We start from the raw sequence: 114,478 nt of genomic DNA, 5'->3' as shown, positions 1-114,478 counted from the left end.
CGTCCACCGCCCGGCAGGCGGTCCAGGACCGATCCGTGTACGCGGCTTACCTCGGCAACGGGAAGCTGCTCTACGGCAGCGCCAACGGGGCCTCCGTCACCGGGACCGTGACCACCGCCTTCGGCGCCGCGGCACACGCGGAGCACCATGCCCTCTCCCCCGAGGACGTGGCCCCGGCCGCGCCGGGAGACACCCGGGGCCTCTCGGTGTTCTACGCGGCCTTCGGGCTGGTCCTGGCCGGATACCTCTTCGGTATGACGACGTACCAGCTCGCGCCCCGGCTCCCGTACCGCTGGCGTATGGCCAGCCTGGCCCTGTTCGGCGCCGTCGGCGGCATCCTGGTCACCGCCATCGCGGGCGACCCGGGCTTCGGCGCGCTGCCCGGCCCCTTCCCCCTCCTCGCCCTCGTCGTGGCACTGATGGGCGTCGCGGTCGGCGCCACGACCATGGCCCTCCTGCGGCTCTTCGGCTCCGCGGGCGTCAGTATCGCGTCGGTCCTCCTGCTGATCCTCGGCAACAGCACCAGCGGCGGCACCATGCCCCCCGCCTACCTCCCCGCCTGGCTGAGCCCCCTGTCCCAGATCCTGCCGGTCGGCGTGGGCGTACGCGCCATCCAGGGCCTGTCCCGCTTCCACGACGACGGCCTGACCCGGGCCCTGGTGATCCTGCCCCTGTGGGTGCTGGCCGCCGCGCTCGTGGTCTACCTGAAGGACGTCTTCCGACGCGGGGCTCCGGCCGGGGCGGTTACCCGCGCTTGAGCCGCTTCGCCCGGGGCCCCGGACGCGGCTGCTCGACGCCCTATCATCGGGCCCGTGAGCGTCCCGCTGCCCGAGCACGAGTACGGCTACGACGTCTGCCTGTCCTTCGCGAGCGAGGAGCGGGAGTACGTGGAGCAGGTCGCCCGTGCGTTGCGGGACCTCGGGCTGCGTTTCTCCTACGCGAACGACGAGGAAGCGTCGCTGTGGGGCAAGGAACTGCCCGAGCATCTCGACGAGATCTACCGCAGGTCCGCCCTGTTCTGTGTGGTGTTCGTGTCGGCGGCGTACGCGGCGAAGATGTGGACCACCCATGAGCGCCGCAGCGCCCAGGCCCGGGCGCTGGCCGACCCCGGTGAATATCTGCTGCCGGTCCGCTTCGACGACACCGAGCTGCCGGGGCTGCGCCCCACGATCGGCTACATCGACGCCCGCACCACTCCGGCGGGCCGCCTCGCGGTGCTGCTGCGGGAGAAACTGGGACTGCGCGAGCCGTCTCCGGCACACCGGTCCGAGACCGCTCTCACGGCTGTCCCGTCCGGCCCCTCGCCCTCGGATCCCAGGGAGCCGAGCCCGGGGGAGACGGTCTGGCGGGTGACCACGGGCGGACTGGTGCAGTCGTCGCCCCGGGTGCTCGGCGGGACGGTGTACTTCGGGAGCGGTGACGGCCGGGTGCGGGCGGTGGAGGCCGACACCGGCGCCGAACGGTGGTCCGTCGCGACCGGGGGCGCGGTGTGGTCGAGCCTCATGGTGGCGGGCCACACCGTCCATGCGGGAAGCCAGGACCACAACGTCTACGCCCTCGACGCCGACACCGGCCTGGAGCGCTGGCGGATCACCACCGGCGGGGCCGTCTGGTCGTCCCCCACGGTCGTGGACGGGACGGTGTTCGTGGGCAGCCGTGATCACCACCTGTACGCGATCGGGGCGACGAACGGCCACGAACGCTGGCGGTTCCGGACGGTGGGCGACGTGGACTCGTCCCCCTCGGTGTGCGGCGACACCGTGTACGTCGGCTCCGACGACCGCTGCCTATGGGCGCTGGACACCGCAACCGGCCGCGAACGGTGGCGGTTTCGCACAGGGGGTGCCGTTCGCTCGTCCCCCGCCACCCACGACCGGTCGGTCTACGTCGGCAGTGATGACGACTTCCTCCACGCCGTCGACACGGAGACCGGCGCCGAGCGCTGGCGCCACCGCACCGGCGACCGCGTGCGGTCCTCACCCGCCGTGGCGGGAGACCTCGTGTACATCGGGTCGCACGACGGCAACCTGTACGCGCTGGACGCCACCTCCGGCCATGAGCGGTGGCGCAGGCGCGTCGGGGAATGGTTGCAGGCGTCCCCCACCGTCGCGGACGGAACCGTCTACATCGGCAGCGACGACCACGGCCTGTGGGCCCTGGACGCGGTGAGCGGCCGGGTCCGATGGCGGTGCGAGACGGAGAGCGCAGTCCTCACCCGGCCGACGGTGTCCGGCCGGATCGTCTGCGTCGGCGGCCAGGACGGTGCCCTCAGAGCCGTCCGCACATGAGCGGCCCGGCGTCGGCGCGGCGGTCGCCCCGGCTCTCGGTCGTGGTCGCCTGCCGCGACGAGGCCGCCGTCCTCCCCGCGTTCCACGCCACGCTGCTGGCCGATCTGCGTGGTGTCGGCCCACGCTGGGAGATCGTCTATGTCGACGACGGCAGCCGTGACGGCACGCTGTACAGGCTGCGGGCATTCGCCGCGGCCGACCGCCGAGTGGCCTGTTTGTCGCTCGGCCGCCGCCGAGGCAAGGACGCGGCCATGGCCGCCGGTCTGGCCCGTACGGCCGGGGACTGCGTCGTCTTCGTCGACGCCGACCTCCAGCATCCGACCGCCCTGCTCGCACCCATGGTGGAGCAGCACACCCGTGGCTACGAACAAGTAGTGGCCCGGCGGCGGCCCAGCCGTTCCGGAGGCGCGGGCCGACGGCTGGGCAGCCGGGTCTTCCATCTGCTGGCCCGCGTTCTGTGCGACGTCGAACTGGTGGAGGGCACCGGCGACTTCCGGCTCATCTCACGCCGCGTGGCCACCGTCGCGCTGGCCCGCCCCGGCCAACACGGCTATATGCGGGGCCTGTTCTCCAGCCTGCCGTTCCCCTCGGCATACGTCGACTACGACTGGCGGCCACGGGCGGCGGGCCGCAGCGCGTGGAGCACTGTCGCACTGGTCCGCTACGGCGTGCGCGCGCTGATCGCCTGTCGGCGCAGGTCATCGCAGCCGCCGCGCACACCAGGTGGTGTGGAGAGGGCGTGCGGGACGGCGGCGATCACGACGGGAGCCGTCAGCGCGTCGGCCGCTCGCGTCGTAGGGAGGCCAGGACTCCGAACACCCAGCACAGCAGGATCAGACCCGTCGCGGTCTGGACCGTGACCACGAGTCGGCTCACGGTGCCGACCGGGTAGATCCCGCTGCCTCCGGTGGTGGAGGCGATCGTGGCGCTGAAGTACAGCCAGGTCGTGAAGCCGGGGCTCGTGTGCCCGGCGAACTGGTCCGGCCGGATCGCGTAGAGGCCGTGGTAGGTGACGGCGTAGCAGCACACCGAGAGCAACAGGAGCGCCGCGAGGTAGACCGAATGTGCCTGGGCGGCCGAACCGTGGGCGAGGGAGCGGCGGGAGAAGAAGCCCACGTACCGGCCCATGTCGGAGTAGAAGAGATCGTAGGTGCCCAGCGAGTAGCGGATGACCAGCGCGGCCAGCAGGGTGAGCAGGCCCAGCAGGCCGATCTCCGCTGCGCCCAGTCCGAGCAGGGGCGCGGGCGCGGCCGGTGACAGGAGGATCAGGCAGGTCCCGCACCCGGCGATGAGCAGCGGGGTCCAGAAGACCAGGTTGACCACACCGCGCAGCCGTCCGCGCAGGACACCGGTGCTGGCCGGGCCACGGTTCGGTGGGTGGCGGCGGCTGTAACGGAGCGAGGTGCGCGGGCGGGGCCGGATGTCGGCCTTGCAGAAGTCGCAGCGTACGCCGAGGGCTTCGACGCGATCCACGTCCGGGGTCTGCTCGTGCCGCAGGTGGGTGAGGATGCCGGGGCCGTTGCGCCAGAGCCACACGTTGTCGGGGATGAACGCGGCGGCCTTCATCAGCAGGGCGAGATCGACGGCCGTGACGAGCCCGGCGGCCAGGGGGTTCACCGTGTGCTCCGTGCCGCTCGGCGGCGGGGCGTCGGTTCCCGGTGGAGCGGCCTCGTCATGTCGGTGGTGTCGAGCGGTCGGGCGTCGAGTCGCCCGTGGACTCCCTTGGCGTGCCGACGAGTTGGACCCATGTCCCCATCTCCTGCTGCTCGATGCGGGTGACGGCGGCGGCCAGCAGGCGGTCGCGGGTGGCGGGGTCGGCGTACGGCTCGGCGGCCGTGCGGTACAGGCGGCGTTCCGCCTCGACCGCCTCGCGGGCCTGGCTGAAGCGGACGTAGTCGTCGTGCCAGTGGAAGAGGGCCCGCAGTCCGGTGAGGACGACCACCGCGCCGCCCAGTACGGCCGGGGTGGTGGCGTCATGGGGTGATACGACCGCGCTCACCGGGATGGCGGCCGAGACCAGCAGGAGCAGGGTCTCGGCGGCGCGGTGGAAGCGGCGGGCCTTGATCGCCGCGCGGCGGTACCAGGCGTACGAGCCGTCCGCGAGCGACAGGGCGTAGCCCGACGAGTTCGCGGCGGGGTCCTTCGGCACGGCCACGGCTCCGCCCCCCGGGTCAGCCTCGTGTCGGTCGATTCACGGTAGCCCGGCCGGGGGGGCGTCAGGTGTCCCAGCGGACCGGGAGGCTGTGCGGGCCGCGGATCAGCATGCCCTCGCGCCAGGTGAGGGCGGCCGGGTGGGCGTCGAGGGTGAGGGTGGGGAAGCGGGTGAGCAGGGAGGTGAGGGCGAGGCGGGCCTCGAGGCGGGCCAAGGGGGCGCCGAGGCAGTAGTGGATGCCGTGGCCGAAGGCGACGTGGCCGCCGGTGGGGCGGCGGATGTCGAAGTCGTCGGGGGCGGCGAAACGGGCGGGGTCGTGGTTGGCGTCCGCCAGGGCGACCAGGACCAGTTGGCCGTCGCCGGGGACGAGCGTGCCGCCGATCTCGATCGGCTCGGTGGTGAACCGGAAGGTCGGGGTCTCCACCGGGCCGTCGTAACGAAGCATCTCCTCCACCGCGTTGGGCATGAGCGTCATGTCCTTGCGCAGCAGGTCCAGTTGGCCGGGGTGGGTGAGCAGGGCCAGGACGCCGTTGGAGATCAGGTTGACCGTGGTCTCGTGCCCGGCGACCAGCAACAGCCAGGCGGTGCCGAGCAGTTCCTCGTGGGAGAGACGGTCGCCGTCCTCGTCGGTGGCGCGGACCAGGTCGCTCATCAGGTCATCGCCCGGGGCCTGGCGCTTGCGTTCCATCAACTCGGCCAGATACGCGGCCGTTTCACGTGTCGCCGCCTGTCGTACCTCGGGTTCGGCACTGGAGAGGATCGTGTTCGTCCAGTGGCGGAACGCGGCCCGGTCCAGCATCGGGACACCGAGCAGTTCGCAGATCACCGAGATCGGCAGCGGGAACGAGAGCGCTTCGACCAGGTCGGCCCGGCCCTCCGGAACGGCGATCATCGCGTCGAGAAGTTCGTCGGTGATCTGCTGGACACGCGGGGCCAGTTGCTCGATACGACGCGGGGTGAACTCGCGGACCACCAGCTTGCGCAGCCGTCCGTGGTCCGGCGGGTCCTGGTTGAGCATGTGGGGTCCGGCGGCCGGGCTGGAGATCGGGAACGCGGGCGAGGCGTTCTCCCACCGTTTCGACAGGCGCGGGTCCGCGAGTGCCGCCCGTCCGGCCTCGTAGCCGACCACGAGCCACGCCTCCGCGCCCTCCGGAATGCGCACCCGGTGCACGGGGCCCCGCTCGCGCAGCGCCGCGTACACCGGATAGGGGTCGCGGACGAAGTCCTCGCCCATCGCCACCAGGTCGATCACGTCGGTCGTGGTCACCGTCTGCCCCCGTTCGTCGGCTCGGCCCGACGCTAGCAGCGGGCGGCAGACGTGGCGAAGGCCGAAATCGGCGTGGGGGCACATGGCCGAAAAGCACAGAGGTGGGAGGGGGATTGTGGAGTCGGCGCCCACTTGTTATCGTCACTTCGACGTTAACGGGAGGGGTGAGGACGGCATGGCTGTCCCGGACATGCTCAGCGGCCTGATCGCGCCACTGAACCAGCAGGTGTTCCAGCTGGGTCAGGACGCGGTCACCTGGTCCGAACTGCTCGGCTTCGCCACCGGCGCGGTGTGCGTATGGCTGTGCGTACGGGCCAGCGTGGGGAACTTCCCCGTAGGCATCCTCAACAACCTGTTCTTCCTCGCCCTGTTCTGGAGCGCCCGCCTCTACGCGGACGCCTCGCTCCAGATCGTCTACCTGGTCCTCGCGGCCCACGGCTGGCTGCTCTGGCTGCGCGGAGGCGAGCGCCGCTCCCGGCGACGCGTGGGCCACGCCTCCAGATCCACCCTGCTCGTCCTGCTCGCCCTGCTGGTCCCCGCCACCTGGGGCCTGACCGTACTACTGACCCGCGCACACGACGTCGCGCCCTTCTGGGACGCGCTGACCACGGCACTCTCGCTGGCCGCGCAGTGGCTGCTGAACACCAAGCAGATCGAGAACTGGTACTTCTGGATCGCCGCCGACCTCGTCTACATCCCGCTCTACTTCAGCAAGGGGCTCGATCTCACGGGCATCGTCTACGTGTTGTTCCTGACCATGTGCCTGATGGGATGGCGGTCCTGGCGGCGGCAGCTGGCGGTCGACCGGGCCGCGAGCGGAGCGGGTGACGGGACCGGAGCGGACAGCGCGAGCGGCGCGGGCCACAGGGGCGGCACCGGCGGCACCGGCGGCACCGGCGACACCGGTGACGCCGGCGACACCGGTGACGCCGACCGGGCGGTGACCGCATGAGCACGCCCTTCGCCCACGGCCTGGTCATCGGCAAGTTCTACCCGCCCCACTCCGGCCACCACTTCCTCATCCGCTCCGCCGCGGACTCCTGCGCACGCGTCACCGTTGTCGTGATGGCCGCCGGGCGCGAGTCGATCCCCCTCGCGGAACGCGTCGCCTGGATACGCGAACACTGGGCCGAGCGGCCCCACGTGGCGGTCGTCGGCATCGTCGACGATCTGCCGGTCGACTACGACAGCGCCGAACTCTGGGACGGACACGTCGCGTTGATGCGCCAGGCCCTCACCACCGGACCGCACGCCGCCGCCGTGGACGCGGTGTTCAGTTCCGAGCCCTACGGCACGGAACTCGCCCGCCGCTTCGATGCCGCACCGGTGCTGCTGGATCTCGGCCGTACGACCTTCGCCGTCTCCGGCACCAAGGTGCGCGCCGACCCCGTCGCCCACTGGGACGAGATCGAACCGCCGGTACGAGCCTGGCTCGCCCGCCGGGTCGTCGTCCTCGGTGCCGAGTCCACCGGGACCACCACGCTCTCCCGCGACCTCGCCACCGCTCTGCGCGCCCGAGGCGGTGCGCACGCGCTCACCCGCTGGGTGCCCGAGTACGGCCGCGAACTGACCGTCGTCAAACTCGCTCGCGCCCGCGCGCTGGCCGCCCCGGACCGGCCCGCCCCCGAGGTGGCCGAACTCGACTGGGACGACGGCGACTTCGAGACGGTCGCCCACCGCCAGAACCGCCTCGAACAGGACGCGGCCCGCGCGGGCGGCCCCGTGCTCGTCTGCGACACCGACGCGCTGGCCACCACCGTCTGGCAGGAACGCTACCGGGGCCGCACCACCGGCCCGGTCCGCGACCTCGCCGCCACCGTGCCACCCCGCGCCCTCTACCTGCTCACCTCCCACCACGGCGTCCCCTTCGAGGACGACGGCCTGCGCGACGGCGAACATCTGCGCCCGTGGATGACCGACCGCTTCCGCGAGGTCCTAGCCGCTTCGGGCGCCGAATGGCTCGAGATGTCGGGCGACCGGCAGACACGGCTGGACCGCGCCCTCGCCGCCGTGGACCGGGTGCTGGGGGAGGGGTGGGGGCTGGCCGATCCGCTGGGATGACGGGCGCCGGAGTTACCGCACCCCGTCCCACAACTGCCGTTCCTCGGACCGCAGATCCTTCCCCGGCGCCGACTCCTCCGCGAAGACCATCGTCGTGCGGGTGACCTTGTCGTACGCGGGCCAGCCGGGGTCGCCGGTGCGGGCGAAGGAGAGCCAGGCGCGGTGCATGGTGTCGGCGAGGGACTGGGGTGGGACGGGGCCCAAGAGCGGGGCGTAGGTGGGGTCTTGGAGGCGGTCGAAGACGAAGGGGAGTTCGAGGGCGTGGCAGGCGCCCAGGCGGCCGTCGAACTGGGGGGAGCGCCAGGCGAATTCGTAGAGGTGGGAGCCAGGGACGGACTCCGCGAGGCGGATGGCGGGGAGGCGGTAGAACCAGTCGGTGGCCACCGCGTCCAGGAGTTCGCCCGGGGTGGCGGTGGGGCGCGAGGCACGGTAGAGGGGGAGGGCCTGGTCGGGGTCGACGCCGTAGGCCGCCGTCATCGTGCGCAGGCGGGACTCGGGGAAGACGTCGAGGACGTGCGTGGGCGCCAGGAAGAGGCGGTACTCCTCACGGTTGGTGCCGATGAGGAGGTCGATGCCGCAGTCCGGGCCCGGGAGGGACAGGTCGGGCAGGACGGGCTCGAAGGGCATCATGTTGAGTGCCGCCTCGCCCCAAAGCGCGGGATCGGGGCGGGCGTTGAGTTCGGCGCGCAGGGCGGCCTGGGCGGGGAGCAGGTCGTCCAGGGTGACGGCGGCGAGTGCGTCCGGGGTCGGCTCGACACCGAGCTTCGCCGCCAGATGGGCCGCGATCCGGGAGGCCGAACCGGGGCGCAGGAAGTAGTGGCACGAGCCGCTCTGGAGGATGGCGCGGCGTGCCAGGCCGCGCAGTTCGCCCGTCGACAGCAGCGCGCCGATGCTCATGGCACCGGCCGATTCGCCGAACACCGTCACCTGGTCGGGATCGCCGCCGAAGGAGGCGATGTTGGCCCGCACCCAGCGCAGCGCGGCCAGCTGGTCCAGCAGGCCACGGTTGTCGGGGACGCCCGGGAGGCGGAGGAAACCGTCCACGCCCAGACGGTAGTTGAGGGTCACGCACACCACGCCGTCGCGCGCGAAGGTGCTGCCGTCGTAACCCGGCGCGGAACCAGAGCCGTTGGAGAACGCGCCGCCGTGCAGCCACACCATCACCGGCAGCCGGGCACCCGGATCCGGCGCGGGCGTCCAGATGTTGAGGTTCAGGCACTCCTCGCCCGGGATGCTGTCCTCGGGGATCAGGGCGTCGAACGGCGGGGCGTACGGGGCGTGGGGTGCGGTCGGACCGTAGGCGGTGGCGTCGCGCACACCGGTCCACGCCTCGGGCGGAGCGGGGGACTTGAAGCGGAGGGGGCCGAACGGCGGTGCCGCGTATGGGATTCCCAGGAAGGACACCACACCGTCCGCGCCGGTACGGCCCCGGACGGCACCTTGCTCGGTCGTGCACACCGTCATACGGACAGGACCTCCAGCAGCGCCGTCATGAATGCCTCGGGCTTCTCCAGATGCACCGCGTGCCCCGCGTCGGGTACGGCGACCTCCCGTACGGTACCGCCGTGCGCCGCGTAGCGAGCCAGGGCGTGACGGGTCTGGGCCACCATCGGCTGGGCCGGGGTGCCGTCCCAGCCCGGCACCGCGCCGAGCGCGCCGAGGTGCGCCAGGTCGAACAGCGAGGTGTCCGACACGATCACGTCGTCCTCGCCGCGTATCCACAGCACCGGGGGCTTGGGGTCGATCAGGTGGAGGTCGTCGAGCCGGAAGTACAGCGGGGAGAGGGAGTTGAGGACTCCCCGGGTGCCGGGGGCGGTGCCGGGCCAGGCGGGGGACGTGACGCTGTCGCCGGGGTAGTGGTCGTCGCCGGTGCGGGTGGTGAGCATCGAGTCGACGTACGCGTCCTCGTCGGCGGGGTGCGGGCGCCACGGCGGCTTGACGTACGTACCGGCCAGGACCGAGCGCGGGGAGAGCGGGGAGTCCGCCCCGCGATCGCCCTCGGCCAGCCGTGCCACGAACCCTGGGTTGCCCGTACCGCCGCCGGAGCCCGCGCCGTCCGCGGAGTTGAGGGTGCCGTCGACTCCGTGGGTGCCGCCGAAACCGTAGGGCGAGACGGGGTTGACCAGAGTCACCGAGCGGACCGTTTCCGGGTGGTCGCGCAAATACTGCAGCACCACGCCCCCACCCATGGACCAGCCCACCAGATGAGCCCGCTCGATCCCCAGGGCACGCAACAGGGCAGCCAGGTCGTCCGCGTGGTCGCGCAGGCCGCGGGTCGCATCGATCGGCAACGGGTCGGTGGCGCCGAAGCCGCGCAGATCGGGGGCGAGGGGGCGGTAGCGGTCGGGGAGGCGGGGGAGGGCGGTGTGCCAGAAGGCGGAGGAGGAGACGTTGCCGTGCAGGAAGACGACGGGGTCGCCGTGGTCGCGCAGGTCGGTGACGTGGACGGTGAGGCGGTCGGTGGGGATACGGCGGGTGCGGAGTGCTCCGACGCGGTGCGGGGGGTCGTCTGTGTGGCCGGGGGCTGTGTGGTCGCGGACCGTGTGCTCCTGACCCGTGTGCTCCTGCTCTGTGTGTCCGCGCCCCATGGTGTGTCCCCCCGTACCTCTCGCGATGCCGCTCCGGTGGCCGCACATGGTAGACGCGCTATAGAAGGGGACGACATGTGTGGAGGCACCACATAGAGAGGTCGACGTATGGGGTGGCACGCGCGCCCGACCCCACCGCTGCAAAACCCGCCCAATCCCTTGACTCCACCCCCTACGAAGGTTTAACTCACGTCCTAAATTAAGCCATGAGGAGCCTTCGGGGGTCGAACGGGTGTCGGCTGTCGTGAGCGGTCCTCGGGGTCTCGACTCCCGGAAAGGGACTTCTGGAGCCATGCGCAGCATCCGAGCCGCGGCCACCGGCGCCGTCGTCATGTCTCTCGCCCTCGCGGCCACCGCATGCGGAGGAGGTACGTCGGGCGGGGACGGGGCCAACGGGTCGTCGAAGACGCTGACTTACTGGGCCTCCAACCAGGGCGCGAGCATCGCCGTGGACAAGAAGGTGCTCCAGCCGGAGCTGGACAAGTTCGAGAAGCAGACCGGCATCAAGGTCAAGGTCGAGGTCGTGCCCTGGTCCGACCTGCTCAACCGCATTCTCACGGCGGCCACTTCGGGCCAGGGCCCCGACGTGCTCAACATCGGCAACACCTGGAGCGCATCCCTCCAGGCCACCGGCGCGCTGCTGCCCTGGGACGCGAAGAACTTCGAGAAGATCGGCGGACGCGACCGGTTCGTGGACTCCGCGCTCGGCTCGACCGGCGCGGCGGGCAAGGACCCGGCGGCCGTACCGCTGTACTCGATGGCGTACGCGCTCTACTACAACAAGCAGATCTTCGCGGACGCGGGCATCTCCCAGCCCCCGGCCACCTGGGACGAGCTGATCGCCGACGGCAAGAAGATCCGGGCCAAGGGCAAGTCCCCGCTGGGCGCCGAGGGCGCGAACGTCTCCGAGAACATCCACCACGTCTTCGTCTTCGCCAAGCAGCACGGCGCCGACTTCTTCGGCACCGACGGCAAGCCCGACTTCACGAACCCGAAGGTGGTCGACGCGGTCAAGCAGTACGTCGACCTGATGGCCAAGGACAAGGTCATCCCGGCGGGCAACGCCGAGTACGCGCAGAACCAGTCGGTCAGCGACTTCGCCAAGGGCAAGCAGGCCATGCTTCTTTGGCAGTCCGCCGCCGCCAACCTCAAGTCGCAGGGCATGAGCGACGACGCCTACGGCATCGCCCCCGTGCCCGTCCAGTCCGGCAAGCCCGGCACCGGCACCCAGGTCAACTCCATGGTCGCGGGCATCAACCTCGCCGTCTTCAAGGACAGCCACAACCTGGACGGCGCCACGCAGTTCGTGAAGTTCATGACCAGCGACAGCGAGCAGAAGATCCTCAACAAGGCGTACAGCTCCATCCCGCCGGTCAAGACCGCCCAGCAGGACCCCGCGTTCAGCGCGCCCGCGACCGCCGTCCTCAAGGACACCCTCGCCACCAGCGCGACCGCGCTGCCCCAGGTCGCCGACGAGTCGCAGTTCGAGACCGCCGTCGGTACGGCCGTCAAGGACCTGTTCGCCGACGCGGCGGCGGGACGCGCCGTGACCACCGCCTCCGTCAAGGCCAAGCTGGAGAAGGCCCAGCAGCAGATGCCGGCGGCCTGACGACCATGACCACCACCGTTCTGAAGGAACCGGTGCGCGGCGACGCGCCCGGTGCCGCGCGGGCCCCGCGCCGCACCGGGCGCGTCCGGCGCGTGACCCTCCCGTACCTGCTCCTGCTGCCCGCGCTCGTCCTCGAACTCCTCGTCCATCTGGTGCCGATGGTCATGGGCGCGCTGATGAGCTTCCGGGAACTCACCCGGTTCCACATCCGCGACTGGTCCACCGCGCCCTGGAGCGGACTGCGCAACTACCGCGTCGCCGTGGACTTCGACGCGCCCGTCGGCAAGGCGCTGCTCCACTCGTTCGCCGTCACCGTCGGCTTCACCCTGCTGTCCGTCGCCCTGTGCTGGCTGATCGGCACGGCCGCCGCCCTCTTCATGCAGGACACCTTCCGGGGCCGCGGCCTGCTGCGCGCCCTGTTCCTGGTGCCGTACGCGCTGCCCGTCTACGCGGCCGTCATCACCTGGGTGTTCATGTTCCAGCACGACAACGGCCTGGTGAACCACGTCCTGCACGACCAGCTCCACCTCACCGACAAGCGCTCCTTCTGGCTGCTCGGCGACAACAGCTTCTACGCCCTGCTCACCGTCTCGGTGTGGAAGGGCTGGCCGTTCGCCTTCCTCATCGTGATGGCCGGGCTGCAGAACATCCCGGGCGAGCTGTACGAGGCCGCGGCGCTCGACGGCGCCGGGATGTGGCGGCAGATCCGCCACATCACGCTGCCCGCGCTGCGGCCCGTCAACCAGGTACTCGTCCTGGTGCTGTTCCTCTGGACGTTCAACGACTTCAACACGCCCTTCGTGCTGTTCGGCCGGGGCGCCCCCGAGGCGGCCGACCTCATCTCGGTGCACATCTACCAAACCACCTTCCTCACCTGGGACTTCGGCACCGGCTCGGCCATGTCCGTCCTGCTGCTGCTCTTCCTGCTGGTCGTGACGGGCGGCTATCTGCTGTTCACCTCGCGCGGACGGAAGGGCGCCGATGTCTGAGCCGCTGACTGTGACCAAGGCGAAGCCGATGCCCAAGTCCCCGCTGTCCCGGCCCCGTTCGTTCCTCTGGGCCCGGCGGATCTTCCTCACCCTGCTCACCGGCTTCGTCCTGCTGCCCGTCTACGTGATGGTCTCCAGCTCGCTGAAGCCGCTCGGCGACGTGACGGGCGAATTCCACTGGCTGCCCAGCGCGTTGACGATCCGGCCGTACATCGACATCTGGTCCACGATCCCGCTCGCCCGCTACTTCGTGAACTCGCTGATCGTGGCGGGCGCCGCCACCGTCTGCTCGGTCGTCATCGCCGTCTTCGCGGCCTACGCCGTCAGCCGCTACGAGTTCCGCGGCAAACGCGTCTTCACGGTGACCGTGCTGTCCACCCAGATGTTCCCCGGCATCCTCTTCCTGCTCCCGCTGTTCCTGCTCTACGTCAACATCGGGAACGCCACCGGCGTCGCCCTGTTCGGCTCGCGCGGCGGACTGATCCTCACCTATCTGACCTTCTCGCTGCCGTTCTCCATCTGGATGCTGATCGGGTACTTCGACTCCGTGCCCCGCGACCTCGACGAGGCCGCGCTGGTGGACGGCTGCGGACCGCTCGGCGCGCTGCTGCGGATCGTCGTACCGGCCGCCGTGCCCGGCATCGTCGCGGTCGCCGTCTACGCCTTCATGACCGCCTGGGGCGAAGTCCTCTTCGCCTCCGTCATGACCAACGACACCACCCGCACGCTCGCCGTCGGCCTCCAGGGCTACTCCACCCTCTACAACGTCTACTGGAACCAGATCATGGCGGCCTCCCTGGTGGTGAGCGTGCCCGTGGTCGCGGGCTTCCTGCTGCTCCAGCGCTACCTCGTCGCCGGACTGACCGCGGGCGCCGTCAAGTGATCAACACCCCTCACCGTGAAGGGACTTCCGTGTCCGAACCCATCGACCTCGCCGCCCTGCCGAACGACTTCCTGTGGGGCACCTCCACGGCGGCGTACCAGATCGAGGGCGCCGTCGCCGAGGACGGCCGCTCACCGTCGATCTGGGACACCTTCTCCCACACACCCGGCAGGACCGCGGGCGGCGACACCGGCGACATCGCCTGCGACCACTACCACCGCTGGCCCGAAGACCTCGCGCTGATGCGCCAACTCGGCGTCAATTCCTACCGGTTGTCCGTCGCCTGGCCGCGAGTCCTGCCCGGCGGCGACGGCCAGGTCAACGCCAAGGGCCTCGCCTTCTACGACCGCCTGGTCGACGCCCTCCTGGAAGCGGGCATCACCCCCTCGGTCACCCTCTACCACTGGGACCTGCCACAGGTCCTCCAGGACCGGGGCGGCTGGCCCGAACGCGACACCGCGCACGCGCTCGCCGAGTACGCCTCCGTCGTCGCCGAACGCCTCGGCGACCGCGTGAAGTTGTGGGCCACCCTCAACGAACCCCTGTGCTCCGCCTGGATCGGCCATCTGGAGGGCACGATGGCCCCCGGCTGGACCGACCTCACCGCCGCCGTCCGCGCCTCCTACCACCTGCTCCTCGGCCACGGCCTCGCCGCCCAGGCCGTACGCGCCGCCGCGCCCGGCGCCGAGGTCGGCATCGTCAACAACCTCTCCACCGTCCACGCCGCCACCGACAGCCCCGAGGACGCCGCCGCCGCCCGCCGCCAGGACGGCCATGTCAACCGCTGGTGGCTCGACCCCGTGCACGGCCGCGGCTTCCCCGCCGACATGCGCGAGCTGTACGGCGTCGAACTCCCCGAGAAGCCCGGCGACTTGGAGACCATCGCCGCGCCCCTCGACTGGATCGGCCTCAACTACTACTTCCCCGCCTACGTCATCGACGACCCCGAGGGCCCCGTCCCGCACGCCCGCGCCGTACGCCGCGAGGGCGTCGCCCGCACCGGCATGGACTGGGAGATCGAACCCGAGGGCATCGAGGCCCTGTTGCTGCGGCTCACCGAGGACTACGGCGCCCGCAGGATCTACGTCACGGAGAACGGCTCGTCCTTCCCCGACACGGTCGGCCCCGACGGCACCGTCCACGACCCCGAGCGCCTGGCCTACCTGGAGTCCCACCTCGCCGCCTGCGCCTCCGCCGCCCGCAAGGGCGCCCCGCTCGCCGGGTACTTCGCCTGGTCCCTCCTCGACAACTTCGAGTGGGCCTACGGCTACGCCAAGCGGTTCGGGCTCATCCACGTGGACTACGAGACACAGCGGCGGACGGTGAAGAGCAGCGGACGGCGGTACGCGGAGATCGTGGACGCGCACCGCAAGCTCGTCGCCGACTGAGACGTGGCGGGGCCGGGTCCGAGGTGCGTCGGACCCGGCCCCGGCCGTCGGGTGGGGGCGAGCGCCGAGCCCGCCACCCGTCAGGTGTGCGCGAGCAAGGACTCCCAGGCCGTCGCCGTGGCCGGGTGGCGGTCGGTCAGCGCCGAGGCCGAGGCCGAGGCCGGGGGAGCCGTACCGTCCGGCTCGGCCCAGCCGTCCTCGCAGCCCAGCAGTCCCGCCACGGCGTCGCAGGTCGCCGGGTGGGCGGCCAGCAGTGCGGCACCCCGAGCGACCGGGGCATCGGGCGCTGCCCAGCCCTCCTCGCAGCCCAGCAGCTCCGCGAGCGCGTCGCAGGTCGCGGGATGCGCCGGGAGCAGCGCCACGCCACGCGGCGCCCGGGGCTCGGGGCGCACCACGGTCGGCGCCTCGGCCAGCCACGGCGGTGTCCACGCGTCCAGCGCCGCCAGCCGGGCCGGGAAGATCCGGGCGGCCTCCCGGATCAGCAGCGGCGCCAGCTCGCCCGCCTGGGAGCGCAGCGTGGTGATCAGCAGCGGCAGCCAGGGCAGCAGCACCGCGTCCGGCAGCCGCCCGAAGGCGTTCGACACCGCCTCCACGACCACGTCCGCGAGGGAGGGAACCGGCTCCAGGGCGTGCACGAACCCGCTCAGATAGCGCGGGTAGGCGGGCACGACCAGCGGGTTGTCCAGCAACTGCGCGCACCGCGCCCGCAGTTCGGCGCGGGACAGCGTGCCGAGCTGTACCTGGGCCGCCCACAGCAGCGCCGTCTTCGCCGGGTCCTCCGGGTGCGACTGGGCCACCGCCAGCTCCAGTTGGGCCCGGTCGCAGCCCAGCGACAGCGCCAGGGTCTCCATGCCGAACAGGAACCCGAGCATCGCCGCGACCTGCCCCACCGTGGCGTCCTCGTCGCGGAACGCCGTCGGCAGCAGCGTGCAGTAGTGCGCGTACCCGGTCTTCGCGAAGGACTCGATCCACGGCGGCAGCACCGGCTCGTGGGTGCGGTAGTACGCCAGCAGCCTCCGTACCCGGCGCAGCACTTCCGGCGCCCCGTCCACCGTGCGCTCGGTGGCCAGCACCTTCAGCGCGTGGGTGCCGAGTTCGTCGGCGAGACGGCCGCCGCCCAGATACAGCGTCGCGTCCTCGACCGCCGCCAGGACGGCCGCGGCCGTCGCCTGCGGGGCGTACGCCTCGCGCCGCAGCCGCTGCTCCAGGACCTGTTCGAGGCTGACACCCTCGTACCCCAGCTCGATCAGGGCGCGTTGGTGGGTGCCGATCGCGAGGTCCCAGGACTCCTGGAGGGAACGCTCGCCGAGCGTGCGCTCACCCATGATCGGGCGGGCCGCGCCCTGTGGCAGCAGGCGGCGCAGCATCCACAGCACGTCCGAGCAGGCGGCCAGCTCGGGCCGCGACACGATGTCGAGCAACGCCCGCTGCACACCCCGCTGCTGGAGCTTGAGCCCGAGCGGCGCCAGCCGGTCGTGCACGTCCCGGGCCAGCGGCGGCAGGGCGTCGTAGCCGACCTGGCCGATGCGGTCGCCGCCCATCATGATCTCGACCAGGCGCCGTACGTCGCGCCGGCCGGGCACCGCGTCCTTCTCGATGCAGGTGACCGCCGCGTCCTGGAAGTCGTACGGCGTCGGCTTGGCGCGGTCACGCATCCCGGCCAGCAGGATCGAGGTCTCGAAGACGGCGATGGCGTCGGCGGTGGAGGCCAGATAGCCGTTGCGCCGAGCCGCGCGGACGATGTCCACCGACCAGCCCAGCAGCTCCGCCTCGTCCAACATGTCCAGCGCGGGCGCCTGTTGGAGGAACCCGGTGAGACGGTCCGGTGCGGGGCCCGGCGCGGGCGCGACGGCCTTCGTCGAAGCCGCCTCCTTCGCCGCGCCCTTCTGCCCCGCCAGCCGGTACGGCCGTATGCGCGAGCGCTTGAGGCCCTTCGTCCACTCCGTCGCCGCGATCGACACCGAACCCGCGGCGAGACCGAACTGCGCCTCGACGGCCGCGTGGCTCGACGGGATCAGGCCGTACTGCCATGGCGTCGCCGTACGCGGGGAGATGGTGAACGTGCCGGTGCCCTCGACGCCGAACTCGGCCACCCGGCTGGCCGCGTGGAACGCCCCGCACACGTACAGGCACTCCGCCGGGTCGGCGCCGGAGGCCGCCAGGTGCTCGCGCATCCGCGTCCACATGTACCGCTCGCGGTCCTCGTCCACCCGCACCCGGCCCTCGTCACCGGGGGCGAGGCGCCGGAAGAGGCTGCCGATGAGGAACATGGCCTGGCGGTAGGTGTCGTGGTCGCTGCCCGCGAGCGGCACCTCGACGTACTGGTGCCACCACTCCGACCAGTGCCGCACCCGGCCGTGCCGCAGCAGATGCTCCTCCAGCTCGGCGAAGCGCGGACGCAGGTCGCCGATCTCCACCCCGACGGCCTCGCCGTGGAGCTGAGCCTCCTCGGGCGCCTCGTCGTCGGCGGCCTCCTGCGGCGTACGGCTCGTGTCCCACTGGTACACGTGGTCGGCCGAGCGGTCCACCAGGACCAGCTCCACCCCCGGAGTGTCCAGGGCGTACGCGATGGCCTGGTACTCGGCGGACGCCTCGGTGATCGGCGCGACCACCGACAGCGGCGCCCACTCGGCCGGGAAGCCGTCGGTCTTGCCCGCGAACGCCTGCACCGCCACCGGCAGACGGCAGTTGCGCAGCTCGGTCAGGAGCGGGGCCATGTCCTCGCACAGCTCCAGGTACACCACCTTGGGCTGCTTCTCGCGCAGCCTGCGGGCCATGGCGAGCGCGGAGGCGGGGGAGTGGTGGCAGACCGGGAAGATCTCCAGCGGCTCGCGCACCGCCCGGTCCACGTCGTCCACCATGCCGAGGAGGATGCCCTCCAGGGCGTCGGGGCCGCCCGCGAACTCGGTCGCCGCTTGCTGGAGTTGGCCGCGCAGCGCGTCGAACGCGCCTTCGGGGGTGCCGCTCGGCACGGCGTGCTCCGCGCTCACGACAGGGTGGCGATCGCGTCGCGGCCACCCTCAAGGAACTCCGGCCAGGAGCCGCCCTCCTCCTTGCTGCGCGGCTCGACCACACCGTGCAGATACTTGTTGAGGATGGCCAGGTCCTCCGGCTCGCGCCGGGTGAGGGAGCCGACCAGCGAGGAGGCGAGCGTACGGGCGGTGAGGGTCCGCTCCCCGAAGAAGTTGCCGTGCAGCACGGCGTCCTCCAGGACACCGATCTGCTCGGCCGTCGAGAGCGCCGACTCCAGCTTCTCGTCGTCGCTGCCCGCCGAGGCGGCCGACGCGCGCAGGTCCGCGAAGCTCTGGAGGAGCACGTCGAGCAGGGTCGGGGGCACGTCCAGGTCGATCGAGTGGCGCCGCAGCAGTTCCTCGGTGCGGAAGCGGACGATCTCCGCCTCGCTCTTCTTGTTCGTCACCACCGGGATCCGTACGAAGTTGAACCGGCGCTTCAGCGCGGACGACAGGTCGTTGACACCCCGGTCGCGGCTGTTGGCCGTGGCGATGATCGAGAAACCGGGCCTGGCGAACACGATGTTGTCGCTGTCCAGCTCGGGCACCGATATGTACTTCTCCGACAGGATCGAGATCAGCGCGTCCTGCACGTCACTGGTGGAGCGGGTCAGCTCCTCGAAGCGGCCGATCGCGCCGCCCTCCATCGCCGTCATGATCGGGGAGGGGATCATCGACTCCCGGGACTGGCCCTTGGCGATCACCATGGAGACGTTCCAGGAGTACTTGATGTGGTCCTCGGTGGTACCGGCCGTACCCTGCACCACCAGCGTGGAGTTGCGGCAGATCGCGGCCGACAGCAGCTCCGCCAGCCAGCTCTTGCCGGTGCCCGGGTCACCGATGAGCAGCAGCCCCCGGTCGGAGGCGAGGGTGACGATGGACCGCTCCACGAAACTGCGGTCGCCGAACCACTTCTGCGAGATCTCCCGGTCCAGGCCGTCGGCCCGCTCGGAACCCAGGATGAACAGCCGGACCATCTTGGGCGACAGCCGCCACGAGAACGGCTTGGGGCCGTCGTCGACGGACTCCAGCCAGTCCAGTTCTTCGGCGTACTTGATCTCGGCGGGGGCGCGCAGCAGGTCGGACATGGTGAAGTGCCTTTCGGTACAGGGAAGATCAGAGGGAAGAGCGTGAGTCGCGGCTCGGGCCCCGTGATCAGGTGAGGAACGTCTTGAGTTCGTGCACGAGCTTCTTGATGTGGCCGGAGATCACCGGCGTGCCCAGGTCCTTGAGCCGCTCCCGGAACCACGGGTTGACGCTGCCGCGCCCGGAGCTGGTCACCGAGCCGACGGGGATGAACTTCACGCCCGAGCGGTGCACGGCGGCGAAACTGTCGTACAGCTCCTGGCCGCGCCACTCGTAGAAGTCGGATATCCAGACCACGACCGTGTTGCGCGGTTCCGCGATCTTCGGCTGGGCGAGCGCCATGGCCACCGTGCCGTCCGTGCCGCCGCCGAGCTTGGTCCGCAGCAGCGTCTCGAACGGGTCGTGCGCCCAGGGCGTGAGGTCCAGCGCCTGGGTGTCGTAGGCGATCAGATGGACGTCGACCTTCGGCAGTCCGGCGAAGATGGACGCCAGGATGGTGCAGTTGACCATCGAGTCGACCATGGAGCCCGACTGGTCCACCACGACGATCAGCCGCTGGGGCGTCGTCTTGCGGCTGGTGTGCCGGTAGTAGAGGCGGTCGACGTAGAGCCGCTCCTCCTCCGGGCTCCAGTTGGTGAGGTTCTTCCAGATGGTGCGGTCGAGATCGAGGTTGCGGAAGACCCGCTTGGGCGGCACCGAGCGGTCGAGCTCCCCGACCGTGGCCTTCTCGACCTGGGTGCGCAGAACCTGTGCGACCTCGTCCACATACCGTTTGATCAGCGACTTCGCGTTCGCCAGGGCCACCCCGGAGAGGTTGTCCTTGTCGCGCAGCAACTGCTCGACCAGCGACATGCTCGGGGTCAGCTTGGCCGCGAGCCGCGGATCGGACAGCACCTCGCGCAGCCGCATCCGCTGGACCAGACCGGCCTCGATGGCGCCGAGTTCGGGGCCGATCTCCGGGACGAGCCGGCTCAGGTCGGGGGTGGGCGCGCCGTAGCCGGTGCCGTTGCCCGCCGCCGTACGGCTCCCGGTCCTGCCGCCGCGCAGCTCGCCCGGCTTGCAGCCCAGCGCCCGCTCCAGCCAGTCGGCGTCGGCCTGCCAGCGGGCCAGCTGTCCGGCGGTGACCTCGCCGGGGCGGGCAGCGAACACGTTCAGCAGCAGCTTGGAGGCGAGCGCGGCGCGGCGTACCTCGGCGGTGCGGTCGCGGGCGCCGTCCGGGTCCGGCGCGGGCGTCATCAGCCCGTCGAGTTCCGCGGCCAGCTCCGGGTGGCGCTGGACGACGGAGTCCACGGAGGCGTCCGGGTCGAGCAGCGCGGGCGGCAGGCCGATGTCCTCGACCACGGCGAGGGACGCGGACTCGAGACCGGCCTGCTCCTCGGGGTCGAAGAGGCGGGCCAGCAGGCGCCAGTAGAGGACCTGGCGGCGGTTCTCCTGGGGGTCGGGGGCGGTGGCGGGGCCCGTGCTGACGGGGGCGCCCTGGCCGGTGCCGGAGGTGATGTCCCGGGCGGTCTCCTCGGTCATTTCCGCAGCAGCCTTCCCGCCCGCTCGCGCAGCACGGTCACCGCGTCGGTGGCCGCCTTCTCCGCGCGCACCCCGGCCTTGTCGGTGGTGCCCCCGGCCCACGCGCCCGCGTGCACGGCGACCGCCTTCTTCCGCACCGTCCGCTCCACCGCGAGCGGCTGGAGCAGGAACTCCCCGGCGTCCCAGCGCAGCAGCCCCAGACACGCGGACGACGCGGCGACGGCCTCCGGGGTGAGTGGCCCGGCGGCCGGGACGCGGTCGGCGTCGACCCGCAACCGGCATCCGGCGACATCGAGGACGAGGCCGTCGGACTCGTCCACCGCGTACCCCTCCACCAGGACCGGCACCGCGATCCGCGCCGGATGCCGGTCGAGCGGGGCGGCCGGAAAGGCGGAGGCGGTGGGCAGCGCCACCCGGGCCGTGGTGAACGGCTCGGCGGGCTCACCGGCGCGCGCCCGCGCGTCGTCCCACAGCAGGTCGCCCTCCGCGGTGACCGGCATGGCGTCGAGGTCCATCGCCCGGCCCTCGCCCAGGGCGGCGAGCAGCGACATGTGCGGGCGCAGCAACTGCCACAGACCGGCGCCGACGACCGAATCGGGCTTCGGCGCGGACACCGAGGCCCGCACCAGCCGGGCGCCGCCGCCGTCGGCGGGCTCGAACACCGCGTGCACCTGCGCCTGTACGGCGGTGGCGTGCTCCTGCACATCCACGCCGAGCGGCAGCAGGCGGCCTGTCACCTCGGTCACCGCAGGGGTGCCGAGCGCGCCCGGCACGGTCAGCAGCAGCGCCCGCGACCACAGGTCGGCCCAGCGTCGCTCCGGCACCCGCTCCAGGGTCGCGCCGGGGCACGAGGCGGCGAGTTCGGCGGCGAAACCGTCGAGCAGCGCGGCGAGTCGGCGCAGCGCCGGGTCGGGCAGCATCGCGAACACCACGGGGGCGGCCCCGCCGACGAGTTCGTGGTCGATGCCCTGCCACCCGGCCCGCGCCAGGTCGCACAGCCAACTGCGGGCGGCGAACAGGAGGTTGACGGGCTGCTGCGCGGCGCCGGTCGTAGCGCGGTCGTCGTCGTACGCGCGCCTCACCGCCTCCCGCACCCGCTCGGTCAGCGCGTCGTGCGCCGAGCCGAGCAGGGCGGTACGGGCGGCGGCGAGGGCGACGAAGTGGTCCTCGCCCGCGGCCCCGGCCGCCGCCTTCTCCGCCGCCTCCGCGACCCGCGCGGCCAGCGGCGATCCGGCGACGGCGGCGGCGAGCCCGGTCAGCCCGTCGGCCTGCCCGGGCCCCGGGCGCAGCAGCCCGCCGACGAGGGCCTGGTCGAAACCGTCCACGGCGGCGAGGGCTTCCGCCAGCCCCTCGACGGGATCGGTGAGCAGATCGACGCGCATCAGGCCACCGCCTTCGTGGTCGGGAACCACTGCATCTCCGGCAACGGCACGGTGGTGGCGGGCAGTTCGAGATAGGCGAGGTGACGCAGGAAGCGGCTGAAGACCTGGGCCGCGGCCGAACTCCCGTCCTGCGCCGGGCGCGTGCCCGTCATGGCGGCGGTGAGGACGCCCGCGTCGGTGTCCTGGGCCTCGATCTTCAGATACCGGGCCACCCGCTCGCCGCCGTACTGCAGCACGGCCTCGCCGATCAGCGCCCGTATGTGGTTGCAGAACATGCCGCGCGCCCCGCCGCAGGGGCGGTTGTTGTTGGTGCTGCACGCGAACGCGTAGGTCCCCGCCGCCACCGAGGAGACGTAGACCCGCTCGATGTCCGACCCACTGGACACCACCCCCTGCAAGCGCCCGTCGGCCAGCTCGACGAACGGCACCTTGGCCAGCTTCCGCGGCCGTGCCGACGGCACCACCCGTGCCGCGCTCGACCTCTCCCAGACGGACAACACACCACTCCCATGCATGCGAAAAGGGACGCTCACGCCAGAGCGGCGGAACGTGAGACGAATCTAAGGGGAGCCACTGACAACGGCGCCGACCTGCGGATATGACGGAACGTCAGTGATCGTCACGCGCACGGTCGCGGAAGCCCGGCCTCGCCGGACCGTTCGTCGGCGGCTACGACTACGCTGGCGCCGCCGACCTGCGCGTGAGTGCCGTCCGTCGACGGTGCGCACGCCCCGGCCGGATGCTCGGTTAGCCGTGTTCTCGCGTATGGAGGAGTGTCCCGTGACCGCCGGCGTACCCGTCCCTCGTATCGACACCAGCAAACCCCACCCCGCGCGCGTCTACGACTGGCTGCTGGGCGGGAAGGACAACTACCCCGTGGACCAGCAGGTCGGTGAGACGCTGCCGGAGGAATCGCGGCGCAGCGCGGCCCGCAACCGGGAGTTCATGCACCGCGCCGCCGCGTGGCTGGCCCGCAACGGCGTCGACCAGTTCCTCGACATCGGCACCGGCATTCCGACGGAGCCCAATCTGCACCAGATAGCGCAGGCGATCACGCCGAGCGCCCAGGTCGTCTACGTCGACAACGACCCGATCGTGCTGCGGCACGCCGAGGCGCTGCTGATCAGCACGCCGGAGGGCGCGACCGACTACATCCACGCCGATGTGCGCAAGCCCGGGGAGATCCTGGAACACGCGCGCCAGCGGCTGGACTTCAGCCGTCCGATAGCGCTCTCCCTGATCGCCCTCATGCACTTCCTGCCCGACTCCGAGGACCCCTACGGCCTCACCCGCACCCTGGTCGACGCCCTCCCCTCGGGCAGCTACCTCGTCCTCTCCCACGGCACCGCCGACCAGCACCCCGAGCTGAAGGACCGGGTCGAGGACACGTACAAGAAGGGCGCGATCCCGCTGCGCATGCGCACCCGCGCCGAGGTCGAGCCGTTCTTCGCGGGCCTCGAACTCGTCGACCCCGGGCTGGTGTTCGCCACGGAGTGGTACCAGGAGGACCCGGCTCCCGAGCAGGAGCGGTGCGGGTTCTACGTGGGGGTGGCGCGAGTGCCGTAAGCGGCACAGACGCCCCCGGCGTACCCGAGCGCGGTCGCACGCATGTCACGCGTGCGGCCGCGTCCGCTCTCAGCCCGCGACCAGCTCCGGGGTCTTCGGCGCCTTCGCGGGAGCGGCCGGGATCTCCTCCACCGGCACCACCACCTGCCGCGCGTTGCGCCACAGCCACGCCACGTCCCGTCCGAACGACCACACCAGCGACCCCAGCGCCAGCAGGACCACCGCGAGTTCCGCCGCGTACGGCAGCAGGCCCGCGCCCGCCACCAGGAGGCAGATGCCCTGGAGGGCGGCGACCGTCTTGCGGGCGAAGGACGGGGGGAGGGGGGCGTTGAGCCAGGGGGCGAAGCGGGCGGCGGCGACGAAGGCGTAGCGCATGGCGCCGATCAGCAGGACCCAGGGGCCGAGCCGCGTCGCGACGTACACGCTCAGGACCAGGATGAGGAACGCGTCCACCTCCATGTCGAAGCGGGCGCCCAGCGCGCTGGAGGTGCCCGTGCGGCGGGCGACCTTGCCGTCGACGCCGTCGAGCAGGAGCGCGACCGCCGTCAGACCGACCAGCAGGGTGACCGGGGGCGCGCTCTCGAAGGAGTCGGCGACCAGGGCCGTCACCCCGCCGACCAGGGTGGCCCGGCCGAGGGTGACCCGGTTGGCCGGTCCGAAGGAGCGCAGCGCGGAGCGGTGCAGGGCGCGGGAGAGGACCGCCCAGGTGGCGAACGCGAAGGCGAGCCCCGTCAGCCAGCCGGCCACCCCCATGCCGATGGCCGTGCCGAGCAGGGCCAGCAGCAGAAGCTGTACGCCCGCTCCCACGGCCGTCTCCTGCTGGAGCCTCGCGTCATACGTGTTGTTCAGGGCCACCGCACATCCTCCGGCCGAGTGACAGAGTCGATCATCGCCGCGTACTGTGCGCGGCCTGTGCCCTTCTCGGTACGTGAGCAAGTTCCCGATCGTTCAGGAGGATGCCGATGAACCCCGCCGCCCGCGCGTTCTGGCTCAGTTCACCCGGCCACGGCGAGCTGCGTGACGTCACCCTCCCGGAGCCCGCCGAGGGTGAGGTGCTGGTGCGCTCCCTGTACTCCGGCGTCAGCCGGGGCACCGAGACCCTGGTCTTCCGGGGCGGCGTGCCGGAGAGCCAACACGACGCGATGCGGGCGCCGTTCCAGGAGGGCGGCTTCCCGGCCCCGGTGAAGTACGGCTACCTGAACGTCGGCGTCGTCGAGCGGGGCCCCGCTGAGCTGATCGGCCGCACCGTCTTCTGTCTGTATCCGCACCAGACCCGTTACGTCGTTCCGGTGAGCGCCGTCACCGTCGTGCCCGAGCGGGTGCCCGCCGCGCGCGCCGTGCTCGCCGGGACCGTGGAGACCGCCGTCAACGCGCTGTGGGACGCCGCGCCCCTCGTCGGCGACCGGATCGCGGTGGTCGGCGGCGGCATGGTCGGCAGCTCGGTCGCCGCGCTGCTCGCCCGCTTCCCCGGCGTACGGCTCCAGCTCGTGGACGCCGACCCGGCCCGCGCCGAGACCGCCGACGCGCTCGGCGTCGACTTCGCCACGCCCGAGGAGGCCCTGGACGGCTGTGACCTGGTCGTCCACGCCAGCGCCACCGAGCAGGGCCTCACCCGCGCCCTCGAACTCCTCGCCCCCGAGGGCACGGTGATCGAGCTGAGCTGGTACGGCGACCGGCGCGTCACCCTGCCGCTGGGCGAGTCCTTCCACTCCCGCCGCCTCACCGTGCGCGCCAGCCAGGTCGGCACCGTCTCCCCGGCCGCCCGCGCGGGGCGGGGCTACGCCGAACGGATGGCGCTCGCCCTGGACCTCCTGGCGGACCCCGCGCTCGACGCGCTCGTCACCGGTGAGAGTGACTTCGAGGAACTGCCCGAGGTCATGCCCCGCCTGGCCTCCGGCGAGCTGCCCGCCCTGTGCCACCGCATCCGGTACGACGCGGCCGTTTGAGCGGGAAAACGAGCGCCACGCCCGTCCGGCGTGTGAAAAGGAATCAGCGTCGGCGACCGCCTGACCTGAGAAAAGAGTGAGAGAGGGCTGAACGCGAGGAAGCGAGCAGCCGTACTAGTCGTCAACCCCCGACGGGAACCGCGGGGGGCACCAGACGCGCCGCACCTGGAGGGTCGTCCGTTGTTCAGCATCACCGTCCGCGATCACCTGATGATCGCCCACAGCTTCCGCGGCGAGGTCTTCGGTCCCGCGCAGCGCCTGCACGGGGCCACGTTCCTCGTGGACGCCACCTTCCGGCGCGAACAGCTGGACGAGGACAACATCGTCGTCGACATCGGCCTGGCCACCAAGGAACTGGGCACCGTGGTCGGCGAGCTGAACTACCGCAACCTCGACGACGAACCCGAGTTCGCGGGGGTCAACACCTCCACCGAGTTCCTGGCCAAGGTCGTCGCCGACCGCCTCGCCGAGCGCATCCACCAGGGCGCCCTCGGCGAAGGAGCGCGGGGTCTTTCGAACCTGACCGTCACCCTGCACGAGTCGCACATCGCCTGGGCGAGTTACGAGCGTGACCTGTGAACGATCTGACCGTGGACCGCACGAAGACCGCCGACCGCGCGAAGGTCGCCCCCGAGCGCGCGAAGGCCCCCGCCGACCGCGCGAAGAGCACCGACCGCGCGAAGACCGGCTCCCTCGCCTACGTCCCCCCGCAGCCCACCGCCCCCCAGACCGTCGGGATCCTCCCCATGTCCCTGCGCACCGTGCACTTCGTCATGCCGGGCGGCGTCGACGACCTCGCCGCCCCCAGCGGTGGCAACGCCTACGACCGCCGCGTCTGCCTGGACCTGCCCGGCTTCGGGTGGCAGGCCGTCCGTCACGCCGCGCCCGGCGCCTGGCCCGACCCGGACAGCGCCGCCCGCGAAGGGCTCGCCCGCACCCTGCGCGAGCTGCCCGACGGCACCGTGGTCCTGCTGGACGGCCTGGTCGCCTGCGGGGTGCCCGAGGTCGTCGTCCCCGAGGCCGAACGGCTGCGCCTGGCCGTCCTCGTGCACCTCCCGCTCGGCGACGAGACCGGCCTGGACCCGGCCGTCGCCGCCGACCTGGACGCCCGCGAGCGGACCGTGCTGCGCGCGGTGCCCGCCGTCATCGCCACCAGCGACTGGGCCGTACGCCGCCTGGTCTCCCACCACGGCCTCGCCCCCGACCGCGTCCACCTGGCCGCCCCCGGCGCCGACATCGCGCCGCTCGCGCCCGGCACCGACGGCGTCTCGCACCTGGTGTGCGTCGCCGCCGTCACCCCGCGCAAGGGCCAGCACCGCCTGGTCGAAGCCCTCGCCGCCGTACGCGACCTGCCCTGGACCTGCTCGCTGGTCGGCGGCCTCGGCCACGACCCCGAGTACGTCGACGGGCTGCGCGCCCAGATCGAGGGGTACGGCCTCGCCGACCGGCTGCACCTGACCGGGCCGCGCTCCGGCGCCGATCTCGACGCCAGCTACGCCGCCGCGGACCTGATGGTCCTCACCTCGTACGCCGAGACCTACGGCATGGCCGTCACCGAGGCGCTGGCCCGGGGCATCCCGGTCCTCGCCACCGATGTCGGCGGACTGCCCGAGGCCGTCGGCCGCGCCCCCGACGGCGGCGTGCCCGGCATCCTCGTCCCGCCGGAGGACCCCGGCGCCATCGCCGCCGAACTGCGCGGCTGGTTCAACGAGGCCGACGTGCGCCGCCGCCTCAAGGCCGCCGCCCGGGGCCGCCGCTCCGCCCTCGCGGGCTGGGCCGCGACCGCCCGCAGCCTGGCCGGGGTCCTCGGCCGGCTCCCCGACGCGCCGCGGCGGGCCGCATGAGCGAGACGACCACGGTCACCGGGCCCGAACCCGGCCACGCCACGGCACCCGAGGAGCACCCGGTGAACACCGACGACGTCATCGCGGGCGCCGGACCCGTGACCCGCCCCGGCGAACGCGCGACCGTACGGCTGCGCGACGGCGACGCCGAGGAGGCGCCCCGCTACGCGCCCGAGTGGCTGCGGCTGCGCGAGGCCGCCGACGCGGATGCCCGCGCCGAGGTCCTCCTTGAGCCGCTGACCACCCGGGTGGCCGAACGGCCCGGCACGGACGGCGGACTCGTCGTGCACGACCTCGGCTGCGGCACCGGCTCCATGGGCCGCTGGCTGGCCGCCCGCCTGGACGGCGCCCAGCACTGGGTCCTGCACGACCTCGACCCCTACCTGCTGCACTTCGCCGCCGTCGCCTCCCCGCGCGCCGCCGCGGACGGCGCCCAGGTCACCGTCGAGACCCGGCGCGGCGATGTCGCCCGGCTCACCCCGGACGCGCTGACCGGCGCCGACCTGGTGACCGCCTCCGCGCTGCTCGACGTGCTCACCCGCGAGGAGGTCGAGACCCTGGCCGCCGCCTGCGCCGGGGCGGGCTGCCCGGCGCTGCTCACCCTGTCCGTCGCCGGACGGGTCGAACTGGAGCCGTCCGACCCGCTGGACGCGCAGCTCGCCGAGGCGTTCAACGACCACCAGCGCCGCACCGGGATGCTCGGCCCCGACGCGGTCACCGTGGCCTGCCAGGCGTTCGCTGAGCACGGGGCGACCGTACGGGTGCATCCGAGCCCGTGGCGGCTCGGCCCCGAGCACGCCGCGCTGACCGCGCAGTGGCTGCGCGGCTGGGTGGGCGCTGCGGTCGAGCAGCGGCCCGAGCTGCGCGAGCGGGCCGCCGCCTACCTCGCCGAGCGGCTGGCCGCCCTGGAGGCGGGCGAACTGCGCGTCGTCGTGCACCACAGCGATCTGCTCGCGCTGCCCCGAGCGGCGGGAGGCGTGGGATGAACACGCCGACGGGGGACGTCGCCACGGAGGTCCGCGTGCCGCAGACACGTCCGGCTCCGGCGGCCGAGACCGTGCCGGTGAAGGGGGCGCCTGCCCGGGGACGCTTCACCTCCCGTGCGCTGCGCACCCACTTCGGCACGGTCGCCGGGGTCGCGATCCTCGGCGGACTGCTGTGGCGGCTCGGCACCGGCCCCCTGCTGGACGGCCTGCGGCGGATCGACACGCCAACCGTGCTGATCGCTCTCGCTGTTGGTGTCCTCACCACCGTGTTCAGCGCCTGGCGCTGGCAGTTGACGGCACGCGGGCTCGGCATCCGGCTGCCGCTGGGTGCCGCCGTGGCCGACTACTACCGCGCTCTGTTCCTCAACGCGGCACTTCCCGGCGGGGTGTTGGGCGATGTGCACCGCGCGGTACGGCACGGGCAGAGCGCGGGGGACGTACGGCGCGGGGTCAAGGCCGTCGTGCTGGAGCGCGTCGCCGGGCAGATCGCGCTCGCCGTGGCCGGTACCGCGCTGCTGCTGACGCTGCCCTCGCCGGTACGGGACGACGTGCGCACCGTCGCCGCGCCCGTGGCCCTCGCGGTGGCGGGCGCCTGCGCGGTCGCGGTCGCCGTACGGCTGAACCGGGGCTCCGCGCGGGCCAGGCGTGCGGGCGTCCTCGCGGATGCGCGCCGGGGGCTGCTGTCCCGCGAGAGCGGGCCCGGGGTCGCGCTGTCCTCGGCGGTCGTCCTCGCCGGTCACCTCGGGATGTTCGTGGTCGCCGCCCGGGTCGCCGGGAGCGGGGCCTCCGTCGCGGTGCTGCTGCCGCTCGCGGTGCTCGCGCTGGTCGCGATGGGCCTGCCGCTGAACGTCGGCGGCTTCGGCCCCCGTGAGGGCGTCACCGCCTGGGCGTTCGCGGCGGCCGGGCTCGGCGCGAGCAGCGGGGTCGCGGTCGCGGTCGTCTACGGCGTGCTCAGCTTCGTGGCGAGCCTGCCCGGCGCCGTCGTCCTCGTCGCCCGCTGGTACGCCGGGCTGCGGGGCTACTCCCGTACGGCGCCCGGGAGTTCACCGGCGGACGGCGTCTCCCCTGTGGGCGGGACCTCGCCGGAGACCGCCGCGCCGGAAGCCGCGAGTTCTCCGGAGACCGGGAGCTTTTCCGAGGTCACCAGCTCGAAGTACGGCGCGAAATCCGCCACCAGGCTCGCCAGCAGGCTCTTGCCCTTTTCCGCCGTGGCCAGGGACGGGCGTCCGATGACGCCCGATTCGGTATAGGCGGACATTCCCGTGGTGAGCAGATGACGACGGTCGTCGGCGGTGAAATCGGCGGTCTCATGACCAGGGCGGAGGAATTCGGGATGAGCGTGCAGAAGAATGGACGTCTCGATTTCCCCGGCGTGCATGTCGGTGAGCAGCGAGGTCACCACGCCCGCGCGCTCCCGGGCCGCCTCCCAGTCCTCCGCGGCCGGGAAGAGCGCCATGCGCTCACCGCGCGCGGATGCCTCCTGCACGACGTTGCCCAGGACGTAGTTCCCGCCGTGGCCGTTGACCACCACCAGGGCCTCGACACCCGAACGGCGCAACGAATCCGCCATGTCCCGCACGATGGCGTGGAGGGTGGTGGAGGAGATACTGACGGTTCCCGGCCAGGCCGCGTGCTCGTGGGAGCACGAGACCGTCACCGGGGGAAGGAGGTGCACCGGGTACGCGGCGGCTATCTCCCGCGCCACGGCGCAGGCGACGAGCGTGTCGGTCGCCAGTGGGAGGTACGTGCCGTGCTGTTCGAAGCTGCCCACGGGAAGGACGGCGACCTGTGTTGAGACACCCGCCCCCCGCTTCCGTACGTCCTCCGTGGTGTCCGTCGGCAGCACTCCGTGTGCCGCCGCCGCACGCGCGCCCGAACCACTCATCTTTTTCACGGCCTTTCGTCTCTGCTTAGGAATCAGATCATGACAGAAAACCTCGGCGTCCTCGGCAAGAAGTCCCCGCGGCGTTCGGGCGCGGAACGCGTCGTGAATACCCCGCTGCCCACCGCGTACGGGAAATTCCAGGCGATCGGCTACCTGGACCACGACCGGGGTGACGAACACGTCGCCCTGGTCTTCGGTGAGATAGGCGAGGAGAGCGTGCTGACCCGGCTGCACTCCGAGTGCCTGACCGGGGACGCGTTCAGCTCCCAGCACTGCGAGTGCGGTGAGCAGCTGTCCTCGGCGCTGCGCGCGGTCGCCGCCGAGGGCAGCGGGATCGTCGTCTACCTGCGCGGTCACGAGGGCCGGGGCATCGGTCTGCTGGCCAAGCTGCGCGCGATGGCCCTCCAGGCGGAGGGCCTGGACACCGTCGAGGCCAACCTCGCCCTCGGTCTCCCGGTGGACGCCCGTGACTACCGGGTCGCCGCCGAGATCCTGCACGACCTCGGCGTCCGCTCGGTCCGCCTCATGTCCAACAACCCCCGCAAGCGCGAGGCGCTGACCCGTCACGGCATCGAGGTCGCGGAAACGGTCCCCCTCCTGATCGAGCCCAGCGAGAACAACATCACCTACCTCCGCACCAAGCGCGAACGCCTGGACCACGACCTCCCGCACCTGGACGCGGTGGGCCACGGCTCCTGAACCCGGCTCAGTCGAGGACGAGCGACACGCCGCACAGCCCGAGCCGGGCCTGTGCGGCGAGCCGCCACAGGCGCAACGGGCCGTCCAGGACGGACTCTTCGCCGACCGCGTAGTCGAGCCCACCGCGCCGCTCGGCGTCCTTCGGGGCAGCGCCGCGCACCTCGGCGGACGTGAGCACGACGTTCCCGCACCACCCCGGCAACAGCGCGGCCCGCGCGGGACCGATGGCTCGGAAGAGGCCCCGGACGGCCTCGGCGACCAAGCGCGCCAGATCGTCGTCGAGACTCGCTGGTGAAGCCCATGGGGCGAACCTATCCGCGCCTCAGCCCGTCACCGCCTCGTGGACCAGACGGCGCAGTTCCGGGAAGATCTTCAGGGTCTTCGGGCGGAGCTGGGTCATGAACTGGACCGTGAGGTCGTGGGCGGGGGCGATCCAGAAGGCGGTGGTGGCGACGCCGGTCCAGCCGTAGGTGCCGGGGGCGGAGGGGGCAAGCGTGCGGGTGGGGTCGGTGACGACGGAGACGTTGAAGCCGAAGCCGAGGCCGTCGTTGGCGCGTTCCTGGTGCGCGGGGGCGCCGAAGGCGCGCAGGACGGCGTCGCCGGGGAGCTGGTTGCGGGTCATCAGGGCCAGCGTGTCCGGCCGGAGCAGGCGGACGCCGTCCAGTTCGCCGCCCCGGCGCAGCAGTTCCATGAAGCGGTGGTAGTCGTGGGCGGTCGACGCCAGGCCGCCGCTGGCCGAGAGGAAACGGGGACGGCCGCGCAGGGGGAGACCGGGGACGGGTTCGATGCCCCCGTTCTCGGTCTCGCCGTACAACTCGGCCAGGCGGGGCGTCTGTTCGGGCGTGAGGTGGAAGCCGGTGTCGGTCATGCCGAGCGGGACGAAGACGCGCTCGGCGAAGAACGCGTCCAGCGGGCGCCCCGAGACCACCTCGATCAGACGGCCCAGCACATTGGAGGCGACCGAGTAGTTCCACTGGGTGCCGGGCTCGAACTGGAGGGGCAGCCGGGCGTACACCGCCACCGTCTCCTCCAGGTTCGCACCCGGCGGCACGGAGGACTCCAGGCCCGCCTCGCGGTAGAGGGCGTCCACCGGGTGGCTGTGGTAGAAGGCGAAGGTCAGACCCGCCGTGTGGGTCAGCAGATGGCGGACGAGGATCGGACCGGACGCCGGACGGGTCCGTACGTCCGCGCCCGAACCGCCTTCGTACACGCGCGGGTTGGCGAACTCCGGCAGGTGGCGGTCGATCGGGTCGTCCAGCGACAGCAGCCCCTCCTCCACCAGCATCAGCACCGCGACGGCGGTGACCGGCTTGGTCATGGAGTAGATCCGCCACAAGGTGTCCGGCTCGACCGGCAACCCCGCCGCACGGTCCCGGTGACCGTGCACGGTGAGATGCGCGACGCGCCCGCCCCGGGCCACCGACACCAGGAAGCCGGGCAGCCGCCCCTCGTCCACGTAATGGGCCACGTGCTGATCCAGCCGGTCCAGCGCCTTCGCGTCCAGCCCCGCCTCTTCCGGATCGACTTCCTGTCGCAGCTGTGCCATCGCTCGCTCTCCTACGGTCGCGTCGTCCGCCGCGCGGTCCGGCTCGGTCACCGGGACGACCTGTTGTTCCTCATGGTCGCGCAGGACCGGGGGAAGGACCCGCACGTCGGCGACGCGAGTGAGCGATCCGACAGTGCGTCCGGTCGGCGGTCCGGTCACGTTCCGTCAGGAGGCGTGGGCCTGCGGGAGGTTCGGAGTGATGTCCCTCAGACAGAGAACAGGTCGCGGTGGTACCAGGACGCCGAGTCGGCGAAGGCCGTGTCGAAGTCCGGACCGGGTTCCAGCCGCAGATCACGCCAGAGCGGGTCGGCGTCGAACCAGTGGTCGGTCGCCAACATGCCGAGCACGTGTGTGGCTTGGCGGCTCTCCGCGAGAAGCGCCTGCGCGTCGGCCACCGTGAGTACGGGCCCCCGCCTGGGGACCGAGGCATACCGGGCCACTGCGCCCAGCAGACGTCCCGCGGCGACGGGAACAGGGTGGGCCGCGTGATAGGTCCTGCGTGTCAGGTCGGCGGCCGGAGCGAGGCCGGTGCCGACCACGAGGCGGCCCAGTTCCCGCGCCGAGACGACCGACAGCAGGGCCGGCCAGTTCTTGACATCGCCGGGCAGCGCGGAGAGCAGCGCGACGAGACCGGGGACCACCCACACATCCCCGGCGCCATGGACGAGATGGGGGCGCAGCACGATCCCGTCGGCCTCCAGAACGGCGTCCTCGGCCGCCGCGCGGCTCGCCGATGTGGGCGAACCGGGGGCGCGGACGAGTTCTTCGGGGGCGGCGTCCCGGAAGGTACCCCGGCCGTAGACGGACGCCGTGCTCACATAGACGATGCGCGACACCCCGGAGCGGCGAGCCTCTGCGACGAGGTTCCTGGTTCCCTCGGCGTTGACGGCCTCGTTGGTCTCGGGTTCCGGGCCGACGTACGACGCGCAGTGCAGGAGGACGTCCGCCCCCGCGCACACGCCCTTCAGGGAGCGGGGGTCGGTGAGATCGACCGGGACGACGCGGTGCCCGGACCCGGCGGACGGTACGGGACGACGGTGGGACAGCAGGCCGAGGCAGATGCCTGGTCGTGCGGCGGCTTCGCGTACCACGTGGCCGCCGATGAACCCACCGGCGCCAGTGATCAGAACGGTGCGCACTCGAACTCCCTTGACGGCATGGGCGCCTCAGGCGGGCGCGTTGTCGCGCAGTGTCAGGTCGGCGGTGAAGACCTGCTCGCCCTGCTGGGTGCCGCGTACCCGGACGCGCAGGTGACCGGAGGCGTCGGGCACGTCGACCTCGGCTTCGATCCAGCAGGGTGCGTCGAGTTCGGCGTAGCGCGTGAACTCGGCGTCGAGCCCGAGGAGAAGGGCTCGGGGCCGCCGGGTCGCGGCGCGGGCCGCCTGCCGTGCGGCCTCGATCAGCATCATGCCGGGAACATGGTCCACCGGATGGTCGAAAAAGACGGGGTGGTCGGTGTCGACCCGCAGTTCCCAGCGGGCGTCGCTGGATATCGCGGGGGAGGCGAGCACGACGTGCCCCGGGTACGGGCGCCCGACTTCGGCCGGGTCGACAGGGGCCGGGAGGGAGCGGTCCGTGACGGTGGGGCGGTTGCCGCGCAGCCGACGGTGGGCGGCCGGGCTGGTGCAGCTGAACCGTGCACCGCCGGTCGCCACGGTGCGCCCGTCGCGCCGGACGGAGACCTCGTAGCGCATGCCCGCGATGGTGCTGCCCCGGCGGACGATGTCGCGGCACATGGTGTGCAGGGTGACCTCGGTCGGAGCGGGTCCGGTCTCGAATGCCGGGGCGGTGGCCGCGAAGGACAGGTTCCACATCAGGAACTGATGCCCGAACGGAACCCCGTGCTCGGCATGGGCCAGCAGACTGCCGGTCTGCCGGATCGACTCGGCCAGAAGCAGCGGGTCCTGGTAGCCGTCGGCGGGGGCGAACAGACCGTGGCTGCGCGGCCATTGAGCCTGCACCACGAAGGAGGAGCCGGCGATGGCGGCGGCCGGTTCGGCCGTCCAGTCGGTCAGAAAGACTTCCGCCACGGAGGCGCGGTGGACGTATTCGCGCGGGACGGTTCTGGTGAGAAGGGGGCCCATGACCGGAGCACTGGGGGTCGTGGGCGCTTGAGCGGTGTTCAGCATCCGCGGCACTCCTGTCTGTCTGCGGACAGGGGTGACCGGGACGCGTGTCCGGACCCCCGTCACCACTGGATACGCGTCGCCTTCAACATACAGACAGAGCGGCCGGGTTTTAAAGTAAACCCTGCCTAAAACTGTGCAGGCTGTTTGGTTTACGCGCCGGTTACATGCATCGTGCATCCGTTTGTGCGGGCGGGGGTTAGCTCTGTGTCGGCGGGCTGAGGGAAATCCTGCCTGATTTTCCCTCAGTTATGGCGCTTTAGTGCGCGGTTGGGGTGTGGGTCCGGCTGCATGTGTTGCTGGATGCTTTGCATTGACAAACCGACGGACCTGTCTGGTAACTTCCCTCGGGGTGAGTGCTCAGTAGTTCGATGAGGCGTACCTTGGGGGAGCGATGGATCAGCAGGTCGTGCATCCGGCCAGAGTGGGCATCGAGGAAGAGCTCATCGCGCAACGAGATGGTGACGCGCTGAGGGTTCTCGTCGTCGAGAGTGATGCCTCGGCCGCCGGAGACCTGGTGCAGGAACTGCTGCGGCACGGTTATCTCGCACGCAGTGTGGCCACCGCCGCCGAGGCGCTGCGGGTCCACCACGATGTCGACCTGGTCCTCCTGGGGCTCGACCTGCCCGATCTGGACGGGCTGGAGCTGTGCCGCCGGATGCGGGCGGTCGGCGATGTCCCGATCATCACCGTGACCACACGCGGGGCCGAGCTCGACCGGGTACTCGGGCTGCAGGCCGGCTCCGACGACTACGTCGTCAAGCCGTACGGCCTCAGGGAGTTGCTGGCCCGGATCCAGGCAGTGATGCGCAGAGTCCGTCCTCAGCGGTCGGCGGCACGGGTTGTCACGTACGGTCCGCTGCGGATCGACGCAGGAGCCCGTGAACTCCTGCTGGAGGGCCGGCGGGTGGATCTCACCCCCAAGGAGTTCGACCTCCTGTTCCTGCTGGCGTCGCAGCCGGGCACCCTCTTCTCCCGCCGCCAGCTGCTGAGTCAGGTGTGGGACGACGAATGGTCGTACCGCGGCCGCACTCTCGACACCCATGTCAGCAGCCTGCGCGGCAAGCTCGGGTCGAGCCGCTGGATCGTCACGGTGCGGGGGGTCGGCTTCCGTATAGGGCGTGCGTGACGCATGGGTGGACGGGCGGGTAACCAGATGCGGTTTGCCGGATACAATGCAGACAGGTCTGTATGTTTCCGAGCCCGGAATGTGAGGGACCGCGATGGCTCGACAGGAGCGAGGGATCAGGTCGAGGCGCTCGATCCTGGAAGCCGCGGCGGATGTGTTCGGCGAGCGCGGATACGAGGCGGCGAGCACGAACGAGATCCTCGCCAAGGCCGGTCTCACCCGGGGTGCGCTGTATCACCACTTCCCCTCGAAGGAAGCCATCGCGGTCGCGCTGGTGGAGGCGCAGGGCGAGGCGTTGGTCGTGCCGGATCAGCCGGTGAAGCTGCAGGCGGTCATCGACCTGACCCTGACGTTCTCGCGTCGGCTCCAGACGGACAAGGTGTTGCGGGCCAGCGTGCGGCTGGCCGTGGAGCAGTCGTCGTTCGTCACTTCGGCCCAGACCCCCTACAACCAGTCGATCACCGTGGTCGAGGAGTTGCTGCGGGAAGCCGAGAAACAGGGGGAGTTGCTGCCGGGGACGGATCTGTCGGAGGTCGCCTCGACGGTGGTCGGCGCGTTCACGGGCCTGCAGGTGATGTCCCAGGCATACAGCGATCGCCAGGATCTGCCCGGCCGGATCTCGGCGCTGTGGCGGCTGGTGCTGCCGGGGCTCGCCTCCCCGGGCATGCTGCCCCGCCTGCGCACGAGTCGTCCGCCGGAGGCGGACGAACCGACAGCTGGGCCGACCGGAACGGCGACGCCACCCGGGTCTGCCGAAGCGGCACACGACTGACCGGCGCGGCGGCGCTGAAACGATGCCGGGCCCTGGGCGAGGAAAGCCGGCCCGGGCCCGGACCTGCGGAAGCAGTCGAGGTCAGGGGAGGAGATCGGGCGTCTGGGCGTTGCCTATGCCCTGTTCGATCTCTCCGACGAGCCAGGCGATGCGTTCCTCGTCGCGCCGGTAATGGGTCCACTTCCCGACGCGTGTGGACTGCACCAGGCCCGCGCGTTCGAGCACGGCCATGTATGCGGAGACGGTGGACTGCGCGAGGCCCGATTTCGCCTGGATGTGGCTGACGCAGACACCGACGGTGCGCGGATCGGTGACGGCCGGGTTGACCGGGAAGTGTTCTTCCGGTTCGCGCAGCCACTGGAGCACTTGCAGCCGCACGGGGTTGGCGAGCGCCTTGAGGGGTTCGAGCAGGGGCGCGAGGTCGCCTGTCGCGGGTATGTCGTGAGTCGTCATGGGCCTTCCGGTGCGTACGCGGAGCCGACTGTTGATGTATCGATGATAATCGATACGTTACGCGCTCGTAAGCTGCGGGCTCTGATCGCGCCCTCCAACTCAGAGGCTCCGGACTCCACTTGACACAACGTATCGAGGTTCTGCGATACTTCGATACGTCAGTGTCCCGCACGGCACGGTCCCGCACCGCATGCCATTGCAACGGAGGGTTTTCTCATGCCTATCGGGCTTATCGCCCTGGCGCTGGGGGGCTTCGGTATCGGCCTCACCGAGTTCGGGATCGTAGGACTGCTGCCCGAGGTGGCGGGCGACTTCCACGTCTCCGGAACGCTCGCCGGATATCTGGTCTCCGTCTATGCGCTCAGTGTCGCCGTCGGTGCCCTCGGCCTGACTGCGGCGATCACCCGCTTCGACCGCAAGAAGATCCTGGTCGGCCTGATGACGCTGTTCATCGCGGGCAACCTGATCTCCGCGATCGCCCCCAACTACGAGCTGCTGATGGTCGGCCGGGTCGTCGCGGCCCTGTGCCACGGAGCCTTCTTCAGCGTCGGGGCGGTTGTCGCCTCGGACATGGTGGCGGAGGACAAGAAGGGCGGTGCCATTGCCCTCATGTTCGGCGGGCTGACCGCCGCGAATGTACTCGGTGTGCCGCTGGGTACTTTCCTCGGTCAGCAGCTCGGCTGGCGTTCCACCTTCTGGGCCATCACCATCATCGGTGTCGTCGCGCTGATCGGAATTCAGGTTCTCGTGCCGCAGACGTCGGCGGCCGGGCGGACCGACCTGCGTGCCGAACTCGCCGTCTTCCGGCGCGGTCAGGTATGGGTCTCCATCGCTCTCAGCATTCTCGCCTTCGGCGGTGTCATCGGCGGCTACACCTACATCGCCTTCACCCTCACCGACGTCAGCGGCTTCGCCGCCAGCACGGTTCCGTGGCTGCTGGTGCTGTTCGGTGCCGGCACCTTCATCGGAAACTTCGTCGGCGGCAAGGCCGCGGACAAGTCCCTCAACACCACGCTGATCAGCATCATGGCCGCCCTCACCGTCATCATGGGTGTCTTCGCCCTCACGGCCGAGAACAAGATCGCGACCCTCGTCGCCCTGCTGCTCATGGGCACGATCGGGCTCGCGAGCGCCCCCGGCCTCCAGGTGCGGACCATGAAGTACGCCTCCGACGCGCCCACCATGGCCTCCGGCGCCAATATCGCCGCCTTCAACGTCGGCAACGCGCTCGGCGCCTGGCTCGGCGGTCTGGCCCTCGCCGCGGGGTACGGATACGCCTCCCCGCTGTGGGTCGGTGCCGGGCTCGCCCTCGCCGGACTCGTCGTCGTGGCAGGAGGCTCGTTCGGCGGCAGGACCGCGGTGTCCAAGGCCTCCGGAGGTGTCGCGCCCCGGCCGGAGGCGGTCGAGGCGGGCGTTCAGTAAGACGTCGCGCAGCATTTGGTAAACAATTCAGGAAGGTCAGGGTCGAGAATCCCTAGGATTCTCGACCCTGACTTTTTGTTTGCCCGGAGTGGCCCCTCGTAAGGCGCTGAGCATCGGTTCTGACATTCCTCTGACGTTCCTTGAAGTGGCATGTAGCGCCTTGAACAATTCTGTATCGGTGTGGGTTGAAGAGGGTGCGGGCAGACGGAAAGAATTCCTTTGCAGCCGAGAAATGAATTCATCCGCGCCCAAAGGCGAGCGCGACGCCACCGTACGGAGAAAACCCGAGAGGCGATTCCTGTGTTCCGCTCTCTTTCCGACGTCGTTGCCCCCGAATCCCCTGTCTCCTCCGCACCTTCCGACACTTCCACCTCGCTCACGCGTGACACCGAAGCCGCCCCGGTCCCTCGCCTTCAGCCCGCTCATGTCGAGGACGTCCTCAGCGCCAAGGACCGTATACGTGTGGCGGGGTTCTTCCCCGGACTGGGCAGCCGGTCCTTCTACCGGAGCCTCGGTCGACTGCTCATCGACTCCGACGTCCCCGAGGTCACCGGCATCTACCGCGAGGCCGCCCGAGCCCTCGGCATCCCCGCCCGCCCCGACCTCCTGCTGCTGGACCCGGAGGCACTCCCGGCCGGCAAGCTGGAGCGGCAGGGCTTCATCGGAGCCGCGCTGCTGGTGCACAGCCTCGCCCTGGACGCCTACCTGCGCGACCGGATCGAGAAGAACGGCACACCGGCCGCCTTCGTCGCCTACACCGGTGAGAGCTTCGGCATCCTCACGGCCGCGGTGGCGAGCGGTTCCCTCTCCGTCCACGACGGCGTCCGCATCGCCCAGGCCTTCACGCCGCTGATGCTCCAGGCCGCCGACGCACGGAACACCGACGAGGCGTTCGCCCGGACCGTGACCGGCTACCTGGACGAGTCCGTGCGTCGGAGCCCCCTCGTTCCGGAGCCGTACCACGTGGTCGCGGTGAAGGCGCAGAGCCCGGAGGAACTGGCACGGGTGCTGGAGGCGGCACGTACGGCGTTCCCGCCGACGGATGTCGAACCGCACAAGACGTATGCGCCGACCCAGACGAACCTCTACGTCCGCTCCGGCGCCAGGCCCGCGTTCGACCGCTTCCTCAGCGCCCACCCGGGCACGACCACATGGGACCTGAAGGAACCGACCGTCTTCCTCGCGCACTCGGCGCGGATGCGGCCCGCCCGCGCCGCCCTGGAGCGGTTCCTCGCCGCCGAGGGAATCCGCTTCGGCACGCCCCGGGTTCCGGTGGTCTCCAACCACGACATGTCCCTGCTGACCACCGCGTCCACCGTGCGCGAAGGGATCCTGGCCATGACGGACCGGGTCATGGCGTCCCGGGAGACCTGCGAGACCTTGAACGGTCTCGACGCGGACCTCGTCCTGGAGCTGGGACTGGGCGACAAGTCTCTCCGGCTGCTGCGGGACAACGCGGTCGCCGCCCCCGCCACGGGCTACACCGGCTCGCACGAGGACACCGCCGAACTCCTGCGCGCCATCAACGTGGTGGGCGCCCTGATGTCACGGCTGGAGACGCTGTACACCACGGGCGAGCAGCTCCCCGACCAGGACCACCACCTGCTGCGGGAGCTGTTCCGCGTCGCGGCCGGGAGCGAGTTCTGCGACGCCTACTTCTCCCGCGTTCTCGAACGAGTCGTCACCGTGGAGATGCTGCGCCCCGAACGGGAGGGGGCACCCGCCTTCTACCGGTTCCTCGAGATCTTGCAGCACACGCGGCGGCACCGCGACCACATCGCCGTCGACCGCGGTGAACTGGTCACCCGGGCCCGGCTGAAGAAGAGGATCACCGCAGGGGACTCCGCGCTGCTGGGGCAGGCGTATGTGGAACTCAATGTGCTCGACCGGGCCGGTGACATCCGGACGCGGACGGTCCACACGAGCCTCCCCGAGGTGGTCGTCGTCCACTTCGGTGCCCCGGACGACACCAGCGAGGAGAGCCTGGCCCGCCGCACCCGTCTGCTGCTCGACACCCAGCCGACGGCGCACGAGATCCGCGACACGCTTCTCGGCACATCCCCCCTCGACGGAGGCCTCTCCCCGGTCGGCCAGCAGGTTCTCCACCAGTACCTCCTCTTCCACGCCCTCGCCCAGCACCGGCCTGCCCTGTTCGCGCAGAGCGACCACTACCTGGAGGGCGGCGACGTGCCGGGCTGGCTGGCCGCCCTGGCCGTGTCCGGGGTTCTCTCCCTCACCGACGCCGTCGCCCTAGGCACGCCACACACCGCAGAGGACGAGACCGAGCGCATCCTGAACGGCCTCGCCGACGCCCGAGTCCCGCTGGTCTCGGTCGAAGGTGTGCCGATCCAGTCCCGCAAGCACCTGGCCGCCGCCACTCGTGCCGTCCTGCGGGGCGACGCCCTCGACGGCGGGACGCGGCACATCCACCTCAACGGCAACTGCCAGATCATCGCCCTCGGTTCGCAGCCGGCCACCGACGTGGACACCGGTCCGTACGCCACCCGTGTCGTCGCCGTCTCGCATCCGGCCCAGACCTGGAAGAAGCGGCTCAACCCCGCTCTGGACGCGTTCGAGTACGACTGCGTCCTCGCCCTGACCGAGGAGAACGAGCGGGTCCTCGCCACCGCCCGCAGCCGTCGGGTGCTGTCCAGCACGGTCCAGGCATACATCGGCAGCGACGAGTCGATCGTCAGCTTCGGCCAGGGTGGCAGCGAGTCACTGACCGTCTTCGTCAGGAAGGACGGCGAGGACCATGTCACGGTCCGGAAGATCCTCAGCGAGTCGCTGACGACGGCGCGATGGAACCCGGAAGGCGACGGTGTGATGCTGCCACCGTTCGCCAAGGCCAGGAAGCAGGCCGAATACCTGCAAGGCCTCCCCGACACGGTGCGCGACTACTTCCCCCAGGTCCACTCGGTCCTGGAGCGGGAGGTCCCCGTCCCGTCCCGCCTGCGCGAGGCCGACCGCGCGGTCGACCGGGAAGTCATCTACGAGATGAGTTACGTGGGGGGAGAGGAGGTCAGCCGGTACGTCGAGAAGCACACGCCGCCGCCCGCCGTCGTCGCCCGGCTCTACGAGCAGATCATCCGTGTGCTGAACGAGGACGTGCACAGCGTGGGCCGCGTCCCCGCGCCCGGAGACACGCTCGACACCTCCTACTTCCGTAAGATCGAGGACCGGCTGGACCTGTGCCGCCGCACGGCGCCGCGCACCTTCCACCGGCACCTTCTCGACACCGAGCGGATCGTCGTCGACGGGATCTCCTACCTCAACTCCTCCGCTCTGCTGAGGCGGTTCAGGGAGAACCCCGACTTCGCCGCCGTCCTCGAACCGGCCTTCCACTCGCTCGTCATGGGCGACACCAACACCGAGAACATCAAGATCACCCATATCGGGCCGCTCCAGCACGCCCAGCGGCTGATCGAGTCCGGGGCACCCCAGCGGGACGTCGACGCGGCCCTGGCGGACATCACTCCCGCGTCGCTCGGGATCAGGTTCCTCGACCCTCGGGCCATCGGGTTCGCCGGCGAGGGGAAGGACACCCGCGACGACGCGATGTACGACAACAAGCCCTGGCACAACTCCCTGGGCCACTACGACGAGATCCACTTCGAGCAGTTCACCCTGAGCGTCGACACCGGCGAGGGCAGGACCCCCACCGTCTCCATCGCCTTCCGTGAGGGCAACCCGTACCAGAAGGCCTACCGCGTACGGGACGTGGTCGCGAAGGGGGGCACGGTCGACACCGGGGCGCCCACGGGCATGGAGGACTACTTCGCGTCCGTCATGACGGCGGCGCTCCGGCTGGACGACCCCGCGTCGCCCTACCTGCGGGACGACCCCTACTGGCTGGTGCGGTTCGTCTTCATGATGGGCCAGCACTTCACGGCCATGCCGCCCTTCCACTTCCAGAAGGAACTGGACGGCACCCTCACCGACACCTACGAGACCCAGCGCCGCCCAGTCGCCATCTACTGCGAGGGCATCAAGTGGCTGAACTGGGCTCTGCAGATGCTGGAAGGCACACGCACCGAGTTCCTGGGTGTCGCCGTACCGCCGCTGCCGCACCTGGCCGGCTGAGCGCACACCGGTTTCCCGCACCCCCGTCGCCGGGCGGCCTCACCCGACCACGCCCGCCCGGCGACGGTTCCCCACAGCTCCAGGACCAACTCCCCACCGAAGGAGTCCCCGTATGACTGTCCTCCCGTTCGCGGTCCCGGTGGACGGACTGCACCACCTGTCCCACGAGAGCCGTGTGATCGCCACCCCGTGGAGCCGGATGGTGCGCGGCATCGGCCTCGGCCAGTATCCCGTCGCCTACGACCCCGAGGCCGCCACCCGGATCCGGCACGCTTTCGCCCTTCTCGACGCCAAGGGCGTGGACGATGCCTACACCCGTTTCTCCCGGCTCCTGGCCGACTTCGTCCTCGACGTCGCGCACCCCGGACGGAATCTGCGCCGTGCCGACCTCGCTCGCGACCTGAGCCCGATCCTCGACGCCGTCCGGGCCGTCGAGAACCCCTACTTCCGGGTCATGGCAGGCTGCGTGCTCATGGATGCCGTCGCCAAGCTGGGACTGGACCGGCATCTGCTCTTCGAGGACGGAACCGACTTCCCGGCCGAGATCCTGGCTGCCGTCGACACGATCGAGCCGGACCGCATCAAGGACGAGAACGCAGGACGCCACGGCCACTACGAGAAGCTCTCCGCGTACTCCGCGGTGTTCCTCGCCCTCGGTCAACTCGGCCTGAAGGAGAGGCTGGTGACCGGACGCCGGAACCACGTGCGTGAGGCGTTGGGCCTGCTGGAGAAGATCCCGGCTCCGTTCTTCCGCGGCCGGGGCGGGGCCATGCTGCTGTCGGTGATCTCGCTGCTCGGATACGAGTCCTGGTTCGTCGACGAGGGCCGTGACCATGTGCAAGGCGTTCTCTCCTACCTCGACCGCGCGGACGAGCTGAATCTGCCCCCGGCGTTCCCCCAGCCCATGTCGGAGAGCTTCGCGCGGATCTACCCGCTGCTCACCATGCTCAACGCCGTCGCCATGACCCGCCGCCCGGAGACGTACCTGGACCACGGCCGGGACCGGCTGGCCGAGGCCCGAGAACTGTTCGCCGGTATCACCCCCGTCGAACGCACGCACATGGGCCTCTACTATCTCGTCGCCCTGCACAACCTGGGCCGCCTGGACGAGCAACTGCCGGACCGGAACGCCTTCGTCGAGCACGTCGTGGGCCAGTGGCGGCACATCGACCCCGGGGAGAACTATTTTCTGAACGGGATCGCGTACGCCTACGTCATCCAGACCGCCATGCTCATGGGCCGCATGGACCTGGTCGACGGCAGCGCCATCGAGAGGCTGGTCGACTGCTTCCCCGACCTGGACCGCACGGACGATGACCGCGTCAATCGCCCGTACCCCTTCGCCTATACGCTCAACGTGCTCGGCGAGGTGGGTGCCGCGCACCTACTGTTCGAGCCCAGGGACGCCTACGCCGGGGCCACGCCCATCGCCTGGGTGATCGACCAGCTCTCCCCCGGGGGCCGCGAGGAACACCGGTTGTACATGCTGCATCACGCTCTGGTCAGCTACGCCCTTCGCCAGCGGGGGGCCGGGCAGGGCGAGAGCCCCCTGTTCAAGGGTTTCACGTTCGCCGCAGGCCATCGCAGCGGTGGATACGCGGTCCGCGGGTGACTCCGGCGGGCGTCTTCGGCACCGGCGGGGAATGCTCACCGGCGCCGCTTCCGTTGACCCCGGTATGACTGACGACCCGACGACGCAGGACGCCCTGCTCAAGCTGCTCTCCGAGGGGCACGGTGGTGTGCTGGTCACGCTCAAGAGGGACGGCCGGCCCCAGCTGTCCAATGTGAGCCATGCCTATGATCCGGCCGAGCGGATCATCCGTGTCTCGGTCACCGACGACCGGGCCAAGACCCGCAATCTGCGCCGTGAGCCCCGGGCGTCGTACTACGTCACCAGCGACGACCGCTGGGCGTACACGGTCGCCGAGGGGACGGTGGAGCTGACTCCCGTCGCCGAGGACCCGGACGACGAGACCGTGGAGGAGCTGATCCGGCTCTACCGGGACGTGCTGGGCGAGCACCCGGACTGGGACGACTACCGCGCCGCGATGGTCCGCGACCGGCGGCTGGTGGTGAAGCTGCACGTCGAGCGTGCCTACGGGGTGCCCCGGCGGTAAGCGCCCGCGGACATGGCGAGGCCCGGACCACACACGGTGGTCCGGGCCTCGGCCGTTCACCTCAGGACCCCGGCTGTCTCAGGGCAGCCGGTTCCACTCCACGATCACGGGGCGCCCGTGCTCCGTCGAGAGACGGCTCACCGTGCCCGTGGCCAGCTGGAACAGGCGGCCGTCGGCGGCCGGCAGGCCGAGGCGGCGGGCGGTGAGCACCCGCAGGAAGTGGGCGTGCGCGACCAGGATCACGTCGCCGCCGTCCTCCTGGAGCGCCTTGTCGATCCGGGCCAGGACCCGGTCGGCGCGCGCCCCGATCTGCTCGGGCGACTCGCCCGGATGCCCCTCGGGGCCCGGGATCACCCCGTCGGTCCACAGGTTCCAGTCGGGCCGGGTCGTGTGGATGTCGACGGTCTTGACGCCCTCGTAGCCGCCGTAGTCCCACTCGACCAGGTCGGGGTCGGACTCGGCGCCGGTCAGACCGGCCAGCCGGGCGGTGTCCCGGGCCCGGCCCATCGGGCTGGTCAGGACGACGGCGAAGTCGTGCCCGGCGAGGAGCGGAGCGAGGGACCTGGCCTGCTCCTCACCGCGTGCGGTGAGCGGCAGATCGGTCCAGCTGGTGTGCTGTCCCGACAGGCTCCACTCCGTCTCGCCGTGGCGGACGAGCAGGAGGTCCCCCACGACGTCAGCCCTTCTTCTCGACCGCGTGGCCGCCGAACTGGTTGCGCAGCGCGGCGATCATCTTCATCTGCGGCGAGTCGTCCTGACGGGACGCGAAGCGCGCGAACAGCGAGGCGGTGATGGCCGGGAGCGGCACCGAGTTGTCGATGGCGGCCTCGACGGTCCAGCGTCCCTCGCCGGAGTCCTCGGCGTAGCCGCGCAGCTCGTCCAGGTGCTCGTCGTCGTCCAGGGCGTTGACCGCGAGGTCGAGCAGCCAGGAACGGATGACCGTGCCCTCCTGCCAGGAGCGGAAGATCTCGCGGACGTTGTCCACGGAGTTCGCCTTCTCCAGCAGCTCCCAGCCCTCGGCGTACGCCTGCATCATGGCGTACTCGATGCCGTTGTGGACCATCTTGGCGAAGTGACCGGCGCCGACGCGGCCCGCGTGCACGTACCCGTACGGCCCGTCGGGCTTGAGGGCGTCGAAGATGGGCTTCAGGCGGTCGACGTTCTCCTTGTCGCCGCCGACCATCAGGGCGTAGCCGTTCTCCAGGCCCCAGACACCGCCGGAGACGCCCGCGTCCACGAAGCCGATGCCCTTGATGGCCAGCTCGGCGGCGTGCTTCTCGTCGTCCGTCCAGCGGGAGTTGCCGCCGTCCACGACGATGTCGCCGGGGGAGAGCAGGTCCTTCAGCTCGTCGACGACGACCTGGGTGGCGGTACCGGCCGGGACCATCACCCAGATGGTGCGCGGCGCGTCGAGCTTCTCGACCAGCTCGGCGAGGTCCTTGACGTCGGTCAGTTCCGGGTTGCGGTCGTAGCCGATGACCTGGTGGCCCGCGCGGCGGATGCGCTCGCGCATGTTGCCGCCCATCTTGCCGAGGCCGATGAGTCCGAGCTGCATGTCAGTTCACTTCCTTGAGGGAACGGTAGGCGGCGACGAGGGCCGTGGTGGAGGGGTCCAGGCCAGGGACCTGGGCGCCCTCGGTGAGGGCGGGCTCGATCCGCTTGGCGAGGACCTTGCCGAGTTCGACGCCCCACTGGTCGAAGGAGTCGATGTTCCAGACCGCGCCTTGCACGAACACCTTGTGCTCGTAGAGGGCGATGAGCTGGCCGAGCACGGAGGGGGTCAGCTCGGGGGCCAGCACGGTCGTGGTGGGGTGGTTGCCGCGGAAGGTGCGCGCGGAGACCTGCTCCTCGGCCACGCCCTCGGCGCGGACCTCGTCGGCGGTCTTGCCGAAGGCGAGGGCCTGGGTCTGGGCGAAGAAGTTGGCCATCAGCAGGTCGTGCTGGCCCTTGAGCGCGTCGCTCAACTCCTCGGCCGGACGCGCGAATCCGATGAAGTCCGCCGGGATCAGCTTCGTACCCTGATGGATCAACTGGTAGTACGCGTGCTGCCCGTTGGTGCCCGGAGTACCCCAGACGACCGGGCCGGTCTGCCACTCCACCGGCGCCCCGTCACGCTGCACCGACTTGCCATTGGACTCCATGTCCAACTGCTGCAAGTACGCGGTGAACTTCGACAGATAGTGGCTGTACGGCAGCACCGCCAGCGACTGCGCGTCGAAGAAGTTGTTGTACCAGATCCCCAACAGGCCCATCAGCAAAGGCGCGTTGGCCTCCGCCGAGGCGGTGCGGAAGTGCTCGTCCACGATCCGGAAACCGTCCAGCAGCTCCCGGAACCGATCCGGACCGATCGCGATCATCAGCGACAGACCGATCGCCGAGTCGAACGAATACCGCCCGCCGACCCAGTCCCAGAACTCGAACATGTTGTCCACGTCGATCCCGAAACCGGACACCTTCTCGGCGTTCGTGGACAGCGCCACGAAGTGCCGGGCGACCGCCTTCTCGTCACCCAGAGTCTCCAGGAGCCACTGCCGCGCGGAGGTGGCGTTGGTGATCGTCTCGATCGTCGTGAACGTCTTCGACGCCACGATGAACAGCGTCTCCGCCGGGTCGAGGTCGCGGATGGACTCGTGCAGGTCGGCGCCGTCCACGTTGGAGACGAACCGCACGGTCAGGTCGCGGTCGGTGAAGGCGCGCAGCGCCTCGTACGCCATGGCGGGACCGAGGTCCGAGCCGCCGATGCCGATGTTCACGACGTTCTTGATGCGCTTGCCCGTGTGACCGGTCCACTCGCCCGAGCGCACCCGGTCGGCGAAGGCGGCCATCTTGTCGAGCACGGCATGCACGCCCGGGACGACGTTCTCGCCGTCCACCTCGATCACGGCCTCACGCGGAGCCCGCAACGCGGTGTGCAGCACCGCGCGGTCCTCGGTCACGTTGATCCGGTCACCACGGAACATCGCGTCCCGCAGCCCGAACACGTCCGTGGCCGTGGCGAGTTCCTGGAGCAACGCCAGCGTCTCGTCCGTCACCAGGTTCTTGCTGTAGTCGATGTGCAGGTCGCCCACCTTGACGACGTACCGCTCGGCGCGGGACGGGTCCGCCGCGAACAGCTCGCGCAGGTGCGGCTGGGGCGTGGCACGGTGGTCGGCGAGCGCCGTCCACTCGGGCCTGCGGGTGAGCTTGGGGGTGTCTGACGGTGCGTCGGACATGTCAGGAGTTCTCCTTGGTGGCCTCGCCCTTGAGGGCGATGGCGTACATCTCGTCTGCGTCGAGGCGGCGCAGCTCCTCGGCGATCAGCTCCGAGGTCGGGCGGACCTTCAGCGCCAGGGTGCGCGGCGGCTGGCCCGGCAGGGTCAGCGTGGCCAGCGGGCCCTCGGGCCGGTCGATCACGATCTCGCCCTCGGCGGTGCCGAGCCGTACGGCGGTGACGACCGGGCCGTCGCTGACGACGCGGTCCACCTTCACGTTCAGGCGGGCCTCCAGCCAGCGCGCGAGCAGCTCGGCGCTGGGGTTGTCCGCCTCCGCCTCGACGGCGGCCGAGGTCACCTTGACCCGCGCCTGGTCCAGCGCGGCGGCGAGCATCGAGCGCCACGGGGTCAGCCGGGTCCAGGCGAGGTCGGTGTCGCCGGGGGCGTAGGTGCGGGCCCGGGTCTCCAGGACCTCCAGGGGCCGCTCGACCGCGTACAGGTCGGTGATCCGGCGCTGGGCGAGCGCGCCCAGGGAGTCCTTGGAGGGCGCCTCGGGGGCCTCCACCGGCCACCAGACGACCACGGGGGCGTCGGGGAGCAGCAGCGGCAGCACGACGGACCCGGCGTGGTCGGAGACCTCGCCGTAGGTGCGCAGCACGACGGTCTCACCGGCGCCGGCCTCGGAGCCGACCCGGACCTCGGCGTCGAGCCGGGAGTGGGTCCGGTCGCGCAGGGTGCGCGGGTGGCGCTTGATGACGACCAGGGTGCGCGAGGGGTGCTCGTGCGAGGCTTCCTCGGCGGCCTTGATCGCGTCGTAGGCGTTCTCCTCGTCCGTGACGATGACCATCGTCAGGACCATGCCGACGGCCGGGGTGCCGATCGCTCGGCGGCCCTCCACCAGCGCCTTGTTGATCTTGCTTGCCGTGGTGTCGGTCAGGTCGATCTTCATGGCCTGCGCCAGCTCCGTCCGTCTCGTGCGAGCATCTCGTCGGCTTCCCGCGGTCCCCAGCTGCCGGAGTCGTACTGCGCCGGCTTGCCGTGGGTGTCCCAGTACTCCTCGATCGGGTCGAGGATCTTCCAGGACTCTTCCACTTCCTGGGTGCGCGGGAACAGGTTGGCGTCGCCGAGCAGCACGTCCAGGATGAGCCGTTCGTACGCCTCGGGGCTGGACTCGGTGAAGGACTCGCCGTAGGCGAAGTCCATCGAGACGTCCCGGATCTCCATGGAGGTGCCGGGCACCTTGGAGCCGAAGCGCACGGTCATGCCCTCGTCGGGCTGGACGCGGATGACGATCGCGTTCTCGCCCAGCTCCTCCGTGGCGGTGGAGTCGAAGGGGGAGTGCGGGGCGCGCTTGAAGACGATCGCGATCTCGGTGACGCGACGGCCGAGCCGCTTGCCGGTGCGCAGGTAGAACGGCACGCCCGCCCAGCGGCGGTTGTCGATCTCCAGCTTCACGGCCGCGTAGGTGTCGGTGGTCGACTCGGGGTTGATCCCGTCCTCTTCGAGGTAGCCGACGACCTTCTCGCCGCCCTGCCAGCCCGAGGCGTACTGGCCGCGCACGGTGTGCTCGCCCAGGTCGTCGGGGAGGCGGACCGACTTGAGGACCTTCAGCTTCTCGGTGAGCAGCGAGTCCGCGTCGAACGCGATCGGCTCCTCCATGGCGGTGAGCGCCATGAGCTGGAGCAGGTGGTTCTGGATGACGTCACGGGCGGCGCCGATGCCGTCGTAGTAGCCCGCGCGACCGCCGATGCCGATGTCCTCGGCCATGGTGATCTGTACGTGGTCGACGTACGACCGGTTCCAGATGGGCTCGTACATCTGGTTGGCGAAGCGGAGCGCCAGGATGTTCTGGACGGTCTCCTTGCCGAGGTAGTGGTCGATCCGGAACACCTGGTCCGGCTCGAAGACCTCGTGCACGATCGCGTTCAGCTCGTGCGCGCTGGCCAGGTCGTGGCCGAAGGGCTTCTCGATGACCGCGCGGCGCCAGGAGCCCTCGGGGGCGTCCGCCAGGCCGTGCTTCTTGAGCTGCTGGACGACCTTGGGGAAGAACTTCGGCGGCACCGAGAGGTAGTACGCGAAGTTGCCGCCGGTGCCCCGGGAGGCGTCCAGCTCGTCGACGGCCTGCTTGAGCTGGTCGAAGGCGGTGTCGTCGTCGAAGTCGCCGGGGATGAACCGCATCCCCTCGGCGAGCTGCTGCCACACCTCCTCGCGGAACGGCGTGCGCGCGTGCTCCTTGACGGCGTCGTGGACGACCTGGGCGAAGTCCTGGTCCTCCCAGTCGCGGCGGGCGAAGCCCACCAGGGAGAAGCCCGGCGGCAGCAGACCGCGGTTGGCCAGGTCGTAGACGGCCGGCATCAGCTTCTTGCGGGACAGGTCACCGGTGACACCGAAGATGACCAGGCCCGAGGGCCCCGCGATGCGGGGCAGGCGGCGGTCGCGGGCGTCGCGCAGCGGGTTGTCCCAGTCGGCGGCCGGAGCCACCGGGACGCGCACCTGCTCGGCCGCGCGGGCCGCGGCGGGCCGCTCCTTGGCCTTGGCGCGCGTCTTGGTCCCGGCCTCGGCGGGAGCCGCCTCGACCTCGGCCTCGGCCGGGGCCTGCGCGGCCCCGGCTTCGGCGGGGGCCGCCTTGGCCCCGGCTGACTTGCTTGCCATTACGCGTCCACTCCCTTGCTCTTCAGGGACTCGGTCACGGCCTCCAGCAGCTCCAGCCAGGCGGCCTCGAACTTGGCGACGGCCTCGTCCTCGAGCTGCTGGACGACCTCGTCGTAGGAGATGCCCAGCTTCTCCACGGCGGCGAGGTCGGCGCGGGCCTGCTCGTAGCGGCCGGTCACCGTGTCACCGGTGATGTCGCCGTGGTCGGCGGTGGCCTTGAGCGTGCCCTCGGGCATGGTGTTGACGGTGCCGGGGGCGACCAGCTCGTCCACGTACAGGGTGTCCTTGTACGCCGGGTCCTTCACACCGGTGGAGGCCCACAGCGGACGCTGCTTGTGGGCACCCGCGGCGGCAAGCGCCTGCCAGCGGTCCGAGGAGAAGACCTCCTCGTACGCCTCGTAGGCCAGACGGGCGTTGGCGAGGGCGGCGCGGCCCTTCAGGGCCAGGGCCTCGTCGGTGCCGAGAGCGGTCAGGCGCTTGTCGATCTCGGAGTCCACGCGGGAGACGAAGAAGGACGCCACGGAGTGGATCTGCGACAGGTCGATGCCGCGCTCCTTGGCCTTCTCCAGACCGGCCAGGTAGGCGGCCATGACCTCGCGGTAGCGCTCCAGGGAGAAGATCAGGGTCACGTTGACGCTGATGCCCAGGCCGATGACCTCGGTGATGGCCGGCAGGCCCGCCTTGGTGGCCGGGATCTTGATCATCACGTTGGGGCGGTCGACCAGCCAGTTCAGCTGCTTGGCCTCGGCGACCGTGGCGACGGTGTTGTGGGCCAGACGGGGGTCGACCTCGATGGAGACCCGGCCGTCGCGGCCCTCGGTGGCGTCGTACACGCCACGCAGGATGTCGGAGGCGTCGCGCACGTCGGCGGTCGTCATCATGCGGACGGCCTCGTCGACGGTCAGGCCGCGCACGGCCAGGTCGGTCAGCTGCTCCTCGTACCCCTCGCCCGAGCCGATGGCGGCCTGGAAGATGGAGGGGTTGGTGGTGACGCCGACGACGCCGCCGCCCGTCACCAGCTCGGCGAGGCTGCCCGAGGTGATCCGCTTGCGCGACAGGTCGTCCAGCCAGACCGAGACGCCCTCGTCGGCGAGGCGCTTGAGGGAACCGGGGGTGCTGATTGCTTCGGTCACAGTGCTCATTCTTTCTTTGTCGCGTGGATCAGGCGCGCGCGGCGGCCAGCGATTCGCGGGCCACGGCGGCGACGTTCTCGGGGGTGAAGCCGTACTCGGCGAACAGGGTCTTGGCGTCGGCGGAGGCGCCGAAGTGCTCCAGGGAGACGATGCGGCCCGCGTCGCCCACATAGCGGTACCAGGTCAGGCCGATGCCGGCCTCGACGGCGACGCGCGCCTTGACGGCGGGCGGCAGGACGCTCTCGCGGTAGGCGCGGTCCTGCTGCTCGAACCACTCCACGGACGGCATGGACACCACGCGCGTACCGATGCCCTCGGCCTCCAGGGCCTCCCGGGCGGCCACGGCGAGGTGGACCTCGGAGCCGGTCGCGATGATGATCACCTCCGGGACCTCGGTCGAGGAGTCACGCAGGACATAGCCGCCCTTGGCCGCGTCCTCGTTCGGAGCGTACGTCGGGACACCCTGGCGGGTGAGCGCGAGTCCGTGCGGGGCCGGGTCGGTGGCGTGCCTCTTCAGGATCTCGGCCCAGGCGATGGCGGTCTCGTTGGCGTCCGCCGGGCGGACGATGTTGAGGCCCGGGATCGCGCGCAGCGAGGCCAGGTGCTCGACCGGCTGGTGGGTCGGGCCGTCCTCGCCGAGGCCGATGGAGTCGTGCGTCCAGACGTAGGTCACCGGGAGCTGCATCAGGGCCGACATGCGCACGGCGTTGCGCATGTAGTCGGAGAACACCAGGAAGGTGCCGCCGTAGATGCGGGTGTTGCCGTGCAGGGCGATGCCGTTCATCTCGGCCGCCATGGAGAACTCACGGATACCGAAGTGGACCGTACGGCCGTACGGGTTCGCCTCGGGCAGCGGGTTGCCCTCCGGGAGGAAGGAGCTGCTCGCGTCGATGGTGGTGTTGTTCGAGCCCGCGAGGTCGGCGGAGCCGCCCCACAGCTCGGGCAGGACCGGGCCGAGGGCCTTCAGGACCTTGCCGGAGGCGGCGCGGGTGGCGACCGAGGTGCCCTCCTCGAAGACCGGCAGGGCGTCCTGCCAGCCCTCGGGCAGCTCGCCCTTGGAGACGCGGTCGAACAGCGCGGCGCGCTCGGGCTGGGCGGTGCGCCACTCGGCGATCTTCTTGTCCCAGGCGGCGTGCGCCTCGGCGCCCCGGTCCAGGGCGCGGCGGGCGTGCCGCAGCACCTCGTCGGAGACCTCGAAGGACTGCTCCGGGTCGAAGCCGAGGACGCGCTTGGTGGCCGCGATCTCCTCGGCGCCGAGCGCCGAGCCATGGGAGGCCTCGGTGTTCTGGGCGTTCGGGGCGGGCCAGGCGATGATCGTGCGCATCGCGATGAGGGAGGGGCGCCCGGTCTCGGCCTTGGCGGCGGCCAGGGCCGCGTACAGCGCGGGGACGTCCACGTCGCCCTCGGCGGTGGGCTCGATGCGCTGGGTGTGCCAGCCGTAGGCCTCGTACCGCTTGAGGACGTCCTCGGAGAAGGCGGTCTCGGTGTCGCCCTCGATCGAGATGTGGTTGTCGTCGTAGAGGAAGACCAGGTTGCCGAGCTTCTGGTGGCCGGCGAGCGAGGACGCCTCGGCGGAGACGCCCTCCTCCAGGTCGCCGTCGGAGACGATCGCCCAGATGGTGTGGTCGAAGGGGGAGGTGCCCGCGGGGGCCTCGGGGTCGAACAGGCCGCGCTCGTAGCGGGCGGCCATGGCCATGCCCACCGCGTTGGCGGCGCCCTGGCCGAGCGGTCCGGTCGTCGTCTCCACGCCGGCCGTGTGCCCGTACTCCGGGTGGCCGGGCGTCTTGGAGCCCTGGGTGCGGAACGCCTTGAGGTCGTCCAGCTCCAGCTCGTAGCCCGCGAGGAAGAGCTGGGTGTAGAGGGTCAGCGAGGTGTGGCCCGGGGACAGCACGAAGCGGTCACGGCCGGTCCACTCGGGGTCCGCCGGGTCGTGCTTCATCACCTTCTGAAAGATCGTGTACGCGGCAGGCGCGAGGCTCATCGCGGTGCCGGGGTGGCCGTTGCCGACCTTCTGCACGGCGTCGGCCGCGAGAAGCCGGGCCGTGTCGACGGCGCGGCGGTCGAGATCGGTCCACTCGAAGCTCTCGGGTGTCTGCGTGCTCATCTTCAAGAAGTCCTCGTTCGAAGCCGGGTTACTGATCAAACGCGTTCAAACTTAAAAGTCTGACTTTTTCGCGGAAAGGTCGGGGTGTGTCAGCCTGTGGTGAATCTGGGACATCGAACGCGTGAGAGGGACGGCGCGAAAAGAACATGGCGGACAGAACCACTCAAGCCGCTCCGGGCGGTCGGCACGGCGAGGGCATCGCGACCTTCCCCTTCCCGACCGAGCTGGCGGTGGGCGGCGTCGGGATGCAGGTCGGGGCGATGGGCACCGACCACACCTGGCACGCCGACGCGCCGCTCGACCGCGTCCACCGCATCGACTTCCACGTGGTCATGCTCTTCACCGAGGGCCCCGTACGGCACATGATCGACTTCGCCGAGTACGAGGCGGGGCCCGGCGACCTCCTGTGGATCCGCCCCGGCCAGATCCACCGCTTCGACCGCACCAGCGAGTACCGGGGCACGGTCCTCACCATGCAGCCCGGCTTCCTGCCCCGCTCCACCGTCGAGGCCACCAACCTCTACCGCTACGACCTGCCGCCGCTGCTGCACCCCGAACCCGACCAGCTCGCCGCCCTCCAGGCGTCCCTGGACCAGCTGCGCCGTGAGTACGAGGACACCACCACCCTCCCGCTCAGCCTGCACACCGCCGTCCTGCGGCACAGCCTGACGGCGTTCCTGCTCCGGCTCGCCCACCTCGCGGCCAGCTCCGCCGAGGCGTCCCGGCGCCAGGCGGACACCACCTTCACCCTCTTCCGTGACGCGGTCGAGAAGGGGTTCCCCACCAACCACAGCGTCAACGCCTATGCCGACGCGCTCGGTTACTCCCGGCGCACCCTGGTCCGCGCGGTGCGCGCCGCCACCGGCCAGACCCCCAAGGGCTTCATCGACCGCCGGGTCGTCCTGGAGGCCAAACGCCTCCTGGCCCACACGGACATGCCGATCGGCCGGGTGGGCGCGGCCGTCGGCTTCCCCGACGCCGCGAACTTCTCCAAGTTCTTCCAGCTGCACACGGGGCAGACACCGGTGGCGTTCCGGGCGGAACTGCGCTGAGTCGGGGCGGGACCTCGGGGGCGGACTTGACCTTCACCCCGGCGTGAAGGCCGAGGCTGCCGACATGAACCGAACGCCCCACCCGTCCCGGGCCCTCGCGGTCCTGACACTCTGCTCGTTCACCCTCGGCACCGGCGAGATCATGATCGCGGGGCTGCTGCCCGGCATCGCCGACGACGTCTCGGTCCCGCTGTCCACGGCGGGGCTGCTGGTCAGCGCCTTCGCCCTGACCGTCGTCGGCGGCGGCCCGGTCCTCGCGCTCGGCACCGGCCGGGCCCCGCGCCGGGGACTGCTCGTCGCCCTGATGGGCTGTTACGTCCTCGGCAACGTCGTCTCCGCCCTCGCCCCGGGCTTCGGCCTCCTCGCCGGGGGCCGGGTCCTCGCCGCCCTCGCGCACTCCGCGCTGATGCCGCTGTTCTTCCGCACCGCGGCCGACCTCGTGCCGCCGCAGCGGCGCGGCCGGGCGGTCGCGCGGGTCTCGACCGGCTTCAGCCTGGCGATGGTCGCCGGGCTGCCGCTCGGCACCGCCGTCGGGCAGTGGCTGGGCTGGCGGGCCACCTTCTGGGCCGTGGCCGCGCTGACGGTCGTGGTCACGGTGTGCGTGGCTCGGCTGGTGCCGGGGACGGCGGAACGGGACAGCGAGGAACCGGCCGCCGCCTCCGAACCGGCCGCCCCCGAACCGGCTTCCTCGATACGGCTTTTGACGGAACTGCGCGTGCTCGGCGACCGCCCCGTGCGCGCCGTCACCGCCATCACCGCGCTGAGCGCGGCAGCCGCCTTCACCGCGTACACCTACGTCACCCCGCTGCTCACCGACACGGTCGGCTTCAGCCCCTCCGCCACCACCGTGCTCCTGCTGCTGTTCGGCATCGGCGGCACCGTGGGCAGCACGGTCGGCGGACGCCTCACCGACCGCTCGGTGACCGGCGCGATCGGCTGGACCGTGGGCGCGCTCGCCGCGACCCTGCTGCTCCTGGCCGTCACCGCCGGGGCGAAGGCGCCCGCGGTGGCCGCCCTGTTCCTCTTCGGCGCCGCCTACTACGCCGTCATCCCGGCCGTGAACACCCGGCTGCTCGATGTCGCCGCCGGACGGGCCCGCACCCTCGCGCTCACCGTGCAGAGTTCGGCGTTCAACCTCGGTACGGCGCTGGGCGGCTGGCTCGGCGGACGGCTGCTCACCGCCGGGGCCGGGCTGGACCGGCTGCCGCTCGCGGGTAGCCTGATCGCGCTCGCCGCGCTGGCGTGGGCCCTGCGGGAGGCGGCGGGGGAGCGGCGCGGCGCCGTGGCGGACCGGCCGGGCGAGCACGTCGCCTGACCTCCGGGAAAGAGGGAACACCATGCGCATCGGGGAGCTGGCCCGGGCGACCGGCACCACCACGCGGGCGCTGCGCTACTACGAGGAACACGGGCTGCTCCGCCCCGAACGCTCCGCGAACGGCTACCGCTCCTACGGCCCCGACGCCGTCCGCGTCGTCGAGAACATCCGGCTGCTCCTGGCCTCCGGCCTCACCACCGACGACCTGCTCCTGATCGAGGACTGCCTGCGCGACGAATTCGCGGGCACCCACACCTGCGCGGAACCCGGCGCCAAGACGGCGCTGTTCGCCCGGCGGCTGACCGTGGTCCAGGCGCGGATCGACGAACTGGTGCGCGTACGGGCCGGGTTGCTGGACCGGCTGACGGAACTGGGCGCGCGCCCCGGAAACGGCTGTCGCCAGGAGGCGGACCCCCTGGCGACAGCCGCCGTCCCCGCGCGCTGACAGAACTCGCCGGCAGAACTCGCCGACCGGACGCTCAGTGGGCGAAGCCGAACCAGTTCACGTTCACGAAGTCGGCCGGCTGGCCGCTGCTGAAGGTGAGGTAGACGTCGTGCTTGCCGGTCACCGAGGAGATGTTGGCCGGGACCGTGCGCCAGGTCTGCCAGCCGCCGGTGTTGCCGACGGCGAAGCTGCCGATCGGGGCGTTGGAGCGGCTGTCGAGGCGGACCTCGATGAGGCCGCTGACGCCGTCGGGGGCGCCGCTCGCGACACGGGCCTTGAACTGCGTGGCCGGGGTCGAGCCGAAGTCGACGCCCTTGTAGAGAGCCCAGTCGCCGTTGGAGACGTAGCCGAGGTCCTGGCCGCCGCCGGTGTCCGTGGTGGACTCGGTGGTGGTGCCGGACTGGCTGTCGTAGGACTCGGCCTGGATGGTGCCGTAGGCGTCACGGCTGCCGCCGGTGGGCGGGGGAGTGGTGCCGCCACCGCCGGACTGGAGCACCTGGACGTAGTCCACGGTCATCGGGTGCCCCGGCTCGGTGCCGCCGTCCGGGCCGCCGCCGAAAGCGCCCGGGAAGCCGCCGCCCATCGCCACGTTGAGGATGATGAAGTAGCCGTGGTTGGTGGCGTTGGCCCAGGTGGTCGCGTCGACCTGATTCGCCTTGACGGTGTGGAAGTTGACGCCGTCCAGGTAGAAGCGGATCTCCTCGGGGCTGGTGGAGCGGTCCCACTCCATCGCGTAGGTGTGGAAGCCCGCCTGGCAGGAGGTGCCGGTGCAGGAGGTCGAACCGCCGATGCCGGTGGTCTCGTTGCACGGGCCGCCCGGGTTGGTGCCGCAGTGCACGGTGGACCAGTTGGTGTTCAGGCCCTGGACGTTCTCCATGATGTCCAGCTCGCCGACGCTCGGCCAGTTCCAGTAGTTGCCCCGGAACGGCGCGCCGAGCATCCAGAACGCGGGCCAGTAGCCCTTGGCCGCCGCGCCCGTGACATTGGGCAGCTGGATGCGTGCCTGCACGCGCAGCTTGCCGCCCGCCGGGGGCTGGAAGTCGGTGCGCTTGGTCTCGATACGGCCCGAGGTCCAGTTGCCGGAGCCGTCGCGGCGCGGGGTGATCAGCAGATTGCCGTTGCCGTCCAGGGCGACGTTGCTGGTGCTCGAGGTCATCGTCTCGACCTCGCCCGTGCCCCAGCCCGCGGCGCCGCCCGGGTACGAAGTCCCGGTGTCGTACTGCCAGTTGGAGGTGTTGACGCCGGAACCGGCCGCGCCGTCGAAGTCGTCGAGGAAGACCTGGCTCCAGCCGGAGGACGGTGCGGGCGCGGAGGCGTCGGCGGGGGCGACGCCCGTCGCCGCCGCCACGGCCGCCAGGCCCAGCGTGCCGATGGCCGCGACGAGGGCCCGGCGGACCGAGTACCGGCGTCTGCCGACCGCGCGCGGTATACCGGAGGTTTCGCTCATGGGGGTGCCTTCCGGGTACGGGGAGAAAGTGCTGCGGGTGCCCTTGAGAGCGCTCTCAAGATGCGGCCAATGTGCTCCGCGGCCCTGCGGGCGTCAAGGGTTGAAGCAAGGAAAGTCCTTGCGGTGCAAGGGAGTTCACGCCCTGAAGCCGCCCGTACCGGAGCAGATCGCGCCGTACCCGCCCCGCGCGTGCCATGATCCGGGGAGGTGACCGAGGGCGGCGCGCGAAGGGCAGGGACGTGAGGCTGACGATTCTGGGGGGCGGCGGATTCCGGGTGCCGCTCGTGTACGGCGCGCTGCTGGGCGACCGGGGCGCGGGGCGGGTCACCGAGGTCGTGCTGTACGACACCGACGCGGGGCGGCTGCGGGCCGTCACGCGGGTGCTGGGGGAGCAGGCGGCGGGGGTGGCGGACGCGCCGCGGGTCACGGCCACCGTCGATCTGGACGAGGCGCTGCGCGGGGCCGACTTCGTGTTCTCCGCGATCCGTGTCGGGGGGCTGCGGGGGCGGGCCGAGGACGAGCGGGTCGCGCTGGCCGAGGGGGTGCTCGGGCAGGAGACCGTCGGCGCCGGGGGCATCGCGTACGGGCTGCGGACCGTGCCCGTCGCGGACGGCATCGCCCGCCGGGTGGCCCGACTGGCGCCGGACGCCTGGGTCATCAACTTCACCAACCCGGCCGGGCTGGTCACCGAGGCCATGTCCCGGCATCTGGGCGACCGCGTCATCGGCATCTGCGACTCCCCGGTCGGCCTCGGCCGCCGTATCGCCCGGGTGCTCGGCGTCGATCCGCGCGAGGCGTTCGTGGACTACGTCGGCCTCAACCACCTCGGCTGGGTACGGGGGTTGCGCGTCGCGGGGCACGACGAACTCCCGCGTCTGCTCGCCGACCCGGCGCTGCTCGGCTCCTTCGAGGAGGGGCGCCTCTTCGGCACCGACTGGCTCCAGTCGCTCGGCGCGATCCCCAACGAGTACCTGCACTACTACTACTTCAACCGCGAGACCGTACGCGCCTACCAGGACGCCGAGTTGACGCGCGGGGCCTTCCTCAGCGAGCAGCAGGCCCGCTTCTACGCCGAGGCCGCCGACCCCGGCGTCTCCGCCCTCGCCGCCTGGGACCGCACCCGCGCCGAACGCGAGGCGACGTACATGGCGGAGAACCGGGAGAGCGCCGGAGCGGGCGACCGGGAGGAAGAAGACCTGTCCGGCGGCTACGAACAGGTCGCCCTCGCCCTGATGCGGGCCATCTCCCGCGACGAACGCACGACCCTGATCCTCAACGTCCGCAACCGCACCACCCTTTCGGCCCTGGACGCCGACGCGGTCATCGAAGTCCCCTGCCTGGTCAGCGCCGACGGCGCCCACCCCCTCACCACCGCCCCCCTCCCCGCCCACGCCACCGGCCTGGTCTGCACGGTCAAGGCCGTCGAACGCGAGGTCCTGGCCGCCGCCGGTTCCGGCTCACGAGCGAGCGCGATCAAGGCGTTCGCCCTGCACCCCCTGGTCGACTCGGTGAACGTGGCCCACCGCCTGCTCGACGGCTACACCGCCGTGCACCCGGAGTTGGCGTACCTGCGCTGAACGGAGGGCCACTCCGCCGAGTGGCCCTCCGTCGGGTGTGGTGTGATCTCAGCCGGTGAAGCCCGCTGTGATCGACGTGAACTGCCAGGTGCTCTGGCTGATGCCGGAGCAGTTGCTGACCACGCCGCCGCCGGGGCAGGAGCGGTCGCGGTTGACCGCCCAGTAGGCGAGGCGGGCGATGTGGTGGGAGTTGGACCAGTCGCGGATCTGCGTCCAGATGGCGGGAGTTGTGTTCTCCTGCTGGTCGGACAGGCCGTTCATGCCGGAGATGCCGATGTGGGAGTACGCGGTGGCGTCGTCCCAGCCGAACGTGGACTTGAGCTTGTTCTTCAGGCCCTCGGCCGCGTTCACGGTGTTGCCGTACATGTCCGAGCCGCCGCCGAAGTCGAACGGCATGATGGTGAAGACGTCGATGTTGGCGTTGAGCGACTGCGCCTGCTCGATCAGCCGGTTGCCGTAGTAGGTCGGGCCGGTGGTCGAGGTGCCGAAGGTGACGATGGTCTTCAGGCCCGGGTTGTTCGCCTTGACCGTCTTCAGCGCGTTGAGGATCTTCGCCTGCACGGCCTCGTTCTCGAACTCGTCCGTGTTCTCGATGTCCATGTCGATCGCCTTGAGCCCGTAGGCGTCGATCACCTTCTGCAGGGCGCCCGCGAGCGCGCTCGCCGAGGAGCAGTTGGCGCCGAGTTTGCTGCCCTGCCAGCCGCCGAAGGACGGGACGACGTCACCGCCCGCCGAGCGGATCTGGTTGATCGCGGTCTGGTCGGCGCCGCCGGTCAGCGGCCTGCTGCCGTCCCACGAGGGGTTGCAGCCACCGGAGTCCAGCACGAACGCCATGGTGAACCACTTGACCCCGGTCGCGCTCATCACGGTCTGCGGGTTCGGCGGATCGCCCCAGCCCTCGTAGAGGTACGGCGCGGCCTGCTTGAAGCCGCCGCCCCCGCCCCCGGAGCCCGCGTCCGTCGTCACGCTCACGGAGTTGGACGCCCCGGAGACGTTCCCGGCCGCGTCCCGCGCCTTCACGGTGAAGGTGTACGCCGTGCTGGGGGACAGCCCGCTGACGGTGGCCGACGTGCCCGCCACGCTGAGGATCTGATTGGAACCGCTGTAGATGTCGTACGCCGTCACGCCCACGTTGTCGGAGGCGGCGTTCCACTTCAGCGACACGCTGGAGGAGGTCTTGCCGGTGGAGGTGAGCCCGCTCGGCGCGCTCGGCGCCTGGGTGTCACCGCCGCCCCCGCCCCCGCCCGGGCCGTCCAGGTTGATGTCGTCGGCCCAGTAGGTGCCCTGCGCGTACCAGCCGTGCACATAGATCTTGGCGCTGGTCTGCGAGGCACCGGTGGTGAAGGAGAGGCTGAGCTGGCTGTAGGCGGACGGCGAGGTGGTCCAGGTGGAGGCGCCGCCGTCGACGCCGAGATAGACGTACGAGCCGCGGACCCAGCCGCTCAGGGCGTACGTGGTGTTCGGCTTGACCGCGACCGTCTGGCTGCACTGGGCGTTGTCGCTGTCGCTCACCGCGCCCTGGAGGGCCCTGGACCCGCCGTGCACGGGGGAGGAGACGACCGAGCCGAGGTTGCCCGTACAGGTCCACGGGGACAGACTCCCCGACTCGAAGCCGGGGTTGGTGAGGACGTTGGCCGCCTGGGCGGTGCCCGGCAGGGCGACGGCCCCGCCGAGCGCGAGGGCGGCGGAACCGAGCAGGGCGAGAAGCCGGCGTCTGGGACGCCCGAATGGATGACGCACGCGATCTCCCTGTGGGGATGGAGGTGTCCGGGAGTGCACAGAGTGCGAAGGAGGTGCGTCGTCCAAAGTGGTATGGACCAATTCAACTGTCAAGACATCGAACCGAATTGGCCCATACCAAGAGACCTCGGAAAGCGGCGATCAGAGGAGCGGCAGCGCCTCGGCGCGGGCCGCCGTCTGCTCGGCGGGCGCCGGGGCGACGGGCAGCAGCACCTCCGCCTCCTCCGTACGCTGCCGGGGCACCGACACCGGGCGCAGCGGACGCGGCCCGGACACCGTCGTGTAGTCCTGCCCGAGGAACGGCGGCTCGATCACACCCGGGTCCTCACCCAGCGCCAACTGCACAGCCGCCCAGGGGGCGTTGACCCCGCACAGCGCCAGCTGGTGCAGCCCGCCCGCCGCGCGCGTGTTCACGTCGAGCAGCACCGGGCGGTCGCCGAACATCCGGAACTGGATGTTGGACAGATGGTGCAGCCCGAAGCCCTCCGCGATCAGCCGCGCGGGCTCCAGCCAGCGCTCGTCCAGCGTGAACCCGCGCCTGCGGCCGTTCTTGGTGCGGCCGATCGACAGCCGCACCCGGTTGTCCGTACCGGTCAGGCAGTCCACCGACACCTCCGGCTGCTCCAGCCTCGGCATCACCAGCCAGTCCACCGGCTCCTCGGCCCGCCGCAGCGCCTCGGTCACCAGGTCCAGCTGGACGTACGGCCCGGGGAAGCCGCTCAGATGCGTGAGCGAGAAGGGCGAACGGGTGATCACCCGGAAGCCCACCCCGCCCGCACCGGCCGCGGGCTTGAAGCACGCCCTGTGCCCCGCCTCCTCCAACTCCTCCACGGCCGCCACGAGTTCGTCCGCCGTGCGCACCCGCCACCACGGCGGCACCGCGACACCCACGGAGGTGACCGCCTCGTACGCCGTCGCCTTGTCCTCGAAGACCGCCACCGCCTCCGGCGTCGGCGCGAGCAGCGCGGTGCCCGCCGCCTCGAACTCCGCGCGGTGCGCCACGATCGCCGTCTGGTGCAGCCGGGGCACGAACACGTCGATGCCGCGCCGCGCGCACTGGTCGAGCGCGAACTCGACGTACCCGGCCGGGGACAGCCCCTCCGGCTCCAGGTCCGCGGTGTCGGCGGCGGCCAGCACGGGCGAGTCCGGGTCGCCGTGCGTGGCATGGATCTCCACCGCGCGGTCGCTCGGGTTTCTGCGCAGCTGATCCATGAAGAACACGTTCTCCGCGTACGTGCGGTTGAGCCATACGCGTACGCGAGAGACCATGCGGGCCGCCTTTCGGGGTTTTCGGGCACGACTCAGCGGCCCGTGCCCGGGCAGGGAGGAGGAAGGATCACCAAAGCGCCCTGGACAAGGGGAGGTTGGGCGTCGATGTTGGGGCGATCATACGGCCTTGGACGGTGTGCGCGTGCAACGCGCGTGTTACGGATCCGCCGCCCCCGGCGCGGCCTCACGCACCGGCCGGCCTTGCCCGGTGGGGGTGGATGTGCTGGGGTGAGATCCGCGCCGCGCCCACCGCCCCTGGAGGTCCTGTCCGGTGATCGAGGAACTGCTCCCGGAGTCCGTGGTGGCCGTGGAGGCGTTCGGCGAACCGGAGGACGCGGACGGCGCGCTGTACCCCGAGGAGCTGCCGCTGGTGGCCCGCGCGGTGGCCAAGCGCCGCCGCGAGTTCGCCTCCGTACGCGTCTGCGCGCGGCACGCCATGGAGAAGCTGGGCGTCCCGCCCGCGCCCGTGCTCACCGGGGAACGCGGCGCCCCGCTCTGGCCCGAGGGGCTGACCGGCAGCATGACCCACTGCGACGGCTACCGTGCCGCCGCGCTCGTGCGCACCGGCGAGCTGGCCTCGCTCGGTATCGACGGCGAGACGCACGCGGCCCTGCCGGAGGGCGTCCTCGACGCGATCGCCCTGCCCGGTGAGCGCGAACGGCACGCGGCGCTCGCCGCCGCCCGGCCCGACGTGCACTGGGACCGGCTGCTGTTCAGCGCCAAGGAGTCCGTGTACAAGGCGTGGTTCCCGCTGACCCGCGCATGGCTGGACTTCTCCGAGGCGGACATCGAGCTGGTGCCCGGCGCGGACGACGGTACGCGCGGCGTCTTCCACGCCCGGCTTCTGGTGCCGGGGCCGGTGGTGGACGGCGTGCGGCGGGCGGGGTTCGAGGGACGGTGGGTGACCGGCGACGGGCTGGTGCTGACAGCGGTGTCGGTGCCGCGCGGCTGAGCACCGGCCCCGGGCGCCCTCATCCCTCCGGGCACCAGCTCCCCACCAGCCGGAAGAACTCCTCCTCGTTCCCCGCGAGCCCGGCGCCCGCCAGGGCCCGCTCCGCCTCCGCGAGCACCGTCGGCGGTACGACGGCGGGCCTCGGCCCGGCCGCCGCCGGGCCGTCGAACGCGGCGCGCACGGTGTGCAGCAGCCGCAGATACGCCTGGACGGCGGTGCGCTCAGGGTCGGTCAGTACGGCGGTGGCCATCGGTCGGCTCTCCCCGGCTCGGCGTCATGGGTCACGCGCGCTGCGGCGCGGGGTCCAGCTTGCCGTCCGCCACTGACAACGCCCCGCCTCGCACAGCGCGGGTGTCGCCCGGTCGGCGCAGGGCGGGGTCCGTGCCGTAGGCCATGTGGGCGCGAGCCCGCGGCGTCGGCCGGGCGGGGGAGCGGCGACCGGCGAGGTCAGCTCTGCGGGCCCGGGTATCCGAGCGAGGTGCTGATGCGGCCCGCCACGTCGTCCCGGATCACCGGGCCGCTCAGCGGTGAACCGCTCATCCGCGAACGGCACTTGCTCGCCAGGAGCAGCCCGAAGGTCTCCGCGTCACGTTCCGCGTCCAGGTCGAAGCGGGTCCGGGCGGCCACCCGCTGCACGGCCGCCTGGAGCGCGGCCGGGTCGGTGTCGTCGGCCAGCAGCCGGGTGGCCACGCCCATCCCGAGCCCTTCGACATGGTGATCGCAGTGCCCTGCCTGCATGTGCCACAGCTCGTGCCCGAGGATCACCAACTGGTGGTCGGGGGCGGTGCGTTCCTCCACCACGACCAGATCGCGGTCGGTCATGTCCAGCCACAGCCCGCTGGCCGTGCCGGGCGGGAAGACGGCCGTACGGAACTGCACCGGGCGCCCGCGCCTGCGGCTCATCGCCGTGCACAGCGCCTGGTACAGCTCGGGCGGCGGAACCGGCGCGGGCAGGGCGAGTTGCCCGACCAGCTCGGCACAGAGTCGTCGCATGTCCTTGCCGATGCCTTTCATCCGGCTCACGACTCGGGCTGCCGGACGCTCTCCAGGAGCATGTCGAGCCACTCGGCGACCTTGTCCCGGTGCTGGTCGGTGGGGAGTTGGGCGGCCCGCCAGGCGATCCCGCGCACCCCGTGGTCCTGGAGCAGCCGCTCCAGCGGGTCCTCGGCCGTGCTCACCGCGGCCCGCTCCCGGTCCGCGAGCCGTTGCAGCAGTTCCTGCTCGGTGTACTGGAGCGCGCTCGCCAGTGCCTCGGGGTCCTCCGCGGTGAGGAAGCCCGCGTGCACCCGGAAGAACCGCTGGAGCGCGTCGCAGTGCTCCATGGTGGGGCGCCGGTCGCCGTTGATGAGGGCACCGGCCTGCTGCCGGGACATCCCCGCGCCGTCGGCGATCTCCTGCTGGGTGTACTTGCGGCCGCCTGGCTTCAGCCGGGTGCGGCGCAGCAGGTCGAGCCGCTGGAGGAAACGGGCCTGCACATCCGGCTCGCCCGCCGGGCGCCCGCCGAGCAGGGCCCTGACCACCGGCTCGGGGACACCGCTGGCGACCGAGAGCCGCCCGGTGCCGAAGACCTCGGCGTGCGGGACGCCCAGCCGGTCGGCGAGCGCGGTGACGCGGGCGACGACGGCCGACAGCCGAGCGGTCGCCGTGGCGCCCGGATTCTCGTAGCCATCCGTCACCGACAGAACTCCTACGTCTCTCAAGGCAAGTCTCCGGGGCCGTCGACCGACGCGTCCGCGTCCGCTTCCGTCACCGCCGGCCGCGAGTGAACTTCCCGGAGAGTAGCCGGTCGTTCGAACTCGCATCCAGGTCTCGCCACAACTGTGGCGAATTTCAGCCGTCAACAGGCATGGAATGCCACGATAGTTGACACGGCTCTCGTCCGGGCCCCAGGATCGCAGGGCCGCGTGAAGGCGGCCGAGGCAAGAGGGGTGACCTCTCGATGGCACACCAGGCAGGAGGGCGGCGGCCGGCAGCGCGGCCCGTCCCCGAGAGCTCCGGGACACGGGCGTATCTCGAGGACTACGCCGCCGTGGTGGAGGCTGCCCCGTTCCCGTCGCTCGTCGTGGACCTCCGCTGGAACGTGGTGCTGGCCAACGGCGCCTTCGGCACGCTCTTCGGGGACGTACGCCCCCATCCCACCGCGATGCCCGGCGACAACTTCCTGCGCTTCGTCCTCTTCCACCCCGACGCGGCCCAGGTGCTCGGCGAGCACGAACCGGGCTGGTGCCTGCCGATGCTGGCGCAGCTGAAGTCCGCGATGGAGGCGTACGGCCACGACCACGAACTCCAGGCGATACGCCAGGACGTGGCCCATGACCCGATCATGGAGGCCGCCTACCGGCAGGGGCTGCCGCACTGGATACGCGTGGTGGGCGAGTCGGCGGCCCGGCTCGACGGCGCCGTACGCCTGCTGCACCACCCCGACCCGCGCCGGGGCACCGCCGAGTGCCGCGTCGTCGACGAGACCCCGCCCCTCCTGCGCGAGCTGGGCCACCGCCGTCTGACGATGGTCCCCCGCACGCCGTCCACCCCGGCCCACCGGGCCCATCTGACGGTCGTCCCGCCCCCGCAGTCCTGACCCGGCCCCGTCGGTGTTCAGGTCACCGACGGCGCCGGGTCATCCGCACCTGGTCCGCACCCGGCATACGCACCCGTCATGAGCCCCCGTCATGCGCACCCGTGATTCCGCGCCCGGGACAGCGCTCCTCGTCACGCAAACGGCTTGCGTGACTTGCGCTACCCTTGCGCGCATGACGCGACGACTTGCGGAAGTGGCGAAAAAGGTCGGGGTCAGCGAGGCCACGGTCAGCCGGGTGCTCAACGGCAAGCCCGGAGTCTCCGAAGCCACCCGGCAGTCGGTCCTCACCGCCCTGGACGTGCTCGGCTACGAGCGCCCCACCCAGCTGCGCGGCGAGCGCGCCCGGCTCGTCGGCCTGGTGCTGCCGGAGCTGCAGAACCCGATCTTCCCCGCGTTCGCCGAGGTCATCGGGGGTGCGCTGGCGCAGCTCGGGCTGACTCCGGTGCTGTGCACGCAGACCAAGGGCGGCGTCTCGGAGGCGGACTACGTCGAACTCCTCCTCCAGCAGCAGGTCTCCGGCGTCGTCTTCGCCGGCGGGCTCTACGCCCAGGCCGACGCCCCGCACGACCACTACCGCAGGCTCGCCGACCGCAAGGTGCCCGTGGTGCTGGTCAACGCGGCCATAGAACACCTCGGTTTCCCCGGTGTCTCCTGCGACGACGCGGTCGCCGTCGAGCAGGCGTGGCGCCATCTGGCCTCCCTCGGCCACGAGCGCATCGGGCTGCTGCTCGGCCCCGGCGACCATGTGCCCTCCGCCCGCAAGCTCGCCGCCGCCCACGCCCTGGCGGGCGGCCTGCCGGACTCCCGCGTGGCCCGCGCCATCTTCTCCATCGAGGGCGGCCACGCCGCCGCCTCCCGGCTGATCGACCAGGGCGTCACCGGCATCATCTGCGCCAGCGACCCCCTCGCCCTCGGCGCCGTGCGGGCCGCCCGGCGCAAGGGACTTGACGTGCCGGGGCAGATCTCGGTGGTCGGCTACGACGACTCGGCGTTCATGAACTGCACCGAGCCCCCGCTCACCACCGTCCGCCAGCCCATCGAGGCCATGGGCCGCGCCGCCGTGGAACTGCTGAACGCGCAGATCGGCGGCACCGCCGTCCCCGCCGAGGAGCTGCTGTTCGAGCCCGAGCTGGTGGTCCGGGGCTCCACCGGGCAGGCCCCGCGCGACTGAGATCCGGATCGGGATCCCGAGATCCGGTCGACTGTCGAATAATTACAGATTCTGCGCGACATCTTGCGGCCCTCTGTCGGCGGTGCTTGAGTGTGCGGCGCCCACTGCTCCCGCCGTGAGTGCCCGCCACACCTGTGCGCGGCACCCATGGCTCCCGCCATGAGGGGTCCACCGATGAGAAGCACCGGGTTCCGCCGCACCCTCGCCGCGATCGGCGTCTGTTCCTCCCTCGCGCTCACCGCCGCCGCGTGCGGATCGGGCGACGACGACAGCTCGGCGGGCGGGAAGACCCGCATCACCGTCAACTGCGAGCCGCCCAAGAGCGCCAAGACCGACCGCGCCTTCTTCGAGCAGGACATCGCGGCCTTCGAGAAGCAGAACCCGGACATCGACGTCGTCGCCCACGACGCCTTCCCCTGCCAGGACCCCAAGACCTTCGACGCCAAGCTCGCCGGCGGCCAGATGGAGAACGTGTTCTACACCTACTTCACCGACGCCCGGCATGTGGTCGACATCCACCAGGCCGCGGACCTCACCCCGTATCTGAAGGAACTCAAGCACTACGACGCGATCCAGAAGCAGCTGCGGGACATCTACACCGCCGACGGCAAGGTCTACGGCATCCCGCGCACCGGCTACTCCATGGGGCTGCTCTACAACCGCGCCCTCTTCAAGAAGGCCGGACTCGACCCCGACAAGCCCCCGGCCACCTGGGAAGAGGTCCGCGCCGCCGCCAAGAAGATCGCCGCGCTCGGGAACGGCACCGTCGGCTACGCCGACTACAGCGCCCAGAACCAGGGCGGCTGGCACTTCACCGCCGAGCTGTACTCCCAGGGCGGCGACGTGGTCAGCGCCGACGGCAAGAAGGCCACCGTCGACACCCCCGAGGGCCGCGCCGTCCTGCAGAACCTGCACGACATGCGCTGGCGCGACGACTCCATGGGCAGCAAGCAGCTCCTCATCATCAACGACGCGCAGCAGCTGATGGGTTCGGGCAAGCTCGGCATGTACCTCTCGGCGCCGGACAACATCCCGATCCTCGTCAAGGAGAAGGGCGGCTCCTACAAGGACCTCGCGCTCGCCCCCATGCCCGGCGGCAAGGGCACCCTCATCGGCGGCGACGGCTACATGTTCAACAAGAAGGACACCCCCGCCCAGATCCGCGCCGGACTCAAGTGGCTCGACCACATGTTCCTCACCCCCGGCAAGGGCTTCCTCGGCGACTACGCCCGCGCCAAGAAGCACGACGCCCCGGTGGGCCTGCCCGAGCCGCGCCTGTTCACCGGCGCCGCCGACGCCACGGACCAGCGGGTCAAGCAGGCCAACGCCAACGTCCCGGTGGAGAACTACCAGGCGTTCCTGGACGGCAACCACAGCCTGGAGCTGAAGATCGAGCCGCCGCACGCCCAGCAGATCTACTCCGTCCTCGACGGCGTGGTCTCCGCCGTCCTCACCAAGAAGGACGCGAACATCGACCAACTGCTGAAGGAAGCGTCCGGCAAGATCGACGGCATCCTCGCCCGGAGCTGACGCCATGACCAAGACGGCCGAGCGGCGGCCCACCGAGACCGCCGCCCTCCCGGCCCCGCCCGGCCCGCACCCGGCGGGCGGCGGCCGGCGCCGCCGGATCCTGCTCGACCAGGCCCGCGCCTACGCCTTCCTCGTCGGCGGCCTCGTCTGCTTCGCCCTGTTCTCCTGGTACCCGGCGATCCGCGCCGTCGTCATCGCCTTCCAGAAGTACACCCCCGGCTCCCCGCCCGAATGGGTCGGCACCGCCAACTTCACCCACGTCCTGGACGACCCGGAGTTCGGCGCCGCCTGGCGCAACACCCTCACCTTCACCCTGCTCGCCCTGCTCCTCGGCTTCGCCGTCCCCTTCGTCCTCGCCCTCGTCCTCAACGAACTCCGGCACGCCAAAGCGTTCTTCCGGGTCGTCGTCTACCTGCCGGTGATGATCCCGCCCGTGGTCAGCGCGCTGCTGTGGAAGTGGTTCTACGACCCCGGCGCGGGCCTGGCCAACGAGACGCTGCGCTTCCTCCACCTGCCCACCTCGAACTGGTCCAACGGCACCGACACCGCGCTGATCTCCCTGGTGATCGTGGCCACCTGGGCCAACCTCGGCGGCACCGTCCTCATCTATCTCGCCGCCCTCCAGTCCATCCCCGGCGAGCTGTACGAGGCCGCCGAACTCGACGGGGCGAACCTGCTCCAGCGCATCCGGCACGTCACGATCCCGCAGACCCGGTTCGTGATCCTGATGCTGATGCTCCTTCAGATCATCGCCACCATGCAGGTGTTCACCGAGCCCTTCGTGATCACCGGCGGCGGCCCGGAGAGCGCGACCGTGACCGTGCTCTACCTGATCTACAAGTACGCCTTCCTCTACAACGACTTCGGCGGCGCCTGCGCCCTCAGCGTCATGCTGCTCGTCCTGCTCGGCGCCTTCTCCGCCGTCTATCTGCGGCTCACCCGCACCGAGGGGGACGCGTGAACACCCGTACCGAGGAGGGCACATGAGCACCCGCACCGAGGGGGAAGCATGAGCACCCGCACCCTCGTCTCCCCGGCCACCGTCGCCCGACCGCGCGGAAAGGCCCTCTACTGGACGGTGTTCACGGCCGTCGTCGTCCTCTTCGCGCTCGCCTTCCTCTTCCCCGTGTACTGGATGGCCTCCGGCGCGATGAAGTCCCCGGACGAGATCGCCCGCACACCCCCCACCCTCGTGCCCCACCACTGGCACCTCACCGGCTACACCGACGCCTGGGACCTGATGCAGCTCCCCGAGCATCTGTGGAACACGGTGGTGCAGGCGGCCGGCGCCTGGGCATTCCAGCTGGTGTTCTGCACGGCCGCCGCCTACGCCCTGTCCAAGCTGAGGCCCGCCTTCGGCAAGGTGGTCCTCGGCGGCATCCTCGCCACCCTGATGGTCCCGGCCCAGGCCCTCGTCGTCCCCAAGTACCTGACCGTCGCCGACCTGCCGCTGATCCACACCAGTCTGCTCAACGACCCGCTCGGCATCTGGCTGCCCGCCGTCGCCAACGCCTTCAACCTCTATCTGCTCAAGCGGTTCTTCGACCAGCTCCCGCGCGACGTACTGGAGGCCGCCGAGATCGACGGCGCGGGCAGGCTGCGCATCCTGTGGTCGGTCGTCCTGCCCATGTCCCGGCCGGTCCTCGGCGTGGTGTCGATCTTCGCGCTGGTCGCCGTCTGGCAGGACTTCCTGTGGCCGCTCATGGTCTTCTCCGACACCGACAAGCAGCCCATCAGCGTGGCCCTGGTCCAGCTGTCGCAGAACATCCAACTGACCGTGCTCGTCGCCGCGATGGTGATCGCGAGCATCCCCATGGTGGCCCTGTTCCTCGTCTTCCAGCGGCACATCATCGCCGGGATCAGCGCGGGCAGCACCAAGGGCTGACCCGGACCCGACGCAAGCGCAGCCCCGGCCCTCGATCAGAAAGGCACGCACCGTGGCACAGCCCACCCCTGCCCGCGCGAGTGACGACTGGTGGCGCTCGGCCGTCATCTACCAGGTCTACGTCCGCAGCTTCGCGGACGGCGACGGCGACGGCACCGGGGACCTCGCCGGGGTCCGCGCGAAACTGCCCTACCTCGCCGAACTAGGCGTGGACGCCCTGTGGTTCAACCCCTGGTACGTCTCCCCGATGAAGGACGGCGGCTACGACGTCGCCGACTACCGCGCCGTCGACCCCGCCTTCGGCACCCTCGCGGAGGCCGAGAAGCTGATCGCCGAGGCGAGCGAACTCGGCATCCGCACCCTCGTCGACATCGTGCCCAACCACGTCTCCGACCAGCACCCCTGGTTCCGCGCGGCCCTCGCGGCCGGACCCGGCAGCCCCGAGCGCGAGCTGTTCCACTTCCGCCCCGGACGCGGCGAGCACGGCGAACTCCCGCCCAACGACTGGCCGTCGCAGTTCGTCGGCTCCACCGAACCGGTGTGGACCCGGCTGCCCGACGGCGACTGGTACCTGCACCTGTTCACCCCCGAACAGCCCGACCTCAACTGGGCCCACCCCGCCGTCCGCCGCGAACACGAGGACATCCTGCGCTTCTGGTTCGAGCGCGGTGTCGCGGGCGTCCGCATCGACTCCGCCGCCCTGCTCGCCAAGGACCCCGAACTCCCCGACCTCGCAAGCGAACCCGACTCGCACCCCTTCGTCGACCGCGACGAACTCCACGCGATCTACCGCTCCTGGCGCACGGTCGCCGACCCCTACGACGCGGTGTTCGTCGGCGAGGTCTGGCTCCCCGACGCCGAGCGCTTCGCCCGCTATCTGCGCCCCGACGAACTCCACACCGCCTTCAACTTCGCCTTCCTGTCCTGCCCTTGGGACGCCGCCAGGCTGCGCGCCGCCATCGACTCCACCCTCGCCGAACACGCCCCCGTCGGCGCCCCCGCCACCTGGGTGCTCTGCAACCACGACATCACCCGCACCGTCACCCGCTACGGCCGTGCGGACACCGGATTCGACTTCGCCGCCAAGGAGTTCGGCACCCCCACCGACCTCGCCCTGGGCACCCGCAGAGCCCGCGCCGCCGCCCTGCTCTCGCTCGCCCTGCCCGGCTCGGTCTACCTCTACCAGGGCGAGGAACTGGGCCTGCCCGAGGCCGACATCCCGCGCGAGCGCATCCAGGACCCGATGCACTTCCGCTCCGGCGGCACCGACCCGGGCCGCGACGGCTGCCGCGTCCCGCTGCCCTGGTCCGCCGGGGAGCCGTACGCGGGCTTCGGCTCGCGCGAGGAGCCCTGGCTGCCGCAGCCCGCGGGCTGGGAGGCGTACGCCGCCGACCGGCAGCGCGAGGACCCGCACTCCCTGCTCACCCTCTACCGCGAGGCCATCGCCGCCCGCCCCGCCTTCGGCGAAGGACCGCTCACCTGGCTTCCCGCCCCCGAAGGCGTGCTCGCCTTCGCCCGCGCGGACGGCGCGCTGTGCGTGGTGAACCTCTCCGACGCACCCGCCGAACTGCCCGCGCACTCTGAACTCCTGCTCGGCAGTGGCCCGTTGGACGACGAGGGCCGACTGCCGCAGGACACGGCGGTCTGGCTGCGCGCCTGACCGCACCCGCACGACTTCTGCTATCCCCGGCACCCCCCCCACGAAGGGATCAGCACATGGCCAGCAGCACCACCAGACACCTCGGACTGCCCGCCGTCGGCGCGGCCGTCGCCCTCGCCGCGGGCATGATCGTCGCCGTGGCCCCCACCGCGCACGCCGCCTCGGGCGCGAGCCTGCCCTTCACCTCCGTCGAGGCGGAATCCGCGACCAGCACCGGCACCAAGATCGGCCCCGACTACACCCAGGGCACCCTCGCCTCGGAGGCGTCCGGACGCCAGGCCGTACGGCTCACCTCCGGGCAGCGCGTGGAGTTCACCGTGCCGCGCGCGGCCAACGCCGTGAACCTCTCCTACAGCGTCCCCGACGGCCAGTCCGGCTCGCTGGACGTGTACGTCAACGGAACCAAGATCTCCAAGACGCTCCCGGTGACCTCCAAGTACTCCTACATCGACACCAGTTGGATACCGGGCGCCAAGACGCACCACTTCTTCGACAACTCCCGGCTGCTGCTCGGCCAGAACCTCCAGGCCGGTGACAAGGTGGCGTTCCAGTCGACCGGCACCCAAGTGACCGTGGACGTGGCCGACTTCGAGCAGGTCGGCGGGGCCGCCTCGCAGCCCGCCGGGTCGGTGTCCGTCGTCTCCAAGGGCGCGGACCCGAGCGGCGGCGGCGACTCCACCCAGGCGTTCCGCGACGCCATCGCCGCAGCCCAGGGCGGCACGGTCTGGATCCCGCCGGGCGACTACCGGATCACCTCCTCGCTCAGCGGCGTGCAGAACGTGACCCTCCAGGGCGCGGGCAGCTGGCACTCGGTCGTGCACACCTCCCGCTTCATCGACCAGTCCAGCTCCTCCGGCAACGTCCACATCAAGGACTTCGCCGTCATCGGCGAGGTCACCGAGCGCGTCGACTCCAACCCGGACAACTTCGTCAACGGCTCGCTCGGCCCGAACTCCTCGGTCTCCGGCATGTGGCTCCAGCACCTGAAGGTCGGCTTCTGGCTGATGGGCAACAACGACAACCTGGTGGTGGAGAACAACCGCATCCTCGACACCACCGCCGACGGCCTCAACCTCAACGGCAACGCCAAGGGCGTGCGCGTCAGCGACAACTTCCTGCGCAACCAGGGCGACGACTCGCTCGCCATGTGGTCCCTCTACGCCCCCGACACCAATTCCAGCTTCGAGAACAACACCATCTCGCAGCCCAACCTCGCCAACGGCATCGCGATCTACGGCGGCACCGACATCTCGGTCAAGAACAACCTGGTGTCCGACACCAACGCCCTCGGCAGCGGCATCGCGATCTCCAACCAGAAGTTCCTCGACCCCTTCTCCCCGCTCTCCGGCACCATCACGGTCAGCGGCAACACCCTGGTCCGCGCGGGCGCGATGAACCCCAACTGGAACCACCCCATGGGCGCCCTGCGCGTGGACTCCTACGACAGCGCGATCAACGCGACCGTCAACATCACCGACACGACGATCGCCGACAGCCCGTACTCCGCCTTCGAGTTCGTCTCCGGCGGCGGTCAGGGCTACCCAGTCCGCAACGTCAACGTGAGCGGCGCGACCGTGAAGAACACCGGCACGGTCGTCGTCCAGGCGGAGGCGCAGGGTGCGGCGACCTTCAAGAACGTGACCGCGACCCAGGTCGGCGTCGCCGGGATCTACAACTGCCCCTACCCGTCGAACTCCGGCTCCTTCGCTCTCACCGACGGCGGCGGCAACTCCGGCTGGTCCAGCACCTGGTCGGACTGCTCCTCCTGGCCCCAGCCGGGCCAGGGCAACCCCGACCCGGACCCGAACCGCAACCTCGCCAAGGGGCGTCCGGCGACGGCGACCGGTTCGCAGGACGTCTACACCCCGGGCAAGGCGGTGGACGGCGACGCCGACACCTACTGGGAGTCGGCCAACAACGCCTTCCCGCAGTCCTGGACGGTCGACCTCGGCTCGTCGTACGGGGTGCGGCGGCTGGTCCTCAAGCTGCCGCCGTCCTCGGCCTGGGGCGCCCGGACGCAGACCGTCGCCGTCCTCGGCAGCGCCGACGGCTCGGGCTACTCGACCGTCGTGGGCGCGAAGGACTACCGGTTCGATCCGGCCTCGGGCAACACCGCGACCGTCGCGCTGCCCAGCGGGACGGACCTGCGCTATCTGCGGCTGACCGTGAGCGCCAACACGGGCTGGCCCGCCGGGCAGTTCAGCGAGGTGGAGGCGTACCAGACCTCCTGACGCGAGGGGCGCGGGCGGCCGTCCGGGAGGACCGGGCGGCCGGCTGTGCGTCCGTTCGGCCACGATTCGGATAAAGGCTGGTCAGGTACTGGTCAATCGCCCTACTGTGCCCCGGTGACCACGCAATCGAACCTCCCTTCCGACGCCGACCCGAAGGTCCAGCGTCAGGTGCAGAAGCAGGCCGGGGTGGCTCCCACCACCACCGGCGGCGGCACCCTGTTCACCGAGCCCGTGCTCGTGGTGAACCAGAAGGCCAAGCTCATAGAGCTGACCAACGAGTACACCGTGATGGACCAGAACGGCGGCCGGATCGGCTCGGTCGTCGAGGTCGGTCAGGGCGTGCTGCGCAAGATGCTGCGCCTCTTCACGAGCTGGGACCAGTACCTCACCCATCGCCTGGAGATCCGGAACGCCCAGGGGCAGCCGGTGCTGCTGCTCACCCGGCCCGCGAAGATCTTCAAGTCCCGGGTCGTCGTCACGCGTCCCGACGGTTCGCCGGTCGGCGAGATCGTGCAGAAGAACATGATCGGCAAGATCAACTTCGCAATGACCGCCGAGGGCCGCGAGATCGGCGCGATCAAGGCCGAGAACTGGCGTGCCTGGAACTTCGCGATCACCGATCACGAGGACACCGAGGTCGCGCGGATCACCAAGACCTGGGAGGGTCTGACCAAGACCCTGTTCACCACGGCGGACAACTACGTCCTCCAGATCCACCGGCCGCTGTCGGACCCGCTGCTGAGCCTCGTGGTGGCGGCGGCCCTGACCGTGGACACCGCGCTCAAGCAGGACGCGCGCGGCCTGGGCTGATCCCCTCGCCCAGCGAGAAGGCGGCGGCCGTGTGTCCGGTGGGACACACGGCCGCCGCCTCGCGTACGGGGGCTTGCGTCACAGGGGCGTCAGCCGGTTCCGCCCGGGCTGGCGCGGCACGAGCGCCGGTTCGGCCGTCGCCGTCTCGGCCCGCAGCGCGAGCACGGCCGCGACGGGATGCTCGTCGTCGACCGGAGCGGGAGCCGGAGCTGAAGCGGGAGCCGGGACCGAAGCGGGGTCCGGGTCCGGTGCGCCGTGGGGCGCCACCCGGGTCAGCACCACCACACCCCACGAGGCCAGCAGCGCCCCCGTCACGCCCAGCAGGATGCCGCCGGTGCCGCCCTGCAGCCCCTGGCCGAGCAGGGTCAGCCCGATGACGGCCGCCGCGACCGGGTTGGCCAGGGTGACCACCGCGAGCGGGGCGCCGAGTCCGCCCCGGTAGGCGGTCTGGGACAGCAGCAGCCCGCCCGTGGCGAACGCCGCGACCAGCACGGCCACCACGATCACCCGGGGACTGAGGGCCGGGCCCGAGTGGTCCGTGGCCGCCACCGTGGCGGTCTGGGTGAGCGCGGAGGCGACACCCGAGGCGAAGCCGGAGGCCGCCGCGTGCCGCAGGCCAGGCCGGGTGCCGGGCCGGGACAGCAGACCGATCACCGCGATCGTCGTACCCGCCACCGCGAGCGCCGCCGTCAGGCTCAGCACCCGGTGCGGCGCCGGACCCGAGGCGGTGATCAGCAGCGCGCCGAGCCCGAGCAGCGTCAGCGCCGTACCCCGCCACTCCGCCGGGCTGACCCGGCGGCCCGCCGCCCGCGCCCCGAGCGGCACCGCCGCGACCAGGGTGAGGGCGCCGAGCGGCTGGACCACGGTCAGCGGTCCGAACCGCAGCGCGACGACATGCAGCAGCGCCGCGCCCGAGTTCAGGCCGACCGAGGACCACCAGGCACCGCTGCGGAGCATGGCACCCAGGCCCGCGCCCCCGTCACGAGCGGCCAGCCGCTCCTGGGCGACGGCGGCAGCCGCGTAGGCCACGGCCGAGACCAGCGAGAGGCCGACGGCGATCAGGATCGCGGCGCTCATCGGGCGGCCCCCGTCAGCACGGAGCCCTCGGAGGCGAGCCGCGCGGGCCCGCCGAAGGCGAACGGATGGCCCGCGCCACGCCCCGGCGCGCGGTGCGGCGGGTGGACGACGGCCAGGGCGATGCCGAGCATCGCGGTCGCCACGATCGAGTCGAGCCAGTAGTGGTTGGCCGTGCCCACGATGACGATCAGCGTGATCAGCGGGTGCAGCAGCCAGAGCCAGCGCCAGCGCGAGCGGGTGGCCGCGATCAGGCCGACCGCCACCATCAGGGCCCAGCCGAAGTGCAGCGAGGGCATCGCGGCGAACTGGTTGGAGAGGTGGTCGCGGGCGGGCGGGCCGTAGACCGAGGGGCCGTAGATGCGGGCCGTGTCCAGGAGGCCGGTGCCGGTGACCATCCGGGGCGGGGCCAGCGGGAAGGTGAACGGCAGGATCAGCGCCGCGGCGGTCACCAGGGCGAGGACCCGGCGGGCCCACACGTAGTGCGCGGGGCGGCGCAGGTACAGCCAGATCAGGAAGGCCACGGTCGCCGGGAAGTGGACGGTGGCGTAGTAGGTGTTCGCCAGGTGCACCGGGGCGGTGCCGTGCAGCAGCAGCGCCTGCACGTCGCTCTCGTCCGGCAGATGCACGGCCCGCTCAAGCCCCCACACCCGGTGGGCGTCGCGGAACGCCTCGGAGGTGTGGCCGATGGCCAGCTGGCGGCCGAACTTGTAGACGAGGAAGAGCCCCGCGACGAGCAGGAACTCGCGCAGCAGCGGGGGCCTCGCGGTCGAGGGTGGCTCCGCTGGGGAAGGCTCGGTTCGGGCATTCATCCCCCGGCCCCCTTCTTGACGGTGGTGCTGCCGGTCCCGGACCGGATGCCCGGAACTCAGCGATGCGATACGTCTCCGTACCGAAACGTCAGTGTACCGAAACGACCATGTACCGATACGACAGTGTACCGATACGGTCGAGTTCCGGTACGCTTGCGTATCGCTTGACCTAGGGCAACACTGGGAGCGGGCCGCACGGACGCGGTCCCGGGTGACGAGGTGAGGGGAAGCCACGCATGACGTCGCAGGCCGCGGACGGACCGGACACGGTCGCCGCCTCGCGCCGCTCCAAGATCACGCCGGAGCGTGAGCGGGAGTTCTTCGACGCCGTGCTCGACCAGGTCCGCGAGTGCGGGTACGACTCGCTGACCATGGAGGGCATCGCCGCCAGCACCCGGTGCAGCAAGTCCACGCTGTACCGGCAGTGGAAGACCAAGCCGCAGTTCGTCGCGGCGGCCCTGCGGGCCAACCGCCGGGTGCGCTTCGCCGGGATCGACACCGGCTCCCTCGCCGAGGACCTGCGCCAGGCCGCCCGGGCCGCGGGCGACTGGTCGGGCAAGGACACCCGGCTGCTCCAGGCGCTCATGCCCGCCGCCACCGTCGACAAGGAGCTGGCCGAGGCGCTGCGGGACGCGCTGGTCACGCCCGAGATCGCCGCGCTGGAGGAGATGATCGCGCGCGGGGTGGCCCGCGGCGAGGTCCCGGCCGGGCATCCCGCCCTCGAGTTCGTGCCCGCGATGATGTTCGGCGTCCTGCGGGTGCGCCCGGTGCTCAGCGGCCAGTACGCCGACGCCGACTACCTCGTCCGCTTCGTGGAGGCAGCCGTGCTGCCCGCGTTCGGACTCACCTGAGACCCAGGCCGCCGTTCACGGGATGACTGAACGGTGACCTGCTCGCGCCGCACCGTGGGGACGGGGGCGGCGCGCACCCCCTGGCCGGGTGGGAGCCCCTTGAGCGGAGGGGCGCCCACCCGGCCGATCCCGTTCACACGTCCTGGCCGCTGCCGCCGCCCGACCACACCTTGATCCCCTTGAGGATCTCGTCGATCACCGCCGTGCGCTGGCCCACGTCCAGGCCGAAGCGGACCACCAGGATCTGGTGGGCGTCGTTGGGGGAGGGGAAGGCGACCGACTCCACATAGCCGTCGGCGCCCTTGCTGGTGACCGCCTTCCAGCGGACCAGATAGCCCTTCTGCCCGGCCACCGTCACGGACTTGGAGGCCAGCACCTCGTGCGAGGTGATGCTGCCGTAGGTCGTCCCGCCGTACGCCTGCTTGGCGTTGGCCGCGATGTCCGCCTTGGCGACCGCCTCGGCCGTGTCGCCCTTGGTGCCGAGCGCCGAGGCGGACGCGGTGTAGGCGCCGCCCGCCGTGCAGCTCTGGGAGGCGTTGCCCGGGCACTTGTAGGACTTGTCGGACGTCACCTGCGCGCCGATGCTGATGATCTCGCCGGTCCAGCCGTCCGGCACCGGCATGCTGATCCCGTTGAACGGATCGGGCAGCGTGCCCCCGCCCTTGACCTTGGGTATCGCGGAGCGGCGCGGCGACGGCGACTGCCCGGGGTCGCCCGGCCCGCCCCGGTCCTCGGGCCCGGAGCCCTCGGGCCCGCCGCCCCGGCCCCGCTGCTCCTGTCCCGCGCCCGCGCGGTCCTGGCCGCCGCCGGAGTTCCTGGCGAGGGCGAACACCCCGACCCCGATGCTCGCCAGCACCACGACCGCCGCCGTGACGGCTATGCCGATGCGCAGTCCGCGCCGGGGCGCGGGCGGGGGCGGATAGGGGCCCGCCGCCGGGTAGGCCGGGGGAGCGGGGTACGTGCCGTGTCCGGCCGGGCGGACCTGGGCCGTCCAGGCGGTGCCGTCCCACCAGCGTTCGGCGGGCGGAGCGTTGTGCGGCTGCCCGGGATCGGGATACCAGCCGGGAGGAGTCACCTGCGTCATGGACACACCGTATGAGGCGACGGTGAAAGCGTGATGAGAGCACCCCGGCCCAGACGCCCGACCCGCCCGGCCCGATGCCGTCCGGGCGTGACTTCCGTCACGCCCGGAGAACCCGCTCCCGTTCCCAACTCGCACCAATCCAGGCATTATTGACGCCTCATCGGGCGCAGACCGACCGGTCGGGCCGGAGTGCGGCCGACTGGCCGGTGACCAGTCCGCAATGGGGATACGACACTGCCCGGTCGGACCACCAACCCTCCCCCGAGACGGCTACGCTCGTGGTCTGCACGCCGTCCGGGCGACCTGGGGAGGGAACAGGATGACGCGGGCACGGCCGTCGGCGGGCGCCCCGCCCCACCTGTGGGAACGGGACGCGGAACTCGCCACCATCGCGCGGGCGATCGACGAGCTGCGCGCCGACCGCTCCTCGGGCGGGAACGTGCTCGTGATACGCGGCGAGGCCGGACTCGGCAAGACCGCGCTGCTCACCGAGACCCGCCGCCTGGCCGAACGCCAGGGCTGCACCGTCTGGTCGGCCCGCGCGGGCGAGACCCTGCGCACCGTCCCCTTCCACGTCCTGCGCCAGCTCCTCCAGCCCATGCTGACCTCGCTGCTGCCGGAGGAGGCCCGCGCGTACCTCGGCGACTGGTACGACATCTCAGGACCCGCCCTCGGCATCGTCGAACCCGGCGCGGCCCCCGCCGACCCGCAGTACGTCTGCGACGGACTCGTCGCCACGGTGCGCCGGTTCGCCACCCGCGAGTGGCCGCTGGTCCTGCTCATCGACGACGTCCACTGGGCCGACCTGGAGACGCTGCGCTGGCTCGCCGCGTTCACCGCGGACCTCGGCGAGCTGTCCGTGCTCGTCGTGGTCACCCGCCGCTCCGGCGCCCTGCCCGAGGGCACCGCCCGCCATCTCGACACGGTGGAGAGCGCGGGGCACCGCGTGGACGGCCTGAGCACCCTCACCCCGGCGGCCACCGCCGAGCTGACCCGCGCCACCGTGGGCCCGCACGCCGACGACCCGTTCTGCCGCGAGGTCTGGGCCGTCACCGGCGGCATCCCCTACGACACCGTCGAACTCCTCGCCAAGGTCCGCGACAGCGAACTCCAGCCGGTCGAGGGCCGGGCCGCCGAACTGCGCGGCCTGAACCACTCCGGGCGCGGCGGGGGAGTGGTGGAGCGCCTGTCCGTGCTCGGCGACGAGGCCACCCGCTTCGCGTGGGCCGCCGCCGTCCTCGGCACCGGCAGCACCGTGGACCTCGTCGCCCGGGTCGTCGGGATGAGCCCGACGGCCGCCGAGGAGTGCGCCGAACGCCTCTGTGTCGCCCGCATCCTGACCGACGGCATCCCGGACCCCACCCAGCCCCGGCCGCACGGCACCGTCCTGGAGTTCGTCCACCCGCTGGTCGCCAGCGCCGTCTACGACTCCATGACGGACAGCACCCGCGGCTTCCTGCACAGCATCGCCGCCAGGATCGTCACCGAGAGCGGACGCGGCGCCGCCGAGGCCGCCCGGCATCTGCTCCAGGTGGACCCGGAGGGCGACGAGGAACTGGTCGCCCAGCTGCGCGAGGCCGCCCGCGAACACCTCGCCGTCGGCGCCCCCGACGCGGCCTGCCGCTGCCTGGAACGCGCCCTGGAGGAACCGCCCCGCCCCGAGATCCGCGCCAAGGTCCTCTACGAACTGGGCTGTTCCACCCGTCTGACGGCGCCCGCCGTCACCGTCGAGCATCTGCGGGCCGCGCTCGCCACGCCCGGCCTCGACCACGCCGAGCGCGTCGAGGCCGTCATCCGCCTCTCCCAGGCCCTGCTCCACAACGATCAGCTGGAGGAGGCGGTCCGCACCGTCGGCGCCGAGGCCGCCAAGTACCGGCCGGGCCCGGTGCGGATGCGCCTGGAGGCCTTCCGGTTCATGTGGGAGGCCATCCACCGCGAGACGATCTCCCCGGAACGCTCCCGGCGTCTGGCCGAACTCGCCGACACCTGCACCGGCCGCGACAACTCCGAACGCGCGCTGCTCATCCTGCGCGGCTTCGACGGCATGACCCACGGCGAGAACGCCGAGGCCGTCGTGGAGCTGTGCGACCGGGCCCTGGTCAACAACCGCCTCGCGCCCGGCCTCGGCTGGACCGACGAGGAGTGGGGCGTCGAGCTGCTGATGATGCTCGGCAGCACCTACGCCTACACCGACCGGCTCGACCTCGCCGACAGCCTCTTCGCGGAAGCCCTGCGCGCCTACAAGAGCGCCGGATGGCACGGCGGCCACCTCTCCCTGGCCAACTCCTATCTGGGCCTCGCCCTGCGCCGCCAGGGCAAGCTGAAGGAAGCCGAGGCCACCTTGCGCGAGGCCCTGGCCCTCGCCGAACGGGTCGGCCGCCGACTGCCGCTGTACTGGTCCGCGATGTGCGGCCTGGTCGACACCCTCCTCGCCCGGGGCCACTTCGACGAGGCATGGGCCGTGGCCGAGCGCAGCGGCTTCGCCCCGCCGTACCCGTCCACGATCGTGCTGCCCGACCTCCACTCCGTACGCGGTCGCCTGCTCCTCGCCGTCGGCCGCACCGAGGAGGGGATCAACGAGCTGGAGGCCGCCGAGAAGACCGCCGTCGCCCGTGGCGGACACAACCCCGTCCTCGCCCCCTGGGCCGTCGACCTGGCCCGTGCCCTCGCCGTCCAGGACCCCGCCCGCGCCCGGGCGCTCGCGGCCGACGCCCGCCGCCAGGCCGAGCGGTTCGGCACCGACACCGCGATCGGCGAGGCCCTGCGCTGCGCCGCCGCGCTGGCCACCGGCCAGGAGGCGATACGGCTCGCGCGCAAGGCGGTCGCCTATCTGGAGGCGTCCCCCTGCCAGTACGAGCACGCCGCCGCCCTCGTGGAGTACGGCATCCTGGCGGACTCGGCCCCCGATCTCGACCGGGGCCTGGAACTGGCCCGCTCCTGCGGCGCCGACGGCCTGGTGGCCCGCGCCGAGCAGGCACGGAGCGCGGGTACGGCGTGACCGGCCGGTCCGCGCCGGTCCGGCTCACCGCCTACTGCGCGCCGCCCAGTATCTCCGCGAGGTCGTAGCGCACCGGCTCCTCCAGCTGGGCGTAAGTGCAGCTCTCCGGGGTGCGGTCCGGACGCCAGCGGCGAAAGCGCGCCGTGTGCCGGAAACGCGCGCCGTTCTCCATGTGGTCGTACGCCACCTCCGCGACCCGTTCCGGGCGCAGCGGCACCCAGGACAGGTCCTTCTTGCCGGACCAGCGGCTCGGCGCCCCCGGCAGCCGGGCCTCCTCGTGCGCCGACTCCTCCGCCCAGCGCGCCCACGGATGCCCGCTCACGTCCGTCATCCGCAGCGGCGCCAGCTCCTCGATCAGCTCCGCGCGCCGCTTCATCGTGAACGCGGCGGCCACGCCCACGTGCTGGAGGACGCCGTGGTCGTCGTAGAGCCCGAGCAGCAGCGAGCCCACCACCGGGCCGCTCTTGTGCAGCCGGTAGCCCGCCACCACCACGTCCGCCGTCCGCTCGTGCTTGACCTTGAACATGGCCCGCTCGTCCGGGAGATACGGCAGCGCCAGCGGCTTGGCCACGATGCCGTCCAGGCCCGCGCCCTCGTACTGCTCGAACCACTCCCGGGCGACCTCGATGTCGGTCGTCGCCGGGGCCAGATGCACCGGCGGTGTCACCCCGGCCAGCGCCCGTTCCAGCAGGGCCCGCCGGTCCGCGAGCGGTACGTCGAGCAGGGCGTGGTCGTCCAGGGCCAGCAGGTCGAAGGCGACGAAGGAGGCGGGCGTCCGCTCGGCCAGCGTCCGCACCCGCGAGTCGGCCGGATGGATGCGCTCGGTCAGCGCGTCGAAGTCCAGGCGCCCCTCCCGCGCGATCACGATCTCCCCGTCCAGCACGCACCGCTCCGGCAGCCGCTCCTTCAGCGCCGCCACCAGCTCGGGAAAGTACCTGGTCAGCGTCTTGCCGGTGCGGCTGCCCAGCTCGACCTCGTCCCCGTCGCGGAACACGATCGCCCGGAAGCCGTCCCACTTCGCCTCGTAGTGCATGCCCGGCGGGATCTTCGTCACCGGCTTGGCGAGCATCGGCTTCACGGGCGGCATCACCGGCAGATCCATGGCTCCGATTCTGCGCGCACCCCGCCGTACGCGCCCGGTGTGCGCGGTGTGCGGGGGACGCCTACGGTGGCCGCATGGGCGATGCGGTGGAACTGGAGGTGGCCGGCCGGACCGTACGGCTGACCCACCCGGACAAGGTCTTCTTCCCGGAGCGCGGATTCACCAAGCTGGACGTCGCCCAGTACTACGCCTCGGTCGGCCCCGGCATCCTGCGCGCCCTGCGCGACCGCCCCACCACCCTGGAGCGCTACCCGGACGGGCTCGACGGCGAGTGGTTCTTCCAGAAGCGGGCGCCCAAGAACATGCCCGACTGGATCCCCACCGCTCACATCACCTTTCCCAGCGGGCGCAGCGCCGACGAGATGTGCCCCACCGAGGAGGCCGCGGCGGTGTGGGCCGCGCAGTACGGCACGCTCACCTTCCACCCCTGGCCGGTGCGCCGCGACGACGTGGACCACCCCGACGAACTGCGCATCGACCTCGATCCGCAGCCGGGCACCGATTATGAGGACGCGGTCCGTGCCGCCTTCGAACTCCGTGCGGTGCTGGAGGAGTTCGGGGGGCTGCGGGGCTTCCCCAAGACCTCCGGCGGGCGCGGGCTGCATGTCTTCGTGCCCATCGAACCGCGCTGGACCTTCACCCAGGTCCGCCGCGCCGCCATCGCGGTCGGCCGCGAACTCGCGCGCCGGATGCCGGAGCAGGTGACGGTGAAGTGGTGGAAGGAGGAGCGCGGCGAGCGCATCTTCGTCGACTACAACCAGACCGCCCGAGACCGCACCATCGCCTCCGCCTACTCCGTGCGGCCCCGCCCCGAGGCGACCGTCTCCGCCCCGCTGCGCTGGGACGAGGTGGCCGACGCCCGGCCCCGCGACTTCGATCTCGCGACCATGCCGGTGCGCTTCGCGGAGGTCGGGGACGTGCACGCCGACATGGACGAGCACGCCTACTCGCTGGACGCCCTTCTGGAGCTGGCCCGCAAGGACGAGAGCGAGCACGGCCTTGGCGATCTGCCGTACCCGCCCGAGTATCCGAAGATGCCCGGCGAGCCCAAGCGGGTCCAGCCGAGCCGGGCCCGCAAGGACGAGGCTTCCTGAGGCCGTCGCCCCCGGTGCCGGGCGCCGCCTCGCGGTTATCCTGGGCGGGCAGCCGCCCGATGAGGAGCACCGAGTGACCGAGGCAGTGTCGCGCCCCACGCTGGAGGCCGTCGCCGCGCGGGCCGGGGTGTCACGGGCCACCGCCTCCCGCGTCGTCAACGGCGGCGACGGCGTGCGCGCCCCCCTCGTCGCCCGCGTCCAGGAAGCCGTAGAGGAACTGGGCTACGTCCCCAACCGCGCGGCGCGCAGCCTCGTCACCCGACGGCACGACGCCGTCGCCGTCGTCATCGCCGAACCCGGCACCCGCGTCTTCGCCGACCCCTTCTTCGCCGCCCAACTGCGCGGTATCAGCAAGGAGTTGACGGCCCACGACAACCAGCTGGTGCTGCTGCTCACCGAGGGCCGGGACGACCACGCGCGGGTGGCCCGCTATCTGGCGGGCGGCCATGTGGACGGCGCGCTCGTCTTCTCCCTCCACCTGGACGACCCGCTGCCCGGCCTCATCCACGACGCGGGCGTCCCGACCGTCTTCGGCGGACGCCCCGACTGGAGCGACGGCAGGGGCGGCCCGGTCTACGTCGACAGCGACAACCGGGGCGGCGCCCGCGCGGCCGTACGCCATCTCGTCGCCCTCGGCCGCACCCGGATCGCGCACATCACCGGCCCCCTGGACCAGACCTCGGCGGTCGACCGCCTGGACGGCTACCGCGACGTCATGGGCACCGACGCCCCCGGCCTCGTCGTCTACAGCGACTTCACCCCCTCCGGCGGCGAACACGCCATGCGCGAACTCCTCGCCCGCCGCCCCGACGTCGACGCCGTCTTCGCCGCCAACGACCTCACCGCCCTCGGCGCCCTCCGCGTCCTGCGCGCACACGGCCGCCGCGTCCCCGAGGACGTCGCCCTCATCGGCTTCGACGACATGGCCCCCGTCGCCGAACAGACCGACCCACCCCTGACCACCGTCCGCCAGGACATCGAGGAAATGGGCCGCCTGATGGCCCACCTCCTCCTGCACGACCGCACATCACCGCCCGACCCACCCTCCCCGGTCGTCCTGCCGACGACACTGGTGCGACGGGCGACGGCCTGACCTTCCTGACGCGTCAGTGACCTGCCGCGTGTCCGGCTCCTCGGCGGCGGTTCGGGCGCAGCCGCTCGATGCGGTCGAGGTCACCGGCGAGCAGGTCGCTGTGACGGATGGAGAAGTCCCCGTTGGGCAGCGCCTGTCCGCGGCCGTAGTACCGGCCCACGACAGCGGTGGGGAGGAAGGCGCGAAGGCGGTGGCGCATGTCGCCGGGATAGTCGACGGGTGCGCCCCAGTCGGCGGGCGCCTGGTCGGTGGAGAACAGGACCCAGTGGTCCACGGGCACGGCGGCGTCGAGATCCGGCGCCCCTCCGGTGTGGCTGTCCAGGGCGGGCACGTTCAGGCGGTCGGGGTCGAGGGGCGGGTACCACAGCAACAGGGCTTGGCGCGTCGCGCGTCGGCGTTGTCGAAGCAGCACACGGCGATGGTGTGGTCGGCGAAGTGGTCGGCGTAGAAACGCAGGAGATCCGGGTCGAGGTCGGGGCGCCGGTGCGGTGGCACCTGCCGCAGCGCGGCGGGGACCGCGGTGGGGTCGGTGGCGAGGAGCACCGTGTAGATGTCGTGGTCGAAGACCTGGACGGGCTGGAGTTCCGAGCCCATCCACGCGATGCCGTCCGTCGCCGCGGCGGCGGATTCGACGGCGTCGACCATGCGGTGCAGGACGTCGCCGGTGCGTCCTGAGGAGAGGAAGTGCCGGGGCGTGAGCTGCCTGGCGGGCAGGTGCAGCACCATGGCGTTCGGGCCGTCCGCCAGGTTGGCGGCGGTGTTCTGGTAGCCCAGGACGTGAACCAGGCCGTGCTCGGGGTGGTGCTGCCGCCCGCAGTACACGATCGTGCCGGAGAACGCGGCCTCACCTGTTGATATGCACACGGCGGCACGGTATCGCCCCGCATCCTCCGCTGCCCCATCGACAGCACGTCAGCTCCGGGACGGCTCGCCCCTGATCACCGCGAAGCGGGCGCCGTACGGGTCCGTGAGCCGTGCCATGCGGCCCACGCCCGGGACCGTGACCGGAGGCAGCAGGACCGTGCCGCTGCCCTTCCGTGTCTGCTCGGCCACCGCGTCGGGGTCCGTCACCGCGAAGTACGGCAGCCAGTACGCCCCCGCCCCCGCGTCCGCGGGGTCGTCGGCCGAGCGGACGACCCCGCCGAACATCGTGTCCTCCCCGGCGCCGGGCGGGTTGAGGCAGGTGTACATGCCGTCGGGGAACTCGGCGGCGGAGGTCTCCAGGCCCAGCACCCGGTGGTAGAAGGCAGCGCCCGCCGCCACGTCCGGGGTGTGCAGCTCGACCCAGCACAGGGCGCCCGGTTCGCTCGCCGCGTCCAGGCCCTCCACCTCGCCGGGCTGCCAGAGGCGGAACACGGCCCCGGCGGAGTCGGCGAGGCCCACCATCCGGCCGAGACCCATGACGTCGCCGGGTGCGAACAGGACGCTGCCGTGCGCCTGTTGGGCCGTCTCGGCGGTGGCCTCGGCGTCCTCGGTGCGGAAGTACACCGTCCAGCCCGGCAGCTCGCGCCCCGCACCGGTCGGCATCGCACCGGCGACCGTCCTGCCGTCCAGCTGGAAGAAGCCGTACCCGCCCGCGTCCGGGCCCAGGGGGCGGAAGTCCCAGCCGAAGAGGGCGCCGTAGAAGGCGAGCGCGCCGTCCAGGTCCGGGGAGGCGAGGTCGATCCAGTTCGGAGCGCCCTCCAGGGCACGGGTGCTGAGCATGGCTCGCCCTCCTCACGGTCCGTGGCACTGCCGAGTCTGGCACCGCGCACCGGCCCGCGCCGCCGGAGCGCGTCCGCGCGCGCCGCCGTGCGGGGAGATCACCGGCCCGGCACGATGGGGGCGGACGCCGGTGCGGCCGACGCTGTTGAACCCGCGTTGATAGAACGTTTTTCGCGGCCCGGCACGATCCGTTCCATGCACACCGAGACGATGACCCCGGCCGGCACCGACTGGCAGAACCAGGCCCTGTGCGCGCAGACCGGGGCCGAGTTCTTCTTCCCCGAGCCCGGCAGCTCCGTCCGCGAGGCGAAGCGGATCTGCGGCATGTGCGCGATCCGCTCCGCCTGTCTGGAGTACGCGCTCACCCACGACGAGCGCTTCGGGGTGTGGGGCGGGATGTCCGAGAAGGAACGCATGGCACTGCGGCGTACCTCCCGCTGAACCGGGGAGGCACGCCGCAGACAGGTGACAGGGGTCGTGCGGGTCAGCCCGCCGCGCGCGCCGCCATCCGCGCCTTGCGGGCCGCCAGCCGCTCGTCGAACGTCGTCGCCTGCGCGTCCAGACCGCCCATGTACAGGCCCAGTTCCTCCTGCGCCGCGCTGCCCTCGGGGCCGAGGCCGTCGATCTCCATGACCTTCAGGAAGCGCAGCACCGGCTGGAGCACGTCGTCGTGGTGGATACGCAGGTTGTAGACCTCGCCGATGGCCATCTGCGCGGCGGCCCGCTCGAAGCCGGGGATGCCGTGACCAGGCATCCGGAAGTTGACGACGACATCGCGCACGGCCTGCATGGTGAGGTCGGGGGCCAGCTCGAAGGCCGCCTTCAGCAGGTTCCGGTAGAAGACCATGTGCAGATTCTCGTCGGTGGCGATGCGCGCCAGCATCCGGTCGCAGACCGGGTCGCCCGACTGGTGCCCGGTGTTGCGGTGCGAGATCCGGGTCGCCAGCTCCTGGAAGGCGACGTACGCGACCGAGTGCAGCATCGAGTGCCGGTTGTCCGACTCGAAGCCCTCGCTCATGTGCGACATGCGGAACCGCTCCAGCGCGTCCGGATCGACCGCGCGCGAGGCGAGCAGATAGTCGCGCATGACGATGCCGTGCCGCCCCTCCTCCGCGGTCCAGCGGTGCACCCAGGTGCCCCACGCGCCGTCGCGGCCGAAGAGCGAGGCGATCTCGTGGTGGTAGCTCGGGAGGTTGTCCTCGGTCAGCAGGTTCACCACCAGCGCGGTGCGGCCGATGTCGGTGACCTTGGACTGCTCCTTGCCCCACGCCTCGCCGTCCTCGAACAGGCCGGGGAAGTTGCGGCCGTCGCTCCAGGGCACGTACTCGTGCGGCATCCAGTCCTTGGCGACCTTCAGATGCCGGTTCAGCTCCGTCTCCACCACCTCCTCCAGCGCGAACAGCAGCCGGGCGTCGGTCCACACGGACGGGCTGCCGAGATGAGGGGAGGTGATCGTCACGGGAACTCCAGGTAATGCCGAGCGGGGAGCACAGATGAAGTGAAAGGGGACGGCAGGCCGATGACGGGCCGACGCCGCGAACCTACGAGATCGTAGGCTACGTCTCCGTAGGTTACGAACCCGTAGGTTAAGGGTGGCGTAAGGACGGCTGCGCGGCAGGTGGGAGCGCGTTTCGGAGCGGCGGTGACCGGTACGCCGAATGGCCCCGGAACCGTCGGTTCCGGGGCCATTCGGGTGAGGAGGTCACTCCGCCGGGTCTGCCTCGATCTCCTCCCGGCTCGTCTCGCGCAGCACCCCGTCCGCCATCCGCAGCCAGCGGGTGATCCCCACCGAGTCCAGGAACGGCAGGTCGTGGCTCGCGACCAGCAGCGCGCCCTCGTACGACTCCAGGGCCGAGGTCAGCTGCCGGACGCTCGCCATGTCCAGGTTGTTGGTCGGCTCGTCCAGGAGCAGCAGCTGGGGCGCGGGCTCGGCGAGCATCAGCGCGGCCAGCGCCGCCCGGAAACGCTCACCGCCCGAGAGGGTGCCTGCGAGCTGGTCGGCCTTCGCGCCCCGGAACAGGAAGCGGGCGAGCCGGGCCCGGACCCGGTTGACCGTGGCCTCCGGCGCGAAGCGGGCCACGTTCCGCGCCACCGTCGCCGTGTCGTCCAGCACGTCGAGACGCTGGGGCAGGAAGCGGAGCGGGACGTGCGCCCGCGCCTCGCCCGCCACCGGCGCCAGCTCCCCGGCGACGGTCCGCAGCAGCGTCGTCTTGCCCGAGCCGTTGCGCCCGACGAGCGCGATCCGCTCCGGGCCGCGCAGCTCCAGGATGCCCTCGACGCGCGCCCCGAAGACCGTCTCCAGGTTCTCCAGGGTGAGCACCTGACGGCCGGGCGGCACCGCGGTGTACGGCAGGTCGACGCGGATCTCGTCGTCGTCCCGTACGGCGTCCACCGCCTCGTCCAGCCGGTCGCGCGCCTCCGCGAGCCGTTCCTCGTGCAGGATGCGGTGCTTGCCCGCCGACTCCTGGGCGGCGCGTTTGCGGGCGCCCATCACGATCTTCGGCTCGCGCTTGGAGTCCTGCATCTTCTGCCCGTACCGCTTGCGGCGGGCCAACTTGGTCTGGGCGTCGGACAGTTCGCGCTTCTGGCGGCGCACGTCGGCCTCGGCCGCGCGCACCGTGCGTTCGGCGGCCTCCTGCTCCACCGCCAACGCCTCCTCGTAGGCGGTGTAGTTGCCGCCGTACCAGGTGACCGTGCCGGAGCGCAGGTCCGCGATCCGGTCCACCAGGTCGAGCAGTTCGCGGTCGTGGCTGACCACGACGAGGACGCCGGACCAGGCGGCGACGGCCGCGTAGAGGCGTCTGCGGGCGTACAGGTCCAGGTTGTTGGTGGGCTCGTCCAGGAGCAGCACGTCCGGGCGGCGCAGCAGGAGCGCGGCCAGACGCAGCAACACGGCCTCGCCGCCGGAGAGTTCGCCCACCGTGCGGTCCAGCTCGAGGTGGCCGAGACCGAGTTCGCCGAGGGTCGCGAGGGCGCGTTCCTCCACGTCCCAGTCGTCGCCCAGGGTCTCGAAGTGTTCCTCGGCGGCGTCGCCCGCCTCGATGGCGTGCAGGGCGGCCCGCCGGGCGGCGATGCCCAGGGCCTCGTCCACGCGCAGGGCGGTGTCGAGCGTGATGTGCTGCGGGAGGTAGCCGGTCTCGCCGGCCGCCTTCACGGCGCCGCCGGACGGGGTGAGTTCACCGGCGATCAGCTTCAACAGGGTTGATTTTCCTGACCCGTTGGCGCCGACGAGACCGGTGCGGCCGGGGCCGAAGGCGACATCGAGGCCGTCCAGGACGGTGGTGCCGTCGGGCCAGGCGAAGGAGAGGGAGGTGCAGGTGAGTGACGCGGGTGCGGATGACATGGAGCCTCGCGGAATGCCGGTGCGGTCGGTGGGCGCGTGTCGAGACACCGCGAGGCGGAGACCGGGGACCAGGAGAGGCGGGGAAACGGGCCTGTGTCTGGGGGACGGCTCGGACGCCGAGGTCGTACGCCACGGACACCCCATGGGGTGTGCACGCGGTGTCTCAGGACCTCAGACGAGCAACGTCCTACTCCGATCGACGACAACAGAACCGCTGTACACCGTAGGAGCGGCCGGGAGGGCTGTCAAAAGATTTATGCCGCCCCGCAGATTTATGCCGTCCCGCGCTCAGCAGGCGTCCCGCATCAGCTCGGCCAGGCCGTGGTCCAGGTCCAGCTGAAGGTGCTCGAGCCCCACGGGCACCAGCTCGGCGGTGGCCGCGAGGAAGTGCCGTACGTCGCCGGAGCGCAGATGCACCACGGCCATGCCCTCGGGGGCGTGGAACTCCAGCACGGTCCGGTCGTACCCGTAGGGGCGGACCCGGACGTCCCCCTGGCCCTCCGGACCGGCCAGCCCGGCGGAGAGCAGTTCGCGGGAGAAGGTCCAGCAGATCTCCACGCCCGCGAGGGTGGCCGGGGCCGGGAAGGTCATGCGGACGGCGAAGGGGTCGTGGCGGTCGTAGTGCAGCGTGACGGGAATGGTCGGCATGCGCGGGGCGGCCGCGACCAGCCGCGCCTCCACTACCTGCTCGATGGTGGACAACACCTTGCTCCCTCGTGACGGCCGGACGTCCTCGGGGCGTCTGGCGACCTGACACCGGGAGAGACGACGGAAGCGGCCGTTCCGTGCACAGGGAGGGAACGTGACGTCGGTCACCGTAGGGGTCCGGCCGGTGAGCCCGCGCGAACGGGGTACCCGAGCGGTGTCCCCTCAGAAGGGGGCGGTGTCCCCTCAGGGCGGGGATGCGTGGAAGACGACGGCACGACGACGGGAGTGACCATGCCTGCCGGTTCCAGCCCCAAACGCGAGCGTCAGTACGAGCACATCAAGGAGAGCGAGCTGGAGCGGGGCGCGAGCACCGACCGGGCCGAGGAGATCGCCGCGCGCACGGTCAACAAGGAGCGCGCCCGCACCGGCGAGTCGAAGACCGCGAGCCGCACCTCCACCGAGGACATGTCCTCCGGTGAGCGCGGCGGCAAGCGGTCGGGCAAGGGCCCCGGCGGCCCGACCTACGACCAGCTCTACAACGAGGCCAGGCAGCGCGACATCCACGGCCGCTCCGACATGAACAAGGAGCAGTTGCGGCGGGCTCTCGACGAGAAGAAGAGCTGAGGCTCAGCCCAGGGTCTCCCGGTACCGCTCGAGCCCGGGCGCCGTCTTCGTCGCGGTGAACTCGGTGACGCGGTACTCACACACCCCGGCGGTGACGAACGGATCGCCCGCCACGACCTCCTCGATGGCGCCCCGGTCCTGGCCGACGGCCAGGATGATCCCGCCGTCGCGCGGGTTCTTGCGCCCGGACGCGAGGAAGATCCCCTGGTCGTACTGCTCGTCCAGCCAGCTCACATGCGCGGCGAGAGCGGCGTCGACGGCGTCGAGCGGGGCGGTGTAGGTCAATTCGAGCACGAACATGATCGCGACCCTATCGCCCGGCGCCATACAGTCGGCCCCACCATGACGACGATCGCACCGGTGCCCGGGGACTGGCCCACCACGGAGGCGCAGGCTCGCGCGGTCCAGGACGCGCTGCGGGACAGGGTGATCCTTTCCGAACCCGGCCCGCCGCCGGGCACCGGTCACGTGACGGGCCTGGACGTGGCCTACGACGACGCACGCGACCTGGTGGCAGCGGCGGCCGTCGTCCTGGACGCGGCCACCCTGGAGACGGTCGCGGAGTCGACGGCCGTGGGCCGCGTCTCCTTCCCCTACGTCCCCGGCCTGCTCGCCTTCCGCGAGATCCCGACCCTCCTGGCCGCCCTGTCGGCGCTGCCCTGCCCGCCGGGCCTCCTGGTCTGCGACGGCTACGGCCTCGCCCACCCCCGCCGCTTCGGCCTCGCTTGCCACCTCGGCGTCCTCACCGGCCTCCCCGCGCTGGGCGTGGCGAAGAACCCCTTCACCTTCACGTGCTCGGCCCCCGCCGCCCCGCGCGGCAGCACGGCCCCCCTCCTGGACGGCACGGAGGAGGTGGGCCGGGCCCTGCGCACCCGCGAGGGGGTGAAACCGGTCTACGTCTCCGTGGGCCACCGCATCACCCTCCCCAACGCCATCGCCCACACCCTGGCGCTGACCCCGAAGTACCGCCTTCCCGAGACGACCCGCAGAGCGGACGCGCTGTGCCGGAGGGCGTTGCGGGAGGCGGTGGGCTCCACCGGATGACGCCGGGACCTCACCCGGTCGGGGTCCGGTCGGCGTGCGCGCCGCGTACGTCCGGGCCTCGGCGAAACAGTCGTAGACCTTGCTGTCGACCGAGACTGAGCCGACTGCCGCTGCTGCGTGCGGACGAGTTTTTGGCTGGAAAGGGCTCCCTCCCGAGGGAGTTGACGCCTCGGGTGAGGTGCGCGGCAGCTGCTCCGGTGGCGGGACGGCGGGGGCGTATGGGGTCTTTCCGGTCCTGGCACCGGCGGTACAGCCCGGCCGACTCCTTAACACGGCCCGTCGTCGCGATGGTTGCTTCACGACGACTTCAGGTCCCGGGTATCAGGAGGGGCCATTCGGAACTTGGCACACTCCAATGTGATTAGCATGTGGGCGTAACCGGACTGGAAGATCGCCTTCCTCCGAGGCGGCCGCTCCCGGACCGCGATCGAGGCGTTCGGTCGCCGATTCTTCTGCTCGCAGACCTAGGGACCGCGGAATGTCAGTTCCTGCACCGTCCGTTCAACACCGCTCGACGGCCGTTCGGCGCAGCTCGTGGGCGGTGCCCGCGGCCGTGGTGGCGGTGACCGCCGTCCTGGCCGCCGTCGCGGTGGGGGCGGCCCCGTCCGGCACCCGCGGGTGGACGCTCATCGTGGCGGGCGCGGGCTGGGCGTGCGTCGCCGTCGCGGTGCTCGTCGGACACCTCCTCGTCCGCCGGGCCAGGCTCGCCGCCGCCACCCAGGCCGCCGAGAACGACCGGCTCCTCTCGCAGGCGCAGCAAACCGCCGCGCAGACCGGCCACTTGGTCAACGTGACGCTGCCCTCCCTGCACAACCTGGTGCTGACCGGCACCGCCGCCGCCGACGCGCTCGCCGGGGTGTCGATGCCCAACGACCAGAACCTGCGCCGGCTCGCCCACCTCTCCGCCGGTGCCCTGGAGGAGGCCGTGGGCCGCGCCGCCGCCGCGGACGAGGAATCCCGGCAGACCCAGGAGGCGTTGAACGAGGTTCTGGCCGAAGCCGACCGGCTCACGCGGGAGACACTGCCCGCCGCCGTCGCCCGGCTCGCCGAGGGCCGCTCGGCCGACACCGTCCTGGGTGAACTCACGCTGCCCCGGACGCCGTTGATGCACGACCTGGGCGAGCGGTTCGTCCGCGAACTGGCGCGCAGCGAGCGGCGCGCGGGCGGTGCCCGGATCGCCTCCACCAAGGCGCTCAGCCGGGTCCAGGCCAAGGCTGTCAGCATGCTCGCCGACCTGCGGGCGATGCAGGACGAGCACGACGGCAAGATGCTCGGCGACCTGATGCGGCTGGACCACAAGACCTCCCAGCTCGTGCTGATCGCCGACCGGCTGGCGCTGCTCATGGGCGGCAAGACCAGCCGTACCTGGAACAAGCCGATCCGGATGGAGAGCATCCTCCGGGGCGCCATCGGCCGTATCGCCGCCTACCAGCGGGTCCGGCTGCACTTCACCTCCCAGGCGGCGATCTCCGGGTTCGCCGCCGAAGGCGTGATGCACCTCCTCGCCGAACTGATCGACAACGCGGCCAACTTCTCCCCGCCCACCGACGAGGTCCATGTCTACGTCGAGGAGCACCGGGCCGGGATCGTCGTCACCGTCGAGGACAGCGGACTGACCATGTCCGAGGCGGCGATGAAGCACGCCGAAGGCGCGGTGACCGGCAGCATGGCCGACCTCGCCTCCCTCCAGGGCACCCGGCTGGGCCTCGCCGTGGTCGGACTGCTCGCGCTCAAGTACCGGATCAACGTCAACTACCGCCCCTCCTCGCGCGGCGGCACCGGCGTGGTCGTCCTGCTGCCCCGGCACCTCATCGCGCAGCAGCGCGACCCGTGGCCCGCGCAGCGGGAGGCGGCCCAGACGGCCACCGTCCGGCCGGTCCCCGCGCCCGAAGCGCCGACGCCCGATCCCGTCGTCGAGGCGCCGGTCACGGAGGCGCACGTACGCCCCGATCCCCCCGTGATCCTGCGGGAGGTCCCCCGGCAGACCCGGCACGAGCCGCCCGCCGCCACGCCCGCCTCCACCACGCCCGTCTCCGCCACCCCGAACGGCCTCCCCGTCCGCAAACCCGGCCGCACCATGAGCGAAGCCGAGCGAGCCCAGCGCCCCACGGGCGAGACCGCCCCGCCCCGCAAGCGGCCCGTGCACGACGTCGGTTCCCGCTTCGGCGCCTTCCACCGCTCGCGCAAGCCCTCCGGCGGCACCCAGGGCGGCGGCCGACCCGACCCCGAGCCGCCGACCGCCGGGTAGCCCCCACCCCAGCCCCGCCGGGCCCGCCCCCGGCAGCCACACCCCCCCTCGTGCCCATGAGATTGGAGGAACGGGCCGGTGACCGATCAACCGGACACCACCGTCCCATCACCCATCATGCAGACCACCACCGACAACAGCCTCGTCTGGCTGCTGCAGAACCTGCTGGACCAGACGCCCGGTGCCCGGCACGCCCTGGTCCTCTCCCGCGACGGTCTCAAACTGTGCTGGACCCCCGACCTGGCCGCGGATCAGGCCGACCAGCTCGCCGCGATCTGCTCCGGCCTCCAGGCCCTGTCCCAGGGCGCGTCCGTGGAGTTCGGGGACGGCACCGGCGGCGTGCTCCACTCCATGACCGCCTTCCACGGCGGCCTGCTGTGCATCGTCGGCGCCGGTGAGGGCGCGCACCTCGCGGTCGTCGCCGCCGAGGACGCCGACCCCGGCCGCCTGGGCGAGGAGATGACCGGGCTGGTCGACAAGATCGGCGAGCATCTGCGGGCCGCGCCCCGGCAGCCGCTCCAGGGGAGTACCCCGTCGTGACCCGCAAGCCGGTCGACACCGGCGCCCCCGACCGGCTCTACACGGTCACCGGCGGGCGCAGCAGCGTCGACGACACCCTGGACCTGGTCACCCTCATCGTCGCGGAGTGCCAGCCGACCACGGGCATGCAGTCGGAGCACACCCGCATCCTGACCCTCTGCCAGCACCCGACCTCGGTGGTGGAGATCTCCGCCGAGCTGGAACTGCCGATCACGGTCGTCCGGATCCTGCTGGCCGACCTGCTCGACACCGGCCGGATCACCGCACGCCACCCACCGGTGAACCCCTCGCTCCCCGATCCCGCCCTTCTCAAGGAAGTGCTCCATGGGCTCCGCAATCTCTGAGCTGCCCGCCCACCGCACGCCACTGGCCGACGCGGCGGAAACCGGTCTGAAGATCGTCGTCGTGGGCGGCTTCGGTGTCGGCAAGACCACGCTGGTCCGCTCCGTGAGCGAGATCCGGCCGCTGAACACCGAGGAGGTGATGACGGAGGCCGGCGTCGGCATCGACGAGACCAGCGGCGTCGCCGCGAAGTCGACCACCACCGTCGCCTTCGACTTCGGCCGGATCAGCCTCAACGACACCATGGTGCTGTACCTGTTCGGCGCGCCGGGCCAGCAGCGCTTCTGGTTCCTGTGGGACCGGCTCTTCTCCGGCACCCTCGGCGCCGTCGTCCTCGTGGACACCCGCCGGATGGACGACTCCTGGTACGCGATAGACCGCCTCGAACACCACGGCACGCCCTTCGTGGTGGCCGTCAACCGGTTCGACGACGCGGCCCACTACTCCCTGGCCGAGATCCGGCAGGCCCTCACGCTGCCCGATCACGTGCCGATGCTCGACTGCGACGCACGGGACCGGCAGTCGGGCAAGGACGTGCTGATCACTCTCGTGGACCATGTGTACACCCTGGCCACCGCCCAGGAGGCGACCCCGTGACCGACCCCGGCTCCTTCTCCGCGCAGCAGGCACCGCCGCCCGGCTGCCCCGCCCACACCGACGCGGTGCGCCTGGCGGGCCTGGAGTACCAGCAGACGCCGTCGCAGATGTACCGGGCGCTGCGCCGCGAGCACGGCGCGGTCGCACCCGTCCTGCTGGACGGCGACATCCCGGCCTGGCTGGTGCTCGGCTACCACGAGGTCGCCCAGGTCACCAGCCACGACGAGCTGTTCGCGCGGGACTCGCGGCGCTGGAACCAGTGGGACGACATCCCGCCCGACTGGCCGCTGATGCCCTTCGTCGGCTACCAGCCCTCGGTGCTGTTCACCGAGGGCGAGGAGCACCGCCGCCGGGCCGGGGTGATCACCGAGGCGCTGTCCGGGGTGGACCAGTTCGAGCTGGCCCGCGACTGCGAGCTGATCGCCGACGAGCTGATCGCCCGGTTCGCGGGCAGCGGCCGGGCCGAGCTGATGGCCTCCTACGTCCACGCGCTGCCGATGCGGGCCGTGGTGCAGATGTGCGGTATGCCGCTCTCCGGCGCCGACACCCAGCAGCTCGTGGACGACCTGCGGATCTCCCTGGACGCGGCCGAGGGCGACGACCCGGTGGCGGCCTACGGGCGGGTGGGCGAACGGCTGGCGCGGCTGGTCCAGGACAAACGGGCCGACCCCGGCAAGGACGTCACCTCGCGGATGGTGCTGCACCCGGCGGGGCTCAGCGACGAGGAGATCGTCCAGGACCTGATCTCGGTCATCGCCGCCGCGCAGCAGCCCACCGCCAACTGGATCTGCAACGCGCTCCGGCTGCTGCTCACCGACGAGCGGTTCGAACTCAGCGTGTCCGGCGGCCGGGTCAGCGTGGGCGAGGCGCTGAACGAGGTGCTCTGGCTCGACACGCCCACCCAGAACTTCATCGGCCGCTGGGCGGTACGCGACACCCAGCTCGGCGGCCGTCAGATCCGGGCCGGTGACTGCCTGGTCCTCGGGCTGGCCGCCGCCAACACCGACCCGAGTCTGTGGCCCGAGGGCCATGTGGGCGCGGAGAACGCCGCGCACCTGTCGTTCAGCAACGGCGAGCACCGGTGCCCGTACCCGGCGCCGCTGCTCGCGGACGTCATGGCGCGCACCGCCGTGGAGACGCTGCTGGAGCGGCTGCCCGATCTGGTGCTCGCGGTGGACCCGCACGCGCTGACCTGGCGGTCGTCCATCTGGATGCGGGGGCTGACCACCCTGCCGGTGCGGTTCACTCCGGTCGACGGATAGCCGCCTCCCCGCTGGGCCCCCCGCAGGGAGGGGGCCCAGCGGGCGCGGGTCAGGCGGTGGGGGTGAACCGCACCGGGAGGGCCTGGGGGCCGCGGGTGAACACGCCCTGCTCGACCGGGTCGAAGCCGTCGGCGAAGCGCAGGTCCGGCATGGCGTCCAGCAGCTGTGCGACGCCGATCTCGACCTCCGCCTTGGCGAGCAGCGCGCCCACGCAGAAGTGGCGGCCCAGTGCGAACGCCAGGTGGTCGGCGGCGGCCGAGAAGGCGTTGGTGGCGGTGAGGTCCTCGCGGAAGATGTCGAAGCGGCCGGGCTCGCGGTAGCGGTTCTCGTCCCGGTTGGCCGAGCCGATCAGGCAGGTGACGGTGACCCCGGCCGGGATGGTGCCGCCGCTGAGCTTCACCTCGGTCGCCGACTGCCGCATGATCATGTGCACCGGCGGGGTGAAGCGCAGGGTCTCCGCGAACGCCCGCGGGATCAGGCTGTGGTCGGCCCGTACGGCGGCGAGCTGGTCGGGGTGGCTCAGCAGGTTGGCGAAGATGCTGGCGATCGCCTTGTCCGTGGTCTCCCCGCCCGCCGCGAGCAGCAGGCTGCAGAACGCCTTGATGTCCTCGTCGCTCATCCGCACCCCGTCGACCTCGGCGGCGCACAGCACCGACAGCAGGTCGTCGCCCAGGTTCTCGCGGCGCTCGGCGATGATCGGCAGCATGTACTCGGCGAACTCCACCCGGGTGCGCTCGCCCGCGGCGGCCACCCCCTGGTCGCCGGACAGGTTGCCGAGGAAGGCGATGACCGTCGTGTACCAGCGGTGGAAGCGGGCGTGGTCGGCCTTGTCCAGGCCCAGCATGTCCGCGATCACGTTGACCGGGAACCGGGTCGCGTAGTCCGCGACGAGGTCGGCGGAGCCGGAGTGCCGGAAGGCGTCGATCAGTTCGCGCGAGTTGCGCTCGATGACGGGCAGGAACTTCTCCTGCAGGTCCCGGCCCCGGAAGGCGGGGGCGACCAGCGCCCGGCGCACGGCGTGCTCACGGCCGCTGAGCTGGAGGATCGTCTTGCCGTGGACCGGCTCGATCTGCCAGTCGTAGTTGTCGGTGGTGAACTCCCCGTCTTTGTCCTTGAAGACGCGTTCGACGTCCTCGTAGCGCGAGATGATGTAACTCTGCGTGGCCTCGTGCCAGATGAGGGGTGCGGTCTCCCGCATCAGCCGGTAGGCCGGGTAGGGGTCCGCCGCGAACTCGGGCGAGAGGATGTCGGGTATCTGTGCCGCAGTGGTCATGATGCTCCGTCGGGACCGGGAATGACGTGTTCCGTAAGGTTATTGATCATTCGTCAGCTCTGACAGTCCCCCGAGGCTTCGAGTGGGGCGCGGTGTCCGTTGTCGCCGGACACCGGCCGCCCCCGTGGTCCTACCTTTTTGCCACCACCCGAAACCCGATCCCCGCCCCCCGCAGCCGCTCCGTCAGCGCGTCCCCCATCGCCGTCACCGTGGTGACCTGCCCGGAGACCGGGGGATTGGTGTCGAAGGCCAGCGAGAGGGCCGCCTCCGCGAACATCTTCGCCGTTTCGTCGTAGCCGGGGTCGCCGCCGGTGACCTCGGTGCAGACGCGGTGGCCGTCGCCCTCGCCGATGAAGCGGACGCGGAACCAGCTGCGGGCGCGGCGCTCGGGGCCGGGGCCTTCGCCGGGGCGGAGGCGGGCGGAGAGCCAGTGGCGGACCGGCGGGAGCTGGGCGGCGGTGGCGAGGGCGCCGACGGCGGCGATGCCGCCCGCCGCGACGGTCAGGTGGCGTACGGCGGCGTAGTGGCGGTAGCGGAAGTCGGGGCCGTAGCGGGCCAGGGAGCGGGCCGAGCGGCGGACGATCTGGGGGTCGATCGTGGGGAGGGGGAGCGCCCAGGCGCCGATCTCCCCGGCGTAGCGCGGGGCGCCGACCGGGGCCGTCGCCCGGCGGCCGAGCAGGCGGGGCTCGTGGCGGGCGCGGTCGCGGGCGGCGGCCAGCATCCGCCCGCCGCGCGCGAACTGGCCCAGCGCGGAGGCCAGGGTGCCGCCGGAGAAGGCCGCGTCCACCGTCACGAAGCCGTCCACGGTCAGCGGCACGCCTTCGGGCAGCTGCCGGACCGTGAAGTACGCGCCCAGGTCGTGCGGCACCGAGTCGAAGCCGCACGCGTGCACCAGGCGGGCGCCGGTCTCCCGCGCGCGGGAGTCGTGCCGTACGTACACCAGGTCCACGAACTCCGGCTCGCCGGTGAGGTCCAGATAGTCGGTGCCGGTGTCCGCGCAGGCGGCGACCAGGTCCTCGCCGTGGGTGACGTACGGGCCGACCGTCGTGGCCACCACACGCGCGTGCTCGGCGAGGGAGCGGAGGGTGGCCGGTTCCGCCACGTCCGCCCGGAGCACCCCTACGTCCTCGCCGCCCGGCAGCTCCGCGCGCAGCCGCTCCAGGCGGGCCTCGTCGCGGCCCGCGATCGCCCAGCGCAGCCCGGCGGGGGCGTGCGCGGCGAGATAGCGCGCGGTCAGGGTGCCGACGAAACCGGTGGCTCCGAAGAGCACGATGTCGTAGGGACGGTCCGTCGTCTTCACTCTGCTCATGACACCCCTGTCCATGACCCTCCCGCCCGTGCCACCCCTTGGTGGTACAGCCCGCGCCGCGCCGGTCGGCCGAGGCTAGCGTGGGCGGTACGGACCACGAGCGGCGGGCCGGGGGCGCGGGCGCGGGTGCCCGGGAATACCCGGAAGAAGCGGGCGAAGCCCGTCGGGCACTCGGCTAAGCGCTCGCTCGTTCAGGTCTTGTGCCCGGTGGAACGTCTTCCTAGCATCACCGGTGTTACATCGGTTGTGTCACACACGCTTGGGGGCTGACGGCATGACGACGGCAACGACGCCGGGGCAGGGCCCGCTCACCGGTGTGCGCGTGGTGGAGCTGGCCGGTATCGGGCCAGGCCCGTTCGCCGCGATGCTGCTTGCCGACCTCGGCGCGGACGTGGTCCGGGTGGACCGCCCGGGCGGCGCGGGCCTCGGCGTCGACCCGGCGTACGACGTGACGAACCGCAACAAGCGCTCCGTCGTCCTCGATCTCAAGGCTCCCGACGGCCCCGCGCGCGTGCTCGACCTCGCCGAGCGCGCCGACGTCCTCATCGAGGGCTACCGGCCGGGCGTCGCCGAGCGCCTGGGCGTCGGCCCCGCCGACTGCCACGCCCGCAACCCCCGGCTGGTCTACGGCCGGATGACCGGCTGGGGCCAGGAAGGACCGCTCGCCCAGCGCGCGGGCCATGACGCGGCCTACATCGCTCTCACCGGCACCCTCGGCATGATCGGCCGCCCCGGCGAGCCCCCGGCCCTGCCCGCCAACCTCCTCGGCGACTACGCGGGCGGCTCCCTCTACCTCGTCGTCGGCGTCCTCGCCGCCCTCCACCACGCGCGCGAGAGCGGCACCGGACAGGTCGTGGACGCCGCGATCGTGGACGGCACCGCCCATCTCTCCGCCATGATCCACGGCATGCTCGCGGCGGGCGCCTGGCAGGACCGCCGCGCCGCCAACCTGCTGGACGGCGGCTGCCCGTACTACGGCACGTACGAGACCGCCGACGGCCGCTACATGGCGGTGGGCGCCCTGGAGGCCCGGTTCTACGGCGAGTTCCTGCGCCTGCTCGGCCTGGACGGGCTGGAGAGCGCCCATCACGACCTCACCCGCTGGCCCGAGCTGCGCGAGCGGATCGCGGCCCGCTTCAAGGCCCGCACGCGCGAGGAGTGGACGGCGGTCTTCGCGGACTCCGACGCCTGCGTGGCCCCCGTGCTCTCGCTGACCGAGGCCCCGCACCATCCGCACCTCGCCGCGCGCGGCACCTTCACCGACCACGCGGGGCTCACCCAGCCCGCTCCCGCGCCCCGTTTCTCCGCCACCCCGACCAGCGTCCGCACCGGCCCCGCGCTGCCGGGCAGCGGCACACCAGAGGTCGCCCAGGAGTGGGGCATCCCCGCGCTGGACGACCGCCACGAAGACGGCCTCCACGACGACTCCCTCGCAGGCGCCGACTGACAGCGGCGACCCCCGCGACAGCCCCTCCCGGCCCACCCTCCCGAAAGGCACCCCCAGTGAGCAGCGAAGCGTACGTGTACGACGCGATCCGCACCCCGCGCGGCCGCGGCAAGGCGAACGGCGCCCTGCACGGCACCAAGCCCGTCGACCTCGTCACCGGCCTCATCCATGAACTGCGCGGCCGATACCCCGAGCTGGACCCGGCCGCCATCGACGACATCGTGCTCGGCGTCGTCGGCCCCGTCGGCGACCAGGGCTCGGACATCGCCCGCATCGCCGCCGTCGCGGCGGGACTCCCGGACACCGTGGCGGGCGTCCAGGAGAACCGCTTCTGTGCCTCGGGTCTGGAAGCCGTCAACATGGCCGCCGCCAAGATCCGCTCCGGCTGGGAGGACCTGGTGCTCGCGGGCGGTGTCGAGTCGATGTCCCGGGTGCCGATGGCCTCGGACGGCGGCGCCTGGTTCAACGACCCGATGACCAACCTGGCCACCAACTTCGTACCGCAGGGCATCGGCGCCGACCTCATCGCCACCATCGAGGGCTTCTCCCGCCGCGACGTGGACGAGTACGCGGCCCTGTCCCAGGAGCGCGCCGCCACCGCGATCAAGGAGGGCCGCTTCGACCGCTCCCTCGTCCCGGTCAAGGACCGCGCGGGCCTGACCGTCCTCGACCACGACGAGCACCCGCGCCCCGGCACCACCGCCGACTCCCTCGCGAAGCTCAAGCCGTCCTTCGCGGACATCGGCGAACTCGGCGGCTTCGACGCGGTCGCGCTGCAGAAGTACCACTGGGTGGAGAAGATCGACCACGTCCACCACGCGGGCAACTCCTCCGGCATCGTGGACGGCGCCTCCCTGGTCGCCATCGGCTCGCGCGAGGTGGGGGAGCGGTACGGCCTCACCCCGCGCGCGCGGATCGTCTCCGCCGCCGTCTCCGGCTCCGAGCCGACCATCATGCTCACCGGGCCCGCGCCCGCGACCCGCAAGGCGCTCGCCAAGGCCGGGCTGACCATCGACGACATCGACCTGGTCGAGATCAACGAGGCGTTCGCCGCCGTCGTGCTCCGCTTCGTCAAGGACATGGGCCTGTCCCTGGACAAGGTCAACGTCAACGGCGGCGCCATCGCGCTCGGCCACCCCCTCGGCGCCACCGGCGCGATGATCCTCGGCACCCTCGTGGACGAACTGGAGCGCCAGGACAAGCGGTACGGCCTGGCCACCCTGTGCGTGGGCGGCGGCATGGGCATCGCCACGATCATCGAGCGCGTCTGAACTCCCGGCGGAACCAAGCTACTTCTACGGAGACGACTGTCATGACCGAGAGCACCACCATCCGCTGGGAACAGGACGACACCGGTGTCGTCACCCTCGTCCTGGACGATCCCGGCCAGTCCGCGAACACCATGAACCAGGCGTTCCGCGACTCCCTCGCCGCGATCACCGACCGCCTGGAGGCCGAGAAGGACTCGATCCGGGGCATCATCTTCACCTCCGCCAAGAAGACCTTCTTCGCGGGCGGCGACCTGCGCGATCTGATCCGGGTCACCCCCGAGACCGTCCAGGACCTCTACGACGGCGGCCTCGCCATCAAGCGGAACCTGCGCCGCATCGAGACCCTGGGCGTCCCGGTGGTCGCGGCGATCAACGGCGCGGCCCTCGGCGGCGGCTTCGAGATCGCCCTCGCCTGCCACCACCGCATCGCCCTGGACGCCCCCGGCTCCCGCATCGGCTGCCCCGAGGTCACCCTCGGCCTGCTGCCCGGCGGTGGCGGCGTGGTCCGTACGGTACGACTGCTCGGCATCACCGACGCGCTGCTCAAGGTCCTCCTCCAGGGCACCCAGTACAACCCGCGCCGCGCCCTGGACAACGGCCTCGTGCACGAGGTGGCCGAGACGCCGGAGGAGCTGATCGCGAAGGCCCGCGCCTTCATCGACGCCCACCCGGAGTCCAAGCAGCCCTGGGACCAGCCCGGTTACCGCATCCCGGGCGGCACCCCGGCCAACCCCAAGTTCGCCGCCAACCTGCCCGCCTTCCCGGCCTCCCTGCGCAAGCAGACCAACGGCGCCCCCTACCCGGCCCCGCGCAACATCCTCGCCGCGGCCGTCGAGGGCTCCCAGGTCGACTTCGAGACCGCGCAGGTCATCGAGGCGCGCTACTTCGCGGAGCTGGCCGCCGGGCAGACCGCCAAGAACATGATCCAGGCGTTCTTCTTCGACCTCCAGGCCGTCAACTCCGGCGCCAACCGGCCGAAGGGCATCGAGCCCCGCCAGGTCCGCAAGGTCGCCGTGCTCGGCGCGGGCATGATGGGCGCGGGCATCGCCTACTCGTGCGCGCGCGCCGGGATCGAGGTCGTCCTCAAGGACGTCGCCCTGGAAGCGGCCGTCAAGGGCAAGGGCTACTCCGAGAAGCTGTGCGCCAAGGCCGTCGCCAAGGGCCGTACCAGCCAGGAGAAGGCCGACGCCCTGCTGGCCCGCATCACCCCGACCGCCGACGTGGCCGACCTCGCGGGCTGCGACGCGGTGATCGAGGCGGTCTTCGAGGACACCGCGCTCAAGCACAAGGTGTTCCAGGAGGTGCAGTCCGTCGTCGAGCCCGACGCGCTGCTGTGCTCCAACACCTCCACGCTGCCCATCACCGCGCTGGCCGAAGGCGCCGAGCGCCAGGGCGACTTCATCGGGCTGCACTTCTTCTCGCCGGTCGACAAGATGCCCCTGGTCGAGATCATCAAGGGCGAGCGCACCGGCGACGAGACCCTGGCCCGCGCCTTCGACCTGGTCCGCCAGATCAACAAGACCCCGATCGTCGTCAACGACTCGCGCGGCTTCTTCACCTCCCGGGTGATCGGCCACTTCATCAACGAGGGCGTCGCGATGGTCGGCGAGGGCATCGAACCGGCCTCCGTGGAGCAGGCGGCGGCCCAGGCGGGCTACCCCGCCAAGGTCCTCTCCCTGATGGACGAGCTGACCCTGACCCTCCCGCGCAAGATCCGCGCCGAGACCCGCCGCGCCGTCGAGGAGGCGGGCGGCACCTGGACCCCGCACCCCGCCGACACCGTCGTGGACCGCCTGGTCGACGAGTTCGACCGCCCCGGCCGCAGCGGCGGCGCGGGCTTCTACGACTACGAGGACGGCAAGCGCGCGGGCCTCTGGCCGGGCCTGCGCGAGCACTTCACCAAGCCGGGGTACGAGATCCCGTTCCGCGACATGCAGGAGCGGATGCTGTTCTCGGAGGCCCTGGACACCGTCCGCCTCCTTGAGGAGGGCGTCCTCACCTCCGTCGCCGACGCCAACATCGGCTCCATCCTCGGCATCGGCTTCCCCGGCTGGACCGGCGGCGTCCTCCAGTACATCAACGGCTACGAGGGCGGCCTCCCCGGCTTCGTGGCCCGGGCACGGGAGTTGGCGGAGCGCTACGGCGACCGCTTCGCCCCGCCCGCGCTGCTGGTGGACAAGGCGGAGAAGGGCGAGATCTTCACGGACGCGAGCTGACGCAGCGTCAACTAGGGGCGCCCCCGGCCGGATTCGTCCGCCGGGGGCGCCCGCGTCGTACACCGCGCTGCGGCGTCGACGAGCCGGGCCGGTGTCGCCCTGCTCGCGGCTCGAAAAACCTTGGTGACCAGCCCAACTCCCTTGCTAAGGTGCGCCGATGTCAACGATCAGGCAGGTTCAGGTCACCTTCGACTGCGCGGAGCCGGAGCGGGTCGCCCGGTTCTGGTGCGAGGTGCTGGGGTACGTCGTACCGCCTCCGCCGGAGGGGTTCGAGAGCTGGGACGCGTTCGACCGGACGTTGCCGCCCGAGCGGCAGGGGGCGGCGTTCGTGTGTATGGACCCCTCGGGGGTGGGACCGCGGATGTACTTCCAGCGGGTGCCCGAGGGGAAGGTCGTCAAGAACCGGGTGCATCTGGATGTGCGGGTGGGCACCGGGCTCGTGGGGGAGGAGCGCCTTGCCGTACTGGAGGCCGAGTGCGCGCGGCTGGTCGCGCTCGGGGCGGTGCGGGAGCGGCTGCTGCGGGCGGACGGTGTCAACGAGTCGTGCATGGTGATGCGGGACGTCGAGGGCAACGAGTTCTGCCTGGACTGAGCGTTTCATCGAGCGGCCGAACACGGCGCCTACGCGTCCCGCCGTAGATCCCGCGCCTCGCCCAGCACCTCGAACCCCGCCGACCGGTACGTGGCGACGGCACCCGCGTTCGCGCTCGGCGTGCAGACCCGCGCGCTGGACGCCCCCAGCTCCCGCAGCGCTGCCGCCGCCGCGAGCGTGATGGCACGGCCGTGGCCGCGACCCCGGTGGTGCCGGTGTACCCCCATCGGCTCCAGCAGCCCGGGCCTGCCCGGCCCGGCCGACCACACCGTCACCATCGCCACCGGGGTGTCCTGGTCGTCGTAGGCGACGAGACACCGGGCAGCGGCGTACGACGATCCGCTCGCCATCGCGTGCCAGTGCCCCGCGGTGAAGACCGACCCGTCGAACGCGGCCCGCTGTACGGCGGCGCGGACGCCGGCCTGCGCCGGGCCGGTCGTCTCGACGCGTACGCCGGGGTCGGCCACCGGCTCCGCGAGGTCGCGGGACAGCGGTGTCCACGGCTCGTCGGGCCGCCAGCCGTCCCCGGCGAGCAGTTCGTGGACCAGCGCGCCCGGCGACGCCTCGACGTACGCCCGCCCCGGCGGCAGCACCCCGCGTTCCGGCGCGGCCACGTCCGCCAGCAGCCGCCGCGCCAGCCCCTCGTCCCGCCACGCCTCCGGCGCGACCGCCAGCCGCAGCAGCCCGGGCCCGTCCAGCAGCCCGACGGCCAGAATCCGCCCACCACGGCTCCAGGTCCGCACCGCCGAGGCCGCGGCCTCCGCACCGAACCGCCGGAACCACCCCAGATCCCCTGGATGCAACTGCATCGGCGCCCCGTCGGCCTGCCACCCCCGCAGCGCCCCCACTGCCTCGGACACCTCGTCGACACCCGGCTTGCCCAGCACGATGGCCATGCCGTCGATGACACACCATGGGGCGGCCGGTCCGCAGCCGGTTTTCCCGTCCGCCTCCCTCGGGGACGACCCCGTGTCAGGAGGTGTCGGCAGTACGCGTGGGTGTCGGCACGCCGGGCTGGGCCGGGGTCGCTACCGCGTCGGTGCGGGGCGCGAGGAGGAAGAAGACGAGCGCGACGACGGTGATGGCGAGTGCGGTCGAGGGCAGCCCCGTGCTCTCGTGCCCCCGGGAGGCGACGGCTGCGACGGCCACCGTCGCCAGGAGGGCCGCGAGGCGGGCGAGTACGGAGGCCAACGCGGCGACCCGGCCGGTGAGCCGGGATTCCAGCCGCGTCTGCCACTGCAGGTTGGCGTCGAGCAGGGTGCGGGTGAACAGGGCGCCGAGGACGACGAGCAGGACCGGCATGCAGGGAGTCGGCAGGGCCAACGCGGCGGCCAGGAGCGCGCTCGCGCCCGCGGTGATCAGCCAGCCGCGCCGGGGGCTGTTGCCCAGGAGCGGCGACTTCACCTCGCGCCGTCCGGTGAAGAGCGACATGCCCAGGGAGCCGAGCGAGAAGCCGGCCCAGGTGAACCCGAGCACGGTGGCTGAAGCGCCCCGGGCCGCAAGGACGATCGGGAACCCGAGGGTGATCACGGGCATGGGGAGATTGAGGACCAGTTGCCTGCTGAGCGCGTCGCGAACGAGCGGTTGCCGCCGGGCGACGCGTGCCCCCTCCCAGGTGAAGGACTTTCCATCGGGTGTCCCCGCGGCGGGCCTGGCCCGGCGTTCGGCGCGGGGAAACAGCGACCGGACCAGGCTCAGACCGACGAGGGACAGCAAGAAGGAAAGGGCATTCGCGCCCAGTACGACCGGCAGGGAGGTCGCGGCCACGACGAGTCCGCCCGCGCCGGTGCCGACGATGTCGGCGGTGTTGCGCACGGCCCGGTCCTTGCCCAGCAGCGTCTTGAGAGGAACACCGGCGTGAGCGGAGAGCTCGCGGAGCACCGCGGTACGGGTGGAGGTGGAGAGGATGCCGACACCGGCATCCAGGGCCTGCACGGCGGTGAGACCGTAAGTGACTGCCGACGAACGGCCGTTCGCCACGACCACCAGGCAGGTGATCCCGTACAGCGCGGCCCGGCCCGCGTCCATGGTCATCAGCGAGGGCAGCCGCGGCAGCCGGTCGGCCAGGGTTCCGCCCAGGGGACCGAAGATAAGTTCCGGGACGATGGTCGCCGCGGACACGGCCACCAAGGACCACACGCTGTCGGTCCGCACCAAGGTGACCCAGGGCAGGGCGAGCCGCCATGCCGAGGTCCCGATCTGGGAGGCGGCGTATCCCGCCCAGAACAGCGACAGACTGCGGCGTTTTCTCACCAGAGCCCCCCCGTCTCCGCTGCGGCCGGTTCGTCAGCGGCGGCCGTCTCACGCACTCCTCGCGGATTCCTAGTCCGTGTTCTCCAGAGACGACTCCCCGTCCTCCGTCTCCGTCCCCGCCAGCCACTGCCGTACCTCCCGCTTCAGTGACCGCTGGAACGTGGTCAGCAGGGCCTGTACCACCAGCGGCTGCATGTGGGCCGACAGGGAGCGGACGTCGCGGGCGTCCCGTTCCGTCACCGCGCCGCGCAGCAGGTCGGAGAGTTCGCGGGCGGCGGCGCGGGAGTGGTCGAGGAGGGCGGTGCGGGCGGCGAGGATGACCTCCTGGGAGAGGGGGACGTCCAGGAGGCGTACGCCGAGGCGCAGCAGACCGGCGTCCACGCGCCAGCCGTCGCCGTCGGGGGTGAGGACGTCCATTGCGGCGAGGCGTCGTAGGGCGTCGTCGTCCAGCGGGCGTCCGGCCCGGCGCTCCAGGTCCGCGCGCGAAAGCGTCTCCACCGCCTCGGGCGCCCAGGAGGAGACCACCGCGCGGTGCACGGCGAGGTCCTGGTCGGAGAGGTCGGCCGGAAGCCGCTCCAGATACCGCTCGATCCCGGCCAGTGTCAGCCCCTGGAGCTGAAGTTCCTCGATCAGCGCGAGCCGGGCCAGGTGCGCGCGGCCGTAGCGGCCCACCCGGCGCGGGCCTATCACCGGGGGCGGGAGCAGTCCCCGGGTGCCGTAGAAGCGGACCGTGCGCACGCTGACGCCGGACCGCGCGGCCAGCTCGTCGATGGTGAGGGCGGGCTCCTCGGCCTCGGTCGTCCCGCGCGGCAGTCCTCGGTGGCCGCGGTCGTCCTGCGCGCCGTCCTCGCTCGTCATGCGCAGCAGTATCGCCGCCGTACCGGTGCTGTGAAAGCAGGGGAGGATGTGTGAGAAGTACCGCTCTGTGACGTGGACCACCGCATTACGGGTGATCTCTCTGGGAAGCTGCTCCCTTGGTCTGAACCGCGAACACCGAGGCGGGGCGGGCCGAATTGTCAGGACCCCGGGCCCACGAGGTCCGGGCGCACCAGAGAGTGGAACGACCCGTGAGCAAGGAAGCCGTGGAATCGGCACCGGCCGCCGTACAGGCGGCCCAGGCGTCCCAGACGCCCGCGGACGCGGGCGACGCCGGATACAGCAAGGACCTCAAGGCCCGTCACGTCAACATGATCGCCATCGGCGGTGCCATCGGCACCGGCCTGTTCCTGGGCGCCGGTGGCCGTCTGCACAACGCGGGCCCCGCGCTCGCGATCGCCTACCTGGTCTGCGGCGTGTTCGCCTTCTTCGTCGTCCGGGCGCTCGGCGAGCTGGTCCTGTACCGCCCCTCCTCGGGCTCCTTCGTGTCGTACGCGCGCGAATTCCTCGGGGAGAAGGGCGCCTACGTCGCCGGGTGGATGTACTTCCTGAACTGGTCGACCACCGGCATCGCGGACATCACCGCGATCGCGCTCTACACGCACTACTGGAGCATGTTCACGCCGGTCCCGCAGTGGGTGCTGGCGCTGATCGCCCTCGCGGTGGTGCTCGCCGTGAACCTGATCTCGGTGAAGATCTTCGGCGAGATGGAGTTCTGGTTCGCGATCATCAAGGTCGCGACGCTGGTCGGCTTCATGTTCGTCGGCATCTTCCTGCTGGCCACCCAGCACGACGTGGGCGGCCACCAGCCCGGCCTGAGCGTCATCACCGACCACGGCGGCATCTTCCCGCACGGCATGATGCCCGTCGTCCTCGTCATGCAGGGCGTGATCTTCGCGTACGCCGCGCTCGAACTGGTCGGCGTCGCCGCCGGTGAGACCGAGCGGCCCGAGAAGGTCGTCCCGCGCGCGGTGAACTCGATCATGTGGCGCGTGGGCCTGTTCTACGTCGGCTCGGTCGTGCTGCTCGCGCTGCTGCTGCCCGGCTCGGTGTACTCCGCGGACCAGAGTCCGTTCGTCACGGTGCTGTCCAAGATCGGCATCCCGGCGGCCGGTGACGTGATGAACCTGGTCGTGCTGACCGCCGCCATGTCCTCGCTGAACTCCGGTCTGTACTCCACCGGCCGCATCCTGCGCTCCATGGCGTCCGCTGGTTCCGCGCCGAAGTTCACCGCCCGGATGAACCGCAGCCAGGTGCCCTACGGCGGCATCCTGCTGACCTGCGCGGTCTGCGTGCTCGGTGTCGGTCTGAACTACCTCGTGCCCAGCCAGGCCTTCGAGATCGTGCTGAACGTCGCCTCGCTCGGCATCATCAGCACCTGGGTGATCATCATGATCTGCCACATGATCTTCGTCCGCCGGGCCCGCGCGGGCCAGGTCACCCGGCCGCACTTCCAGCTGAAGTTCAGCCCGGTCACCGAGATCGCCACGATCGTCTTCCTGCTGGTCTGCCTCGGCATGATGTGGAACGACCCGGACGTGGGCCGCAAGACCCTGCTGCTCATCCCGGTCATCGCGGTGCTGCTGGTCGCGGGCTGGTACGGGGTGCGGGGGCGGGTCGCCCGGAACGCGGCGAAGGAGCCGGTGGAACTGGCGAAGTAGCCGTTCCCGGGCCGCCTGCGGCCCGGTGCCTCGCAGGTCGGCGGCGTTGTCAGTGGCCGCCGCTACGGTGGCGTCATGTCGGAGATCGTTTACGTCCGGGGTGACGCCACCGAGCCGTGTGCGGGAGGCACACGGGTGATCGCCCACATGATCGGGCAGCGCGGCGTCAGAAGACCCGGCAGGACCGCCCCCGCTCCTGCCCCCCTCCGCTACGACGCGATCGACGCCGCCCTCGGCCGTCTCGCCGGGCAAGTGATCGGACTCGGCGCTTCCGTGCACCTGCCTCGCATAGGCTGCGGCCTGGCGGGCGGCAGCTGGCCGCGCGTGGAGCCGCTGATCACCGAGCGGCTGGTGCGGCGGGGCATCGCGGTGACGGTGTACGACCACGGGGAGGGCGGTCCATGACCGTGCGGGACGGGATCGACGTACTGGTGCTCGGTGGCGCCGGAGTGGACACCATCGTGCCGGTCCCCGAGCTGCCGCTGCCCTACGCCGACAGCTACATGATCGACTCCGGCATCCGCACCCGCGCCGGACAGACCGGCGACTTCGTCGCCCTGGGCCTCGCCGCCCTCGGCCTGCGCGTCCACCATCTCGACCTCCTCGGCGACGACCCCGAGGGCGACCTGGTCCGTACCCTGCACGCCGACCACGACATCGCCCTGACCGCCCTCCCCCAGCCCGCCGGAACCAAGCGCGCGGTCAACCTGGTGGGCCCGGACGGCCGCCGCCTCTCCCTGTACGACACGAGCCGCGCCCACCCCGACGACCGCTTCCCGCCCGAGGTACTGCGCCCGCTCGCCTCGGCCGCCCGGCACGTCCACGTGACGATCACCCACCCCTGCGCCGAGGCACTGCCCCTCCTCCTGGACACCGGTACCCCCCTCTCCACCGACCTCCACGACTGGGACGGCGAAAACCCGTACCACGCCCCCTTCGCCCTCGCGGCCGACCTCGTCTTCCTCTCCACCACCGCTCTCAAGGACCCCGAAACCACCATGCGGCACATAGCGGAGCGGGGCCGCGCCCGCACCGTCGTCGCCACAGCGGGCGCCAAGGGCGCCCACCTCCTAACGAACGGCACCCTCACCCACATACCCCCCGCCACCCCACCCGCCCCGGTCACGGACTCCAACGGCGCGGGCGACGCCTTCGCAGCCGCCTTCCTCCACGCCCACCTCCAGGACGAACCCCCGGAGCGCTGCGCCCACTACGGCGCGGTCGCGGGAGCGCACGCGTGCACGATCCCGGCGGACCGGGTGGACGCGATCGGCCGGGAGGGGCTGCTCGCGGGCGCGGCTCTGACGGACTGAGCGATTCGTTCGTCGCCTACCCCGCCGCGCCGACCAGGGGCGCGTATTCCTGATATTCGTTTCTCCGCGCGCGGAGCCTCCTAGGCTGCCCGGATGATGAAGACCATCGTGTTCGACGTCGGCGAGACGCTCACCCGGGACGACCGGCACTGGGCGTCCTGGGCCGACTGGCTCGGTGTACCTCGCCACACGCTGTCCGCGCTCGTGGGGGCCTTCGTCGCCCAGGGACGTGACAACGCCGAGGCCCTGCGCCTCATACGCCCGGGCATCGACCTGGCGGCCGAGTACGCGGCGCGCGAGGCGGCTGGATGTGGCGCGAAGGTCGACGAGGACGATCTCTACAGCGATGTCCGTCCGGCCCTGGCGGCGCTCCGGCAGGCCGGGCTGCGCACCGTCATCGCCGGGAACCAGACCGCCCGAGTCGGGGAGCTGCTGCGGGGGCTCGATCTGCCCGCGGACCTCATCGTGACATCGGCGGAATGGGGCGTGGCGAAGCCCGAGCCGGAGTTCTTCCGCAAAGTCCTTGAGGTCGCCCAGGCACCGGCCGACTCCGTCGTGTACGTCGGTGACCACCCACAGAACGACACCCTCCCGGCGAAGGCGGCCGGGCTCAAGACGGCTCACATCCGGCGAGGCCCCTGGGGCCGCCTGTGGGCGGATGTCCCGAACGCGGGCGGCGAGGCCGACTGGCGCATCGACAGCCTGCTGGATCTGGTGGACATCGCGACGCGCTGACGAACGACACGGCCCCCTACGGGAGTTCCCGGCCTGGTGTGGTGGCAAGGAACATGAACACACCGAAGGACAACGCGATGAAGGAAACGCTCACCGGAGGTGAGGGGGAGTGGGCCGTGCTGGGGCGCTCTCTGCTGGAGGGGGCGTATCTGACGGCTGACTGGCTTGCGGCGTTCGTGGCGGTGCCTCGGGCTGGTTTTCTGCCGGAGGTCATGTGGCCGCACGACATGGACACCGGCATCACCGTCGCCGTCGAGCGGCGCGAGGAGCCGGAACGCTGGACCTCGTACGCCAACGCCGATGTTCCGATCGTCACCCAGTGGGACGACGGCATGACAGAACGGCAAGGCGGCGTGCCCACGTCGTCGGCGTCCATGCCCTCGGTCGTCTTCCGGATGCTGGCGGCGCTGGAGGTCGAGCCGGGGCATCGGGTGCTGGAGATCGGTACCGGGACCGGGTGGAACGCGGGGCTGCTGGCGCACCGGCTGGGCACGGACAGCGTGGTGAGCATCGAGGTTGATCCGACGGTGGCCGAGGCCGCGCGGGAGCGGCTGAGGGCCAGGGGGCTGCTCGGCCGCGTCCTCACCGGGGACGGTGCGCACGGAGACGAGGCGGGAGCACCGTACGACCGGATCATCGCCACGGCCGGGGTCCGGCGGATTCCTGGGGCGTGGGTCCGGCACGCCACCCGTGGTGGGATCATCCTCGCGCCGTGGGGGACGCACTACGGCAACGGGGACGCCCTTGTGCGGCTCCACAGGGACGAGGACGGCGGTCGCGCGTCCGGCCGGTTCCTGGGGCCGGTGGAGTTCATGAAACTGCGGTCCCAGCGGTCCCCGTTCGCCGGGCACGCCGCCTATGTGCCGGACGGGGTGGGCGATGCCGACCGCGGCACCACCACCGTCACCGAGGAGCGGCTGCTCGGCGACGGCCGGTTCGCCGTCGCGCGGTTCGCCGTGGGACTGCGGGACGCGACTGCCACCACCGGGCGTCGGACAAGCGCGACGGTGCCCGGCCGGTGTGGTTCTACGGCCTCACCGACCGCTCCTGGGCCTGCGTGATGTTCCGCGACGGCCGCGCGGAGGCCACCGTGTGGCAGTCCGGGCCCCGCAGGCTCTGGGACGAGGTGTCGGCCGCGCTCGACTGGTGGCGGGCGGCCGGCGAACCGGGGTACGAGCGGTTCGGGCTCACCGTCACCGCGGACGAGCAGCGCGCCTGGCTGGACCACCCGAAGAACACCTGGAGTCTCTGAGACCGCGCCCCGCTCGTCCGCCTCCTGTCCCGGCCGCCGCGCGGACGCGGTCGGCCGGGACGGGCCGCTCAGTGTCCGTGGATGTCGTTCGTCGCCTCGATCTTCTTCCAGGACTTCGGCGGGGTCACCTGCGCGGCGCTCCGGGCGAGGGAGGCCCCCGTCGCGGGCGAGGCCGGCTTCGACGGTTCGAACAGCCATGTGTCGAACAGGGACGACAGCGGCTTGCCCGAGACCTCCTCCGCGTAGCGCTGGAAGTCGGCGACCGAGGCGTTGCCGTAG

Annotated in this window: 103 protein-coding genes and 1 pseudogene (2 of these 104 only partly in view); 57 read left to right on the top strand and 47 right to left on the bottom strand. The window is 71.6% G+C overall.

Annotated features, from left to right (window positions below; all coding sequences use genetic code 11):
- The 3 genes in view from B079_RS0116475 to B079_RS33970 are tightly spaced (at most 54 nt apart) and all read left to right on the top strand, a layout consistent with a single transcriptional unit that may run on beyond the window.
- Positions 1–758, top strand: partial view of an ABC transporter permease gene (locus B079_RS0116475; RefSeq protein WP_018546936.1) — the 3' portion only. 193 nt of this gene lie to the left of the window's left edge; only the last 758 of its 951 coding nucleotides appear in the window; its start codon lies off the left edge, out of view; its stop codon occupies positions 756–758.
- A gap of 54 nt (positions 759–812) precedes the next feature.
- Positions 813–2,288, top strand: a complete 1,476-nt coding sequence (locus tag B079_RS33295; RefSeq protein ID WP_018546935.1) for a PQQ-binding-like beta-propeller repeat protein — start codon at positions 813–815, stop codon at positions 2,286–2,288.
- Positions 2,285–3,148, top strand: a complete 864-nt coding sequence (locus tag B079_RS33970; protein WP_158685003.1) for a glycosyltransferase family 2 protein — start codon at positions 2,285–2,287, stop codon at positions 3,146–3,148. Before B079_RS33295 ends, B079_RS33970 begins: the two co-directional genes overlap by 4 nt.
- On the opposite strand, the gene B079_RS0116465 is transcribed toward B079_RS33970, so the two are convergent.
- From B079_RS0116465 to B079_RS0116455, 3 genes are all read right to left on the bottom strand, one after another.
- Positions 3,060–3,905 (bottom strand): ion channel, encoded by an 846-nt coding sequence (locus tag B079_RS0116465; protein WP_018546934.1) that lies wholly within the window; start codon positions 3,903–3,905, stop codon positions 3,060–3,062. The genes B079_RS33970 and B079_RS0116465 overlap by 89 nt on opposite strands.
- A 55-nt stretch (positions 3,906–3,960) precedes the next feature.
- Positions 3,961–4,437: a DUF4231 domain-containing protein gene (locus B079_RS0116460; protein ID WP_199779925.1), complete on the bottom strand. Its 477-nt coding sequence runs from the start codon at positions 4,435–4,437 to the stop codon at positions 3,961–3,963.
- A 67-nt stretch (positions 4,438–4,504) separates the two neighbouring features.
- Positions 4,505–5,707, bottom strand: a complete 1,203-nt coding sequence (locus B079_RS0116455; protein ID WP_018546932.1) for a cytochrome P450 — start codon at positions 5,705–5,707, stop codon at positions 4,505–4,507.
- A 175-nt stretch (positions 5,708–5,882) separates the two neighbouring features.
- On the opposite strand from B079_RS0116455, the gene pnuC reads away from it, so the two are divergent.
- Both pnuC and B079_RS0116445 read left to right on the top strand, forming a co-directional pair.
- Positions 5,883–6,659 (top strand): nicotinamide riboside transporter PnuC, encoded by a 777-nt coding sequence (pnuC, locus tag B079_RS32180; protein WP_018546931.1) that lies wholly within the window; start codon positions 5,883–5,885, stop codon positions 6,657–6,659.
- On the top strand, positions 6,656–7,768 hold the full coding sequence (locus B079_RS0116445) for an AAA family ATPase (RefSeq protein WP_018546930.1): 1,113 nt from the start codon (positions 6,656–6,658) through the stop codon (positions 7,766–7,768). Before pnuC ends, B079_RS0116445 begins: the two co-directional genes overlap by 4 nt.
- 12 nt (positions 7,769–7,780) lie before the next feature.
- Here B079_RS0116445 and B079_RS0116440 read toward each other — a convergent pair whose 3' ends face one another.
- A complete protein-coding gene (locus B079_RS0116440) occupies positions 7,781–9,232 on the bottom strand; it encodes a carboxylesterase/lipase family protein (protein WP_018546929.1) in 1,452 nt (483 codons plus the stop codon).
- Entirely contained in the window at positions 9,229–10,356 is a 1,128-nt protein-coding gene (locus tag B079_RS0116435; RefSeq protein WP_018546928.1) for an alpha/beta fold hydrolase, read from the bottom strand. Before B079_RS0116435 ends, B079_RS0116440 begins: the two co-directional genes overlap by 4 nt.
- Positions 10,357–10,648: 292 nt before the next feature.
- Between B079_RS0116435 and B079_RS0116430 the strand changes: the two genes are divergently transcribed.
- From B079_RS0116430 to B079_RS0116415, 4 genes are read left to right on the top strand one after another with little or no spacing between them, the layout of a single operon-like run.
- Complete coding sequence (locus tag B079_RS0116430) at positions 10,649–11,965, top strand: ABC transporter substrate-binding protein (protein WP_018546927.1); 1,317 nt, start codon at positions 10,649–10,651, stop codon at positions 11,963–11,965.
- A 5-nt stretch (positions 11,966–11,970) separates the two neighbouring features.
- Positions 11,971–12,954, top strand: a complete 984-nt coding sequence (locus B079_RS0116425; RefSeq protein WP_018546926.1) for a carbohydrate ABC transporter permease — start codon at positions 11,971–11,973, stop codon at positions 12,952–12,954.
- Between the two features lie 43 nt (positions 12,955–12,997).
- On the top strand, positions 12,998–13,837 hold the full coding sequence (locus B079_RS0116420; protein WP_026248760.1) for a carbohydrate ABC transporter permease: 840 nt from the start codon (positions 12,998–13,000) through the stop codon (positions 13,835–13,837).
- A 29-nt stretch (positions 13,838–13,866) separates the two neighbouring features.
- A complete protein-coding gene (locus B079_RS0116415) occupies positions 13,867–15,225 on the top strand; it encodes a GH1 family beta-glucosidase (RefSeq protein WP_018546924.1) in 1,359 nt (452 codons plus the stop codon).
- Positions 15,226–15,305: 80 nt separating this feature from the next.
- On the opposite strand, the gene B079_RS0116410 is transcribed toward B079_RS0116415, so the two are convergent.
- The 5 genes from B079_RS0116410 to B079_RS0116390 all read right to left on the bottom strand — a co-directional run bounded on the left by B079_RS0116410 (position 15,306) and on the right by B079_RS0116390 (position 22,740).
- Positions 15,306–18,215 (bottom strand): DUF5682 family protein, encoded by a 2,910-nt coding sequence (locus tag B079_RS0116410; RefSeq protein WP_018546923.1) that lies wholly within the window; start codon positions 18,213–18,215, stop codon positions 15,306–15,308.
- Positions 18,212–19,324 (bottom strand): ATP-binding protein, encoded by a 1,113-nt coding sequence (locus B079_RS0116405; RefSeq protein ID WP_018546922.1) that lies wholly within the window; start codon positions 19,322–19,324, stop codon positions 18,212–18,214. Before B079_RS0116405 ends, B079_RS0116410 begins: the two co-directional genes overlap by 4 nt.
- Before the next feature lie 67 nt (positions 19,325–19,391).
- Entirely contained in the window at positions 19,392–20,843 is a 1,452-nt protein-coding gene (locus B079_RS0116400; protein ID WP_018546921.1) for a VWA domain-containing protein, read from the bottom strand.
- On the bottom strand, positions 20,840–22,225 hold the full coding sequence (locus tag B079_RS0116395; RefSeq protein ID WP_037801632.1) for a hypothetical protein: 1,386 nt from the start codon (positions 22,223–22,225) through the stop codon (positions 20,840–20,842). The genes B079_RS0116400 and B079_RS0116395 overlap by 4 nt, the downstream gene beginning before the upstream one ends.
- Entirely contained in the window at positions 22,225–22,740 is a 516-nt protein-coding gene (locus tag B079_RS0116390) for a hypothetical protein (protein WP_078495968.1), read from the bottom strand. Before B079_RS0116390 ends, B079_RS0116395 begins: the two co-directional genes overlap by 1 nt.
- Positions 22,741–23,005: 265 nt before the next feature.
- Here B079_RS0116390 and B079_RS0116385 point away from each other — a divergent pair, with 265 nt between their 5' ends.
- The gene (locus tag B079_RS0116385) at positions 23,006–23,791 is read left to right on the top strand and encodes an SAM-dependent methyltransferase (protein ID WP_018546918.1); all 786 of its coding nucleotides are present in this window, start codon (positions 23,006–23,008) and stop codon (positions 23,789–23,791) included.
- A gap of 69 nt (positions 23,792–23,860) precedes the next feature.
- Here B079_RS0116385 and B079_RS0116380 read toward each other — a convergent pair whose 3' ends face one another.
- The gene (locus B079_RS0116380; protein ID WP_018546917.1) at positions 23,861–24,646 is read right to left on the bottom strand and encodes a CDP-alcohol phosphatidyltransferase family protein; all 786 of its coding nucleotides are present in this window, start codon (positions 24,644–24,646) and stop codon (positions 23,861–23,863) included.
- A 107-nt stretch (positions 24,647–24,753) separates the two neighbouring features.
- Between B079_RS0116380 and B079_RS0116375 the strand changes: the two genes are divergently transcribed.
- The 5 genes and pseudogenes from B079_RS0116375 to B079_RS35900 all read left to right on the top strand — a co-directional run.
- Positions 24,754–25,737, top strand: a complete 984-nt coding sequence (locus tag B079_RS0116375; RefSeq protein ID WP_018546916.1) for a zinc-dependent alcohol dehydrogenase — start codon at positions 24,754–24,756, stop codon at positions 25,735–25,737.
- A 180-nt stretch (positions 25,738–25,917) separates the two neighbouring features.
- Positions 25,918–26,316 (top strand): 6-pyruvoyl trahydropterin synthase family protein, encoded by a 399-nt coding sequence (locus B079_RS0116370; protein WP_018546915.1) that lies wholly within the window; start codon positions 25,918–25,920, stop codon positions 26,314–26,316.
- An 11-nt stretch (positions 26,317–26,327) separates the two neighbouring features.
- The gene (locus B079_RS0116365; protein ID WP_234016805.1) at positions 26,328–27,581 is read left to right on the top strand and encodes a glycosyltransferase family 4 protein; all 1,254 of its coding nucleotides are present in this window, start codon (positions 26,328–26,330) and stop codon (positions 27,579–27,581) included.
- Positions 27,578–28,567 carry a methyltransferase domain-containing protein gene (locus B079_RS0116360; protein WP_018546913.1) on the top strand — a complete coding sequence of 330 codons (990 nt, stop codon included), beginning with the start codon at positions 27,578–27,580 and terminating at the stop codon, positions 28,565–28,567. Before B079_RS0116365 ends, B079_RS0116360 begins: the two co-directional genes overlap by 4 nt.
- Positions 28,564–29,484 (top strand): annotated as a pseudogene (locus B079_RS35900) (lysylphosphatidylglycerol synthase transmembrane domain-containing protein); the annotation flags it as partial. The gene B079_RS0116360 and the pseudogene B079_RS35900, both read left to right, overlap by 4 nt.
- A 101-nt stretch (positions 29,485–29,585) precedes the next feature.
- On the opposite strand, the gene B079_RS33965 reads toward B079_RS35900, so the two are convergent.
- On the bottom strand, positions 29,586–30,452 hold the full coding sequence (locus tag B079_RS33965; RefSeq protein WP_078495967.1) for a creatininase family protein: 867 nt from the start codon (positions 30,450–30,452) through the stop codon (positions 29,586–29,588).
- Between the two features lie 39 nt (positions 30,453–30,491).
- On the opposite strand from B079_RS33965, the gene ribA reads away from it, so the two are divergent.
- Positions 30,492–31,151 carry a GTP cyclohydrolase II gene (gene ribA / locus B079_RS0116340; RefSeq protein ID WP_018546909.1) on the top strand — a complete coding sequence of 220 codons (660 nt, stop codon included), beginning with the start codon at positions 30,492–30,494 and terminating at the stop codon, positions 31,149–31,151.
- Between the two features lie 7 nt (positions 31,152–31,158).
- Here the strand turns inward: ribA and B079_RS0116335 are convergent, their stop codons facing one another.
- From B079_RS0116335 to B079_RS0116320, 4 genes are all read right to left on the bottom strand, one after another.
- Complete coding sequence (locus B079_RS0116335; RefSeq protein ID WP_158685002.1) at positions 31,159–31,329, bottom strand: hypothetical protein; 171 nt, start codon at positions 31,327–31,329, stop codon at positions 31,159–31,161.
- 144 nt (positions 31,330–31,473) lie between these two features.
- Positions 31,474–32,697, bottom strand: coding sequence for a serine hydrolase domain-containing protein (locus B079_RS0116330; RefSeq protein WP_026248758.1), 1,224 nt, complete (start codon positions 32,695–32,697; stop codon positions 31,474–31,476).
- A gap of 206 nt (positions 32,698–32,903) precedes the next feature.
- Complete coding sequence (locus B079_RS0116325; protein WP_018546906.1) at positions 32,904–33,836, bottom strand: NAD-dependent epimerase/dehydratase family protein; 933 nt, start codon at positions 33,834–33,836, stop codon at positions 32,904–32,906.
- 27 nt (positions 33,837–33,863) lie between these two features.
- Entirely contained in the window at positions 33,864–34,781 is a 918-nt protein-coding gene (locus tag B079_RS0116320) for a ScbA/BarX family gamma-butyrolactone biosynthesis protein (protein WP_199779936.1), read from the bottom strand.
- 436 nt (positions 34,782–35,217) lie between these two features.
- On the opposite strand from B079_RS0116320, the gene B079_RS0116315 reads away from it, so the two are divergent.
- Both B079_RS0116315 and B079_RS32175 read left to right on the top strand, forming a co-directional pair.
- Complete coding sequence (locus B079_RS0116315; protein WP_018546904.1) at positions 35,218–35,952, top strand: response regulator transcription factor; 735 nt, start codon at positions 35,218–35,220, stop codon at positions 35,950–35,952.
- A gap of 94 nt (positions 35,953–36,046) precedes the next feature.
- Positions 36,047–36,724 carry a ScbR family autoregulator-binding transcription factor gene (locus B079_RS32175; RefSeq protein WP_018546903.1) on the top strand — a complete coding sequence of 226 codons (678 nt, stop codon included), beginning with the start codon at positions 36,047–36,049 and terminating at the stop codon, positions 36,722–36,724.
- Positions 36,725–36,805: 81 nt separating this feature from the next.
- Here B079_RS32175 and B079_RS0116305 read toward each other — a convergent pair whose 3' ends face one another.
- On the bottom strand, positions 36,806–37,177 hold the full coding sequence (locus B079_RS0116305) for an ArsR/SmtB family transcription factor (protein ID WP_018546902.1): 372 nt from the start codon (positions 37,175–37,177) through the stop codon (positions 36,806–36,808).
- A gap of 216 nt (positions 37,178–37,393) precedes the next feature.
- Between B079_RS0116305 and B079_RS0116300 the strand changes: the two genes are divergently transcribed.
- From B079_RS0116300 to B079_RS0116285, 4 genes are all read left to right on the top strand, one after another.
- A complete protein-coding gene (locus B079_RS0116300) occupies positions 37,394–38,599 on the top strand; it encodes an MFS transporter (RefSeq protein ID WP_018546901.1) in 1,206 nt (401 codons plus the stop codon).
- 462 nt (positions 38,600–39,061) lie between these two features.
- Positions 39,062–42,682: an ACP S-malonyltransferase gene (locus B079_RS0116295; RefSeq protein WP_018546900.1), complete on the top strand. Its 3,621-nt coding sequence runs from the start codon at positions 39,062–39,064 to the stop codon at positions 42,680–42,682.
- Between the two features lie 112 nt (positions 42,683–42,794).
- Complete coding sequence (locus tag B079_RS0116290) at positions 42,795–44,294, top strand: hypothetical protein (protein WP_018546899.1); 1,500 nt, start codon at positions 42,795–42,797, stop codon at positions 44,292–44,294.
- Positions 44,295–44,358: 64 nt separating this feature from the next.
- Positions 44,359–44,799: a PPOX class F420-dependent oxidoreductase gene (locus B079_RS0116285; RefSeq protein WP_018546898.1), complete on the top strand. Its 441-nt coding sequence runs from the start codon at positions 44,359–44,361 to the stop codon at positions 44,797–44,799.
- Positions 44,800–44,877: 78 nt separating this feature from the next.
- On the opposite strand, the gene B079_RS0116280 is transcribed toward B079_RS0116285, so the two are convergent.
- From B079_RS0116280 to tkt, 7 genes are read right to left on the bottom strand one after another with little or no spacing between them, the layout of a single operon-like run.
- Entirely contained in the window at positions 44,878–45,471 is a 594-nt protein-coding gene (locus B079_RS0116280) for a histidine phosphatase family protein (protein WP_018546897.1), read from the bottom strand.
- A 4-nt stretch (positions 45,472–45,475) separates the two neighbouring features.
- Positions 45,476–46,354 carry a phosphogluconate dehydrogenase (NAD(+)-dependent, decarboxylating) gene (gene gnd, locus B079_RS0116275; protein ID WP_018546896.1) on the bottom strand — a complete coding sequence of 293 codons (879 nt, stop codon included), beginning with the start codon at positions 46,352–46,354 and terminating at the stop codon, positions 45,476–45,478.
- Position 46,355: 1 nt separating this feature from the next.
- Positions 46,356–48,011 (bottom strand): glucose-6-phosphate isomerase, encoded by a 1,656-nt coding sequence (pgi, locus tag B079_RS0116270; RefSeq protein WP_018546895.1) that lies wholly within the window; start codon positions 48,009–48,011, stop codon positions 46,356–46,358.
- 1 nt (position 48,012) lies between these two features.
- Positions 48,013–48,939, bottom strand: a complete 927-nt coding sequence (gene opcA / locus B079_RS0116265) for a glucose-6-phosphate dehydrogenase assembly protein OpcA (RefSeq protein WP_018546894.1) — start codon at positions 48,937–48,939, stop codon at positions 48,013–48,015.
- Positions 48,936–50,642 carry a glucose-6-phosphate dehydrogenase gene (zwf, locus tag B079_RS0116260; protein WP_018546893.1) on the bottom strand — a complete coding sequence of 569 codons (1,707 nt, stop codon included), beginning with the start codon at positions 50,640–50,642 and terminating at the stop codon, positions 48,936–48,938. Before zwf ends, opcA begins: the two co-directional genes overlap by 4 nt.
- The gene (tal, locus tag B079_RS0116255) at positions 50,642–51,784 is read right to left on the bottom strand and encodes a transaldolase (protein ID WP_026248757.1); all 1,143 of its coding nucleotides are present in this window, start codon (positions 51,782–51,784) and stop codon (positions 50,642–50,644) included. The genes zwf and tal overlap by 1 nt, the downstream gene beginning before the upstream one ends.
- Positions 51,785–51,803: 19 nt before the next feature.
- A complete protein-coding gene (tkt, locus tag B079_RS0116250; protein ID WP_018546891.1) occupies positions 51,804–53,879 on the bottom strand; it encodes a transketolase in 2,076 nt (691 codons plus the stop codon).
- A gap of 146 nt (positions 53,880–54,025) precedes the next feature.
- Between tkt and B079_RS0116245 the strand changes: the two genes are divergently transcribed.
- From B079_RS0116245 to B079_RS32170, 3 genes are all read left to right on the top strand, one after another.
- Complete coding sequence (locus tag B079_RS0116245) at positions 54,026–54,931, top strand: helix-turn-helix domain-containing protein (RefSeq protein ID WP_018546890.1); 906 nt, start codon at positions 54,026–54,028, stop codon at positions 54,929–54,931.
- A 64-nt stretch (positions 54,932–54,995) separates the two neighbouring features.
- Positions 54,996–56,246: an MFS transporter gene (locus tag B079_RS0116240; RefSeq protein WP_026248756.1), complete on the top strand. Its 1,251-nt coding sequence runs from the start codon at positions 54,996–54,998 to the stop codon at positions 56,244–56,246.
- 22 nt (positions 56,247–56,268) lie between these two features.
- Complete coding sequence (locus B079_RS32170; RefSeq protein WP_018546888.1) at positions 56,269–56,691, top strand: MerR family transcriptional regulator; 423 nt, start codon at positions 56,269–56,271, stop codon at positions 56,689–56,691.
- 34 nt (positions 56,692–56,725) lie between these two features.
- On the opposite strand, the gene B079_RS0116230 is transcribed toward B079_RS32170, so the two are convergent.
- The gene (locus tag B079_RS0116230) at positions 56,726–58,138 is read right to left on the bottom strand and encodes a glycoside hydrolase family 16 protein (protein WP_018546887.1); all 1,413 of its coding nucleotides are present in this window, start codon (positions 58,136–58,138) and stop codon (positions 56,726–56,728) included.
- Positions 58,139–58,377: 239 nt separating this feature from the next.
- Here B079_RS0116230 and B079_RS0116225 point away from each other — a divergent pair, with 239 nt between their 5' ends.
- A complete protein-coding gene (locus B079_RS0116225) occupies positions 58,378–59,715 on the top strand; it encodes a 6-phospho-beta-glucosidase (RefSeq protein ID WP_026248755.1) in 1,338 nt (445 codons plus the stop codon).
- Positions 59,716–59,763: 48 nt separating this feature from the next.
- Here B079_RS0116225 and B079_RS0116220 read toward each other — a convergent pair whose 3' ends face one another.
- Positions 59,764–61,455 (bottom strand): carbohydrate binding domain-containing protein, encoded by a 1,692-nt coding sequence (locus B079_RS0116220; RefSeq protein WP_018546885.1) that lies wholly within the window; start codon positions 61,453–61,455, stop codon positions 59,764–59,766.
- Positions 61,456–61,596: 141 nt separating this feature from the next.
- On the bottom strand, positions 61,597–62,724 hold the full coding sequence (locus B079_RS0116215) for an ATP-grasp domain-containing protein (protein WP_018546884.1): 1,128 nt from the start codon (positions 62,722–62,724) through the stop codon (positions 61,597–61,599).
- 271 nt (positions 62,725–62,995) lie between these two features.
- Here B079_RS0116215 and B079_RS0116210 point away from each other — a divergent pair, with 271 nt between their 5' ends.
- The gene (locus B079_RS0116210) at positions 62,996–63,676 is read left to right on the top strand and encodes a 4'-phosphopantetheinyl transferase family protein (RefSeq protein ID WP_018546883.1); all 681 of its coding nucleotides are present in this window, start codon (positions 62,996–62,998) and stop codon (positions 63,674–63,676) included.
- A 19-nt stretch (positions 63,677–63,695) separates the two neighbouring features.
- On the opposite strand, the gene B079_RS0116205 is transcribed toward B079_RS0116210, so the two are convergent.
- The 3 genes from B079_RS0116205 to B079_RS0116195 form a co-directional block, all read right to left on the bottom strand.
- Positions 63,696–63,926, bottom strand: coding sequence for a hypothetical protein (locus B079_RS0116205; RefSeq protein ID WP_018546882.1), 231 nt, complete (start codon positions 63,924–63,926; stop codon positions 63,696–63,698).
- Between the two features lie 197 nt (positions 63,927–64,123).
- Positions 64,124–64,669, bottom strand: a complete 546-nt coding sequence (locus tag B079_RS0116200) for a hypothetical protein (protein WP_026248754.1) — start codon at positions 64,667–64,669, stop codon at positions 64,124–64,126.
- 26 nt (positions 64,670–64,695) lie between these two features.
- Entirely contained in the window at positions 64,696–65,352 is a 657-nt protein-coding gene (locus B079_RS0116195) for a helix-turn-helix domain-containing protein (RefSeq protein WP_018546880.1), read from the bottom strand.
- Between the two features lie 263 nt (positions 65,353–65,615).
- On the opposite strand from B079_RS0116195, the gene B079_RS0116190 reads away from it, so the two are divergent.
- The 8 genes from B079_RS0116190 to B079_RS0116155 all read left to right on the top strand — a co-directional run bounded on the left by B079_RS0116190 (position 65,616) and on the right by B079_RS0116155 (position 75,541).
- Positions 65,616–66,254 carry a hypothetical protein gene (locus B079_RS0116190; RefSeq protein WP_026248753.1) on the top strand — a complete coding sequence of 213 codons (639 nt, stop codon included), beginning with the start codon at positions 65,616–65,618 and terminating at the stop codon, positions 66,252–66,254.
- A 172-nt stretch (positions 66,255–66,426) separates the two neighbouring features.
- Positions 66,427–67,425 carry a LacI family DNA-binding transcriptional regulator gene (locus B079_RS0116185; protein ID WP_199779924.1) on the top strand — a complete coding sequence of 333 codons (999 nt, stop codon included), beginning with the start codon at positions 66,427–66,429 and terminating at the stop codon, positions 67,423–67,425.
- Between the two features lie 174 nt (positions 67,426–67,599).
- Positions 67,600–68,955, top strand: a complete 1,356-nt coding sequence (locus B079_RS0116180; RefSeq protein ID WP_018546877.1) for an ABC transporter substrate-binding protein — start codon at positions 67,600–67,602, stop codon at positions 68,953–68,955.
- 4 nt (positions 68,956–68,959) lie between these two features.
- Entirely contained in the window at positions 68,960–69,916 is a 957-nt protein-coding gene (locus B079_RS0116175) for a carbohydrate ABC transporter permease (RefSeq protein WP_018546876.1), read from the top strand.
- Between the two features lie 48 nt (positions 69,917–69,964).
- Complete coding sequence (locus B079_RS0116170; protein WP_018546875.1) at positions 69,965–70,840, top strand: carbohydrate ABC transporter permease; 876 nt, start codon at positions 69,965–69,967, stop codon at positions 70,838–70,840.
- Between the two features lie 52 nt (positions 70,841–70,892).
- On the top strand, positions 70,893–72,500 hold the full coding sequence (locus tag B079_RS0116165; RefSeq protein WP_018546874.1) for a glycoside hydrolase family 13 protein: 1,608 nt from the start codon (positions 70,893–70,895) through the stop codon (positions 72,498–72,500).
- Positions 72,501–72,556: 56 nt separating this feature from the next.
- Positions 72,557–74,731: a discoidin domain-containing protein gene (locus B079_RS0116160; protein WP_018546873.1), complete on the top strand. Its 2,175-nt coding sequence runs from the start codon at positions 72,557–72,559 to the stop codon at positions 74,729–74,731.
- Positions 74,732–74,845: 114 nt separating this feature from the next.
- Positions 74,846–75,541, top strand: a complete 696-nt coding sequence (locus B079_RS0116155; protein WP_018546872.1) for an LURP-one-related/scramblase family protein — start codon at positions 74,846–74,848, stop codon at positions 75,539–75,541.
- A gap of 78 nt (positions 75,542–75,619) precedes the next feature.
- Here the strand turns inward: B079_RS0116155 and B079_RS0116150 are convergent, their stop codons facing one another.
- Entirely contained in the window at positions 75,620–76,618 is a 999-nt protein-coding gene (locus B079_RS0116150; protein ID WP_018546871.1) for a hypothetical protein, read from the bottom strand.
- Positions 76,615–77,427, bottom strand: coding sequence for a phosphatase PAP2 family protein (locus B079_RS0116145; RefSeq protein ID WP_018546870.1), 813 nt, complete (start codon positions 77,425–77,427; stop codon positions 76,615–76,617). The genes B079_RS0116150 and B079_RS0116145 overlap by 4 nt, the downstream gene beginning before the upstream one ends.
- 236 nt (positions 77,428–77,663) lie before the next feature.
- Here B079_RS0116145 and B079_RS0116140 point away from each other — a divergent pair, with 236 nt between their 5' ends.
- On the top strand, positions 77,664–78,278 hold the full coding sequence (locus tag B079_RS0116140; RefSeq protein ID WP_018546869.1) for a TetR/AcrR family transcriptional regulator: 615 nt from the start codon (positions 77,664–77,666) through the stop codon (positions 78,276–78,278).
- 133 nt (positions 78,279–78,411) lie between these two features.
- Here the strand turns inward: B079_RS0116140 and B079_RS0116135 are convergent, their stop codons facing one another.
- Positions 78,412–79,362: a DUF2510 domain-containing protein gene (locus B079_RS0116135; RefSeq protein ID WP_018546868.1), complete on the bottom strand. Its 951-nt coding sequence runs from the start codon at positions 79,360–79,362 to the stop codon at positions 78,412–78,414.
- Between the two features lie 319 nt (positions 79,363–79,681).
- On the opposite strand from B079_RS0116135, the gene B079_RS0116130 reads away from it, so the two are divergent.
- Positions 79,682–82,360: an ATP-binding protein gene (locus B079_RS0116130; protein ID WP_018546867.1), complete on the top strand. Its 2,679-nt coding sequence runs from the start codon at positions 79,682–79,684 to the stop codon at positions 82,358–82,360.
- 31 nt (positions 82,361–82,391) lie between these two features.
- On the opposite strand, the gene B079_RS0116125 is transcribed toward B079_RS0116130, so the two are convergent.
- Positions 82,392–83,462, bottom strand: a complete 1,071-nt coding sequence (locus B079_RS0116125) for an ATP-dependent DNA ligase (protein ID WP_018546866.1) — start codon at positions 83,460–83,462, stop codon at positions 82,392–82,394.
- Between the two features lie 74 nt (positions 83,463–83,536).
- On the opposite strand from B079_RS0116125, the gene ligD reads away from it, so the two are divergent.
- Together ligD and B079_RS0116115 are read left to right on the top strand one after the other, a co-directional pair.
- Positions 83,537–84,556 carry a non-homologous end-joining DNA ligase gene (gene ligD / locus B079_RS0116120; RefSeq protein WP_018546865.1) on the top strand — a complete coding sequence of 340 codons (1,020 nt, stop codon included), beginning with the start codon at positions 83,537–83,539 and terminating at the stop codon, positions 84,554–84,556.
- A gap of 73 nt (positions 84,557–84,629) precedes the next feature.
- Positions 84,630–85,649 carry a LacI family DNA-binding transcriptional regulator gene (locus B079_RS0116115; RefSeq protein ID WP_018546864.1) on the top strand — a complete coding sequence of 340 codons (1,020 nt, stop codon included), beginning with the start codon at positions 84,630–84,632 and terminating at the stop codon, positions 85,647–85,649.
- 13 nt (positions 85,650–85,662) lie between these two features.
- Here B079_RS0116115 and B079_RS35895 read toward each other — a convergent pair whose 3' ends face one another.
- From B079_RS35895 to B079_RS0116105, 3 genes are read right to left on the bottom strand one after another with little or no spacing between them, the layout of a single operon-like run.
- The gene (locus tag B079_RS35895) at positions 85,663–85,980 is read right to left on the bottom strand and encodes a hypothetical protein (protein ID WP_234016803.1); all 318 of its coding nucleotides are present in this window, start codon (positions 85,978–85,980) and stop codon (positions 85,663–85,665) included.
- A gap of 2 nt (positions 85,981–85,982) precedes the next feature.
- Positions 85,983–86,513: a hypothetical protein gene (locus tag B079_RS35890; RefSeq protein ID WP_234016802.1), complete on the bottom strand. Its 531-nt coding sequence runs from the start codon at positions 86,511–86,513 to the stop codon at positions 85,983–85,985.
- A gap of 48 nt (positions 86,514–86,561) precedes the next feature.
- Positions 86,562–87,353, bottom strand: a complete 792-nt coding sequence (locus B079_RS0116105; RefSeq protein ID WP_018546861.1) for a VOC family protein — start codon at positions 87,351–87,353, stop codon at positions 86,562–86,564.
- A gap of 195 nt (positions 87,354–87,548) precedes the next feature.
- Here B079_RS0116105 and B079_RS0116100 point away from each other — a divergent pair, with 195 nt between their 5' ends.
- Entirely contained in the window at positions 87,549–87,794 is a 246-nt protein-coding gene (locus B079_RS0116100; RefSeq protein WP_018546860.1) for a WhiB family transcriptional regulator, read from the top strand.
- A gap of 43 nt (positions 87,795–87,837) precedes the next feature.
- Here the strand turns inward: B079_RS0116100 and B079_RS0116095 are convergent, their stop codons facing one another.
- The 3 genes from B079_RS0116095 to B079_RS0116085 form a co-directional block, all read right to left on the bottom strand.
- Entirely contained in the window at positions 87,838–88,812 is a 975-nt protein-coding gene (locus tag B079_RS0116095; RefSeq protein ID WP_018546859.1) for an acyl-ACP desaturase, read from the bottom strand.
- Positions 88,813–89,055: 243 nt separating this feature from the next.
- Positions 89,056–90,696, bottom strand: a complete 1,641-nt coding sequence (locus B079_RS0116090) for an ABC-F family ATP-binding cassette domain-containing protein (RefSeq protein WP_018546858.1) — start codon at positions 90,694–90,696, stop codon at positions 89,056–89,058.
- 288 nt (positions 90,697–90,984) lie between these two features.
- The gene (locus B079_RS0116085) at positions 90,985–91,401 is read right to left on the bottom strand and encodes an SsgA family sporulation/cell division regulator (protein ID WP_026248751.1); all 417 of its coding nucleotides are present in this window, start codon (positions 91,399–91,401) and stop codon (positions 90,985–90,987) included.
- 234 nt (positions 91,402–91,635) lie between these two features.
- Here B079_RS0116085 and B079_RS0116080 point away from each other — a divergent pair, with 234 nt between their 5' ends.
- A complete protein-coding gene (locus tag B079_RS0116080) occupies positions 91,636–91,968 on the top strand; it encodes a hypothetical protein (RefSeq protein WP_018546856.1) in 333 nt (110 codons plus the stop codon).
- 3 nt (positions 91,969–91,971) lie between these two features.
- Here B079_RS0116080 and B079_RS0116075 read toward each other — a convergent pair whose 3' ends face one another.
- Positions 91,972–92,268 (bottom strand): YciI family protein, encoded by a 297-nt coding sequence (locus B079_RS0116075; protein ID WP_018546855.1) that lies wholly within the window; start codon positions 92,266–92,268, stop codon positions 91,972–91,974.
- A gap of 42 nt (positions 92,269–92,310) precedes the next feature.
- Here B079_RS0116075 and B079_RS0116070 point away from each other — a divergent pair, with 42 nt between their 5' ends.
- The 6 genes from B079_RS0116070 to B079_RS0116045 all read left to right on the top strand — a co-directional run bounded on the left by B079_RS0116070 (position 92,311) and on the right by B079_RS0116045 (position 98,001).
- The gene (locus B079_RS0116070; protein ID WP_018546854.1) at positions 92,311–93,012 is read left to right on the top strand and encodes an endonuclease V; all 702 of its coding nucleotides are present in this window, start codon (positions 92,311–92,313) and stop codon (positions 93,010–93,012) included.
- Between the two features lie 478 nt (positions 93,013–93,490).
- Positions 93,491–95,260 carry an ATP-binding protein gene (locus B079_RS0116065; protein WP_078495964.1) on the top strand — a complete coding sequence of 590 codons (1,770 nt, stop codon included), beginning with the start codon at positions 93,491–93,493 and terminating at the stop codon, positions 95,258–95,260.
- 117 nt (positions 95,261–95,377) lie between these two features.
- On the top strand, positions 95,378–95,800 hold the full coding sequence (locus B079_RS0116060; RefSeq protein ID WP_078495998.1) for a roadblock/LC7 domain-containing protein: 423 nt from the start codon (positions 95,378–95,380) through the stop codon (positions 95,798–95,800).
- On the top strand, positions 95,797–96,144 hold the full coding sequence (locus B079_RS0116055) for a DUF742 domain-containing protein (protein WP_018546851.1): 348 nt from the start codon (positions 95,797–95,799) through the stop codon (positions 96,142–96,144). Before B079_RS0116060 ends, B079_RS0116055 begins: the two co-directional genes overlap by 4 nt.
- The gene (locus B079_RS0116050) at positions 96,125–96,739 is read left to right on the top strand and encodes a GTP-binding protein (protein ID WP_018546850.1); all 615 of its coding nucleotides are present in this window, start codon (positions 96,125–96,127) and stop codon (positions 96,737–96,739) included. Before B079_RS0116055 ends, B079_RS0116050 begins: the two co-directional genes overlap by 20 nt.
- Entirely contained in the window at positions 96,736–98,001 is a 1,266-nt protein-coding gene (locus B079_RS0116045; protein WP_018546849.1) for a cytochrome P450, read from the top strand. The genes B079_RS0116050 and B079_RS0116045 overlap by 4 nt, the downstream gene beginning before the upstream one ends.
- A 49-nt stretch (positions 98,002–98,050) precedes the next feature.
- Here B079_RS0116045 and B079_RS0116040 read toward each other — a convergent pair whose 3' ends face one another.
- A complete protein-coding gene (locus B079_RS0116040; RefSeq protein WP_018546848.1) occupies positions 98,051–99,274 on the bottom strand; it encodes a cytochrome P450 in 1,224 nt (407 codons plus the stop codon).
- Between the two features lie 130 nt (positions 99,275–99,404).
- Entirely contained in the window at positions 99,405–100,583 is a 1,179-nt protein-coding gene (locus tag B079_RS0116035) for a saccharopine dehydrogenase family protein (protein WP_026248750.1), read from the bottom strand.
- Between the two features lie 274 nt (positions 100,584–100,857).
- Between B079_RS0116035 and B079_RS0116030 the strand changes: the two genes are divergently transcribed.
- The 4 genes from B079_RS0116030 to B079_RS0116015 all read left to right on the top strand — a co-directional run bounded on the left by B079_RS0116030 (position 100,858) and on the right by B079_RS0116015 (position 106,109).
- Positions 100,858–102,030 carry a CaiB/BaiF CoA transferase family protein gene (locus B079_RS0116030; protein ID WP_051095168.1) on the top strand — a complete coding sequence of 391 codons (1,173 nt, stop codon included), beginning with the start codon at positions 100,858–100,860 and terminating at the stop codon, positions 102,028–102,030.
- A gap of 56 nt (positions 102,031–102,086) precedes the next feature.
- Positions 102,087–103,301 (top strand): acetyl-CoA C-acetyltransferase, encoded by a 1,215-nt coding sequence (locus B079_RS0116025; RefSeq protein ID WP_026248749.1) that lies wholly within the window; start codon positions 102,087–102,089, stop codon positions 103,299–103,301.
- A gap of 41 nt (positions 103,302–103,342) precedes the next feature.
- Entirely contained in the window at positions 103,343–105,517 is a 2,175-nt protein-coding gene (locus B079_RS0116020; protein ID WP_018546844.1) for a 3-hydroxyacyl-CoA dehydrogenase NAD-binding domain-containing protein, read from the top strand.
- A gap of 157 nt (positions 105,518–105,674) precedes the next feature.
- A complete protein-coding gene (locus tag B079_RS0116015) occupies positions 105,675–106,109 on the top strand; it encodes a VOC family protein (RefSeq protein WP_018546843.1) in 435 nt (144 codons plus the stop codon).
- Positions 106,110–106,138: 29 nt separating this feature from the next.
- On the opposite strand, the gene B079_RS0116010 is transcribed toward B079_RS0116015, so the two are convergent.
- From B079_RS0116010 to B079_RS0116000, 3 genes are all read right to left on the bottom strand, one after another.
- Positions 106,139–107,005, bottom strand: a complete 867-nt coding sequence (locus B079_RS0116010) for a GNAT family N-acetyltransferase (protein WP_018546842.1) — start codon at positions 107,003–107,005, stop codon at positions 106,139–106,141.
- A gap of 76 nt (positions 107,006–107,081) precedes the next feature.
- Positions 107,082–108,362, bottom strand: coding sequence for a hypothetical protein (locus B079_RS35205; RefSeq protein WP_018546841.1), 1,281 nt, complete (start codon positions 108,360–108,362; stop codon positions 107,082–107,084).
- Positions 108,363–108,431: 69 nt separating this feature from the next.
- Positions 108,432–109,220, bottom strand: coding sequence for a MerR family transcriptional regulator (locus tag B079_RS0116000; RefSeq protein ID WP_051095187.1), 789 nt, complete (start codon positions 109,218–109,220; stop codon positions 108,432–108,434).
- Positions 109,221–109,429: 209 nt separating this feature from the next.
- On the opposite strand from B079_RS0116000, the gene B079_RS0115995 reads away from it, so the two are divergent.
- The 6 genes from B079_RS0115995 (at position 109,430) to B079_RS36570 (ending at position 114,199) form a co-directional block, all read left to right on the top strand.
- Positions 109,430–110,899 (top strand): amino acid permease, encoded by a 1,470-nt coding sequence (locus tag B079_RS0115995; protein ID WP_018546839.1) that lies wholly within the window; start codon positions 109,430–109,432, stop codon positions 110,897–110,899.
- 75 nt (positions 110,900–110,974) lie between these two features.
- Entirely contained in the window at positions 110,975–111,304 is a 330-nt protein-coding gene (locus B079_RS0115990; RefSeq protein WP_018546838.1) for a hypothetical protein, read from the top strand.
- Positions 111,301–112,212, top strand: coding sequence for a PfkB family carbohydrate kinase (locus tag B079_RS0115985; RefSeq protein WP_018546837.1), 912 nt, complete (start codon positions 111,301–111,303; stop codon positions 112,210–112,212). The genes B079_RS0115990 and B079_RS0115985 overlap by 4 nt, the downstream gene beginning before the upstream one ends.
- A gap of 93 nt (positions 112,213–112,305) precedes the next feature.
- Complete coding sequence (locus B079_RS0115980) at positions 112,306–112,947, top strand: HAD family hydrolase (RefSeq protein ID WP_018546836.1); 642 nt, start codon at positions 112,306–112,308, stop codon at positions 112,945–112,947.
- A 53-nt stretch (positions 112,948–113,000) separates the two neighbouring features.
- The gene (locus tag B079_RS32160) at positions 113,001–114,008 is read left to right on the top strand and encodes a methyltransferase domain-containing protein (protein ID WP_420705774.1); all 1,008 of its coding nucleotides are present in this window, start codon (positions 113,001–113,003) and stop codon (positions 114,006–114,008) included.
- Complete coding sequence (locus B079_RS36570) at positions 113,966–114,199, top strand: hypothetical protein (RefSeq protein ID WP_420705773.1); 234 nt, start codon at positions 113,966–113,968, stop codon at positions 114,197–114,199. The genes B079_RS32160 and B079_RS36570 overlap by 43 nt, the downstream gene beginning before the upstream one ends.
- Positions 114,200–114,267: 68 nt before the next feature.
- Here B079_RS36570 and B079_RS0115970 read toward each other — a convergent pair whose 3' ends face one another.
- A protein-coding gene (locus B079_RS0115970; RefSeq protein ID WP_018546835.1) for a M1 family metallopeptidase crosses the window boundary here: on the bottom strand, positions 114,268–114,478 show its 3' portion. 1,280 nt of this gene lie beyond the right edge of the window; the window shows 211 of its 1,491 coding nt (coding positions 1,281–1,491); its start codon lies off the right edge, out of view; it ends in the stop codon at positions 114,268–114,270.

Origin of the sequence: Streptomyces sp. LaPpAH-108, from assembly GCF_000373625.1 — a bacterium.
Classification (GTDB): domain Bacteria; phylum Actinomycetota; class Actinomycetes; order Streptomycetales; family Streptomycetaceae; genus Streptomyces.
This window is presented reverse-complemented; position numbering and strand designations above follow the sequence as displayed.

Bases quoted from the DNA above. Each gene is read 5' to 3' on its own strand.
- tkt (WP_018546891.1), bottom strand. From the start codon at position 53,879: ATGAGCACGCAGACACCCGAGAGCTTCGAGTGGACCGATCTCGACCGC.
- B079_RS0116400 (WP_018546921.1), bottom strand. From the start codon at position 20,843: ATGACCGAGGAGACCGCCCGGGACATCACCTCCGGCACCGGCCAGGGC.
- B079_RS0116135 (WP_018546868.1), bottom strand. From the start codon at position 79,362: ATGACGCAGGTGACTCCTCCCGGCTGGTATCCCGATCCCGGGCAGCCG.
- ligD (WP_018546865.1), top strand. From the start codon at position 83,537: ATGGGCGATGCGGTGGAACTGGAGGTGGCCGGCCGGACCGTACGGCTG.
- B079_RS0116445 (WP_018546930.1), top strand. From the start codon at position 6,656: ATGAGCACGCCCTTCGCCCACGGCCTGGTCATCGGCAAGTTCTACCCG.
- B079_RS0116050 (WP_018546850.1), top strand. From the start codon at position 96,125: ATGGGCTCCGCAATCTCTGAGCTGCCCGCCCACCGCACGCCACTGGCC.
- B079_RS0116395 (WP_037801632.1), bottom strand. From the start codon at position 22,225: ATGCGCGTCGATCTGCTCACCGATCCCGTCGAGGGGCTGGCGGAAGCC.
- B079_RS0116015 (WP_018546843.1), top strand. From the start codon at position 105,675: ATGTCAACGATCAGGCAGGTTCAGGTCACCTTCGACTGCGCGGAGCCG.
- B079_RS0115990 (WP_018546838.1), top strand. From the start codon at position 110,975: ATGTCGGAGATCGTTTACGTCCGGGGTGACGCCACCGAGCCGTGTGCG.
- B079_RS0116440 (WP_018546929.1), bottom strand. From the start codon at position 9,232: ATGACGGTGTGCACGACCGAGCAAGGTGCCGTCCGGGGCCGTACCGGC.
- B079_RS0116360 (WP_018546913.1), top strand. From the start codon at position 27,578: ATGAGCGAGACGACCACGGTCACCGGGCCCGAACCCGGCCACGCCACG.
- B079_RS0116330 (WP_026248758.1), bottom strand. From the start codon at position 32,697: ATGGCACAGCTGCGACAGGAAGTCGATCCGGAAGAGGCGGGGCTGGAC.
- B079_RS0116170 (WP_018546875.1), top strand. From the start codon at position 69,965: ATGAGCACCCGCACCCTCGTCTCCCCGGCCACCGTCGCCCGACCGCGC.
- B079_RS32170 (WP_018546888.1), top strand. From the start codon at position 56,269: ATGCGCATCGGGGAGCTGGCCCGGGCGACCGGCACCACCACGCGGGCG.
- B079_RS0116105 (WP_018546861.1), bottom strand. From the start codon at position 87,353: ATGCTCAGCACCCGTGCCCTGGAGGGCGCTCCGAACTGGATCGACCTC.
- B079_RS0116035 (WP_026248750.1), bottom strand. From the start codon at position 100,583: ATGAGCAGAGTGAAGACGACGGACCGTCCCTACGACATCGTGCTCTTC.
- pnuC (WP_018546931.1), top strand. From the start codon at position 5,883: ATGGCTGTCCCGGACATGCTCAGCGGCCTGATCGCGCCACTGAACCAG.
- B079_RS0116180 (WP_018546877.1), top strand. From the start codon at position 67,600: ATGAGAAGCACCGGGTTCCGCCGCACCCTCGCCGCGATCGGCGTCTGT.
- B079_RS0116405 (WP_018546922.1), bottom strand. From the start codon at position 19,324: ATGTCCGACCTGCTGCGCGCCCCCGCCGAGATCAAGTACGCCGAAGAA.
- B079_RS0116305 (WP_018546902.1), bottom strand. From the start codon at position 37,177: ATGACGACTCACGACATACCCGCGACAGGCGACCTCGCGCCCCTGCTC.
- B079_RS0116070 (WP_018546854.1), top strand. From the start codon at position 92,311: ATGACGACGATCGCACCGGTGCCCGGGGACTGGCCCACCACGGAGGCG.
- B079_RS0116375 (WP_018546916.1), top strand. From the start codon at position 24,754: ATGAACCCCGCCGCCCGCGCGTTCTGGCTCAGTTCACCCGGCCACGGC.
- B079_RS0115980 (WP_018546836.1), top strand. From the start codon at position 112,306: ATGATGAAGACCATCGTGTTCGACGTCGGCGAGACGCTCACCCGGGAC.
- opcA (WP_018546894.1), bottom strand. From the start codon at position 48,939: ATGAAGATCGACCTGACCGACACCACGGCAAGCAAGATCAACAAGGCG.
- B079_RS0116090 (WP_018546858.1), bottom strand. From the start codon at position 90,696: ATGTCATCCGCACCCGCGTCACTCACCTGCACCTCCCTCTCCTTCGCC.
- B079_RS0116125 (WP_018546866.1), bottom strand. From the start codon at position 83,462: ATGGATCTGCCGGTGATGCCGCCCGTGAAGCCGATGCTCGCCAAGCCG.
- B079_RS0116425 (WP_018546926.1), top strand. From the start codon at position 11,971: ATGACCACCACCGTTCTGAAGGAACCGGTGCGCGGCGACGCGCCCGGT.
- B079_RS33970 (WP_158685003.1), top strand. From the start codon at position 2,285: ATGAGCGGCCCGGCGTCGGCGCGGCGGTCGCCCCGGCTCTCGGTCGTG.
- B079_RS0116000 (WP_051095187.1), bottom strand. From the start codon at position 109,220: ATGACGAGCGAGGACGGCGCGCAGGACGACCGCGGCCACCGAGGACTG.
- B079_RS0116130 (WP_018546867.1), top strand. From the start codon at position 79,682: ATGACGCGGGCACGGCCGTCGGCGGGCGCCCCGCCCCACCTGTGGGAA.
- B079_RS0116185 (WP_199779924.1), top strand. From the start codon at position 66,427: ATGACGCGACGACTTGCGGAAGTGGCGAAAAAGGTCGGGGTCAGCGAG.
- B079_RS0116430 (WP_018546927.1), top strand. From the start codon at position 10,649: ATGCGCAGCATCCGAGCCGCGGCCACCGGCGCCGTCGTCATGTCTCTC.
- B079_RS0116315 (WP_018546904.1), top strand. From the start codon at position 35,218: ATGGATCAGCAGGTCGTGCATCCGGCCAGAGTGGGCATCGAGGAAGAG.
- B079_RS0116065 (WP_078495964.1), top strand. From the start codon at position 93,491: ATGTCAGTTCCTGCACCGTCCGTTCAACACCGCTCGACGGCCGTTCGG.
- B079_RS0116300 (WP_018546901.1), top strand. From the start codon at position 37,394: ATGCCTATCGGGCTTATCGCCCTGGCGCTGGGGGGCTTCGGTATCGGC.
- pgi (WP_018546895.1), bottom strand. From the start codon at position 48,011: ATGTCCGACGCACCGTCAGACACCCCCAAGCTCACCCGCAGGCCCGAG.
- B079_RS0116190 (WP_026248753.1), top strand. From the start codon at position 65,616: ATGGCACACCAGGCAGGAGGGCGGCGGCCGGCAGCGCGGCCCGTCCCC.
- B079_RS0115985 (WP_018546837.1), top strand. From the start codon at position 111,301: ATGACCGTGCGGGACGGGATCGACGTACTGGTGCTCGGTGGCGCCGGA.
- gnd (WP_018546896.1), bottom strand. From the start codon at position 46,354: ATGCAGCTCGGACTCATCGGCCTCGGCAAGATGGGCGGCAACATGCGC.
- B079_RS0116145 (WP_018546870.1), bottom strand. From the start codon at position 77,427: ATGAATGCCCGAACCGAGCCTTCCCCAGCGGAGCCACCCTCGACCGCG.
- B079_RS0116160 (WP_018546873.1), top strand. From the start codon at position 72,557: ATGGCCAGCAGCACCACCAGACACCTCGGACTGCCCGCCGTCGGCGCG.
- B079_RS0116285 (WP_018546898.1), top strand. From the start codon at position 44,359: ATGACTGACGACCCGACGACGCAGGACGCCCTGCTCAAGCTGCTCTCC.
- B079_RS33965 (WP_078495967.1), bottom strand. From the start codon at position 30,452: ATGAGTGGTTCGGGCGCGCGTGCGGCGGCGGCACACGGAGTGCTGCCG.
- B079_RS0116290 (WP_018546899.1), top strand. From the start codon at position 42,795: ATGACTGTCCTCCCGTTCGCGGTCCCGGTGGACGGACTGCACCACCTG.
- B079_RS0116060 (WP_078495998.1), top strand. From the start codon at position 95,378: ATGCAGACCACCACCGACAACAGCCTCGTCTGGCTGCTGCAGAACCTG.
- B079_RS0116100 (WP_018546860.1), top strand. From the start codon at position 87,549: ATGCACACCGAGACGATGACCCCGGCCGGCACCGACTGGCAGAACCAG.
- B079_RS0116030 (WP_051095168.1), top strand. From the start codon at position 100,858: ATGACGACGGCAACGACGCCGGGGCAGGGCCCGCTCACCGGTGTGCGC.
- B079_RS32160 (WP_420705774.1), top strand. From the start codon at position 113,001: ATGAACACACCGAAGGACAACGCGATGAAGGAAACGCTCACCGGAGGT.
- B079_RS0116140 (WP_018546869.1), top strand. From the start codon at position 77,664: ATGACGTCGCAGGCCGCGGACGGACCGGACACGGTCGCCGCCTCGCGC.
- B079_RS0116240 (WP_026248756.1), top strand. From the start codon at position 54,996: ATGAACCGAACGCCCCACCCGTCCCGGGCCCTCGCGGTCCTGACACTC.
- zwf (WP_018546893.1), bottom strand. From the start codon at position 50,642: ATGGCAAGCAAGTCAGCCGGGGCCAAGGCGGCCCCCGCCGAAGCCGGG.
- B079_RS0116245 (WP_018546890.1), top strand. From the start codon at position 54,026: ATGGCGGACAGAACCACTCAAGCCGCTCCGGGCGGTCGGCACGGCGAG.
- B079_RS0116080 (WP_018546856.1), top strand. From the start codon at position 91,636: ATGCCTGCCGGTTCCAGCCCCAAACGCGAGCGTCAGTACGAGCACATC.
- B079_RS0116010 (WP_018546842.1), bottom strand. From the start codon at position 107,005: ATGGCCATCGTGCTGGGCAAGCCGGGTGTCGACGAGGTGTCCGAGGCA.
- B079_RS0116075 (WP_018546855.1), bottom strand. From the start codon at position 92,268: ATGTTCGTGCTCGAATTGACCTACACCGCCCCGCTCGACGCCGTCGAC.
- B079_RS0116175 (WP_018546876.1), top strand. From the start codon at position 68,960: ATGACCAAGACGGCCGAGCGGCGGCCCACCGAGACCGCCGCCCTCCCG.
- B079_RS32175 (WP_018546903.1), top strand. From the start codon at position 36,047: ATGGCTCGACAGGAGCGAGGGATCAGGTCGAGGCGCTCGATCCTGGAA.
- B079_RS0116200 (WP_026248754.1), bottom strand. From the start codon at position 64,669: ATGCGACGACTCTGTGCCGAGCTGGTCGGGCAACTCGCCCTGCCCGCG.
- B079_RS0116230 (WP_018546887.1), bottom strand. From the start codon at position 58,138: ATGAGCGAAACCTCCGGTATACCGCGCGCGGTCGGCAGACGCCGGTAC.
- B079_RS0116040 (WP_018546848.1), bottom strand. From the start codon at position 99,274: ATGACCACTGCGGCACAGATACCCGACATCCTCTCGCCCGAGTTCGCG.
- B079_RS0116150 (WP_018546871.1), bottom strand. From the start codon at position 76,618: ATGAGCGCCGCGATCCTGATCGCCGTCGGCCTCTCGCTGGTCTCGGCC.
- B079_RS0116205 (WP_018546882.1), bottom strand. From the start codon at position 63,926: ATGGCCACCGCCGTACTGACCGACCCTGAGCGCACCGCCGTCCAGGCG.
- B079_RS0116020 (WP_018546844.1), top strand. From the start codon at position 103,343: ATGACCGAGAGCACCACCATCCGCTGGGAACAGGACGACACCGGTGTC.
- B079_RS0116390 (WP_078495968.1), bottom strand. From the start codon at position 22,740: ATGCATGGGAGTGGTGTGTTGTCCGTCTGGGAGAGGTCGAGCGCGGCA.
- ribA (WP_018546909.1), top strand. From the start codon at position 30,492: ATGACAGAAAACCTCGGCGTCCTCGGCAAGAAGTCCCCGCGGCGTTCG.
- B079_RS0116215 (WP_018546884.1), bottom strand. From the start codon at position 62,724: ATGGTCTCTCGCGTACGCGTATGGCTCAACCGCACGTACGCGGAGAAC.
- B079_RS0116435 (WP_018546928.1), bottom strand. From the start codon at position 10,356: ATGGGGCGCGGACACACAGAGCAGGAGCACACGGGTCAGGAGCACACG.
- B079_RS0116320 (WP_199779936.1), bottom strand. From the start codon at position 34,781: ATGGGCCCCCTTCTCACCAGAACCGTCCCGCGCGAATACGTCCACCGC.
- tal (WP_026248757.1), bottom strand. From the start codon at position 51,784: ATGAGCACTGTGACCGAAGCAATCAGCACCCCCGGTTCCCTCAAGCGC.